Raw genomic sequence first — 113,920 nt, forward strand, 5'->3', positions numbered from 1 at the left:
TAGCAATCTGCTTTCGAGTGTTGTTACTCGAGATGGTAAGGTTCCTCAGGGGGCATGCACCTCTAGTTATATTGCAAATCTAATATTTTTCAATTCGGAATATAGTTTTGTCAGCAAGTTGCGGTCGCAAGGGTTTGTGTATTCTCGGCTGTTGGATGATGTAACTATTTCTTCAGTTCGGCTTTTATCTCAAGAAGAAGCTACCGCTCAAATAAAATATGTCGCAGGGCTTTTTAGTGAGCATGGGCTGCGGATAAAGAAAAGTAAAACAAAGATGGAGCGCTCTGACGATTTAAGCGCGGATTATAGTGTGACGGGAGTTTGGGTTGGGCACGGTGTGCCTAAACTCCGACGAGCTGAACGAGATAAAATTCGCCACTCAGTTTACATCTGTGAGTCTGAATATCGGAAAAACTGTTATTCTGAAGAATATCATGCGCTTTGGAATAAAGTGTCAGGACAGGTAGCCAAGCTCACGCGACTAGAGCATGCACAAGCAAAAAAATTACGGGCTAGGATGCGATCTATACTTCCTTTGTATGACGGCAAAGCAACGGCAGCAATAATTCGAGAGACAGATCGTCTTTTGAAACGCCCTCGCTCTACTCATGTTAGAGTATCAGTCATTAATGCGTATCGGAAGTTGGTTAATCGTTTAGGTGTTCTGACGAGAACAAATACACTTTTGGCTAGAAGTTTGCGGCGACAGCTAAAGTCGAAATTTTCTGATGTGCCTTCTAAGGCTTTCATGTGGGAGTGAAAAATGCAAGATAATAAAATTCTTGATCGTGGTTTTGTTAACTCCTATGACTCTTTCAAAGGGTTCGGCTTTATAAGAAGGGATAAGGGACGTGATGTATTCTTTTTTTATGATGATGTTGAGGATGTTATTGCAGGGGTTGTGATGGGTGATACGGTCGATTTTGAGGTTCGTAACGAGCCAAAAGGACCTAGAGCATATAATGTCCGTAGGATTGCCTGAGTTTTCTGTGCTTGATTTTAATTCCAGTTCTCTAAGAATCTTACTTTTATCATTAAGCCTGTAGAATCTCTATTCCAGTCCCAGCAGAAGTATCTAGCCGCTGAGCACCGACCATAAGTCTCCCTCACTTCGCAATGGCAACATCCCCAAGTCAATAATCAAACAATTTTAAACTCGCTGAGTTTTGATCTCTTGCTCTGTCACCTTCCTTCGCTGTATTCAATTCTAATCGAATTAGGGCTCAATAAAAAATTTCGCCCAAGGAAACAGAAGCGATGAAGTGAGGTGGCGGGGTAATAGAAGTCCTTTTGCTAAAATCCCACGCCCGCCGCCGGAAAACAGCCTCTTACAAAGACACTTTTCTTGAAGGTAGATAGCACCGATGGCCATTTGGCATATCGTAGGTTACGATGCCTCCCATCCTGCCAGCGGAGAAACTCATGGGCACCGTTAGTAATTTCCTCACCACAATCAAGAACAGCGAGCAAGCACTAGAACTCTTCAAAGATGGTGGGGAGGTAGCCATTGATGCTGTTTTGGAAGACAAGTTTGGAATTGATGGCGTGTTGAAAGATATCCCTATTCTCAATATTGCTGTTAGCTTGTACAAGATGGGTAACAAAGTATCCGCATACTTCTTTGCAAAGAATATGCTTGCCTTCCTAATTGAAATTGACAAGGTGCCTAACCAAAAGCGTATTGAATTTTTAGACAAGAACTGTGCGGATCAAGAAGGTGTTGAGAATGTGGGTGAAGTTGCATTGATGATCCTAGATAAACTGGATCACCCTAAGCTTGCTGCAATGCTTGGTCGTGCCTTTGCACTGCTCACTCTTGGCACAATTACCAAGCGAGAATTTGATATTTATGCTCACGTAATCAGGTCTATGAATCCATACCTACAAGAGCAGGTTAGCCGGTTTTACAAAGCCAATGGAAAGACTTCCCTCGATACCCCTGCGGCGCTAACATTAGCCAATTGTGGGCTGCTTAAAATGGAATATGGTGTAGCCACCAGCGAAGGTGAAAGCTATGTATCCCATACAATCTTGGTAACTAAACTTGGAGAAAAATTCTACAGCGAAATTCTTTTAGGGAGTAATTCTTACTGATTGCCCAGCCCCCGCGCCGCGAGGACTGAGCAACTTTGATGTTCGCTGAATTTCTGGATGGAAAAATTGTGCTTGCTTGGCTCAGCGAGTGACGTACTGGAAGTCTGCCCACGCAAGGCGGTAGAGTCTGAAGATCACCTGCAAGGAATTGAAAGATGAGTGAGAAGATTACATGTGATAAGTGCGGGTCTGTGCACTTGTTGACCTCCCGAGACTTCCCAATGCGAGACAAAGACTCCATTGAGTGCGCAGTCTGTGACAATACAATATTTAGCTGGAACGGAGGAATCATCTGGACGGCAAAGTTGATAGAGCGACACGAATATCATTTGAAAAAGCCCTAACTTTTTTTTTTCAAAATCTCCCCCTCCCGCCGTGAAAATGATCCTCATGTTTTATGAGATTGGTTTTTACACTGGAAATATAATGTTGGAGGGGCTTAGAAAAGTGGGTTTTGTACGGGAGGTGGTTAACGCTGTTCGAGCACCCAAACGAGAACCGCTCTTGATTCTAGAATAACCCTGAGCCCCGCCAGAGGCTCTACGGGCGCCAGGTATAACAACTCAACCTTTAGAACACGAACTCGTGGTATGTGGCGTCAACCTCGGCTTGAGTGAGGCCGATGTACACCATTGTCACAGCAGGGCTTGAATGGTTCAGCACCTTGCAAATCAACTCGATGGAAACGCCCCCGCTGTACATCAGCCAGCCGCGTGTCTTCCTCATTGAGTGGGTGCCGAGCTGGATACTCATTTCCTCACCAACAGCCTTGAATGCAGTTGCTACAGCAACACGGCTAACAGGCTTGTTCTTTGCCCGGTTGCTCTCCACCTGAAACAGGAAGGTATGGTTGGGGTGAGCTTTGCGGCGGCGTGCAATGATTGCCTTTGCACTACTGTTCAAGTCGATTTTACGAGTCTTGTCGGTCTTGGATTCCGTTATCACCAGCTTATCGCCCTGCACGTCCTCAAAGGTGAGGGTGAGCAAGTCGGAGATACGGAGCGCGGTGTTGATACCGAATTCCCAAATGTCGGCGTACAGGGTGTTGCCCTTGGCGTTCAGGGTGAGCTTGCGGCTGATCGTTTTGGCCTCACCGGGCGTTTTCACAGCTTCGACGACGTTCATTCTAATTAACACTCCGTGCAAACCGTTGGTGATGTGTTAATTAGAGCATGAAGCTCAAGGTTGGAGCAAGGTTTTTCAAGGGTTGGCTAATTTACACAATCATATTCTGTTAATTAGAACGCCTCTCCATCCGCACATGGTCTGGCGTGGGCAGTGGGCGGGGATGATCTTTTGATGATGTCTACGATTGGCGTAGTTGCATGATGGCGTCTGTAAGGGCTTGGCTGTTCGTATCCAGCACTTGTAATGCAGTCAGGGCATTGTCAACAGCAACAGTACCTCCTTGGCTGGAAATCCATCCGGCAAGCTCTTCTAACGCAGCAGCGATGCCATGTTGGTTGTACAGCAGCAGGGTTAATGCGTCAGCAGTGGCTATGGCTTGATTCTGGGTGGTCATAGGCGTCGTCCTTGAAAGAGTCGGCACTGATCGTAGTCCACGTTAAGGCTGATGCAAGCAGGGAGGGTGCAGCCGTTGTGATCGATTCACGATGTCCGGCCATCTGACGGTCTGTTTTCCTCAGTTTTTTCAAATTCCACCGTCGCGAGAGAAAAAGCGATTCGCTTAGTAGATGTGCATTATTGTGGTGCGAGAAAGGGGTTTAGAACGTCTGGAGGGGTGTGGAAGCATCAGGGAAATTTTTCTCTCATGCCCTACAGGCCAATGAAATCAAGGTGTTCAGCGATATTGGCCTAACCGGCCTAAGCCAAGACAGTAGAATGTACTGAATAGTTACTATGGGGTTTGTGCGGGGTTATTGTTCGTTTTTTGATCAATTTGATTCCGACGCATTATATAGACAGGGTATGTCGCTACCGTCCATTCACATGGTTTGCCATCGTCTACACAGGGTAATGCCGTGGGCTGAAAATTTAGCCCACGCCAACAGGAGACACAAAATGAGTGTTAAACAGAGACTGGCGGCAATCTCCCAAATTTTTGGGAGGTTGGATTAAGAGAACACAGGCTAAAGCAGTGGCGGAAAATTTCGCCGCTGCACACGATAAAAGCATCAGCCAAATTTTCAGCTCATGTTCACGGACAGGATTTGTGAATGCGTTGCATTATATAGGCAGGATCACTCCCTACGTTCGTGGGCCACTCGTTCCACTCATGGAGCCACTGGCGTTCACGGTGCAGAGGCGTCAGCAAAATTTTTTGCTCACGTTCACGGATAGGATTTTTGAATCGGACGCATTATATATACAGAAGGATTCTGATTGTGTCGCATTATGAAGACAGGAGGATTCTGATTCCGACGCACTCTATAGACAGGGACATGGATGCTGCGCATCAAGGAGGGGAATGTGATTGCGTTGCACAATGAAGAGCTAGCAATCTGACAAAGCGTACAACCCTGAACGGACGTTCAGATGGGTACGCTTTGACCGTAGGTCAGGATGTAACATCACAGCAAGAGTTACCAAGATAAAAACAACCAACATGATCCAATCCCAGAACTGACGTTCTTGGAGAGTGTACATATGACGATGTGTACAACTCAGTCGTACCGACTATAAAGCGTCAGCTCTTCTTGTTCTGGTATGTTGATTGTATTTTGTTCTGTAACACTTGGAATGGGTTACATTCCGCATCCTGCTATCCGTGCAGACACTCTGACTGTAGGTCAGGGGTTGAATAACACTGTGAACGTCGTTCACGGGAGTACAGTTATTGGCTGTAAACGGGTTGGTGCTGCACACGCTGAAAAGTGTGAAACCGTTACAGGACGTGGCCTGTAGAGGAGATTGCACGATTCTTACGGTGGCAACATTTCAACCCAGATACAGGGTATGTTTCGGACTTTTTAGAAGGCGACTTCATAAGGTCCGTATACCATCGTTGGAGCTGGGCCAGGAACAACAACTCGTTCAGCCTCTGGCAGTGCACAGTAGTCAATATCGTTAATCGAAGCTTCAAGACACGCCATGCCAGCTTGGAACCTGACCCAGTTGGCGATCTTCTCAACCTCTTCAATGGCGTATTGTCTCGCACGTTCAGCCATCACCTCTTGAACAGCCACAGCTTTACGCATTGGCGCTCTCAGTTCGTACTTCAGGCAATCCACCTCATTCTCCATTTCCTCTCCAGCAACACCGTGCAGGAGGTCGAACAGGGTACGTTGGGCGTCAGTGGAAAGCGTGGTGAGGGCGAAGTCTTCCCGAGTGTACTGGAGTGCGATATCTGCGAATTCTTGCAGCTCACAACGAAACTCAGCATGGCGGATTAACTCCTTAACCAACATGGCCGAATCAGACAACTTCTGTCCTTTCATCATGGGTTTAAAATCAGCACGACTCTGCACAGCGTCAACAGCAGCAATGATTTCTGGAGTTTTGGACTGTGTATCGTTGAGGATAGCGATGAATCTGGCGTGGTCTGGGTTGGAGTGGTCAACCAGCTTAGCGAGCTTTTCCAATGAGGCTTGACGGCGGGATTCAGTCAGCTTGGCTTTCTTACAGAAGGCAATGATTGTCTCTTCGCCAATTGTATCAATGATGCGATCCAGCAAGCCAACTTCGTCAGATGCAACGTACAGTTTCATTGGGACATCTGTACGATACATAAACACACCAGCTTTGTTGCAATGTTTGGTGGAGTGGCGACGGTTGAGGAAAGCAGGGGCGATTACAAGATTCTCAGCGTTGCTCAGTCCTAGAATGTTGTCGTGCTTGATTGGTGCAACATGGCAGATGTGAAACGAGTCCTTGCCGCTCATCACGTTGGCAGTCATGCGCAGTTTAACAACGTCATACAGAGCAATCAGGTTATCTACAGAACCAACTAGCGTATCAAAGATAGCCAGTGTGCCTGCTCGTTGAGCTTCTTTTGTCAGGTAGAGAAAGAAATGATTAGAGCGTGGGATTGTGAAAGGCTTGCGTTTGCTGATTGTACTCTTACGTTCTTTGCACGATGTAGAACAGAAAGTTGCTGTGTTGCGGGCTGGTCTGAATCTCTTCTTACAGTCTGGATTTTTACAGGTCTTTTGTTGCTTAACGGCTGTTGTTACCTTGGTCATTTGTCTTAGCTCCATCACGGTTAGCGGTTAGTTTTGGGTTGGTCAGTGTGTAGCTGTGTCGGCAACGACCAGAGCAGAAGACTTCCACTTTGATCGCTGAAAACACATAGTTGCAGTTACGGCATGTGCAGGTTTTCATTTTGTATCTCCATACTTGGCTTTAAGGATTTGCATTGTCATATCGGCGGATGTTGGTGGTGTTGTATCAACGGATTTTGTAACTTGCTTGGCTTCTTCAACGTATTCAGAAGCTCTTGTAAGCACCTGATTGAACTGATCGTCAGTAAACCATCTCATTTGCTCTGCAAGGTCTACTGCTGCACTGTGGGAGCATCCAGAGGCTATTAGAGCCGCTTGGCGATCAACACTCTTGCGAAGCGTCTCGAAAGAAGGTGTTGGCTTTGTTACCATAACTGTTTTGTAGATGTGTTCCATGTTGTACTCCTAGAGTAGATATTTTCTATGGATGTAGAGTTTGAATTGTTCTTCCGTCACGCCGCTTTTAATGCATCTGAGTAGATGCTCGGTGATATCAGGAAAGTTATATGGGATGTGCGGACCGAGATAATCTGTCAGATACTTTTCTGCACCCATAAGGATTGGCTGTTGTCGTTCAATGTCTTTGTATCGTACTCTCATTGCCAGCGTGCCTCTTTACGATACTGTTCAACATGTTTGTCTTTACGGCGTTTACGTCTCTTAGGTTCTACGTCTTCCACAACAGGAATATCCCACTCAGGAAAGCGTTCCTCTGTGAATTGTGAGAAGTCTTGCGGGGCTTCACTCTCTACAATTGGCGTAGGAGCATCTTGTTTCTTGCGAAGGCTAAGCGTTGGTTTCTTTGTACGTTGTTGTTCCATCACTTGGTAGCTTTCTTGGCTGGCTTGATTGCATCTTGAATGCGTTGGCCGCGTGCTGCTTTGGCCGATTCAATACGTTGCTGACGTTGCTGTTCAATTTCAGCATCAACTTGAGCTGTTACCTCTGCAAGGATGCGGGCTTCTTCTGCAAGGGCTGCTGCCTTGTCCGTTGCTTCACACTCTGCTCTATACTTCGATTCCACTTCAGCAAGAAGCTCTTTGATATCGTCGCACTGATATTGAACACCATGCACACGAACTTCAGCACCATTCAAATCTACTGGAGCTTCAGGCTTGTAGAAGTAGATTTGAGCGCTTCCAGCGTTGGAGAGTGGAATGGTGCCAGTGTTGCTGTAGGTGTAACCCTTAGAAGCATATTCGATGTATGTTGGAATAAGCTGTGCTTGATATGCCACTACGGTAAACACTTCGGCTCCCAAGAATATTTTACGTGGGTAGTCGCCTCTGGCGTTTGGTTCGGCAGTGAAATCAAGGTCATATCCGTGAGTACGGTTCTTGTACAATGTAACGGCTTCTTCTTTCAGTTGGTCTAGGGTGGTTTGGTTGAATGTCATTTTGATTCTCCGTTAATAAATTGTGGTTTGGTTTTGGGTTGTTGTTCTTTCAATGCCGCCAGCTTCTTTGCGTATGCTGCAATATCCCTGCATCTAGCGGAGCAGTAAACTTTAGTGATGCGTTTTACTCTGTGTGTTTTGCCGCAAATCGGGCATTGTTTCTCTACGGCCATAAGTTCTCCTTGGGTGATGTGTTAATGATTAGGTTTTTTTCCGAGCTAAGGAACAGGAATTAAAAAGAAGGCCAAGATTTTTGAGATCTTGGCCTTAATGTGTTTCATAAGGAATTTTGAGCAGTGCCACAACCGTACTGCGAGCCGGTATTCAGTTATCATCCCAACCACAAGACAACAACGTGTGTTCATGTTTTTGGCCAGTTACATGATGGAGCTGTGAGAGGTCTTGGAAAACCTTGCCTTAACATCCACCTGACAATGCAATGTCATATGGAAGAATGAGAGCACTTAGGGAGGACTAAGCTTGCTCAAGAGAGTGCTAAAAAGGATTTAGCAAATTTGGAATTCTGGAAGCTGGAAGAAGTGTTAAGAACTTTTCTCTGGCTTGTACTATATTGTAGCACGCTTCTGCCCCACGTCAAGCCTTTTGAAGCATAAAGTAACTTATGAAGTCAATGTCTTTATGTTAATTGGAGTGCTATAGGCTGATAGTGTGGGACTATGGCCGCTGGAGTGGGTTGGATGTATGCAGTCGTGGTACTTATCTCCGCACGCACACGTTCTGATAGCATTCTGGAATGATCATCAGGTGTCTCAGACGAATGAAACGAAAGACGGTTGTGTTGGGGGCATTGGGGTCGCTGTCACTGGCAGGTGGTGGCGCTATCGTCAAAAGATTGATTGAAGACAACTGGGAGAATGTTGGGCCTGTGATTTATGGCGTTTGGGGTTGTCTGGTGGGCGCCTATGAATGGGTTGTCCATCCCGTAACCTTGCCACTCTGGCTGGTCGTCTTGGTTCCCGTGGCTCTTATCACGATGATTGCTCTCTTAGCCTTGTTTGCCCGTGAAACCGTTGGAGACTTGAGCCAAGCAGCGGCAAAACTGAATCCGACTCTGCCACCTCTCACTGACAGTGCACATAAGGTGATGGCGGCTATCGTCGCGCATTCGAAGAAGCCTGACGGTTTAAGCCTAAATGATATTGCCGGTGCTGCTGGGTTATCCCAATTAATGTGTGATGGCGCTCTTGATGTTTTGAGAGGATGGAATTTGATCCATATCGGTTATGGAATGTGGAATACGCCTGTCACCCTAACTCAAGCCGGGCGAGCATATATTCTGGCTCCCGGCTCGCCGCTATCATCGCTGGCAGTCTGAGAAAATTCCTCATCCCAATTCTGCCAACTGAGTTGTTCAGACAGTGAGGGAAGGAAGCTTGGAAATGGCTTCCAATTTTTGAATCGAAGACGCGCCTTGTGAGTAAACGTCGAAGGTCACGATTCCAGTTTCATGACCCACCAGTTCAGCAATCAGTGGCCCTTGCACGCCAGCCCTGTGAAGTTGAGTGATAACCGTCTTGCGGATCGAATGGAACACGTGCTGGGAGCCGTAGCCGTGCGCTTCTTTGAGTCTGCCGAACGCCTTTGAGAGCGCGTCAGAACGTATGCCGTACTTGTTCTTGCTGTCAGATGGGATCAAGTAACCATCCTTAGAGTCGTTCTTCAGGCGCTCGACAATGCTCGACAGGGCAGGGTGCACAGGTACTACCCGGATACCCGCTGCGGTTTTCGAATCTACAATGTCGAAGCTTGCTATGCCGTCCGGTTTTATCACGTGCTCGACTCTTAACTGGCACAGTTCTTCGATTCTGGCACCGGTGTACGCACCCAAGAGGATCAAGTCAGCCAGCGTCGTGTGGTCAGCGGCTAACGCGGCAGCGTGAAGCTCCGTAATCTCTTTTGGCTGGAAGTCCTTTCTCTGACGGTCTGCACGTTCCTTGCCACGGGTCTGCGGTAGCTCATGGTTATCAAACGGGTTGGCCTTGTCCTTGAAGTCTTCACGCCAGCGAGTGTCATGCTTCATCGCCCATTTCCAGAAGACGTTACCAGCCAACAGGTATTGGGTGAGGGTCTTGCTTGCTAGCTTGAGGGAGTCGAGCCACGCTGAAACAGCATCGAAGTCGAGCGGCTTTCCTTCTTTGGCCAGGTATGCCGACAGCTTCTCCAGCTTCGATTCCTGTTGATCCATCGTCTTGTCAGCGACATTCCGCGTTTCACGATACTGGCGGAACGTAGCGATACGCTGCTTGGTGATTGGCGACCTAACTTTACGAATTCCATCACCATCACCAGCCGCAATCATCCTGATCTCTTCCTTCTGATCGGCGGTGGGCGTGTAGTGAGTTTCAAACCGCTGAGCCACTGCGGTTTTGAACGCTGCCCCCATTTCGTCATCAAGCTTGAAAAGACCCATGGAGGTTTGGCGTCCTTTCTGAATCATTCCCTTGAGAGCGTCCACCATGGCAGGGTTGTCCTCCATGAACTGCGCCATTTCAGTTGGATCAGTTACGACATAAGGTGCAGGGCCAGCGACACCAATGCGGGTCATCTTGGAATGCTTCGTTACTCTGTCCACCGTTTCCAGCATCCCCGCCAGCGACTCTTGCCAGTCTGGTGGCAATGGCTTGCCAGCCCGAGCCGTCGCTATACGAGCTTTCCAGTTGGCGAGGATTGGAAGGCGTGCATCCATTGCCTCCTTGCGGAGTCCGGTCTTCAACGACTGAATCAGCACCTTACAGCCAATGACTTTTTGCACATCCACAGGCACTGCCAGTCGCACGTACCACGTGGTTTCACCTTTCTTCTGAATCAAGTTGTCTGCCATGGGAGCGCCGTGAAGTGGGGGAGTGGTACAGCGGATTGTACTACTCGATTGTACTACTATGCGCTCTGAAAGCCCCGTAATACTGGCCTTGTTGGTCGAAAACCTTCTTTATGGTGAGTCCCTATCTCTCCGCCATTACATAGAAAAAGCCCCGTAGCTGAAAAGTTACGGGGCTTTTTCGTTTCTGGCGTTTTAGTTTTTTTCTCGACCAGCGGTCAAAGCCGCACCGATGGATCTGGAATACAAAGCGCATCCCGCTCATTAGCTATCATGCAATAAAGAGCTAAATCACCGGATAGCGGGAGAGAGAATGAACAGATGGCGGCGGCTTTGGTTGATTATCAAGCTGATAGCAGCTGTTGCGGCCTGCGTGGCCGTCGCTGTTCAGGCTTTTCTCTACATGCTGGACAGCTCTGACGCCGTGCAAATTCACCCATTGAGTATTCTGGTTGTCGGGCTGATTTTTGGCTTCATCACTTTTGGACTGCTTTCACTGATTGAAAGGGGTGTGTTGCGACTGGTGGCCCCGATCATTTCCAGACCTCAAGCAGAACCTGAAGGCAGTGCCGGTGCAATGCCGGAACGGCCACTGACCTTTTCAACCGAAGACCCGACTCATCAGAGAAACCTGTGACCTTGGCTCGTAGCTTTCGCAAGAGCCCCGCGGACGGATCTCACAGGCAAAATTCCAGGCTGACACAAACAAACGAATCGTCCTACTTCGCACGCGGATACGTCCGAGATTGATCGAAGGTATATTCGTTTTTCAGCGAAGGCATCCGTAATGACTTCGCGGTCGAGCAGGTGGCTGGACGTTACGCACCACCTTCTGGTTGATCGGTTAATCGATGATTTAGTCCCTCAAGGAGGAGGTAGCGATGTACAGCAGTAGTGAAGAAGGTTTTCAGAGTGATGATCAGACTGGGGTGACACGAGGCAAGCCAATGTCCAGTGTTCTTCATCTGGATACCGGGCGGTTGGCCAACATTTTCAAAGCGCGGATAAAGAATACCGAGTGCCCGTTCTGTGAGCATGATGAGTGGGAGTTACCACTTCAGGCCGGGGCGACGGGTGTAGGGTTGCCTTGGGCGTGTGGCAAAGAGTATTTACACTCCGGCACGCCGGCGGTGATGCTTAATTGCAAGTACTGCGGATTTATTCGCCTGCATTCGCTCAATGTGCTGGCAGATATCGTCGTCGAAGACAGCAGCAAAACCGTAGCGCTGGAGGTCTGCGATGAGTGAACCTTTTGTGCTGGTAAACCTTGATGAGCATTACCCCGACCGCTTCCCGAGCAACAAAAGAAGTGGCACTGACGAGAATGGACGAAGACCACCAGGTCCTCCAGGAGAAAACCCATTGGAACCGCGAGTATCCAAACTTGAGACGCATATCGAATACGTCCGGCGTGACGTCGGTGACCTTCGCGTGGAGTTTCGCGAGCACCGTCAAGAGGCTCGAACGGATTTTCGGGAGCACCGCAAAGAAGCTCGAACGGATTTTCGTTTACTGTTCGGCGCGTTGATCACCACGGCGCTAGGCTTGGCAGCCATGATGGGAAAAGGGTTCGGTTGGTTGTAAATGAGCGAGTAAAAAGAGAAACCGGCTAAACGCCGGTTTTTTCGTGCAATTTGCCGACACCCTGATTTTGTCTCCGCTCTGAGGTCGCCAACCCCTCAAAACGAAGGCGGCGTAATCACCCAAATCACCACCGCATCCACCTCCCCAGGATTGCCATACCGATGCGGCTCCTGGCTCGAAAAACTGAAACTATCCCCCTCACTCAGCTGGAAATGCCGCTCCCCCACCCACAGCTCAAAACTCCCCGACAGCAAATACCCAGCCTCTTCCCCTTCATGGCTGTAACTCTGCTGACTGTAGGTCCCGGGCGGAAACCGTGAGTGCAGCATCTCCAATTGCCGATTCGGCTGCGGCGTCAGCAGCTGATCCACAATCCCATCTTCATAATGCACGCTCATCCGAGTGTTCTTACGCACCACAACGCCGTTATCTTCAGGCGCCGTATTGCCCTCGCTGGCAAAGAACCATTGAATGGTCACACCCAAACTACGCGCGATATTGAACAGCGCAGGAATGGACGGATAAGCCAGATTCCGTTCCAGTTGGCTGATATACCCCGCCGTCAGTTCGCTCATTTGCGCCAGTTCCGCCAGGGTCATGCCCCGACGTTTACGCAACCCACGAATCCGTGTGCCGAGAAAATGCGGCTCTGCCGTGGCGCTGTCCTGTGTGAGCGCGCTGCTGGCAGGCGGCATCTTGCTGCTGTTGCTCATGGCGTGCTCCAAACCGGGGTGTGTAAAAGCCCCGGAGTATAAAACAGCCTCAAAGCGCCCAGGCGACTTTCAAACCTTCATAGATGGCTTCTTCGGCGGTGCGAGGCGCGAGGCAATCGCCGATGCGACGAAACTCCACCAGGCCTTGCAGTTCGGCTCCGAGGGTATCGACGGGTTGGTGGCCCTGGCAGAGCACCAGAGTGTCGATGTTTTCGAAGAGCATCGGTTCGCCGCTGGCGGTGTGTTGCAGGTAGACGGTGTTGTCGTCGCAGCCGTACAGGCGGGCGTAGGGGGTGATCGGGATGCCGAGTTTGTGCAGTTCGCCGGCCAGTTGATCGCGCACGTACAGCGGCAGGTTTTCCCCGCAATGGGTGCCGTTGACGGCGAGTTGCACTTGGTGCCCGGCGCGTACCAGGCGTTCGGCGATGCCGGGGCCGATCCAGTCGGCGCGCCAGTCGACGACCACCACGGAACGACCGATTTGCACCTCCTCGCGCAGTACTTGCCAGGCGTCTACGACCTGCAATTCGCCGCCGCGCTCGAAGGCCGGCCAATACGGTTCGGCGCCGGTAGCGACGATCACCATGTCCGGCCGTTCGCGTTCGACCAACGCCCGGTCGACACGGGTGTTGCGCACGACGCGCACCCCGGCCAGTTCCATTTCGCGTTGCAGGTTGGTGCTGGCGCCGCCGAACTCGGCACGTCGAGGCAGCAGTTGCGCCAGCAAGACCTGGCCGCCGAGTTGCGAGCTGGCTTCGTAAAGGGTCACGTCATGTCCGTGCTGGGCGGCCACCGCGGCAGCTTTCATCCCGGCCGGTCCGCCGCCGGCGATCATGATGCGTTTGCGTTGGGCGGCTGGTTGCCGCTGGCCGAAGATCAGTTCGCGACCGGTTTCCGGGTGCTGGATGCAGGAAATCGGCAGGCCTTTGTGGAAGTGGCCGATGCACGCCTGGTTGCAGGCGATGCAGGCGCGCACGTCTTCGACGTGGCCGGTGTCGGTTTTGTTGGGCATTTGCGGGTCGCAGATCAGGGCGCGGGTCATGCCGCAGACATCGGCCTGGCCGCGGGCAAGAATCAGTTCGGCTTCTTGCGGCTGGTTGATGCGCCCGGTGACGAACAGCGGAATCGACAACCCGGCCTTGAACGTTCCAGCTTCCTTGGCCAGATAAGCGGCTTCGATCGCCATCGGCGGCACGATGTGCACAGCGCCGCCTAAAGACGCCGAGGTGCCGGCGACGATGTGCACGTAATCCAGAATCGGTTGCAGCGATTGTACGGCGGCCAGGGATTCGTCCTCGGTCAGCCCTTCAGGGTCGCGCTCATCGGCGGAAATGCGCAGGCCGACGATGAAGTGCTCATCAGTGTTGGCGCGCACCGCAGCGATCACTTCACGCAGGAAACGCAGGCGCTGTTCCAGCTCGCCGTTGTAGTCATCGGTGCGACGGTTGACCCGTGGGTTGATGAATTGCGCCGGCAGGTAGCCATGGCTGGCGACCACTTCCACACCGTCGATTCCGGCCTGATACAGGCGTCGGGCCGCGGCACCGTAACCGGCGACAATCTCGTCGATCATCGCTTGATCCAGCGCACGCGGCATCACCCGGAAACGCTCGTTGGGCACCGCCGACGGCGAGTAAGCGACGGCCAGCAAGCCATCGCTGGACTCCATGATTTCCCGACCCGGATGGAAGACCTGCGACAGCACCACGGTGCCATGCGCATGGCAACGCTCAGCGATCGTTCGATAGCCCTCGATGCAAGCGTCGTCGGTGGCCATTAGCACGTGCGAGGTGTACCGCGCACTGTCGTGCACGCCGGCCACTTGCAACACAATCAGCCCGACGCCACCTTCGGCCCGCGCGGTGTGGTAAGCGATCAGTTGCTCGTTGACCACGTTGTCGGTGGGCATCGAGGTGTCGTGACCGCTGGACATGATGCGGTTTTTCAGGCGTTTGCCACGCAGTTGCAACGGTTCGAACAGGTGCGCGAAGGCAGGGGAAGCGGTCGACATGGTGCGATTACTCCAGGCAGGCTGAAGCCGAAAGGCCGGTTTTCGGCATTATTATTTTTCTATAAGAATTTACCTATAGTAAAAAATCAACTGATTTATTTACTGGCGTTCTCAAGCGATTCCTCTCTGCATGACTGCCGGGGGACGAACCGGGAAATGCACGGCAGGGCCTTTGTTTTTTATGTGTCGGCGACGTTACATGCTGTTACTCGGCTTACAAATGGTCGTCAACTCTATACATTTCAATGCTGTTATTTACGGATTGGCTCTGACTACCATTGGGTTGTACAGGCGTTGCATAAAACAATAATAAACAAGCCCTGAGGCCTCCAATGAAGAAGCGTTCCCTGTTGGGTATGTTTGTAGTTTCAATGTCAGCAAGTTCTCTGGAAGTGCAGGCTGCCGATCCTCAAGAAGGCTTTGTCGAGGGTGGGGCAGCCAAAGTACTGGCACGCAATATGTACTTCAATCGAAATTCACTGTCCGATTATCCCGATGCGCGAGGTTGGGGGCAGGGCTTTTTGATGGACTATCAATCCGGTTTTACACAAGGTGAAATCGGATTCGGTATTGATGCAAGTGCCTATACCGCCTACAAACTGGATGGTGGCCGTGGCACAGTGGGGACGGGAATGTTTCCTGCCGAGGGTGAGGGTGAAAGAACAGAGTCATCGACACTCAATGGCTCTGTAAAAATGAAATGGTCCAACACAATTATCAAGTATGGCGATCTGCGTCCCTATAATCCTGTGTTTGCAACACCCGACTTGCGTCTCATGCCGATGACGACCAGAGGCATACAGTTATTAAGCGATGATATCGACAAAATCAGCATCGACATTGGGCACTTCTATTCCTCCAGGGGTTATACAAGCACGAACCATGACGGTGGTTTCAAGGCCGGTTACGCTGGCGTAGATAGCGGCGATGTCGATTATGCCGGTTTGACCTACCAGCCCTTCGAGGAGGGTGGTGTCGGCTTTTATGTGTCTCGTGCGGAAGACTTGTGGCGCCAGTATTACTTCAACGCCAACTACAGCTTTGTTCTGCCCCATGAACAAACACTCGGCTTCGACTTCAATCTTTATCGTTCGCTGGATCAAGGGCAGGCCAATGCCGGTGATATAAATGTCACCGCGTGGTCCTTGGCGGCGGCCTATGGGAATGGCCCACACACCGTTACGCTGAGTTATCAAAAAGTGCATGGCAGTGAACCGTTTGATTATTTGATGTCGTCAGACGGCACTTACATGGACTCGATCTATTTGGCGAACTCTTCGCAGTATGGGGACTTCAACGGTCCCGGTGAACAGTCAGTAGGAATTGGCTACGAATATGATTTTGGCTCGACTGGCTATTTACGAACAACGCTGGGGCTTCGGTATATCTATGGGTTTGATATCGACAATGAAAAAGTCGATCCGGACGGACTGTATGCTTATTTTGCTCACGCGGATAAACAGATCGAACGTGATGTGGATATAAAAACCGTTGTCGAAAGTGGCGCCCTGAAAGATCTGTCCGTGCGAGTGCGTTACGCCGAACACGCCTTTACCGGTGACAGTGTGAAACAACTGCGGATTATCACCGAATACCCGCTCGATCTCTTCTGAGTCGTTTGCCCTGCGTCCAAAACAAGAGGTTCTACATGAAAAACTTTCCAATAAAGTGTGTGGCATTGGCTATTGCGCTGTCGTCGATGGCGTTGTCCGCACAAGCCGGCACGGTGTACATCCATGCCGGCCGCCTGGTGGATGTCGAGCGTGGCAAGGTGCTGACCGATCAACGCATCAAAATTGACGGTGAGCGCATCGTTGCCGTGGAACCGTGGAGTCCTCCACCGGCTGATAGCAAAGTGATTGATTGGTCCGCCAAGACGGTCCTGCCGGGTCTGATCGATATGCACACGCATATCTCCGACTGGGACATGACCAACAACGTGGCTGAGCCGCTCCTGCATTCCCCTCAGGATGTTGCGCTCATGGGCGCGAAACACGCCTATCAAACGTTGCGTGCGGGTTTTACAACCGTGCATGACCTGGGCACTTATCGAGCCTTCACCGACGTCGCACTGCGTGATGCAATCAACGCGAATCGGGTGCTGGGGCCACGGATGAACGTCGTCGGGGCTTACATCACCGTCGCGGGCGGTGGTGGCGAAGTGACCGGATTTGCCCCCGGCGTGGAGATTCCGGCGGATATGCGCGTCGGCGTTTACCGTGATGCAAACGACGCCAAGTTGAAGACCCGTTATCTGTTCCAGCACGGCGTCGATACCATCAAGATGATGGGCACCGGTTCCGTATTGGCCGAAGGTACCGAGCCGGGCCAAATGGAAATGACCGAAGAAGAAATGCGCGCCGTCGTACAGGAGGCCAAGGTTCATAAAAGCTATGCCACCGTTCATGCCCATGGTGCAGAAGGCATCAAGACCGCTATCCGCGCAGGTGTCAGATCCGTTGAACATGCCTCGCTACTGGATGATGAGGGCATCAAGTTGGCGAAAGACAACGGCACTTATCTGGTGATGGATATTTACAACGGTGACTACATCGATGAAGTGGGGCGCAAGGAAAACTGGCCTGAAAGTTACTTGCGCAAGAACACTGAAACAACCGACGTACAGCGCCAGGCATTTCGTAAAGCGGTCAAGGCTGGAGTGAAAATCGCCTACGGCACCGATGCGGGCGTTTATCCGATCGGCACCAATGCCAAACAGTTTGCCTACATGGTGAAGTACGGCATGACCCCGATGCAGGCCATCCAGTCCGCGACTGTCGTTGCCGCTGACCTGCTCAATTGGCAGGCAGACGTCGGTGCCGTCAGTTCGGGTCGATTCGCTGACATGATCGCTGTCGACGGTGATCCGCTCGCAGACATCTCGATCCTTGAAAAAACACCGGTCGTGATGAAGGGCGGTGCGATTGTTCCACCTGATGTACTGCCCGATATGTAAAAAGCTTCAACATCTGGAGTAGGCGAGGGTTGTTGCTGTACAGTCGTTCAGCTCGCGAACGGCTCATACAGAGCTCAACCCTCGCCTCCAGGAACGCCGCCTCATGACTCAGGAAGTCCGATTTTCCAGAATGACGCCGGAGCTGCGCAAAACCAATCTCATCGAGGCTACGCTCGTGTGCCTCAAGCGCGACGGCTTCCAGGGCGCATCAATACGCAAGATTTCCGCCGAGGCCGGTGTCTCGGTCGGTCTGATCAGTCATCACTATTCCGGCAAGGACGAACTGGTCGCCGAGGCGTACCTGGCAGTGACCGGTCGGGTCATGGGGTTGCTGCGCGCCGCCATGGAACAAGCGGCCCCCAATGCCCGCGAGCGTCTGTCAGCGTTCTTCCGCGGCTCGTTTTCCGCTGAATTGCTGGACCCGCAACTGCTCGACGCCTGGCTGGCGTTCTGGGGCGCGGTCAAGACTGCAGAGGCGATCAACCTCGCCCACGAACATTCCTATGGCGAGTATCGCGGCATTTTGCGCAAGGTGCTGACCGAACTGGCGCATGAAGAGGGCTGGGAAAACTTCGACGCCGATCTGGCGGCCATCAGCCTCAGTGCTCTACTCGACGGTTTGTGGCTGGAGTCAGGACTCAACCCCGGCACCTTTACCCCTGAACAGGGCATGCAGATCTGCGAAGCCTGGGTTGATGGTTTGCAGGCGGGTGGACGTCAGCGTTTCTGTTTGCAGACGACGGGCTGTTGATCGATCGTTCAGCAATGGATACTCTCAGGCGTCGATGCAGGAAAAAACTCTAATAAGAAACACGCCTACGGGCACACGCAGGACACCATGCGATGACTCCTCGAGTATTGATCGTCGACGACGATCCGTTGATTCGCGAACTGCTGCAGGCTTACTTGAACCAGGAAGGTTACGAGGTGCATTGCGCCGCGACCGCGGAGCTGGCTGAAACCTTTCTGGCGACCCAGACGGTCGATCTGGTGATGCTCGATATCCGCTTGCCCGGCAAGGACGGCCTGACCCTGACCCGGGAGCTGCGGGTCCGTTCGGAAGTCGGGATCATTCTGATCACCGGGCGCAACGATGAAATCGACCGCATCGTCGGCCTTGAGTGCGGCGCCGATGATTACGTGATCAAACCGCTCAATCCACGCGAACTGGTGTCCCGGGCGAAGAACCTGATACGCCGGGTGCGTCATGCCCATACGCCTAAATCGGTTGCAGCCATTTCTCGACCGGTCAAACAGTTCGCCGCCTGGGGCCTGGACACGGATCGCCGACGGTTGATCGACAACAGCGGCAGCGAAACCCTGCTGACCCACGGCGAGTATCAATTGCTCAGCGTGTTCTTGCGCAACAGCGGTCACACCCTGAGCCGCGATCAACTGATGGACCAGATTCGCAACCGCGAATGGGTGCCCAACGACCGCTCCATCGACGTGCTTGTCGGACGTCTGCGACGCAAGTTGCACGATGACCCGGCCGAGCCGCAATTGATCATCACCATCCACGGCGCCGGTTATCTGTTCACCGCCAGCGTGGCAGCCTGAATACGATGCTGCGACGTTTTTGCTTGCTGTTGGCGTTGCTCGCCGACAGCGCGATGGCGGCGGACAAAGTCCGCTATTGCGATTATCCGGTCTACCCCCCGATCTCCTGGAGTGACGGCAAACAGGTGCGCGGCGTAGCGCCCGGCGTGGTGAAAGCGCTTTTTGGACAGCTGGGCTACGAAGTCGAAATCGTCGAGCTGGACAACTGGAATCGCTGCGTGCGCGATGCCGCCGAAGGCCGGGTCGACGTGGTGCTGATGTATAGCACCGCGGAACGCGAGCAGAGCATGATCTTTTCGACTGTCCCGGTGTTGCGCGAAGAAGTCGCCGTGTTCATCAATCGTCAGCATCCGGTGACAATCGAGCGGCTGGAGGACTTGGCCAATTACCGCGGCGGATTGTTGTTCGGTGAAAGTTACGGCGTGGTGTTCGACCGCTTCGTCGCCGAGCATCAGAACATCGAAATGGTCTCTGACAGCAGTCAAAACTTCGGAAAACTGATTCGCGGACGCATCGACTTCATCGTCTCGGAGCGGCGTACCGGGCAGACGCGGGTCGAGACCCTGCCAGGGGCGCAAGACATCGTCGCCTTGCCCAATTCCTTTGGCGTGGATTACTTGCGGGTGGCCGTGTCGCGCCGTTCTGCGCTGGCGGGGCGCATGCCTGAAATCGATGCGCAGTTGAAGCGCATGGTCGACTCGGGGGAGGTCGATCGTTTACTTCACGAAAGTCAGGTCACTTACCGCGACATGATCAAACTGCCGGCCGACAAGAAATGATTCGAGCCCGGCCCGGTGGACTGCTGCGGCGTCTGCTGCTGTTTATTCTGTTGTTCAGCCTGTGCTTCACCGTGGTGGCTAGCAGCGTGCAGTTGTACTTCGAATACCGCCGCGAGATGCGCGAGATCGATTCGCGCATGGCGTTGATTCGCGCCGGTTATCTGGCCAGCCTGGAGCGCAGCCTCTGGGATTTGAACCAGGAACAACTGAATGTGCAATTGCGCGGACTGGTGGATTTTTCCGACGTGACGCGGGTTCGCCTGACCAGCCCGGATTTCGACTTGCTGCAAGGCAATCCGGCGCCGATCGGGCCGCTGCGCATCGAGCGTTTTCAACTGGACTATCAACCGCCGTCCGGGCCGAAGCGGCATCTCGGGCAACTGGAAGTCAGCACCGATCTGGGCGCCGTGCATCAGCGTTTGTACGCCACCGGTTTGACCAGTTTGCTGTGGATGAGCGTGTTTCTGTGCGGGCTGGCGGTCGCGCTATCGTGGTTGTTTTACCGCCTGGTGACCCGGCACCTGAAAGTCATGGCCGAGTTTGCGCGGCGCATCGCCGCCGGTGACTGGTACGAGCCGATGCATCTGGACAAGCGGCGCAGCGTCCACCCGGATGAGATCGACACCGTGGCCTATGCGCTGGACGACATGCGCCGGGCGATCGTCAGTGACATTGACCGCCGGGAAACCGATCGGCTGGCGCTGCAAGACAACCGCGATGAACTGTTCCGAATGGTCGAGCGCCGCACTGCCAGTCTGATGCGTGCCAAGGACGAAGCCGAGGCGGCCAACCTCGCCAAGTCACGCTTTCTGGCGACCATGAGCCACGAACTGCGCACCCCGCTCAACGGTATCCTCGGCATGGCGGAGCTGCTGCGCGGCGCACGTCTGGATGAGCGCGATGGCAAGCGCCTGGATGCGTTGTACAAGGCGGGCGAAGGGTTGTTGTCGATTCTCAATGAAGTGCTGTATTTCGCTCGGCTGGAGGAAGGTGTCAGTCACCCGGAAGCGGTGGATTTTTCACTCCGACAGTTGCTGGATGAGGTGCTGACGCTGCTGGAACCGCGGGCGTTGAGCAACGACTCGACGCTGCACTGCCGGATGGATCCGCAGGTCGCTGATCGTCACCACGGCGCCGAACAATTCTTGCGTCAGGTGTTGAGCAATTTGCTGGCCAACGCGATCAAGTTCACCGAGGGTGGAGAGGTCAGAGTCGAGGTCGTGCTGCTGGCTCCCAACCCGCAACAGACCGGTCAACGGCTGCGCGTGAGCGTGACGGACAACGGCATCGGCATTGCGCCGGCGGTGCAGGAAAAGATTTTCGAGCGCTTCACTCAGGCCAGCGAGGAGGTGGCGCAGCGCTTCGGCGGAACCGGTCTCGGATTGGCCATATGCAAACATCTGGTGGAGCAGTTGGGTGGGCAGATCGGTGTTGAAAGTCAGGTCGGGCAGGGCAGCTGTTTCTGGTTCGAAGTGGAGTTGCAACCGTCGACCGGCACCACCGATGTGGCGTCAAGCAGCGAACCCGGCAGGCCGCTGAAGATTCTGGTGGTCGAGGACGTGGCGCTTAACCGTGAAGTGGTCAGCGGCTTGCTGCAACGGGACGAGCATCAGGTCTGGCTCGCCGAAGACGGTGAGCAGGCGCTGACGCAATGTGCCGCGCAGACGTTCGATTTGATCCTGCTCGATGTGCACCTGCCGGGTATCAGCGGCGTCGAGTTGTGCTCGCTGATTCGCCGCACCGAAGGCCCGAACCGCCAAAGCCGAATCTTCGCCCTGACCGCCAGCGTGCAACCGGCGCTGGTGCGCGGTTATCTGGATGCCGGGATGGACGGCATCCTCGCCAAACCGCTGAAGCTCGACAATCTGCGTCAGGCCCTGGCCGGGCATTCACCAATACCCGCGCCGCAACCTGTTGACGAGGCGATGGATTGGCCGTTGCTGGACACTCACCGCACCTTGCTCGGTGAACAGAAACTGCAGGGGTTGCTGGCGGTGTTGCGCGATTCCATCAGTCAGCATCGCGAAGCGCTCACGGAAGCGATCGAAGCCGACGATTGCACCGAAGTCGCTCACCTGGCGCATCGCCTGGCCGGCAGCAGCGACTCATTGGGCTTCCGTGCGTTGGCCACTGTTTTACGCGCGCTGGAGGAGGCCGCTCTGGTCAACGACGAATCAAGGTTGCGCGCATTGGCGCCGCAGGTTCATGCGCAATTGCAGCAGTCGCAACAGACGCTGACCGACCTGCTGCACAGCTGACGTACAAGTTTGTTACGACTTTTTACAACTTCGAGCTTTAAGGTCAACGTGAGCTTACATGGTCTTCCAATAATCGAGACAACCGCCACAGCGCGGTCTTCGAAGCTTATTGGAGATAATAATAATGAACCGCCGTAAAGCTCATCCGTCCTTGCGCCACGCGCACCTTGCTGATTATTGAGGTGCCGATATGAGCGAAGCTACCGAACGCAAAGGCATCCATCTGACCCGCGCCCTGAAGAGCCGGCACATTTTCATGTTGTCCCTGGGCGGCGTGATTGGTACCGGGCTGTTTATGGGCTCTGGCTTGACGATCAATCAGGGCGGGCCGGTGGGGGCGATTCTGGCCTACCTGGTCGCCGGTTTTCTGATGTACCTGGTGATGGTGTGCCTGGGCGAGCTGTCCGTGCACATGCCGGTTTCCGGCTCTTTTCAAACCCATGCAACTAAATACATCGGGCCGGCCACCGGGTTCATGATCGGCTGGGTGTACTGGATGAGTTGGGCGACCACTGTGGGCCTGGAGTTCACGGCGGCAGGCATGCTGATGGAACGCTGGTTTCCAACCATACCGATCTGGTACTGGTCGGCGCTGTTCGTGGTGGTGCTGTTCGGCCTGAATGCGTTGGCGACACGCGCTTTTGGTGAAGCGGAATACTGGTTCTCCGGGATCAAGGTCGCGGCGATTCTCGGTTTTATCGTGGTCGGCGTGCTGGTGATTTTCGGCGCCATCCCGCTGACCAGCGGCGCACCGGCGCCGATGGCGTCCAACTTGATCGGCGATTCATTGTTCCCGAATGGCCTGTCTGCGGTGTTCGCGGTGATGATGACCGTGGTCTACGCCTTCCAGGGCTGCGAGATCATGGGCGTGGCCGCCGGCGAAACCGACCAGCCGGAAAAAAGCATCCCGCGTGCCGTGCGCAACGTGGTGTTTCGCGTGTTGATTTTCTATGTGCTGGCGATCGTGGTGCTGTCGGCAATCGTGCCGTGGCAGCAGGCTGGATTGATGGAAAGTCCGTTCGTACAGGTGTTCGACATGGTCGGCATTCCTTACGCCGCCGACCTGATGAACTTCGTGATCCTCACGGCGATTCTGTCGGTGGGCAACTCCGGCTTGTATGCCTCGACGCGTATTCTGTGGGCCATGTCCAAGACCGGCATGGCGCCGAAAAGCCTGTCGCCGTTGAGCAAGCGCGGCGTGCCGTTGCGGGCGCTGAGCATTACCTTGTGCTTCGCGCTGGTGTCGTTGATGACCAGTTTCGTCGCGGCGGACACGCTGTTCATGGTGCTGATGGCGGTGAGCGGCATGTCGGGCACCGTGACCTGGATCGTGATCGCACTGGCGCAGTACAAATTCCGCAAGGCTTACCTGCGCGATGGCGGCAAGCTCAGCGACCTGAAATACCGCGCGCCATGGTTCCCGCTGTTGCCGCTGACGTGCATCGCGTTGTGCTGTTCGCTGTTCGTGTTCCTGGCATTGGATGAGACGCAGCGCCCTTCGCTGTATTGGGGCTTCGGGTTTATCGCGGTGTGCTATGCCGCGTATTTCCTGACTCAACGCAAGCGCCAGGCGGTGCTGGCAGCGAGCGTGCCGACGGCGTAACCGCACACACCAAGACAAAACCATGTGGGAGTGAGCCTGCTCGCGATGACGGTGGATCGGTCAACAGAGATGTTGAACCGGATTCCGTCATCGCGAGCAGGCTCACTCCCACAGTTGTTTGCGGCGGGCTGTAAATCGGCGATGCGGCACGCAGTTGTTCAAAGTTGTAACAGCACGGTCGGCGAAAGGTCGGCCGCCACGAATTAATTCAATAAAATCAACTACTTATTACGTAAATGGCGTTGTTACAGCCTGTTTTCTTGCCAATTGCCGTCTTACTGAACACTCGTTTAGTATGGCCTCAAGTCGCATCACCTCACGCCAAACACAATAATTCGAGGATTCGCATGACTACTCACATTTCTCTGCTCTGCCAGGTAAAAGCCGGCGTGGCCTGGATCACCCTCGATCGCCCCGCTCAGCGTAATGCGCTGGACATTCCGACCCTGAAGAACCTGCACGCCTTGCTCGATGAGTACAACGCCGATCCCGCCGTTCGGGTTGTCGTGCTGACCGGCAGCGGCCGCAGTTTCTGCTCCGGTGCGGATCTCGCCGAATGGGCCGAAGCCGAAGCCCGTGGCGCCCTCGAAATCTACGGCTGGACCGAAACCGCCCACGCCCTGATGAGCCGTTTGTACAGCCTCGAAAAACCGACCATCGCCGCCATCAACGGCACGGCCGTCGGCGCCGGGATGGACCTGACGCTGTGCTGCGACCTGCGCATCGCCGCGCAATCGGCGCGCTTCAAGGCCGGCTACACCAGCATGGCTTACTCGCCGGACGCCGGTGCCAGCTGGCATCTGCCGCGCCTGATCGGCACTGAACAAGCCAAGCGCCTGCTGTTCCTCGACGAGTTGTGGGGGGCTGATCGTGCCTTGGCCACCGGACTCGTCGGTGAAGTCTGCGCCGATGATCAACTGCACGACGTGACCACTGAATTGGCCACGCGCCTGGCCAACGGTCCGACGTTCGCTTTCGCCCAGACCAAAAAACTCATGCGCGAAGGCGCCCAGCGCAGTCTGCCGGAGCAACTGCAAGCCGAGCTCGCCGCCGGCCTGCTTTGCGGTCGCAGCAAAGACGGCGCCGAAGCCTTGCGCGCCGCCATCGAAAAACGCCCGGCACACTTCAGCGGCCAATAGGCCCGGTGTCTTGCCTCGTACACCTACTCAGCACATGAACAACAGGTAGCCCCATGAATTTCCAACTGACCCAAGAACAAGACATGTTGGTGGACGCGGTACGCAGCTTTGTCGCCAAGGAACTGCTGCCTCATGAGGAAGCGGTCGACCGCGCCGACGAAGTCTCCCCGGAGCTGGCGGCACAGATCCGTGGCAAGGCGATTGCGGCGGGTTTCTATGCCTTCAACATGCCGGAAGAAGTGGGCGGTGGCGGCCTCGATTATCTGTCCCAGGCGCTGATCGAACGTGAACTGTCCAAGGTCTCGTGGGCGCTGCATGTGTTCGTCGCGCGGCCGTCGAAAATCCTCATGGCCTGCACCGGCGAGCAGATCAACGACTACCTGCTGCCGTGCATTCAGGGCGAGAAGATCGATTGCTTCGCGCTGACCGAGCCGGGTGCCGGTTCTGACGCCAACGCGATCAAGACCCGTGCCGTGCGCGACGGCGATGACTTCATTCTCAACGGCAGCAAGCACTTCATCAGCCACGCCGGCCACGCCGATTTCGCCATCGTTTTCGCCGTCACCGACACCTACGAGCACAACGGCAAACAGCGCAATGCCGTGACCTCGTTCCTGGTCGACCGCGACACGCCGGGCATGACCGTTCGCCGTGGTCCAAAGTGCGTGAGCAACCGCGGTTACCACACCTTTGAAATGTTCTTCGACGACTGCCGTGTCCCCGCCAATAAAGTGCTGGGCGAAGTCGGCAAGGGCTGGGACGTGGCCAACGCCTGGCTCACCGCTGGGCGTGTAATGGTCGCCGCCAACTGCGTCGGCCAAGCGCAACGCGCGCTCGACGTGTCGCTGCAATGGGCCGCGGACCGCAAGCAATTCGGCCAGCCGATCGGCACCTACCAGGGTATCTCGTTCAAGCTCGCCGACATGGTCACGCAGATCCGCGCCGCCGAACTGCTGACCTTGCACACCGCCTGGAAAATGGACCAGGGCACCATGACCGACGGCGAGGCCGGCATGGCCAAGCTGTTCGCCAGTGAAGTGCTCGGCAAAGTCGCCGATGAGGCGGTGCAGATCTTTGGCGGCATGGGCCTGATGGACGAATGCCCGGTGGAGCGCATTTGGCGCAACGCGCGGATCGAGCGCGTCTGGGAAGGCACCTCGGAGATCCAGCGCCACATCATTTCCCGCGAATTGCTGCGGCCACTGTTGCGCTGACCGGCCCGGAGAATTGCTATGTCGCAAACGATTCGTGACAACCTCAAACGCTTGCTCTCACCGCGCCACCTGGCGTTTATCGGTGGCCGCAGCATGGCCCGCGCGCTCAAGCGCTGCGCCGACGGCGGCTACCTTGGCGAGATGTGGCTGGTCAATCCGCAGCACGACAGCCTTGAAGGCGTGCCGTGTGTGCGCAGCATCGCCGAACTGCCGTGCGGCCCGGACGCGGTGTTCATCGCGACCAACCGCGAGCTGACCCTGACCTGTGTTGCCGAGCTGGCCGCCAAGGGCGCGGGCGGCGCAATCTGCTACGCCTCCGGGTTCGCCGAAACCGGCGCAGAAGGCCAGGCCTTGCAGCAACAATTGCTGAAAGCCGCCGGCAACATGGCCTTGCTCGGCCCCAACTGCTACGGCCTGCTCGACTACCTGCACAGCTCCGCGCTGTGGCCGGTGGCCCATGGCGGCAAACCGGTGGAGAAGGGCGTCGCCGTCCTGACCCAAAGCGGCAACTTTGCCTACAACGTGTCCATGAGCGACCGCTCGCTGCCGGTGGCCTACATGGCCTCGGTCGGCAATCAGGCGCAACTGGGCGTCGCCGAACTGATGGACGTGTTGCTCGATGAGCCGCGCGTCACCGCCATCGGCTTGCACCTCGAAGGCCTGAAAAACGTCCCGGGTTTCGCCCGTGCCGCGCACAAGGCATTGGAGAAGGGCATTCCGATCATCGCCCTGAAAACCGGCGTGTCGCAGATCGGTGCCGAACTGGCGCTCAGTCACACCAGCTCGCTGTCCGGTTCCGATGCGCTGTACGACAGTCTGTTTGCGCGCCTCGGCGTGATCCGCGTCAGTGGCCCGGTGAGTTTCGTCGAAACCCTCAAGGCTGCGGCGTGCGGCAAGCTGCCCGCGGGCAACAGACTGATCGCCCTGGCCTGTTCGGGAGGCGATGCCGGGCTGATTGCCGACTACGCCGAGCGCAACGACTTGAACCTGCCCAAACTCGATGAAGGCCAGATCGGAGAACTGGCGCAGGTGCTGCCGAGCTACGCCAACCTGGTCAATCCGCTGGATTTCACCACGGCGATCTGGGGCGACGGCGAAGCCTTGAACCGCATGCTCGACAGCGCCCTGCGCACCGAAGCCGATGCGGCGATGCTGGTGCTTGATTACCCGGCGGAGTTCACCGGCGAGCGTAAGGAATGCGACCTTCTGCTGGAGCTGTTCTGCGCTGCCTTGATCCGCCACGGCAAGACCGGTTTTGTCACCTCGGCGTTCCCGGAATTGCTGCCGGCCCACGCTCGCGAACGTCTGCATGCCCAAGGTGTGGCGGCGTTGCAAGGGGTAGAAGACGGGCTGGCGGCGTGGGGCCGAATCGCGGGTTATCAGCGTAACCGCCAGGCGTTGCTGGCGCTCGGTGAATCGGCGCTGGTGCCGCACTGCCCTCAGGCGTTGGAAGGCGAAGGTCGCTTGCTCAATGAATGGGATTCGAAAAAAGCGTTGCGCGTCTTCGGCCTGCAGACGCCCAACGGCGTATTGAGCACCCCGGACGAGGCGTTGAGCGACGCCAACGCGCTGGGTTATCCGTTGGTATTGAAAGCGGTCAGCTCCCAACTGCCGCACAAAACCGAAGCCGGTGCCGTGGCGTTGAACCTCAAGGACAGCGCCGCCCTGAGCGCCGCCCTGGAAAAAATGCGCGCCAGCATCGCCGATTACGCACCGCACGTGCCGTTCGATCACGTGCTGCTGGAGCCCATGGCCAAGCCGCCGTTGGCCGAGCTGATCGTCGGCATCAAACGCGAAAACGACTTCGGCCTGGCCCTGGTCATCGGCGCGGGCGGGATTCTGGTGGAGTTGCTCAAGGACAGCCGTAGCCTGTTGCTGCCGACCACCGACGGCGCGATTCGCCAAGCGTTGCTCGGCCTGCGCAGTGCCGCGCTGCTGCAAGGTTTTCGCGGTCGCGAAGCGGCGGATCTGGACGCGCTGGTGACGGCGATTCGTGCGGTGGCCGATTACGCCTGCGAGAACGCCGGGCAATTGCTGGAACTCGATGTGAACCCATTGTTGGTCAGTGCCGACGGCACGACTGCGGTCGATGCGTTGATTCGCCTCGGCCATGAGTGAGGAAGTGAACATGCAAAGCACAACATTGACCGGCGGCCAGGCCCTGGTCCGCCTGCTGGCCAACTACGGTGTCGACACCGTGTTCGGAATCCCCGGCGTACACACGCTGGAGTTGTACCGTGGCCTGCCCGGCAGCGGCATTCGCCATGTGCTGACGCGCCACGAGCAAGGCGCCAGTTTCATGGCCGACGGCTACGCGCGGGTCAGCGGCAAACCCGGCGTGTGCTTCATCATCACCGGGCCGGGCGTGACCAATGCCGCGACCGGTATTGGCCAGGCCTATGCCGACTCGATTCCGATGCTGGTGATTTCCAGCGTCAACCACACCGCCAGTCTCGGCAAAGGTTGGGGTTGCCTGCACGAAACCCAGGATCAGCGCGCAATCACCGCGCCGATCACCGCGTTCTCGGCGGTGGCGCTCAGCGCCGAAGACCTGCCCGAGTTGATCGCCCGTGCCTACGCGGTGTTCGACAGTGAACGTCCGCGCCCGGTGCACATCTCGGTGCCGCTCGACGTGCTGTCGGCGAAAGTCAGCCGCGACTGGAGTAATGAAGTGGTGCGTCGCCCAAGCCGTGGCGTACCGGCCGCCACGTCGCTGGATCAGGCCGTGGCCAAGCTGCAAAGCGCCAAACGGCCGATGATCATCGCCGGCGGTGGTGCATTGAATGCGCAGCAGCAAGTGCATGAACTCAGCACCCGACTCGCCGCGCCGCTGTTCACCAGCGTCGCCGGCAAAGGCCTGTTGCCGCCGGATGCACCGCTGAATGCCGGCTCGACCCTGTGCGTGGAGCCGGGCTGGCAACTCATCGCCGAGGCCGACGTGGTGCTGGCCGTCGGCACTGAAATGGCCGACACCGATTTCTGGCGCGAGCGTCTGCCGCTGAATGCCGAACTGCTGCGTGTGGACATCGACCCGCGCAAGTTCAACGATTTCTACCCGTGCGCGGTGGCGCTGCAAGGCGATGCGCAACACACCCTCGCCGCGTTGCTGGAACGTCTGTCGCCCGCTAACCGCGATGCCAGTTCAGCGATCGCGTCTGTCGCAGCACTGCGTGAAGCGGTGAAAACCAGCCACGGTCCGTTGCAGTCGATCCATCAAGCGATTCTCGAACGTATCGCTGCGGAGCTGCCGGACGATGCCTTCATCAGCACCGACATGACCCAACTGGCCTACACCGGCAACTATGCCTTCAACAGCCTGGCGCCACGCAGCTGGTTGCATCCGACCGGCTACGGCACGCTGGGTTATGGCTTGCCGGCGGGCATCGGCGCCAAGTTCGGCGCGCCGCAGCGGCCTGGTCTGGTGCTGGTTGGCGACGGCGGTTTTCTCTACACCGCGCAAGAACTGGCCACCGCCGTCGAAGAACTGGACAGCCCGCTGGTGGTGTTGCTCTGGAACAACGATGCGCTGGGGCAGATCCGCGACGACATGATCGGGCTGGATATCGAGCCGATTGGCGTGCTGCCGCGCAACCCGGACTTTGCCGCCCTTGGCCGCGCGTTCGGTTGCACGGTGACCGAGCCGCAAAGCCTGGCCGAGCTGCAAACCGATCTGCGCCACGGCTTCAAGCGCAACGGCGTGACCCTGATCGAACTCAAGCATGCGTGCGCGCTCTGACTCCATTTTTTTAACAGGATTTTTTTAGGGGATGGGGCCATGCGCTTTTCCGATCTGACTCAACGCATTGCTGGTGACGGCGCTGCCGCCTGGGACATTCATTACCGCGCACTGGCGCTGCAGGAACAGGGCGAAGACATCCTGCTGCTGTCAGTCGGCGACCCGGATTTCGACACGCCGGTGCCGATTGTGCAGGCGGCCATCGACAGCCTGTTGTCAGGCAATACCCACTACGCCGACGTGCGTGGCAAACGTGCACTGCGTGAAAGCGTCGCCCGGCATTACGCCAAACGCAGTGGTCAGCACGTCTCGGCGGAGCAGGTCACCGTGCTCGCCGGGGCGCAATGCGCGTTGTTCTGCGTGGCTCAGTGCGTACTGAATCCGGGCGACGAGGTGATCGTCGCCGAACCGATGTACGTCACCTATGAAGCGGTGTTCGGTGCCTGCGGTGCGGTGGTGATTCCGGTGCCGGTGCGTTCCGAAAACGGTTTTCGGGTGTTGCCTGAAGACGTCGCTGCACGCATCACTCCACGCACTCGGGCGCTCGCGCTCAACAGTCCGCATAACCCGTCGGGCGCCAGTTTGTCCCGCGGCACGTGGCAGGCGCTGGCGCAGCTGTGCATCACTCACGACCTGTGGCTGATTTCCGATGAGGTCTACAGCGAGTTGCTGTTCGACGGCGAACACATCAGCCCGGCGAGTTTGCCGGGCATGGCCGAGCGCACCGCGACGCTCAACAGCCTGTCGAAATCCCACGCCATGACCGGCTGGCGCATCGGCTGGTCGATCGCGCCACCGGCGCTGGCCGAACACCTGGAAAACCTCGCGCTGTGCATGCTCTACGGTTTGCCGGATTTCGTGCAGGACGCCGCCGTCGTTGCACTGGAAAGCAACTTGCCGGAACTGGAAGCCATGCGCGAAGCCTATCGCCAACGTCGCGATCTGGTCTGCGAATGCCTGGCCGATTGCCCCGGAGTGCGCGCCTTGAAACCCGATGGCGGGATGTTCGTGATGGTCGATATCCGCGACACCGGGCTCAGCGCCCAGGCGTTCGCCGACCGCCTGCTTGATCGCCACGGCGTCTCGGTGTTGGCCGGCGAAGCGTTCGGCCCGAGCGCTGCCGGGCACATTCGCCTGGGACTGGTGCTGGGAGCGGCGCCGTTGCGTGACGCCTGCCAGCGAATTACTCGTTGCGCCACTGAACTGATGGAAGCCCAAGTCTATGCATAACCAAAAGACGCTGTTTATCGATGGCCGCTGGCAAACCCCGTCGGGGCAGGGCATCGCCGAGGTCATCAACCCGGCCACTGAAGAAGTCGCAGGCTCGGTGCCGCTGGGCGATGAGCGCGATGTCGACAACGCGGTGGCTGCGGCACGCCGGGCCTTCGGTCCATGGTCGCGGACGCCGTCGAGTGTTCGCGCCGGTTACCTGCGTGCGCTCGCCGAGCAGTTAAGTGCCCGGGCCGATGAAATGGCCGCCGTCATCACCGCCGAGCTGGGGATGCCGGTGCAATGGTGCCGCTCGGTGCAGGTCGACGGGCCCATCATCGGCCTGGAGCAATACGTCGAACTCGCCGGCTTGATGGATGAAGTGCGCGAGGTCGGCAATTCGCTGGTCATCCGTGAGGCGGTCGGTGTGTGCGCCTTCATCAACCCGTGGAACTATCCGCTGCATCAACTGATTGGCAAGCTCGCGCCGGCGTTGGCCGCCGGTTGCACCGTGGTGGTCAAGCCAAGCCAGGAAACCCCGCTGCACGCGTTTTTGCTGGCGCAAATGATCGAAACGATCGGCTTGCCGGCGGGGGTGTTCAACCTGGTCAGCGGTCCGGGTTCGAAGGTCGGCGAAGCGCTGGCCAAACACCCGGACGTGGACATGGTTTCGTTCACCGGCTCCACTGGCGCCGGGGTTCGCGTGGCACAAGCGGCGGCGCCTTCGGTGAAGCGTGTGTGCCTGGAACTGGGCGGAAAGTCGGCGCTGTTGATTGCCGAAGACGCGGACCTGGCCGCCGCCGTGCGCTACGGCGTGCAGGACGTGATGATCAACTCCGGGCAGACCTGCACCGCGTTGACCCGCATGTTGCTGCCCGCCAGTCGTTACGCCGAGGCCGTGGAACTGGCGATTGCCGAAACCCAAAGCCTGCGCATGGGCGATCCGCTGGACCCGCAGAGTTTCCTCGGGCCGATGTGTTCGGCGGCGCAACGGCGCACCGTGCGGGACTACCTTCAGGTCGGCCAGCAGGAAGGCGCGCGGCTGGTGTATGGCGGCGATGCAACGCAAGCGTTCGAGCGCGGCTACTACGTCAGCCCGACGCTGTTCGCCGATGTCGATAACCGCATGCGCATCGCCCAGGAAGAAATCTTCGGCCCGGTGTTGTGCCTGATTCCCTACGCCGATGAAGCGCAAGCGATTCAGATCGCCAACGATTCGCCGTTCGGCTTGTCCAGCGGTGTCTGGGCCGGCAGCACCGAACGCGCCTTGCAACTCGGGCGTCAGTTGCGCGCCGGGCAGTGCTTTCTCAACGGCGCGGCGTTCAATTATCAGGCGCCGTTCGGGGGCTACAAACAGTCGGGCAATGGCCGGGAATGGGGAGAAGAAGGGCTCAACGAGTTTGTGGAAGTGAAGGCGATCCAGGTGTGACCTTTGGCGATTCAAACGATCTGCGCACCGTTGTCGTCCGCCCATACAAAACCTGTAAACGTTTAGGGAATTGCCATGAAAGTATTGATTGTCCACGCTCACCCGGAGCCGAAATCCTTTACCGCTGCCCTGCGTGACCAAGCGGTGGCGACCCTTGAAGCCCAGGGCCATGAGGTCCGGGTCAGCGACCTGTACGCCATGAACTGGAATCCGGTGGCCAGCGCCGATGACTTTTCCTCGCGGGAGAATCCCGAGTACCTGGTGTATGCACTGGAGCAACGCCTGGGGGTGAAAAGCCAGTCGCTGGCGCCGGACATCCAGCAAGAACTCGACAAGCTGTTGTGGGCCGACTTGCTGATCCTGAACTTCCCGATTTTCTGGTTCTCGGCCCCGGCCATGCTCAAGGGCTGGATTGATCGGGTGCTGGTGTCGGGTATCTGCTACGGCGGAAAGCGTTTTTACGATCAGGGCGGGTTGAGCGGCAAGAAGGCGCTGGTTACCGTCACCCTGGGCGGCCGTGAGCATATGTTCGGTGATGGCGCGATTCACGGTCCGCTGGAGGATATGCTGCGGCCGATCCTGCGCGGCACGCTGGCCTATGTCGGGTTTGACGTGCTGGAACCGTTCGTGGCGTGGCATGTGCCTTACATCAGTGACGAAGCGCGCAAGGGATTCCTGCAGAGTTATCAGCAGCGTCTGGAGCATCTGAGTGATGACCGGCCGATGCAGTTTCCTCGGTTGTCGCAGTTTGATGAGGCGTTGTATCCATTGCCTGTTTGAGTTCACAGGCCTGCGGTGTTCTTGCGGGCCCTATCGCGAGCAGGCTCGCTCCCACAGGGATTTCGGTGGTTCGCAAATAGTGTGTTCACCGAAGATCCCCTGTGGGAGCGAGCCTGCTCGCGATGGGGCCAGTGCATTCAACCCAAAATTGATTTAGATCTCCTTCACCGGCGTTTCACCCTCAACCCCTTTGATCAACCCGATGGCATGCAGGCAATCCGCCTTGTTCACATACGATTCGCCACTGGCGATCGTCTCGTGGTTCCCCGCCCTCAAGCGCCAGCGCCATTGTCCTTTTCCGGTGCTCGGCGTGCCTTTGGATTGCCTGTAAATCTCGAAATACATTCTGCTCGCTCCATGCGATGGGTCATTGCGACAACCTGTGTGCCGCATCGGGGGCAAGCCTAGCGGAGCTGGGTTTTTTGGCCATCAGGCATTTGTTTCCAGGCATTTGAAAATATTTCAGCCGGCGCAACCGGGGCTGCACTAATGGCCAAAACCCCCGCAGTTTCGCCCTTGCATCACCTCCCTCGGTCCTGCTTAATACGACACGGCTCATGGCGTCGAGCATCTGTCGGCGACCTCGGATTGTAGAAAAATCACTATAAAAAAGAGCAATCAATTGACTCATCAGCACGGAACGCAACTGACCGGGCATGTGCAGCTTTCGCTTGTGATCCCGGTGTTCAATGAAGCGGCGACCATTGATTTGTTCATCGCGCGGATCACTGACGTCTTCAAGGATGAAATGCTGATCGGTCTGGAAATGGTGTTCGTCAACGACGGCAGCACCGACACCACGCTCGACCTGCTGCTGGAGCGTCAACAGACCGATGCGCGCCTGCGCATCGTCGATCTGAGCCGCAATTTCGGCAAGGAAGCGGCCCTGACCGCCGGCTTGCAGACCGCCACCGGCCAGGTGGTGGTGCCGATCGATGTCGATTTGCAGGACCCGCCAGAAGTCATCCTCGAGATGATCGCCCTTTGGCGTGAAGGCTATGAAGTGGTGCTGGGCCATCGTGTGAGTCGCAAGACCGACTCCTGGGCCAAGCAAACCTCGGCCAACTGGTTCTACCGCCTGCACAACAAAATCGCTGAGCAACACCTGCCGGAAAACGTCGGTGATTTTCGGCTGATGGACCGCTGTGTGGTGGATGCCCTGCAAACCCTGCCCGAGTCCCGGCGCTTCATGAAAGGCCTGTTTGCCTGGGTCGGGTTTCGCACCACTCACGTGAACTACGAGCGCCTCGAACGGGTGGCGGGGGCGAGCAAATTCAATGGTTGGCGGTTGTGGAACTTCGCGCTGGAGGGCATCACCAGTTTCAGCACCGAACCGCTGCGTATCTGGACGTATCTGGGCCTGTTCGTCTCGCTGATCTCGTTCTCGTTCGCCATTTTCATCATCTTGCGCACCCTGGTTTCCGGTGTCGATCTGCCGGGTTATGCCTCGCTGATGGTCGCCGTCACGTTTCTGGGCGGCCTGCAATTGATCGGTATCGGCGTGCTGGGTGAATACCTGGGCCGGACGTATATCGAGTCAAAACGCCGCCCGGTGTACCTGGTGCGGCGTGTCTACGACCCCAAGGACTGAACCATGGATCTCAAGGAAACCGACATCCTCGGTTCAAGCATCGATCAGCATTGGTATTACGCCTCCAAAGCGGCGGCCACCACGCGAATGCTGGGCGACACGCCGTTCACAAGGATTCTCGACGTGGGCGCAGGCTCGGGGTTCTTTTCCCATCATTTGCTGACGCATTCGGCGGCCCGAGAAGCCTGGTGCGTCGACATCAGTTACGACGATGATTCGGACGCCACCACCGCCGGTAAACCGGTGCATTACCGTCGCGGCATCGACTCGGTGGACGCCGATCTGGTGCTGCTGATGGACGTGCTGGAGCATGTCGACGACGACGTCGGGTTGCTCAAGGCTTACGTCGATAAAGTCCCCTCCGGCAGCCGTTTCCTGATGACGGTGCCGGCGTTCCAGTTTCTCTGGAGCGGGCACGATGAGTTCCTGGAACACAGGCGCCGCTATACCTTGCCGCAGCTGGAGAGGGTGGCGCGGGAGGCTGGCTTGACCGTGAAGCAGGGCGCGTACTACTTCGGTCTGGTGTTCCCGATTGCCGCCACCCTGCGTTTGTTGCCCAAGGGTGCACAACCGTCGCCACCACGCTCGCAACTCAAGCAGCACCATCCGCTGGTGAATACGCTGTTGAAGACGCTGTGCAGCCTCGAACTGCCATTGATGGGCGCGAATCGTCTTGCCGGGTTGACGGTGTTTGTCCTGGCGCAGAAGCCGTGACGTCAGCCGAAAAATCCGCCTTGATCCAGCGTGGCCTGCGCTTTGCCGTGACCGGGTTGTTCGTCACGGCCCTGCATGCGCTGGTGGCCGTGTTGTTCATCAATTACGTGCTGCCTCTGCCGCCCTTGGCCAATGGCGCGGCATTCGCCGTGGCGACCGTGGTGTCTTACCTGATCAATACCACCTGGAGCTTTTCCGCTCGCCTGCACGGTCGAACGCTGCTGCGTTTCATGATGGTTTCCGCTGCCGGTTTCCTGCTGGCGATGCTGGTGGCCTGGGCTGCGCAAATGGCCGGGCTGCATTATTTGCTGGGGATTGGCGCGGTGGCGCTGACCCTTCCGGCCTTCACCTTTGTATTGCATAACTTCTGGACGTATCGATGAAGGCTTCAGGCAAACAGTGGGTGGTCGCATGGCTGCCACTGTTAATGGGCGTTGTGTCGTTTCTCATGGTGATCGGGCCACGCGCGCTGGACCCGCAAAACATTGCCTGGCTGGAAAGCGGTGACCCGGCGACTCATTATTTGGGCTGGGCGTTTTTCCGACACGCTCCATGGACATTTCCGCTCGGGCTGAACCCTGCCTACGGGTTGGAACTGGGCAACGCGATCATCTTCTCTGACTCCAATCCGCTATTGGCTTTGCTGTTCAAACCCTTCAGTGCATGGCTCCCCGAGACGTTTCAATACTTCGGCATCTGGCTGTTGATGTGCTTTGTGCTGCAAGCCTGGTTTGCCTGGAAATTGATGGGGCTGGTAACACCCAGTGTCTTGCTCGGGCTGTTAGGAACGGGTTTGTTCCTGTTTTCGCCGCCAATGTTCTTGCGCATGGGCAGTCATCTGTCACTCGCCGGCCATTTTCTGATCCTCGCGGCGCTGTACCTGGCATTGCTGCCCAATGTGGCGCGACGCCGACTGGCTTGGGGTTCGCTGTTGGCGGCTACCGCGCTGGTGCATGCGTACCTGTTGGCGATGGTGGCCTTAATCTGGGTGGCCGATCTTGTCGGCAGAACTTTCAAACATCAGCTGAAATGGCGCACAGCACTGATCGAGTTGGCCCTGCTGTTTTTGCTGGTGAGTGTGTGCTGCTGGCAGGCCGGGTATTTCAGCGTCGGCGACGGTACCGTTTCCGCCGGTTTTGGTCTGTATCGCATGAATTTGCTGGCGCCGATCGATGCGAACGGTTGGTCGCTGGTATTGCCGAATCTGCCGGAAGGCAGCGGCGACTACGAAGGTTTCAACTACCTGGGGGCGGGCCTGCTGTTGCTGGCGATCTGCGCTGGCGTCGTGCTGTTTCGTCGCACGACGGGCGTTGGCAACACGCTACGTGGTCTTCCTGTTCTGTTGTTGACCCTGATCGGCTTGACGCTGTTTGCGCTCTCGAACGACATCGGCGTTGGCCGGTTCGGTTTTCATTACTGGCTGCCGGAGCGATTCGTCGATCGGGCCAACATTTTTCGCGCATCGGGACGGATGTTCTGGCCGGTGTTCTACGCCATCGTGCTTGTCGTCATTTATCTGGTGGTGCGCGGCCATCGACCGCGTGTTGCCGCCTGTTTGCTGGCGTTGGCGATGTGTGTCCAGGTCGTGGATACCCAGGATGGCTGGGCGGGGCTGCGTCAAAACCGGATGATGGCCAAGGCTTCGCAGTGGTCCACCCCACTGCGCGATCCATTCTGGGCCAGTGCGGCCTTGCACTATGCAAAGGTTCGTTCGTTGCAGCCACAGAATCAGTCGGATACCTGGCAGCCCATCGCCAATTACGCCGCCAGCCATGGGCTGAAAACCGACACCGCTTATCTGGGCCGCATGAGTTCGAAGGCGCTGGAACGGGCTCGACAAAACGCCGCACGGATGCTGCAAACAGGCCAGTACGAGCCGGATTCGCTGTACATCCTTGATGAAAAATCGATGCTTGAGGCCGTCAAAAGTGTCCGCAGCGACACCGATCTGCTGGCCCGCATTGACGGACTGGTGGTGTTGGCTCCGGGCTGGAAGCAATGCGCTCAATGCCTTGCGATGGAAGACGGGGGACGCTCGATGCAGTCGGTCCCGTTGATCAGACAGGGGCAACAACAACTGTTCAACTACAGGACGTCGAGTCTGGCCAACGGGTGGTCGCCCCCTGAAACCTGGGGCACCTGGTCGGAAGGCGCAGAGGCCGAGATTCTGCTGCGGGTTTCGCCCAAGGCTCAGTCCATCGCAATCGAGGCGCTGGCCTTCGTGCAGCCCAATCACGAGAGTCAGACGATGGTCTTTACCATCAACGGCGTACAGGCGTTGTCGACTCGTCTGACGAGGTTGCAGGGTAATCACATCGAAATCCCCCTCACACCGGCCATTCACGACGCCATCGCCCGGGACTCGATGATGCGCATCCACGTGCAATTGCCCGACGCTATCAGCCCGAAACAACTGGGGCTGGGGGATGATCAGCGCGTCATGGGCCTGGGGTTGAAGTCGCTGACCGTGCAGTGATTCACCCGTACACGGCGCCCATGCGGATAGACGCCGGCCCCAAGGTCTTTCTAAACTGCCTGCAGTGTCGAGGAACGGGGGCAAGGAATGAATCGCAACGAACTGCGCAAGGCTGACATCAACCTGATGGTGGTGTTCGAAACGTTGATGCTCGAGCGCAACGTCACACGGGTGGCGGAGAAGCTGTTTCTCGGCCAGCCGACCATCAGTGCCGCGCTCAACCGCCTGCGGACGATGTTCAACGATCCGCTGTTCATTCGGGTCGGCCATCGCATGGAGCCGACCGCGCGGGCCGAGGAAATCATCCTGCACCTGTCGCCGGCGCTGGATTCGTTGTCGGTGGCCCTGAGCCTGACCCACGATTTCGACCCGGCCAGCAGCACCATGACCTTTCGCATCGGGCTGTCGGATGACGTCGAGTTCGGCCTGCTGCCACCGCTGCTGCGCGCCTTGCGCCAGGAAGCGCCGAAGGTGGTGTTCGTGGTTCAGCATGTCGATTACTGGCGCATTCCCGACTTGCTGGCCTCCGGTGATATCACGGTCGGCATCAGCCAGACACGCGGCCTGCCAGCCAACGCCAAGCGCAAGTTGTTGCGGCACATCCAGCCGAGCATTTTGCGCGCCGATGCTTCGGACACCCCGCTGACCCTCGACGAATATTGCGCGCGCCCACATGTGTTGGTGTCGCACACGGCCAACGTCAGTGGCTACGCCGATGAATGGCTGGCAGAAATCGGCCGTACCCGTCAGGTCGTGCTGTCGGTGCCGCAGTACAGTTCGTTGCCGGCCTTGCTCGCCGGCACCGACCTGATCGCCAGCCTGCCGGATTACGCGGCCGAGGCGATGGCCGCCTCGGGTCAGTTATTCAAGGAACCCTTTCCGTTCAAGACCCCGACGCTGGACTTGTCCATGGTTTGGCTCAGTCATGTCGATACCGACCCGGCCGAACGCTGGTTGCGCGCGCGGCTGGAGGCGTACATGAGTGAGCGCCCGGAGTTGCCGCTGTCCAAATGAGTCAGACGACGCTGTGTTATATGTAAGACCTTTCTGCACACTACCAGGAGCCAGACCATGCCCCACCTGCACATGGAATACACCGCCAACCTGCCCTGCCTGAACGCCGACGTGGCGTTGATCCGGCTCAATAATGCCTTGGTAGCTTCCGGTCAGTTTGCTGCGGAGTTCGATATCAAGAGCCGTGCGGTGAAGGTCGCGACGTTCAAGGTCGGCACGGCGATGGGGGAACGGGCGTTTGTGCATGTGAAGCTGGCGCTGCTGAGCGGTCGCCCGCCGCAGATCAAAAAGCAGTTGTCCGATAGCCTGCTGGCCGTGGTGCAGGAACTGTGTGAATGGCCGACAGGGGTTGAAGTCCAGTTGTGCGTGGAGATCCTCGACATCGACCGTGAGTCCTACACCAAGACCGCCATTGGCCACTGAGTTTCAGGCCATTTCCTGCTCGGCGCAGGCTTTGATCACTTGCTCGCGCAGCCAGGTGTTGGCGCTGTCCTGGTCGACGCTTTGACTCCACTGCATGTCCAGGGTGAAACCCGGCAAGCCGTTGGGCGCTTCGCAGTGATTGAAGACCGCCTCGTTGGCCAGCAATTGCTGGATACGGCGGGGCAACGTCAGGATGAAGTCGGTGCCGGTGATCATTTTCAGCGCCGCGCTGTAGCTGTTGGAGCGCGCGATAATTTGCCGTTTGTGCGCCTGTTGCGCCAGCCAGCCATCGACCATGTTGGTGGTGGATGTCCACGGCGTCGGAAACACATGCCGGCGTTCGACAAAAGCCTTCAGGCTTAAACGGGGTTCCAGTGGCGTGGCGCGTTTGTCAAAGACGCAGACCAGATCATCTTCCAGCAACAACCGGGATTTGAAGTCGCTGTGGCTGCGATGAAGATGAGGGCCGAAACAAATCACCAGGTCGAGGCTGCCATCGCGCAGGTCTTCGGCGGGTATGTCGGTCTCGAACTTGTGCATGTTGACCATCACCGGCAGGTCGGCGAAATCGAAGCTTTTCAACAGGCGCGGCAGGATCAGCTGCTCGAAGTATTCCGGTGCGCAGATGTTGAACGTGACCGGTTGCAAGGTCGGATCGAACGCCTGGGCGCCGGCGTGGCAGAGGTTGATGCTTTCGAGGATCTTCAGCACATGGGTGTACATGGTGCTGGCTTTGTAGGTGGGGCGCATACCCGTGCGGGTATTGATGAATAACTCGTCTTCAAAACTGGTGCGCAGTTTCTTCAGGCAGTAACTCACGGTGGACTGGCTGACGCACAGCGCCTCCGACACACCGGTGACGCTGCTTTGCTCATACACGGCGACAAACACCATGAGGTCCTGCATATCGAGCTTTCTAAGCAAGTTACTGTTCAGCATCCGTTCTGTCTCGCTGTGCTCCTTGCGCTGACTGTGCGCAAACGTGTGCGAACGATCCTAACGGAACGATGGTGCCAGGAGAATGCCCTGTAGGATGTTTCATGGTCGGTTGTGGGACAGAAAATGTTCCGAACACGACTTATGAATTTAATCCCACAAAACATGGCCAGAGGCCTTTACCCCTCAACGCGCTGGCACTGCGGCAGGTCGATCAGCAGATACTCAAGTAGTCGCAGGAAATTGCCGGACGTAATGCCGCGGATTGAAGCGCAGGGCCATCAGGATCATCAGTGCCATGACACCCGTCAGGCACCACCAGGCCCATTCGAAACTGCCAAACTGATCGCGGACCATACCGGCCATCAGCGGTGACAGGCCCGCAATCAGGTAGCCGATGCCCTGGACAAAGGCCGTCAGCCCGCCTGCGCGTTGCGGGTTGTCGAGGTGATCCAGCGACACGATCAGGCTCATCGGAAACAGGCCGCCGATGCCCAAACCCAACAGGCACGGCCACAGCAGTCTGAAATGTTGCGGGCTGAGGATCAACCCGCAGAAACCGGCCATGATCAGCGCCAGCAACACCACCAGCACCAGGCGTCGGTCACGGCTGCGGTTGGCGATGGCGGGGGTCACCAGCCCGGACAGCACTTCCATGGCCGTCAAGAAGCCCAGCAGCAAACCGGCATTTTGTTCGCTCCAGCCCTTTTCCACGTAGTACGGCGCCAGCCAGGCCAGTACACAGGTGTAGGACGCCGTGCCCAAACCGAAGAAGATCGCGAGTAACCAGGCTCGGGAATTTGTGAAGAACGATGTGTTGCGGGGTGCGAGTACCGTTGGCGTCGAGGTTCCCGGGCGCCCGAGGGTCCAGAACAGCAATGCCACCAGCGCTAGCGCGGCCCAGATCGCCAGCCCCACGCGCCAACTGCCGGTGCGGGTCATCACTAGGGGCGCAAACGATGCCGCAATCGCCGCTCCGCCCATGATCGACGTCACATAGAGTCCCATGCACAAGGCAACGTTGTCGCTGAAGCGGGATTTGATCATCGCCGGCATCAATGCCTGGATCAGCGCAATACCGATGCCGGCCAGCATGGCGCTGAGGATCAATTCGGCTGCCGAGTCCACGAACAGCCGCGACACGGTCGCGAGGCCAATGATCAGCAGCGAAATCACCACCGTGCGCTGTTCGCCAAGGCGTTGGCTGACGCTCAAGCCAAAAAACATCGCCAGCCCCATGGCCATGACGGGCAGCATGGTCAGCAGCGAGGCCAGGCTGAAACTCAACGGGATGTTCCCGCGAATGGCCGACAGCAAGGGCCCGACGGCCGCCATCGACGGGCGCAGGTTCAGGGCGACAAGGAGGATGCTGACCATCAGCCAGAGGGCAGGGCGGGAAGTTGCGCGAACGTTTTCCATCTATCGGGCCTTCAATAACAAGGAGCCGATTAGGCGCGCGAGGGCGGGAGGCCGCAAATCAGATAGTCCGCAGGTGTATTTAAAAATTAAATACCCCTGCTGCAACACCAAATCCCTGTGGGAGCGGGCTTGCCCGCGATGACGGATTAACATTCAACAAATCAGGTGACCAATCGACCGCTATCGCGGGCAAGCCCGCTCCCACAGGGATGGTGGTGTGTCAGGGATGATTGTTTAGTCTGTCCACACCCAAAGTTCTTCAAATCCCGATTTAACGACCTGACCGCCCGTGTGACGCTGCTGCTCATCTGTTTTCTGTGGTTTTTTCTATGGACGGTTGCCCCGTCGCACTTCCCTCCGAATTAGCCTTCTGGGCGCTCTGGCACTGCCGGCACGCGCGCCCGCCGGATTTCTGCCTTTCCCGTTGATTCTTCTGACAGGTCCTGCGCTGTGCGCCGGGATCAAACCGGCAGCGCCTGCGTGTTGCCTGACGCGGAAACAAGAGAACTCCCATGAGTTGTGCCACGACCTCCTTCGCCACGAAGCAAGAAGCTTTGACCTTTCTCGAACAGAACCCGGATATCGAGATGTTCGAGTTGTTCATCCTCGACAACAACGGCGTGCCACGGGGCAAGTTGCTGCATCGTGATGAACTGCTGGCGGTGTACGAAAGCGGTCGGCCGCTGCCGAGCACCATTCTCGGCCTGACCATCAACGGCGATGACGTGGAAAACTCAGGCCTGGTCTGGGACGTCGGCGACATCGATTGCCGGGCGTACCCGATCAGCGGCAGCTTGACGCGCATGCCGTGGCGGTTGATTCCGACGGCGGCGGTGCAGGTCAGCATGCACCCGAAGGAAGGCATGCCTGCGACGATTGCCGATCCTCGGCATCTGCTGGCGAAGGTGATCGAAGGCTTGCAGGACGACGGTTATTACCCGGTGATGGCGGCGGAGCTGGAGTTCTATTTGCTGGATCAGCAGCGCGACAGCAACGGTCGGCCGCAACCGGCGCGGGACGTCGATGGCGGGCGACCGCGATCGACGCAGGTCTACGGTTTGCGGGAGCTGGAGCAGATCGAGCCGTTTCTGGCGGATCTCTACAGTGCCTGCAAACTGCAGGGTATTCCTGCACGCACGGCGATCTCCGAATACGCGCCGGGGCAAGTGGAAATCACCCTCGAACACCGCACCGACGCGCTGCAGGCGATGGACGAAGCGGTGCGCTACAAACGGCTGGTCAAAGGTGTCGCGCATAAACACGGGATGACCGCCTGCTTTATGGCCAAACCGTTCGATGACCTGGCGGGCACCGGCATGCACATGCACGTCAGCCTGGCGGACAAGGACGGCAACAACCTGTTCGCCAGTGAGTCCCCGGACGGCACGCCACTGCTCAAACACGCGGTCGGCGGCATGCTCAGTACCTTGCTCGATTCGCTGCTGCTGTTCTGCCCGAACGCCAACTCTTACCGTCGATTCCAGACCAACAGCTATGCGCCGCTGGCAGCGACCTGGGGAGTGGACAACCGCACCGTGAGTTTGCGCGTGCCCGGTGGCCCGGCGTTCTCACGGCACATCGAGCACCGCATCTGCGGCGCCGACGCCAACCCGTATCTGGCCGCCGCAGCGATTCTGGCCGGCATCCATCGCGGCATTCGCGAACAGCTTGACCCGGGCGCACCCGTGGAAGGCAATGGTTACGCCCAGGCCACGGAACTGTTGCCAACCGATTGGCTGACCACCTTGCGGGCGCTGGAAGGTTCGACCTGGGCGCGTGAAGCGTTCGGCAGAGAATTCCTTGGCGTGTACCTGGCGGTGAAGCGCGCCGAGTATCGGCAGTTCATGGGCGAAGTCGGGGAGCAGGACTGGCGTTGGTATTTACATCAGGCCTGAACGAAAGCTGAACCATTCTCAAATAAGTTAAAAGTGTCGATCTCATTACAGGAGCCAACTAATCGTTGGCTTCTTTTTCACAAAAAATTGATGGTTGAATGGCTAAAGTTAGTGCTGTCACGGTAAATGAAATTTTCACATTTGCCGAGGGCCCTTCTTTTCAGGAACAGCCAATCATCATGTTGAAGTTCAAGCCCGTGCGCCCGGAATGGGTGACACTGATTGCCAGCGCCTTTCTTTTAACGGGCTTTAATTCAGTGCTCTGGCAGCACCTGTTTGATATCACCGCGTCCGACGGCAAGGGCATCGTCATGCGCGTCGCGTTCGGCGTGATGATTCTCGCGGCGTTCAATATTGTGCTGACCTTCCTGGCATTCCGACGCGTGATGAAGCCGGTCTTGATCCTGATCTTCATGATCAGCGCCGGGGTCGCTTACTTCATGAGCCAATACGGTGTGCTGATCGACACCGGCATGTTGCGCAACTTTGCGCAAACCAACGCGACGGAAGTGCGTGATTTACTCTCGTTGAAGTTGCTGGTCTATATTCTTCTGCTTGGTGTTTTGCCTTCATGGTTAGTGTGGAAAGTTCCGGTTAATTACCGCCGCTGGCACCGTGAGTTGTTAAGTAAGGCACTGGTGAGTGTCGCTTCAGTCGCGGTCATCGGAGGCGTCGCGCTGGTGAATTATCAGGGCTTGTCTTCGTTGTTTCGAAATCACCATGAATTGCGTCTGATGGTGGTACCGAGTAACTACATCGGTGCTTCGTTCGGTTTTATGCGCGAGCAAGTCGTCTCCGCCCGGCAACCCTTCGTCAAGGTCGGTGAAGATGCCCAGCGAAATCCCGCCTGGAAAACCCACGGCCGTAAATCCCTGACGGTGCTGGTCGTTGGCGAAAGTGCCCGGGCCGAGAACTTCGGCATTCTGGGTTACAACCGCGACACCACCCCAAAACTGGATAAGGAAGCCGGCCTGATCGCGTTCACCGACGTGCATTCCTGCGGCACGGAAACGGCCGTCTCAGTGCCGTGCATGTTCTCGAACATGGGCCGCAAGAATTACAATGCCAGCACGGCGAAGAATGAAGAGGGCCTGCTGGACGTGCTCAAGCGCGCCGGTCTCGACGTCATCTGGCGTGACAATCAATCGGGCTGTAAAGGCACGTGCGACCGGGTCACCCTCGATGACGTGAGCAACCTAAAGGACCCGGTGCTGTGCGCCAACAGTGAATGCCGCGACGAAATTCTCCTGCAAGGTCTGCAGCACTTCATCGATACGCTGGATAAGGACACCGTGCTGGTCCTGCACCAGATGGGCAGCCATGGCCCGGAATACTTCAAGCGCTACCCGAAAGAGTACGAACGCTTTACTCCAGTCTGTGAAAGTAATGCGCTGAACAATTGCAGTCGCGAAAGTATCGTCAACGGTTATGACAACACGCTGGTGTACACCGACCACGTGCTGTCGACCCTGATCGATTTGTTGCGCAGTAATCAGGACAAAGTGGATACCGCCATGCTGTATCTGTCAGATCACGGCGAATCCCTGGGCGAATACAACCTGTTCCTCCATGGCACGCCTTACATGCTGGCACCGGAACAACAGAAACACGTGGCCATGTTGGCGTGGTTCTCCGACAGCTACCAAAAGTCGTTCTCGGTGGACACCCATTGCCTGCAACTGAGCCGCGACAAACCCCTGAGCCAGGACAACCTGTTCCATTCGATGCTGGGTCTGCTGGAGGTCAACAGCAAAGTCTACAACCAAGGGCTGGATATGTTCGCGGGTTGCCGTGGTGCCGTGATCGACGGAGTGTTGGCCAAAGAGTAACTGTGTCGACCTTTTTTTCACGGACCGGTCGTTAACCTGCGGCCGGCATATTTTCCTACAAGAGTCATTACCCATGTCCGCGCAACCTCCATCCGCCATCGAGCTTGAGTTCGCCCGGCGCTACGATCAGGAACACGCCCGCGTCTGTCTTCAGCCGCGACCGCGTGGCCTGGCGGGGCGCTTGACGTTCTGGCGCGACGAGCAACTGGTGCGCAACGCGTTGAAGGTCGCCGGTGAGCCGGGCTTGATTCTTGATGTGGCCTGCGGTGCCGGGCGTTTCTGGCCGGTGTTGGCCGAGCATACGAACCGCGTGATCCTCGCGTCCGACCCTTCGCAGGACATGCTCAACCACGCCCAGACTCACCATTCGCCAAGCATGCTCAAGCGGATCAAGACGTTCCAGAGTTCGGCCTTCACCCTTGGCTTGTCGGCGAACGCGGTCGACAGCATTTTTTGCATGCAACTGTTTCAGCATATCGACAGCCCGGAGCATCGGTTGGCCCTGCTGGCAGAGTTCCACCGTGTGAGTCGCGATACAGTGATTGTGGCAGTACGGATCGATGCACATTTCAAGCTCCGCCGCTCGGGCGCAACGGGCGCTCACCCCCGGCCGCTGGCCGGCAAGGCGGAGTTCGAAGCCGAATTCAGGCTCGCGGGTTTCAGCTTGCTCAGTCACCAGGACTTCCTGCCCGGTTGTGCACGAATGCGGGTCTACGTGCTGCGCAAGGCCAGTTAACCTCCGCTTGTCAGACATTTCTTGCCGTCAGGCAGGTCTTTTCGCTAAAGCTCTTGTTCAGTGGATGCGCGGAAATCGCCGGGGGCGATATATACTGCGCGCCATTCTTCAAGGGAGAGCCGTGTGGCCATCGATATTCACTGGATTCGCGACAACGATAGCCTCGGTCAGTTTTGCGCCGAGTGGCAGCAGCTGCCCTACGTTGCCCTCGACACCGAATTCATGCGGGTCGACACCTTTTACCCGATCGCAGGCCTGCTGCAGATCGGCGATGGCGTACGCGCTTACCTGATTGACCCACTGACCATCGACAACTGGCAGCCTCTGGCCGCGTTGCTGGAAAACCCGGCGGTGGTCAAAGTCGTCCATGCGTGCAGCGAAGACCTCGAAGTGTTGCTGCGTCTGACCGGCAGCCTGCCAGCGCCGCTGTTCGATACACAATTGGCCGCCGCTTACCTGAACCTCGGTTTCTCGATGGGTTATTCACGGTTGGTGCAGGAAGTGCTCGGCATCGACCTGCCCAAGGGCGAAACCCGTTCCGACTGGCTTCAACGTCCGCTTTCCGATACCCAGATCAGCTACGCCGCCGAAGATGCCTTGCACCTGGCGGAAGTTTTCGTGCAGCTGCGTCCGAAGCTGTCCGACGACAAGTACGCCTGGGTCCTGGAAGACGGCGCCGAGCTGGTGGCCAACCTGCGCCGCGAGATCGATCCCTACGAGGTCTATCGCGAAGCCAAGCTGGCCTGGAAGCTCTCCCGCGCCCAGCTCGCCGTGTTGCGTGAACTCTGCGCCTGGCGTGAGCGCGAAGCCCGCGCCCGCGACCTGCCGCGCAATCGCATTGTCCGTGAGCACTCGCTGTGGCCATTGGCGCGCACGCAACCGGACAACCTCGGCGCGCTGGCGAAAATCGAAGACATGCACCCGCGTACCGTGCGTCAGGACGGCGAATTTCTGCTTGATCTGATCAAGCGCTCTGGCAGTGTGTCGCCAGATCAATGGCCGCCCGCCGTGCCAGAGCCGCTGCCGGTGGACGCCGCCAACCTGATCAAACAGCTGCGTGCGATCGGCCAGGCCGAAGCCGAGCGCCTGAACATTGCGCCGGAACTGATGCTGCGCAAGAAAACCCTGGAAGCGCTGCTCAAGAGCGGCTACCCAAACGGTCCTTACCAATTGCCTGATTCGCTGCGTGGCTGGCGCCGCGAATTGATGGGCCAGGCGCTGCTCGACAGCTTGGCCACCGCCGGAGAACAGCCTTGAAACGTATTTGCTCCATCTATCGAAGCCTGAAGAAAAACGAGATGTACCTCTATGTGCTAAAAAGCGATGCACTGGAGCGCGTCCCGGAAAGTTTGATGGCCGCCTTCGGCAAACCTCATCACGCTTTCGATCTGGTGCTGACCCCCGAGCGCAAACTGTCGCGCGAGGACATCACTGTGGTCCTGGAAAACCTTGAGAAGCAGGGCTACCACCTGCAAATGCCACCGGCCGAAGACGAATACATCGAACACTTGCCGGAAGAATTGCTGCGACGCAACGACCCGATGTGATCGGCAGACAGGCTCTGTTCAGAGTCTGTGTGAAACACTGGAATGATTTTGGCGATGGCCAGGGCGACGGAGCGAAACTCCGTCGGCGGCCGTTTGCACTGTTTTCGAAAGGTTTGAACCATGCGCGTTCTGATTGCTGAACACGACCACCCCGTGTACGCCCAACTGTTACGTCAGGCTGCGCCTGATCTGGAAGTGCTGACCAGCGGCGACTCCGCCGAACTGGCCAGCCAGGCGGCCGACTGCCCTATCTGGCTGGGCCAGCCGGACCTGCTGGCAAACTTGTTGCGCCAGGGCCACCAGCCACAATGGCTGCAATCGACCTGGGCCGGCATCACGCCGCTGCTGGCCGACGGTTTGCGCCGCGATTATCGTCTGACGCGAGCGGTGGGGATTTTTGGTCAGGTCATGGCCGAATACGTCCTGACCTACATGCTCGGCCACGAGCGCGAAGTGCTGGCGCGGTTGGTCAGCCAGGTCGAGCGCAAGTGGGACAGTCGTCAGGGCCAGAGCCTGGCGGGACGCAAGGTGTTGATCGTCGGCACCGGTGACATCGGTCAGACAGTGGCAAAGTTCCTAGTACCGTTTGGCGTCGAGTTGTACGGCATCGCCAGCGAAGCCCGCGAGCAGGCGCCATTTGTTGAAGTCGGCGCGCTGGCGGACTTGCCACGGCTGGTCGGTGAAGTGGATTTCGTCATCAATCTGCTGCCCAACACCCCCAATACCCACGACTTGTACGACGCGGCGCTGTTCAAGCAGTTCAAGCCGACCGGGTTGTTCATCAATGTCGGGCGTGGCGTGGCCGTGGTCGACGCGGACCTGGTGGAGGCCTTGAAAGAAGGGCATCTGGCGGGCGCGGTCATCGACGTTTGCCGTCAGGAGCCGCTGCCGCAGCGTCATCCATTCTGGACTGCCTGGGGCTTGCTGCTGACCGGCCACAGCTCGGCACCGACCTCTCCCTCGATGATGGTCAACCTGTTTGTCGAAAACTTGCGGGCGTATCAGGCGGGCGAGGCGTTGCGCGGGGAAGTCGACTTCAACCGCGGCTACTGAACCCACCGCTCACTCGAATAGTGTGCAAAACCTGTGGGAGCGAGCCTGCTCGCGAAAGCGGTCTGTCAGTCAACATTGATGTTGAATGTGACGGCCCCTTCGCGAGCAAGTCGAATCGTCGCACCGCCGCTCCCACATTGGGTTTTGCGGGAGGGCTTAGAGGGTGAAGTCGCCTTCGGCCGCCAGTTCGCTCAACGGGCGGCGCGGGCTTGGTTCTTCGCGCGCTTGCAGGTAATCGGCCAGCGTCGCTTTATCGCCCAGTTTGCCCACGGCCACCGCTGCGTGCAGTGCGTAACCTTCAGGAATGTTCAGCTCTTTGCGGGTCAGGTCCTGGTCGAAACCGGCCATGCCGTGGGTGTGCCAGCCGCTGATGCTCGCTTGCAGCGCCAAGTGGCCCCAGGCCGAACCGGTGTCGAAGGTGTGCCACAGGGCTGGGGTTTCTTCGGTGGCGCCGGGTACCGCGAAGGTGGTTTTCGAGATCACGATCACCAATGCCGAGGCGTGTTGCGCCCAGCCGCGGTTGAATTCATTCAGCAGGCCCAGAAAACGCTCCCAGTCCGGCGTATCGCGACGCGCGTAGAGAAACCGCCAAGGCTGCGAGTTGTAGGCCGATGGCGCCCAGCGTGCGGCTTCGAAGAAGCTCAGCAAGGTTTCTTCGGGAATTGTTTCGCCGGTGAAGGCGCGGGGCGACCAGCGATCGGTGAACTGAGGGTGGATCGCATAATCGGCAACGCGTGGATTTGCACTCATCAGAGATTCCTTGCTTCGTTTGAAAGTGAGGGGCGGCGAAAACCTGCGGGCGCAGTTGGGCTGGGCGCTAAGGTCTTTCGAGAGCCTGGCAGTTCACCTGAATGCAACGCGGTTGAGCGTTAATGGCATTTGGGCATGGCTCCTTGCGACTGGCAAAGCTACGTGGCGGCGCAAAAACTGACAAGCCCCGTTCTACCGGCAGTCGCCAATGCTTGGCCCGCAAGGGCCTTGGCACTAGACTGGCGGCCTTTTCACCACCTGATGTTGATGCTCGAACCATGGCCGCCAAAGTCGAACCGTTCTGGATACGCAAAACCCTCGATCAACTCGATCCGCAGGAGTGGGAATCGCTGTGCGACGGTTGCGGTCTGTGCTGCCTGCAAAAGCTCGAAGATGAAGAGGACAACTCTGTCTATTACACGCGCATCGCCTGCAAACTGCTGGACCTGAAAACCTGCCAGTGCAGCGATTACCCGAACCGTCGTGACTTTGTGCCGGACTGCATCCAGCTCACGCCGGGCAAGGCCGAAGAATTCCGCTGGTTGCCGCCGACCTGCGGCTATCGGCTGGTCAGTGAAGGCAAGGACTTGCCCCTATGGCATCACCTGGTGTGCGGTGATCGCGATGCGGTGCACCACGAACGCATTTCCCAGTCCGGGCGCATGCTCGCCGAAGGCAGCGTGGCCGAAGACGATTGGGAAGATCATCTGATTTTCCGCGCGGGTTAATGTGGCGAGGGAGCTTGCTCCCGCCTGAGTGCGCAGCACTCACCAAACAGGCGATAACTACTAAAATCGGGGCCGCTACGCAGCCCGGCGCGAGCAAGCTCGCTCGCCACAACAGGAGTGTGTATGGCTGTGGGATTGCGGCTGGCGTTGGCCATTGGGCTCTTGGCCCTGAGTCCGTCCGTTTGGGCGGCGAAGAAGGTCGATCTGGATTATCACGTGCGCCTGTTGCCGCAAAGCGATCAGGCCGAAGTGCGGCTGACGCTGGCCCAGGGCTCGGCGGTGCGCAGTCTGGATTTCGATCTGGGCGACGGCAGCCACTACAGCGACTTCAAGGCCGACGGCCAATGGCAACTCACGCCGGGCAAGCAGACACGCGGCGTTTGGCGTCCGGCCACTGACAAGGCCAGCCTGACCTACCGCGTGCGCATCAGCCATGGACGCAAGAGCGGCAGCTTCGATACGCGCATGACGCCCACCTGGGCGCTGATGCGCGGTGACGACCTCGTGCCGCCAGCAAGACTCGATCAGCAGGACGGCATCGAGCTGGTGTCACGCCTTGAGTTCGAATTGCCCAGCGGCTGGAAAAGCGTCGAGACCGCCTGGCCGCGCATCGGCAAGAACAAATTCCGTATCGATAACGTCTCTCGACTGTTCGACCGACCCACGGGCTGGATGCTCGCCGGCCACCTCGGCAGCCGTCGCACGCGGCTTGGGGAAACCGAAGTCACCGTCGCCTCGCCCCAAGGCCAGGGCATGCGCCGCATGGACGTGCTGACGCTGCTGACCTTTGTCTGGCCGCAGGTTCAAGCGGTGTTCCCCCGTCATCCCGTCAAACTGCTGATCGTCGGCGCCAACGACCCTATGTGGCGCGGCAGCCTGGCTGCGCGTGAATCGATCTATCTCAACACGCGCCTGCCGTTGGTCAGTGAAAGCGGCACCAGCGCGGTGGTGCGTGAATTGGCGCAGGTGTTCGGGCGGATCAACGACAAACAGCGCAGTGACTGGATCAGTGAAGGGTTTGCCGAGTATTACGCCATCGAACTGGTGCGCCGCGCGGGTGGCATGAGTGATGAGCGGTATGAGAGTTTGCACGGTAAGTTGGTCAAGGACAGCCAGAAAGTCACGACTTTGCGTGGCGAGCAGATCAACCCGGCACAGGTGTCGAAAGCGGTGTTGTTATTGCAGGAGCTGGATCGCGAGATTCGTTTGAAAACGCGCAACAAGCGCTCGCTCGATGATGTGTTGCGCGGGGCGATGCATCTGGGGAGTGTGGATACCAAAGAGTTTGTTCAGCTCGCAGAAAGCGTGATTGGCGAGTCTTCCAAGGTCCTTGATACCGAGTTGATTCAGTAAAACCACCTTCGCGGGCAAGCCTCGCTCCTACAGGATTTTGTGGCATACACAACACGTGTTATCACGCCAATCCTGTAGGAGCGAGGCTTGCCCGCGAAGAGGCCGTCAGCCTCACTGCATCTTTCGGATCAAACCCCGGTTTTAGGCGATTTCAGCGAATCATTGCCCGTCACCGTCGCGGTATGGGTCGCCGCCTCGGCATTCGCCTTCAGCTTGCTCAATTCTTCCCCGGCCCGCTCGATCTTCGCCCGAACGTTGTTCATGTCCTGACGGCTTTTCTCCAGCAGGCTTTTCGCCGAGCTATGCCCGGTAATCCCGCGAGCCAGCGCGACTCCGCCGATGGCCACCTGAATCAACCCGAAAATACCGCCGCGACGCAGGCCCTTGCTCATCATCACCACGCCGCCAGCCAGGGAGCCGACGCGCTCCCAGCCGTGTACGTTCTGCTCTGAATGAGTCTGGAAAGGGGTGGATTCGATGCGTTCTACGCGTTTGAGTTCGCTCATGATCTGTCTCCAGGCAGGAAGGCTGCTTCAACAATAGATAGTTAAGCTGACTGCCGGGGCGGTCGGCTTGTTCCATCGAATGTGCGGTGATTCAGCGGAATTTTGCCCCGGAACGGGTATTGAGCCCCTTGGACATGCGGTCGTAGAGCACGACGTTGACGGTGGCGGCCAGGTTCATGCAACCGGTGGTCGGGATATAGACCACGTCTTCGCACCAGTCGCGAATCTCTTTATCCAGCGAACCGTCTTCCGGACCGAAGATGTACAGCGCGCGGTCCGGGTGGGTGTATTCGGGGAGCGAGCGGGCGCCTTCGACCAGTTCGACGGCGACGGGCACGCAGCCCAATGGCAGGATTTTCTTCAAATCGTCGATGCCGATCAGCGGGATGTCGTAGTGGACGCGCTTGGTGTCTGTGACGAAGTCGGCGGCGCGTTCATAACGCTTGCCGGTGTAGAACACGGACGCCACGCCATAGCAGCCGGCGGCGCGCATGACCGAGCCGACGTTTTCCGGTGATTTGGGGTTATACAAACCAATGCAGCTGTACCGTTTGTCTGCCACGAGCGGGGTGCCTTCGGGAAAAAACGGCGATTATACGGGGATTGGGGGAGGGGAGTCAGATTGTAGATTGGTGGTGCCTGAACAATTGCTATCGCTAGCAGGCTAGCTCCCACATTCGATCTTGGGCGTTCACACATACTCATGTGCACAGAAGATCCCCTGTGGGAGCTAGCCTGCTAGCGATGAGGAAAGTTGGGGCACTGAAGACCTTCAGTCGTCTTTTTTCATCAGACCGGCCAACGCCGCAAACGGGTTATGCGTCGCCTTGGCGATTTTCGGCGTGCTCAGCGAGCCTTCGTGAAAATACTGCTGGTCGGTATACCGCGAGTGTTCGTTGTCGTGGCAATACAGGCACAACAATTCCCAGTTCGAGCCGTCCTGCGGGTTGTTGTCGTGGTTGTGGTCGCGGTGGTGCACGGTCAGTTCGCTCAGGCGCTTGCCCGAGAACTCGCGGGCACAGCGGCCGCACACGTGCGGGTACATCTTCAGGGCCTTGTCGCGGTAACCCATTTCCTTGTCGCGCTGGTTGTCGGCGAGGATGCGATCCAGCTTCGAGGTATTGGTCGGCGTTGACGAACTCATGGGTTCACCTTTGTAAAAGACTAATGACGGTTATGACGTGAGTTTAGCTCAGCCCTTGAGCTTCTCGGCAATCCAGATGGTGTGGCGGGTGCCCTTGTTGCCGTGGGCGAAGACCTGGACTTCTTCGGCCTTGAAACCGGCCTTCTTCAGTTTGTCGGAAAACTGCTTGTCGGCACTGGCCGACCACACCGCCAGCACGCCTTTGGGCCGCAGGGCCTTGGCGCAGGCACTCAGGCCACCGGCGGAGTAGAGCCAGCTGTTGGCCCGTTGGGTCAGGCCTTCGGGGCCGTTGTCGACGTCGAGCATGATCGCGTCGAAACCGTGCGGCTCGGCTTGCAGGACTTTGGCCACGTCTTCCATGCGAATCACGGTGCGCGGGTCGAGCAGCGGATTGCCGGCTTTCTCGCCCAGCGGCCCGCGATTCCATTCCACCACGCCAGGCACCAGCTCGGCGACCACCACTTCAGCGGTCTTGCCCAGATGCTTGAGGGCCGAGGCGAGGGTGAAGCCCATGCCGAGGCCGCCGATCAGCACCCGTGAGTTCGGTCGGCCAGCCACCTTACGGCACGGGATCTCGGCCAGGGCATCTTCGGAGCCGTGCATGCGGGTGTTCATCAACTGCCCGCCGTCGCCACCCTGGATCTTGATGACGAAATCCTCGCCATACTCGAACAGGCACAAGGCGCCGCCGTTTTCAGGGATAGGGGCGGTGTCGAGCAGAACGAAACGTTTCATGGAAATCTCAAATTGGGGGAAGGCAAACAGAGGCAGTTGGGAGTAGCCTGCCAATGACAACAAGGCCAACGGAGCCATTGATGAAGCGCACCATTCTAACGGTCATTGCCTTGGCCGCGCTCTCGATAACTGCAGTGCAGGCCCAGCAGTTGCAACCCCTTCCTATCAGCCCGGCGCCGCTGCCCGGTTCGCCCGGCACCGCGACCCCGACGCCTTATCCGCAAATTACCCCCTCCACTGCGCCCAGGACCGGGCTTGGCAGTGGCGGCCCGCCACTGGTGCCGATCGAGATGCCCAGTCCGCCGACCAAGGATCAGCCGGTTCCGGGTATTGAGCCGAACAGCACGAAAACCAAATCCCCAGGCGGTTAAACCTGCTGCGAGAGCAATTGCCCGTCGGCCATGCGCAGGCGTTTGGAGAGGGAGACGGCGAGGGCGCGGATGATCTTGGCAGCGATTTTCGGCGCATCGTTGATCATTTTTTCTAGAGAGTCCTTGCCCAGGTTCAGCAGTTGGCAGTTGCTGGCGGCCACGCAACTGGCCGAGCGGCGTTCGCCATCGAGCACGGCCATTTCGCCGAAGGAGCGACCGCTGCGCAGCGTGGCCATGGTCACCAACTGTCCGTCGCCGTTGGTCTTCTGCACCGACACTTGGCCGGTGTGGATGATGCACATGAAGCTGCCGGCATCACCCTCATGGAAAATCTCTTCGCCTTCGGCGATGGTGCTGATGCTGAAATAGCCGGAGGCAGCGGCGAAATCTGCCGGCAGCAGTTGATCGAACAGGCCGCAGTCCATCAGCCAATCGCGGATTTCGTTGTTCAGTAAGGTCGGTTCTGACATGTCGGCACGGTCTTTTTTTTGTGTCTGGATCTGTTCCGGATCTTGAACCACCGCACAACCCCTTGTGGGAGCGGGCTTGCTCGCGAAGAGGCCAGCACATCCAGTATCGATGTGACTGATCCGCCGCTTTCGCGAGCAAGCCCGCTCCCACAGGGGATGTGTGAGGCGTGTAGCCCGGTGTCTGGTGTTAAGACCAGCGCGCCGGGCCAAGTTCCTCAGGCAATCCCCAAAACCTTGAAAACAAATGCGTATTCGAGTGCTACGTCACGCAATCCCTGATAACGACCGCTCATCCCGCCATGCCCGGCGCCCAGTTCAGTCTTGAGCAGCAGCGGATGGGTGTCGGTTTTGGTGGCGCGCAATTTCGCCACCCACTTCGCGGCTTCCCAGTACTGCACGCGGCTGTCGTTGTAGCCGGCGATCACCAGGGTCGCCGGATAGGCTTGCGCGGTGACGTTTTCGTAAGGGGCGTAAGCCTTGATCCGATCATAGACTTCCGGCTCTTCAGGATTGCCCCATTCGTCGTATTCGGTGACGGTCAGCGGCAGGTCCGGGTCGAGCATGGTGTTGAGCACGTCGACGAACGGCACTTCGGCAATGGCCGCGCCGAACAGCTCCGGTCGCTGATTGAGCACCGCGCCGATCAGCAAACCGCCGGCACTGCCGCCGCTGATCGCCAATTGCGCTGAGGTGGTGAAGCCGTTGTCGATCAAGTGCTCGGCACAGGCGATAAAGTCGCTGAAGGTGTTGTGCTTGTGTTCCTGCTTGCCGGCGCGATACCAGGCCTCGCCCAGCTCACCGCCGCCACGCACGTGGGCGATGGCAAACGCCACGCCGCGATCCAGCAAACTCAGGCGGGCGTGGGAGAACCACGGGTCGAGGCTTTCGCCATAGGCGCCGTAGCCGTAGAGATACAGGGGCGTCGGCTGACCGAGGGCTTCGCGCTTGACCACCAGGCTGATTGGCACTTGCGTGCCATCGGGTGCCGTCGCCCACAGGCGCTGGCTGACGTAGGCGTCGGCGTCGAACGGGCCGAGCACCGGGGTTTCCTTGAGCACTTTCTGCTCGCCACTGTCCAGCTCAAGCTGGCGGATTTGCGCAGGACGGTTCAAGGCCTCGTAACGCAGGCGGATCCTGTCACTGACAAACTCCAGGCTGTTCTGCACGTGCAGGCTGTAAGCCGCATCCGGCAGTTGCACACGGTAGCTCGGCAAATCCTGCGGGTGGACTTCAATCACCGGCAAGCCGCCGACCCGCAGGCTCAGGGTCATCGCGCCGACGTTCAGGCTCATGCCCTCGATCATCGTACTGTCGCTGTGGGGGATCAGGTTCTGCCAGTTGGCCTCGGTGGGCGCGACACCGGTATCGACGGCGGTGTACAGGGCAAAGTTGATGCCGTCGCGGTTGGTGCGGATGAACCAGGCCCACTCGCCGTTCAGCGTGCCGTGGTCGACGTCGTATTCATGGTCTTCAACCCGTGGCGCCAGGCAGGTAAAGGCCTGCTGCGGCTGCGAGGCGTCGAGGGCCCAGACTTCGCTGGTGGTCTTGCTGCCCAGGGACAGCAGCAATTGCTGTTCGGAGCTGGAGCGGTAGCAGTGCAGGAAGAATCGGCCATCCGGCTCGTTGAACACTTCTTCGGCTGCCGTGCCGTCCAGTCGATAGCGCAGCAGTTTATGCGGACGGTGGGTGTCGTCCAGTTCGCCGAAAAACAGCGTCAGGCTGTCGTTGGCCCAGGTCATGCTGCCGTCGCAGTCCTGAAATTCAAGTTCGCTGACACGGCCGTTGGACAATTCCTTCACGAACAGCGTGTAAATCTCATCGCCTGTGGAGTCGATGCTGTAGGCCAGGCGCTGGTGATCCGGGCTGATGCTGAACGCACCGAGGGAAAAGAAGCCGCCGTTGGCCAGTTCGTTTGGGTCCAGCAGCAGCTGTTCCTGGCTTTCGTCGAGCACCAGGCTGTCATCCGCCGGGCGCGGGCAGCGGTAATGGCGGGCGTATTCGTCACCGGCGGTGGTGCGCGTGTAATACAGGTACGGGCCCCAGGGGGAGGGCAGCGACAGGTCGGTTTCGAGAATCCGGCCCTTGATCTCCTCGAACAGTGTTTCGCGCAGCCCGACCTGATCGGCGGTTTGCGCCTCTTGATACTGGTTTTCAGCCTTGAGGTAGTCGAGCACCGCGTCGGTGTCGCGCTCCTGCAGCCAGGCATACGGGTCAGGGCCGTCGGCCTTGTGGGCAATCGGGGCGCTGGTGACGTTGGCGGATAAGGGCATGAAGGACTCTCGGACGTTGTACGAAAAATAGGGTTTCGCTGGCGCAATGCAACTCTTGATGCCTGTGCAGACCTTGTGGGAGTGAGCCTGTGTGGCGAGGGAGCTTGCTCCCGCTGGGTTGCGAAGCGACCCCAAAAGCTCTGCGACTGCTTCGCAGCCGAACGGGAGCAAGCTCCCTCGCCACAGTTCGCTCCCACATGGATTACGCCTGACGGGCGAAAAGTCGTTACTATAAGCGCCTCTTTGCCTGCCTTGCCATGGACACCATGACCGAGAACGACTATCTGATCGCCTGGGGCCTCTACGCCTTTGCCGCTTTAGGCTGCCTGTTGGTGTGGATGCGCATCACCCGCTGGATGTGGCGTTGGCTGCGTGAGCCATTGCGGCTGCTGGTTGCCGTGCTGCTGTTCAGCCCGACCATCATCGACCCGGTGAAGGAAAAAGTAGCCCCGGCCATCGCCATCACTGCGCTCGATCTTCTGTTCAAGGTGGGCAACAACGCCTGGCGGGCGGTATCCGACCTGTTCATGTACGGCATGATCGCCTTCGGCATTTACCTGGTGTTCGTGGCGATCCGGTTCCCTATTGAACGGGCTTCCAACGCTCGCAAGGAACAGGCCGCCGCCGCCAAGGCCGCGGCCCGGGCCGACGATCCTGACGACGATCATCCGTTCGGCGGTGCCGGCGATGATCGTTACGGTCGTCCGCCAGTGCCGAGCAACCCTCAGCGATTGCGGGTCGAACCGCGTTTGTAACCTTGCCCCTGCCTTCCATCGAGAGTCCGAGCATGTGTGAGTTATTGGGCATGAGCGCCAATGTGCCGACCGATATCGTGTTCAGCTTTACCGGGCTGATGCAGCGCGGCGGCCGCACCGGGCCGCACCGTGACGGTTGGGGCATTGCCTTCTACGAGGGGCGCGGCCTGCGGCTGTTTCAGGACCCGGCTGCCAGCAGCGAGTCGGAAGTGGCGAACCTGGTGCAGCGCTATCCGATCAAAAGCGAAGTGGTGATCGGGCACATTCGCCAGGCCAACGTGGGCAAGGTCTGCTTGTCCAACACGCACCCTTTCGTGCGTGAACTGTGGGGCCGCAACTGGTGTTTCGCCCACAACGGCCAGTTGGCGGATTTTCAGCCGATCAAAAGCTTTTACCGCCCCGTCGGTGACACCGACAGCGAAGCGGCATTCTGCGATTTGCTCAACCGCGTGCGCGCAGCGTTTCCGGAACCGGTCGAGATCGAAGCGCTGTTGCCGGATCTGGTTGCCGCCTGCGCCGAATACCGCAGCAAAGGCGTGTTCAACTGCCTGCTGAGCGACGGTGACTGGCTGTTCTGCTACTGCTCGACCAAATTGGCCCAGATCACCCGGCGCGCGCCATTCGGCCCGGCGCGGTTGAAGGATGTCGATGTGATCGTCGATTTCCAGGCCGAAACCACGCCCAACGATGTGGTCACGGTGATCGCCACCGAACCCCTGACCGAAAACGAAACCTGGACCCGCTACGAACCGGGCCAATGGAGCCTCTGGCGACGCGGCGAATGCGTCAGCCAGGGCAAGACCGAATAAGGATCTCACCCGATGTTGCTCAGTTATCTAAGGCTGGTGTTGTTTGCGGCGGGCCTGTTGATCGGTGTCCAGGTGCCGGGTTTTATCAGCGATTACGCGAAACGGGTCGAAGCGCATCTGATTGAGGCGCAGACCAGCCTGAGCGGTTTCCAGGGCACCGCCAATCAGTTCTTCAAGGGCGATATGCAGGCGCTGGTCGCCCATTACCGCGCCAGCGAAGACCCGATTTTCCGCAGCGACGCCGAGAGCCTGAGTACCTTGCTCACCCGTCAGCTGGCGCTCGATAAACAGTTCCAGGCCATGCAGGGCCCGTGGTACATCCGCGTCCTGCAGGTGGCGCTGGCGGCTGATCCGGATATTCGCAAGGAAACCTGGAATGGCTACAGCTACCAGATCCTGCTGACACCGGAAGCGATGATCTGGGGCATGAGCGGGGCGTTGCTGTTGTCGTTTGGCATTGAATGCCTGTTCCGTCTGATCGACTGGGTGGTGCTGGGCGGCAAACGCCTGCGCCAGAGCCGGCCGATCGAAGATCGGGATGTGCGCGGCCTGTAAGGGGGCCAATGCGCTCCCTGTGGCGAGGGAGCTTTTGTGGCGAGGGAGCTTGCTCCCGCTCGGCTGCGCAGCAGTCGTAAATCTGGAAAATGCGGTTTGCCTGGCGCACTGAGGGTGGCTGTTTCGGGGGTGCTGCGCAGCCCAGCGGGAGCAAGCTCCCTCGCCACAGGGTTTGGGTATCAGTTTAGACGGTTGGCTTGCTGAGGGAGATGTAGTCTTCACCCACCTTGCGCGCATACCCCTCCAGCACTTGCTGACACAGCGTCACAATCTCCTCGACCCACTCCACGCCAACCCGCCACGACACCACGACCTGCAAATTAGGCAGCTGTTGATCGATGGCCAGCAGGGTCAATTCCCCTCGCGCCAGCTCCTCGGCCACCAGGACCGGCGGCAACGCACCAATGCCGAATCCGTCGCGCAGCAACCGGGTAATCGCCGACACCGAGTTCACGCAGTTCAGCCGGGGCGTCATCACCCCGTTCGCCTGCATCAGACTCAGAATGTCCTGATGCGGATGTGAGTTTTTCGAGTAAGTAATGATCCGCTCGCGCGCCAGATCGGCAATGCCCGTGTACTCGCGGTTGTAGATCGAATTGCTGGCCACAATCCAACCCATCGGATGGCTCGCCAGTTCAAGGCTGCGCACGCTTTCCTGACGCACCAGATCGGTTTGCAGGATCAGATCGAGAAAGCCTTTTTGCAGCTGATCGCAGAGGTTGAGCGCCGTATCGGCCACCAACTCGATTTCCACCAGCGGATAGTGATCCATCATCTGTGCCACCAGTGGGCTCAGCCACGTGTGAATCACTGTGTCCATCACGCCGATCCGCACGCGCCCGACCTTGCTTGAGCGCGTCTCGATCGACTGCTTGAGGGCTTGCATGGTGTCCATCATCTGCTCGGCATACTCGAGCACTTTCAAGCCTTCGGGCGTCAGGCTCACGCCCCGCGAATCGCGCAAAAACAACTTCACTCCGAGCTCGCCTTCGAGCACCGCGATGCGGCTGGAAATCGACGCCTGGGTGGTGAAGAGCTTGTCTGCTGTCAGGCGAAAACTCTTGAGTCGAGCGACCCAGACAAAGGTCTCGAGAAACTTCAGGTTCATGGGGTCGGCTCGTGGCGGATAAAGTTTTCTTATGTCTAGGGCGGGGTTTTATTAGTTGGACGCAGCAGGGCCGGACAACCAAAAATCAGGCCATCCGGTTCCCACGATAGGCGTCGTCGGGGCTCAGAACAATACCAATAAAATTTGCACGGAGATTTGCCATGAGTGCGCCCGACACGCTCGACATCCCCAAAGCCACGCCTCGCCCGGGACCTTTCGACTGGTACCGCAACATCAATCAGCAGGAACGCCGCACCTTCTGGAGCTGCAAGATCGGCTATGGCCTGGACGGCATGGACACCCAGATGCTCAGCTTCGTGGTGCCGACCCTGATTGCCATGTGGGGCATCACCACCGGCGAGGCCGGGCTGATCCATACCAGCACGCTCATTGCGTCGGCCATCGGCGGATGGGTGGCGGGGATTCTGTCGGACCGCATCGGGCGTGTGCGCACCTTGCAACTGACGGTGCTGTGGTTTGCCTTCTTCACCTTCCTCTGCGGCTTCGCGCAAAACTACGAGCAACTGTTGATTAGCCGCACCCTGATGGGCTTCGGCTTTGGCGGTGAATGGACTGCCGGCGCGGTGCTGATGGGTGAGGTGATTCGCGCCAAGGACCGCGGCAAGGCAGTGGGCATGGTGCAATCGGGCTGGGCGCTGGGTTGGGGGCTGACGGCGATTCTCTATGCGCTGCTGTTCTCGGTCTTGCCGCCGGAAGATGCCTGGCGTGCGCTGTTCATCCTCGGCATCGTGCCGGCGATTTTCGTGATTTTCGTCCGTCGACTGGTCAAGGACCCGGAAATCTACCGCGAAGCCAAGGCCAAGCAGGAGCCAGGCAACGCCGCGAAGTTCTACGAGATCTTCGCCCCCGGCATCCTTTTCACCACGATTCGCGCTTCAGTGCTGACCACGGGCGCACTGGGTGGTTACTACGCGATCACGTCCTGGCTGCCGACGTTTCTGAAGAACGAGCGCGGTTTGAGCGTACTTGGCACGGGCGGGTATCTGGCGATGGTGATCGTCGGTTCCTACGTCGGTTACGTCATCAGCGCGTATTTGACGGACATCCTTGGCCGCAAAAAGAACTTCATTCTGTTCGCCGTGGGCTCGTTCACCATCGTGCTGCTTTACACCCAATTGCCGGTCAGTAACGGCGTGATGCTGTGGCTGGGCTTCCCGCTGGGCTTCTTCGCCTCGGGGATTTTCAGTGGCATGGGCGCGTTTTTGACCGAGTTGTTTCCGACACGGATTCGCGGTTCAGGGCAGGGCTTTTGCTACAACATCGGTCGGGCCTTGGCGGCGTTGTTCCCGTTGATGATCGGTTTGATGAGCCAGAAGGTGCCATTGAGCGTAGGCATCGGGGCGTTTGCGGCGGTGTCCTACGGCGTGGTGATCCTTGCGGCGTTGAGCCTGCCGGAAACCCGTGGCAAGCAACTTGAAGCCGAGTAGCTGATAATCTGCGGGCATCTGCCCGACAGCAAAAAAAGAAAATGCCTACAGGAGTGTTCACCGTGAGCCGCCTGCTATTGAATTGCGACATCGGCGAGAGTTTCGGCAACTGGACCATGGGTCTGGACGCCGAGATCATGCCCTTCATCGACTGCGCCAACATCGCCTGCGGCTTCCATGCCGGCGACCCGAGCATCATGCGCAAAACCGTCAGCCTGGCCCTGAGCAACGGCGTGCAGATCGGTGCCCATCCGGCCTATCAGGATCTGGTGGGTTTCGGCCGCCGTTCCATGGCCTACGCCACCCAGGAGCTTCAGGACATTTTGCATTATCAGATCGGCGCCCTCGACGGCATCTGCCGGGCCCAGGGCGGGCGTCTCAGTTACGTCAAACCCCATGGTGCGATGTACAACGACATGATGGCCAACCCGGCGCAATTGCGCGCGGTGCTGCAGGCCGTGGCGGCGTATGACCGGACCTTGCCGCTGATGCTGATGGCCACGCGCGACAACAGCGCCGCCCAGCAACTGGGTGATGAATACGGCGTGACCCTGTGGTTCGAAGCCTTCGCCGACCGCGCCTACGACAGCGCCGGCATGTTGGTTTCGCGGCAACTGCCGGGGGCGGTTCACCACGACCCCGAGAGCATTATCGAGCAAGCGCTGACCATCGCCCGTGGCGACACCCTCACCGCCAGCGACGGCAGCGCCTTGCACTTGCAAGCCAACACCCTTTGCGTCCACGGCGACAACGCCAGTTCGGTGGCGGCGGTGCGCCGGATTCGCGAAGCCCTTGATCAGCAGAGCGCACCATGAAACCGCGGGTTGAGGTGGTGGCGCTGGATTGCCTGATGGTGCGTCTGTTCGATGAAATTGCCGAAGCCAACATGCCGTGGATGCTGGCGGCCAGCGAAAATCTGCGCGCTGCGTTCGCCGGGCATCTGATCGATCTGGTGCCGTCTTACACGACGTTGATGGTGCATTACGACTTGACCGCGTTGAGTCCGGCTCAGGCCCGGGAATTGATCGCCGAAGCGCTGATTGACCTGTCACCAAACGCCCGCGCAGGCGGTAAATGCCATGTGTTGCCGGTCTGGTATGACTTAAGCGTCGGTCCGGAGTTGAGCGTGTTGTCGCAGCGCAGCGGGCTGTCGGTGGACGAGGTGATCCGCCGCCACAGCGAGCGCGAGTATCAGGTGTTCGCCTTGGGCTTTGCGCCGGGATTCGCCTTCATGGGGCTGGTGGAAGAAGTGCTCGCCGCGCCGCGCCTGAATACGCCGCGCAAAAAGGTTGCCGCCGGCAGTGTCGGTATCGCCGAGCGGCAAACTGCCGCCTACCCGGTGGTGTCCCCCGGTGGCTGGAACTTGATCGGCCGCACGCCGGCCAAGCTGTTCGACCGCGAGCGCGACGGCTACAGCTTGATGCAACCGGGTGACACCGTGCGTTTTGAAGCGGTTGGTCATGCAGAGTTCATCAACCTGGGCGGTGACGACACGCCATTGGAGGCCCAGGCATGAGCCGTCTACTGATTGAGGCAAGTACGCCGCTGTGCCTGTTGCAGGACGCGGGTCGTTTCGGTGTGCGGCACCTGGGCGTGACCCAGGGCGGCGGCCTGGATTGGCGCTCGATGTCGTGGGCCAACTGGCTGCTGGGCAATGGGCTGGATGCGCCGGTGATTGAAATCACCCTCGGCGGATTCAGCGTGGTGGCCGAGGACGATTGCGTGTTGGCGCTGGCCGGGGCGGACCTGGGCGCGCAAGTGGATGGCGAGGCATTGGCGCCGTGGCGCAGTTTCCGGCTGAACAAGGGCCAGCGATTGCAATTCACTCAGCCGCTGCTCGGGGCGCGAGCCTATTTGGCGGCACCGGGCGGGTTTGACGCGCCAAAGGTGCTGGGCAGCAGCGCGACGGTGGTTCGTGAAGAACTTGGCGGGCTGGATGGCATGGGCCGGCCCTTGGCCAAAGGGGCACCGTTGAGCTATCGCGGGAGTGCGCTGATATTGCTGCGGGAGTTGCCGGTAGAACACAGGCCGGACTTCAAAGTCGATTCGCCACTGGATCTGGTCCTCGGCGCGCAGATTGGCGAGTTCAGCGGGCAAAGTCTGTTCGACGCCTTCAACAGCGTCTGGACCCTCGACAGCCGTGCCGATCGCATGGGCATTCGCTTGCTGGGAACGGCGTTGCAGTACCAGGGCAAGCCGATGATTTCCGAAGGCATCCCCCTCGGTGCGGTCCAGGTCCCGCCGGACGGGCAGCCCATTGTGTTGCTCAATGATCGGCAGACCATTGGCGGTTATCCGCGATTGGGCGCGTTGACGCCGCTGGCGTTGGCGCGGCTGGCGCAGTGCTTGCCGGGGGCGAAAGTGCGGTTGCGGCCGGTGGTGCAGGAGGTGGCGCATCGCGAACAGGTTGAATATCTACAGCGATTTTAACTGTGGCGAGGGGGCTTGTCGGAATGCCGCATCGCCCCGTTCGGCTGCGCAGCAGTCGCAAAACCATTGCATGCGGTGTGTCTGATACATCGCGATTGCAGATTTTGGGGTCGCTTCGCAACCCAACGGGGGCAAGCCCCCTCGCCACAGGGAACGTGCAGTTATTTGGAAAGAAACCGCATCCCTTCCTCCAACCCCCGCAACGTCAGCGGGTACATCTGGTCGTCAATCAAGTCCCGCACAATATTGGTCGACGACGTATAGCCCCACGTATCTTTCGGATACGGGTTGATCCAGATGACCTTCTTGTACTTCTCCATGAACCGTTGCATCCACACATAACCGGCTTCTTCGTTCCAGTGCTCGACGCTTCCGCCGGCCTGGGTGATTTCATAAGGCGCCATCGCAGCATCGCCAATGAAGATCACTTTGTAGTCGGCACCGTACTTGTGCAGCAGGTCCTGGGTCGAAGTGCGCTCGGAGGTGCGGCGCATGTTGTTCTTCCACACCGATTCATAAATGAAGTTGTGGAAGTAGAAGTACTCCAGGTGCTTGAACTCGGTCTTGCAGGCCGAGAACAGTTCCTCGCAGATCTTCACATGCGCGTCCATCGAACCGCCGATGTCGAACAGCAGCAACAGCTTGACGGTGTTGCGCCGCTCCGGTCGCATCTGGATATTCAGCAGGCCGGCATCGCGCGCGGTGTGGTCGATGGTGCCATCGATGTCCAGCTCTTCCGCCGCACCTTGACGGGCGAATTTGCGCAAGCGACGCAGGGCGACCTTGATGTTGCGCGTGCCCAGTTCCACCGAATCGTCGAGGTTCTTGTACTCGCGCTGATCCCACACCTTGACCGCTTTGCCCTGGCGCTTGCCGGCATCGCCGACGCGGATGCCTTCCGGGTTGAAGCCGCCGGAGCCAAACGGGCTGGTGCCGCCGGTGCCGATCCACTTGTTGCCGCCGGCGTGACGTTCTTTCTGTTCTTCGAGGCGTTTCTTGAACTCCTCGATCAGCTTGTCCAGGCCGCCGAGGGACTGGATCGCGGCCCGTTCTTCTTCGGTCAGGGAGCGCTCGAATTCCTTGCGCAGCCAATCTTCAGGAATCAAGGCCTGAAGGTGATCGTCGAGTTTTTCCAGACCGTTGAAATAGGCACCGAACGCCCGGTCGAACTTGTCGAAATGCCGTTCGTCCTTCACCAGAATCGCCCGGGACAGGTAATAGAACTCGTCCATGTCGGCGAAGGTCACGCGCTGCTTCAGCGCATTGATCAGGTCCAGCAGCTCACGCACCGAGACCGGCACCTTGGCTGCGCGCATTTCATTGAACAGGTTGAGCAGCATGGCGATCAGCCTCTTAGCGGGTGCCGCGACGGCTCATGAACGCCAGGCGCTCAAGCAATTGAACATCCTGTTCGTTCTTCACCAGGGCGCCTGCCAATGGCGGAATCGCTTTGGTTGGATCGCGTTCGCGCAATACCGCTTCGCCGATATTGTCGGCCATCAGCAGTTTCAGCCAATCCACCAGTTCCGAGGTCGATGGCTTCTTCTTCAGGCCCGGGACCTTGCGCACGTCGAAGAACACGTCCAGCGCTTCGCTGACCAGGTCTTTCTTGATGTTCGGGTAGTGCACGTCGACGATCTTTTGCAGCGTCACGCGATCCGGGAACGCGATGTAGTGGAAGAAGCAGCGGCGCAGGAAGGCGTCCGGCAGCTCTTTCTCGTTGTTGGAGGTAATGATGATGATCGGGCGTTTCTTGGCCTTGATGGTTTCGTCGATCTCGTAAACGTAGAACTCCATCTTGTCGAGTTCTTGCAGCAGGTCGTTCGGAAACTCGATGTCGGCCTTGTCGATTTCGTCGATCAGCAGAATCACTCGCTCTTCGGACTCGAACGCTTCCCAGAGCTTGCCCTTTTTGAGGTAGTTGCGAACGTCATGGACTTTTTCTGTGCCTAGCTGCGAGTCACGCAGGCGGCTGACCGCGTCGTACTCGTACAGGCCCTGATGCGCCTTGGTGGTGGACTTGATGTGCCAGGTGATCAATTTGGCGCCGAAGGACTCGGCCAATTGCTCGGCGAGCATGGTTTTGCCAGTGCCCGGCTCGCCCTTGACCAGCAGTGGACGCTCCAGGGTAATGGCGGCGTTGACCGCCAGCTTCAGGTCATCGGTGGCGACGTAGGCCTGGGTGCCTTCGAACTTCATCTGCTAATCCTCGAACGGTAACGCCGACCTGAACGAGGCAGGGCGGGGCGCAATAATTGTAGACCTCGACTATAACGCGCAGGCCGGTCGACTGTGAACGCAGACGGCTTATTCAGTCCCTGAATGGGGCGTCACATCTTGACTCAGTCTCGGCGGCTGGCCAGTATTGAGCTATCGCCATTTTGGCGATAGCTTGCCCCGGCATGTCTACTCAATACCGGTTTCGCGATACGTACCGCATTCAGTTGCGCGAGAAAGATCATCCGCCGCCCCATGTCCACCTGACCGGTGGCGGGCTCGATGTGATGCTCAGCCTGGAGACCGTCGAGGTGATGGTGGGTAAGGCGCCGCCGCTGATTATCAAAGAAGCACTGGAGTGGGTCAGGGCCCATCAGATGCAATTGCTGGAGGACTGGAAACGATGTTACCCATGAAACGACCACGGCTGTCGGCTGTGCAGGCGTTGCCGGATTACCGCCTGGCGCTGACCTTTATCGACGGCCAGCAACTGACCCTCGATTTGAGTCGCGACCTGCACACCTATCCAGGATTGCAGCCGTTGCTGGAAGCTGGCGCATTCGAAACCGCAATGTCGGGTGATGATGGCTGGAGCGTCGAGTGGCCCGAGCAGGATATCCAGATCGGCGCCGACACTCTTTATCTGGATGCCCTCGCGCAAAATGCGACGGACGAAAATACCCGGATCTTTATCGATTGGCGCGCTCGCACCGGGCTACCGCTCAATCTGGCGGCTGAAGCATTGGGGGTGAGCGCCCGCAGCATCACGCGGTATAGCAGCGGACGGGAAGCAGTGCCGCGATCATTGGCATTGGCCTGTCTGGGCTGGGACTTCCTGCAGCAGCAATCGAACCCGGCACGGGCAGCCGAAGATACCGGTCGCTACACCGTGACGCGCAAACCTTAACCCGCCTCCGGCTTCGGCCGTTCATACCGGGCGTTAAACGCCTGGACAAAACCATTGCGCAAAATCTGCAAAAACGCCTGGAACGCGCTGATATCTTGTCGATGCACATTGCCGCTGAGCTCAACGCGAGTGGCAAACTGGTTCTTGCCCTGGTTTTTCAGCACGGTTTCGGAGCCGCCGACAATGGCCTCCCAGATGGAACGGAAAAGTCCTTTGTCCTTGTTTTCCACGTCCTGCTGCCAGTTGAACACGTCCACGTCTTTCAGCAGCGGTTTGATGTAGCCCGTCAGTTTGGCCTTTTTGGCCTGCGCTTCGATCACCACGTCGCCGTGACCGGCGTTGAAGTCGAATTTGCCATAGGCCGAGGCAAAGTCGTTCATTCGTTTGAGTTCGATGTCTTTGGCCCGAAGGCGGAATTCGAAGTCTTCAAAGTTGCTTAAAGGGTCGAAGGTGGCCGTGGTTTCCATAGGCGCGTGCCCCAGCAACAACGCCTTGCCTTCAAAACGGGCGTCACGCTTGCCTTCGGTATCGGCCACGTTGGTCAGGTTGTAAATGCTGGCGTTGACCTGGGTGGCGTTCATGTTGACGGGAGGCTTGGAATTGAAGTTTCGAAAGCTGATCTTGCCGTCGTAGATGCGTATTTCGTTAAAGGTGAACGGCGCCAGTTTGCTCAACTGTGCGCGCCAGTCGGTGCCTTGACCGGTCTGGGAGTTTTGTTTGTTGGCGCCGCCGTCGACGAAGTTCACCTCAGGGTTGAAGAACTGCACTTCGGCCACCACAGCGCGGTCGGACCAAAGTGAGTGCCAACTGACAGAAAGGTCGATCAGCGGCGCATTGACGAAAGGCACCGGGACCTTGCCGTCGATCTTGACGATTTTCAGTCCATTGATTTTATAGGCGCCGCGCCACAGGGCCAGGTCCACGTCGGTCACCTGGCCTCGGTAATCGCCCATGTCCGCGAGCTTGTCGTTCAGGTAATCGCGCACCAGGTAGGGCAGGGCGATATGCAGGGCAACCAGCAGCACAACGAGGCCGGCGAGGGTCCACAGGGGCCAACTGTATCGACGTTTCATGGCGGTAAATCTCTGGCGATATAAAGCCATTGACTGCGGTGTTTACCGGACGTTCGACCCGACTGGACGACCACTGGCAACAGGCATACCTTTGGGAGCTTATTCAACGCTGTACAAGGACCCAGCCATGAGCCGTATTTACGCTGACAACGCCCATTCCATCGGCAATACGCCGTTGGTGCAGATCAACCGTATTGCCCCGCGCGGTGTGACCATCCTGGCCAAGATCGAAGGGCGTAACCCGGGTTATTCGGTCAAGTGCCGGATCGGCGCGAGCATGATCTGGGACGCCGAAAGCTCCGGCAAACTCAAGCCTGGCATGACCATCATCGAACCGACGTCGGGTAATACCGGCATTGGCCTGGCCTTTGTTGCCGCGGCCCGTGGTTACAAATTGATGCTGACCATGCCGGCCTCGATGAGCATCGAACGACGCAAGGTCCTCAAGGCGCTGGGCGCCGAACTGGTGCTGACCGAGCCAGCCAAGGGCATGAAAGGCGCGATCGAGAAGGCTACCGAAATCCTCGCCAGCGATCCGGCCAAATACTTCATGCCGTCGCAGTTCGACAACCCGGCCAACCCGGCCATTCACGAGAAAACCACCGGCCCGGAAATCTGGAACGATACCGACGGCGCGGTCGATGTGCTGGTGGCGGGCGTTGGAACCGGCGGAACCATTACCGGGGTTTCGCGGTATATCAAGAATACCCAGGGCAAACCGATTATCTCGGTAGCCGTGGAGCCGCTGGTGTCGCCGGTAATTTCCCAGGCGATGGCCGGTGAAGAGATCAAGCCGAGCCCGCACAAGATCCAGGGGATCGGTGCCGGTTTTGTCCCGAAGAATCTGGACTTGTCGATCGTCGATCGGGTTGAGTTGGTCAGTGACGACGAATCTAAGGCCATGGCCCTGCGCTTGATGCAGGAAGAAGGGATTTTGTGCGGTATTTCCTGTGGCGCCGCGATGGCGGTGGCGGTGCGTCTGGCCGAAACACCGGAAATGCAGGGCAAGACCATTGTGGTGATTCTGCCGGATTCCGGTGAGCGCTATCTGTCGAGCATGCTGTTCAGCGATCTGTTTACCGAGCAGGAGAATCAGCAGTAGGCGTTGCCTGCGATCGTTTGATCTTTTGGTGAGAGGGCTGATTCAGGTCAGCCCTCGTTCAGGAACCTTATGTTAATAAGTGCTTTGTTGCACAAGCCTTAATACTGAATGTCTAGTTTTGTGGGTTTTTCCCGAGGCCGGTAGTGTTTATCATGGCCGGCTGCCACGTCGGGTAAATGGCGTTGTGCATAGAGACTAATCTCAAGGAGCCGTAGATGACCTTTTCCTTTGCCGCGAAAGCGTCTGTGTTGCTGTTATTTCTTGGCAGCACCCTCTATGTGCATTTGCGCGGCAAGTCGCGATTGCCGGTTCTGCGTCAGTTCGTCAACCACTCAGCCTTGTTTGCACCTTACAACGCGTTGATGTACCTGTTCTCCAGTGTGCCGTCCAAACCCTATCTGGACCGCAGCAAATTCCCGGAGCTGGACGTGCTCAAGGACAACTGGGAAGTCATCCGCGACGAAGCCATGCACCTGTTCGACGAGGGTTACATCCGCGCCGCCGAAAAGAACAACGACGCCGGTTTTGGTTCGTTCTTCAAAAAAGGCTGGAAACGTTTCTACCTCAAGTGGTACGACAAACCCCTGCCATCCGCTGAAACCCTGTGCCCGAAAACCGTGGCGCTGGTCAGCAGCATTCCCAACGTAAAGGGTGCGATGTTCGCGTTGCTGCCGGGTGGCAGCCACCTCAACCCGCACCGCGATCCGTTTGCCGGTTCCCTGCGTTATCACCTGGGGCTGTCGACGCCGAACTCCGATGATTGCCGCATCTTCGTCGACGGCCAGGTTTACGCCTGGCGCGATGGCGAGGACGTGATGTTCGATGAGACCTACGTGCATTGGGTCAAAAACGAAACCGAGAAAACCCGCGTCATTCTGTTCTGCGACATCGAACGACCGTTGAGCAACCGCGTCATGACCCGTATCAACCGCTGGATCAGCGGCTTGCTCGGTCGCGCCACCGCACCTCAGAACCTTGATGATGAACGGGTCGGCGGAATTAACCAGGCGTATGCCTGGAGCAAGAACTCCAGCGACAAAGTCAGTGGTGTGGTCAAGCGCTGGAAGCGTCGTAATCCCAAGGCGTACCGCGTGCTGCGGCCGGTGCTGGCGGTGGTGGTGCTGACGTTGTTGGGGTATTGGTTGTTTGGCTGACTGGATTCAATAGAAAACCGCGCTTTTAGAGCGGTTTTTTTATGGGGAAAATTTAAATGGTACGCCCGCGACGAGGTGTCGTTAGTGGCCCTTTGTCCAAGTCATTGCAATCCATGTCCGCCGCTGGTTATAGTCGGCGCTCGGTGCTTCTCATACCCACTGTCCACCCCATCAAAAAAGATCAGCCCATGCCCGCTTCCCTCATCAACGCGGTAGTCGATTCAGCGGTCAACGCTGGCGTCGTGCCGTGCGGGAATCAGCAGCCTGCGCAGATCAGTCATTACCCCCCACCTGTCAGTAGCACGCCGGTGTACGCAGTCGTATCACCGCCGGGCGTTGGCGTTTCGGGCTGATCAGCTTTTTTCTGCTGTTCCCATGCCCGTCTAAAAAGTTTTCGCCTGAAAAACTACTGAATTTCAGCTTCGGCTGACTTGGCTTTTTTGCCTGACTACAGGTGGTATTCATGTTTGTCCTGTCGAAAAAATCCGTGCTCGCGGCGGCGTCCACGAGCCTGTTCGTTCTGCTGTGGAGCAGCGGTGCGATCTTCTCCAAATGGGGCCTGGCCCATGCATCGCCCTTTGCCTTTTTGCTGATTCGCTTTGCCATCGCCTTGTGCGGATTGATAGTGCTGGTGCCGTTGCTCAAGCTGAAATTGCCCAAGGGCGGCAAGCCGATGTTGTATGCGATGGCCACGGGCGTGGTGTTGCTGGGGGCTTATCAGATTTTTTATCTGCTGGCTCTGGACCTCAAAGTCACCCCGGGCGTGATGGCAACGATCATGGGCGTGCAGCCGATTCTCACGGTGGTGATCATGGAGCGTCAGCGCTCGGCCAGCCGGATGTTCGGCCTGGCGCTGGGCCTGGCCGGGCTGATCATGGTGGTTTACCAGGGCATTGGTCTGGCCGGCATGTCATTGGCCGGGATGCTTTTCGGTTTGCTGGCGTTGGCGAGCATGACGTTCGGCTCGATCATGCAGAAGCGCATCACTGACAATCCCCTCGGCACGCTGCCGGTGCAATACCTGGCCGGGCTGTTGCTCTGCGGGATCTTTGTGCCGTTCCAGCCGTTTCATTTCGAACACAGCAGCGGGTTCATCGTGCCGGTGTTGTGGATGGGGTTGGTGGTGTCGGTGTTGGCAACGTTGCTGCTGTACCGCTTGATCGCCCGGGGCAATCTGGTGAATGTCACCAGTCTGTTTTACCTGGTGCCGGCCGTGACAGCGGTGATGGACTACCTGATTTTTGGTAATCGGCTGGCGGCATTGAGCATGCTTGGGATGGTGCTGATTATTGTCGGATTGGTGTTCGTATTCCGTAAGTCTCGCTGATTGTGGCGAGGGGGTTTTGTGGGGGAGGGAATTAGTGGTCCTACAACGGATGAGGGCGATGATGCAGTAACGCTCAACTTTCCAAGACGTTTCCTACGACGTACCCTGTTGCCGCGTTTCGGTACCGACCGCTATAGTTCGGGCTCGCGGAAAACACCGCGAACGACCTTGGCCGGTCGGTCATCCAAAAACGCATCAGCGTCATTGTTCAGGGCCTCTTGCCTGGACATCGTGTTATGGCAGCTGTGCGCGGGACACCTTCGGGTGTGCCGGATTGATGGGTGCCGGTCGGCCAACCCGTACACAGCTGCCACCTTTTTCGCTTGGCCGCGAGCGGTGGTAGCTCTATTTGGAGTTGTACCCATGTTCGACCAAGTCATGCCTCGTTACCTCCCCATCGACACCTACGACGCCGACAACCCGGTGCTGTATATCAACACCCACAGAGAGCTCAGCGAGATGGCCGCCTGCGCCATGCACCGGTTCACCGTGGTCCGCGATCTGACCGACACCCTGTCCAGCCTCAACCTCACAGGTATTTCCGACTGCGATCTGACCCGCATCACCCGGGCGGTGTATCTGCTGACGCGCGAAGGCTGCGCCATGCTGGATGTGATCCAGGCGCGGGCGTTGCAGCGGGAGGAGGGGTTCAAGGCTGCGGTTTAGCGGCGTCGCGGCTGACGCCTTCGCGAGCAAGCTCGCTCCCGCAGGGTATCCGCCAGGCTCAAGGTCCATGGGGCTTTGAGCTTACTGCTCCCCAAGTTTCGGCGTCTTCACCGCCACCGACTTCAACACCAGCCACAACGCCGCCGCAATCAACACCCCGCCGTAGATATGCGCCATCGACAACGGCTCATCCAGTAACAGCGCCCCCCACAACACCCCGAACGGCGGGATCAGGAAGGTCGTGGTCATCGACCTCACCGGCCCGATCGAGCTGAGCAAGCGGAAGTAAATAATGTACGCCAGCGCGGTACACATCAGCCCCAACCCAAGCAACGACAACCAGACATTCCAGCCGCCCCAGCTTGCCGGTGGCTGGCTGATCACGCTGTAGCCGAACAACGGCAATAGGAACAGCGTCGCCCCGAGCATGCTGCCCAGCGCCGAAAGACGACTGTCGAGACCGCCCGCGTGGTCAAGCCAGCGGCGGGCCAGGAACCCGGCAAAGCCATAACAGGTGGTTGCGAGCAGGCAGGCGGCGGCGCCCATCAGCAATTCCATGTCGAACGCCACCGGCCCGGCACGCGTCAGGACGCCCACGCCAAACAGCCCTAGGAACACCCCGCCAAGCTTGGCGGCGGTGAGTTTTTCATGGAAGAACAGGCCGCCGATCAACACCCCCATCAGCGGCGTGGTGGCGTTGAAAATCGCCGAGTAACCGGCCGGCAGCACCTGGGCCGCCACGGAATAGAGGGTCGCCGGAATCCCGGAGTTGATCACCCCGAGCAGCATCACCGTCTTGAGCTTGCCTTTGAAGTCCCAGCTGATGCGCATCAGGCCGAGGATCACCAGCAAGCCGACGGCGGCAATCGACACGCGGAAGAAGGCCGTGGGGACTGTGCCAATCACGGGGGCGATGATGCGCATGAACAGAAAACTCGCGCCCCAGATTGCTGCCAGCGACAGCAAACGGAAAATATCGACAGGGCTCACGGTGCACTCCTTCCTTGATGGGGACGAGAGTGTTGCCGAGCGCCTTATCCATGGCAACCGAAAAACGAGCATTTAACTCGAGCCGAAAATTACGCTTCTCCTGCACCCGGTTCACTGGCTAAGCTCAGGGCTCACGAATTCCCGCAGAGGTCTCACCATGCCGCAGCAATGGCCAGCCGCCGACATCGCCCGAATGATCCTCGATGGCTTTGACGATTACCGCGAGCATTTTCGCCAGATCACCGACGGCGCCCGGGCCCGCTTCGAGCAGGCCAAGTGGCAGGAGGCGCAGGTCGCCTCGGCTGCGCGGATCAATCTGTACGAAGAAAAAGTCAGCGAAACGGTGGAACGGCTGCGCATCGCGTTTGACAGCGACACGCTGGACGTCAGCTGCTGGCCGCTGGTCAAAAGCGCTTACATCACCCTGATCGACCTGCGTTTCGACGATGAACTGTCCGAGACCTGGTACAACTCGATTTTCTGCGGGCTGTTCAGCCATGACCTGATCAGCGACGGCTGCATGTTCATTCACACCACCCGGCCCAGCCTGCGCCGGGCCCGGGCCGCACAAACCCGGACTTACAAGCCCCAGGGCCAGTTGTCCGGCATGCTTGCGAGCATTTTTGCCGATTACAGCTTCAGCGAGGATTACGCCGACCTGGCCGGCGACCTGCGTCGCCTCGAAGCGCAACTGCGCGAGAACCTGCCGGATTGGGTGTGCAAGGACCCGGAGCTGAGCGTCGAACTGTTTTCCTCGGTGCTCTACCGCAACAAAGGCGCGTACCTGGTGGGGCGCATCTACACCCGTGACGAACAATGGCCGCTGGTGATTCCGCTGCTGCACCGTGAAGGGCGCGGGATCCAGATCGATGCGCTGATTACCGACGAAGCGGACGTGTCGATCATTTTCTCGTTCACCCGTTCGTATTTCATGGTGGATGTGCCGGTGCCGGCCGAGTTCATCGGCTTCCTCAAGCGCATCCTGCCGGGCAAGCACGTCGCCGAGTTGTACACCTCGATCGGCTTCTACAAGCACGGCAAGTCCGAGTTCTACCGGGCGCTGATCAATCACCTGGCCAACACCGACGACCAATTCATCATGGCCCCCGGCGTGCGCGGCATGGTGATGAGCGTGTTTACCCTGCCGGGCTTCAACACCGTGTTCAAAATCATCAAGGACCGTTTCTCGCCGTCGAAAAACGTCGACCGCGCCACGGTGATCGAAAAATACCGGTTGGTGAAAAGCGTCGACCGCGTCGGGCGCATGGCCGATACCCAGGAATTCGCCGATTTTCGCTTCCCGTTGAGCAAGTTCGAACCGGCATGCCTGGAGGAGCTGCTTGAGGTGGCCGCGTCCACGGTGTCGGTGGAAGGCGACACCGTGCTGATTCGCCACTGCTGGACCGAGCGGCGAATGACGCCGCTGAACCTGTACCTGGAAAACGCCAACGAGGCGCAGGTCCACGAGGCGCTTGAGGATTACGGCCTGGCGATCAAGCAACTGGCGGCGGCGAACATCTTTCCCGGCGACATGCTGTTGAAGAACTTCGGCGTCACCCGGCACGGGCGGGTGGTGTTTTATGACTATGACGAGATCTGCTTCCTGACCGAAGCCAACTTCCGCCACATCCCGCAACCGCGTACACCGGAAGACGAAATGGCGTCCGAGCCGTGGTATTCGATCGGGCCGCTGGATGTGTTTCCCGAGGAATTTCCGCCGTTTTTGTTTGCTGATTCCGGGCAAAGGAAGCTGTTTGACCAGTTGCATGGCGAGTTGTACAACGCCGATTACTGGAAAAGCCTCCAGGAAGCCATTCGCGCCGGCAAAATCATCGATGTGTTCCCGTATCGCCGCAAAGGCCTGGATAACGAATAACCCACTGAGTGAACACCCCTGTGGCGAGGGGCTTTTGTGGTGAGGGGATTTATCCCCGTTCGGCTGCGAAGCAGTCGCAAGACCATTCGATGTGACCTGTCTGAAAATTCACGTTGCCTGTTTTTGGGACCGCTTCGCGGTCCAACGGGGATAAATCCCCTCGCCACAAAAGCCCTTCACATTCGTGCTCTGTGCCACAAATCTGCGACAATCGCCCCCCTGCGCCACTAGCCGACTTATTGCGTACCTGATGACTGACGAATCGCCTTCCATCGACAAACTGCTGAAAAACCTCGATCACGCCATGCTCGCCGACCGCCACCGGCTGCGGCGGCAGTTGCTTGAGCTGCGCAAAAAACCTGACGAGGCCAAACTGGCCCAGTGGGTGACGCGTATGCAGGCGTCTTGTGACCAGGTGCTGGCGCGGCGTGCCAGCCTGCCGGTGATTCGTTACGACGACAGTTTGCCGATCGCCGCCAAGCGCGACGAAATCAAGGAAGCGCTGCTCAAGCATCAGGTGCTGATCATCGCCGGCGAGACCGGTTCGGGTAAAACCACCCAGTTGCCGAAGATCTGCCTGGAAATCGGGCGCGGGCAGCATGGCTTGATCGGCCACACTCAGCCGCGTCGAATCGCTGCGCGCAGCGTGGCCAGCCGGGTTGCTGAAGAACTGGCGACGCCGTTGGGCGCGCTGGTTGGCTATCAGGTGCGGTTCGAGGATCAGAGCGATTCCAACACCCTGATCAAACTGATGACCGACGGCATCCTGCTGGCGGAAACCCAGAACGACCGCTACCTCGAACGCTACGACACGATCATCGTCGACGAAGCCCACGAACGCAGCCTCAACATCGACTTCCTGCTCGGCTACCTGAAAACCCTGCTGCCGCGCCGTCCAGACCTGAAAGTCATCATCACCTCGGCGACCATCGACCTGGAGCGCTTTTCCAAGCACTTCGATGACGCGCCAATCGTCGAAGTCTCCGGCCGCACCTTCCCGGTAGAGACCTGGTATCGCCCGCTGACTTTGGAGCAGGACGAGGAGGGCAACCGTGTCGAGGACGACTTGACCGTGGATCAGGCGATCCTTGCCACCCTCGACGAAATCGCCGCGTTCGAACGCAGCGAGCGCAAGAGCCCCGGTGACGTGCTGGTGTTCCTGCCCGGCGAGCGCGAGATTCGCGACGCCGCCGACATGCTGCGCAAGGCCCAGCTCAAGCACACCGAGATTCTGCCGCTGTACGCACGACTGTCACCGGCCGAACAGCAGCGGATTTTTCAGTCGCACCCTGGCCGTCGGGTGGTCCTGGCGACCAACGTCGCGGAAACCTCGTTGACGGTGCCGGGCATTCGTTACGTGATCGACAGCGGCACCGCGCGCATCAGCCGTTACAGCTACCGCGCCAAGGTCCAGCGCCTGCCCATCGAAGCCATTTCCCAGGCCAGCGCCAACCAGCGTAAAGGCCGGTGCGGACGGGTCGAACCGGGTATTTGCATTCGCCTGTACGGTGAAGAGGATTTCATCGGTCGCCCGGAGTTTACCGATCCGGAAATCCTGCGCACCAACCTCGCGGCGGTGATTTTGCAGATGCTGCATCTGCGCCTTGGCGAGATCACCGATTTTCCGTTTATCGAGCCTCCGGATGGCAAAGCCATCAGCGACGGTTTCAACCTGCTGCAAGAACTCTCGGCGGTCGACCGCAACAGCCAGCTGACCCCGCTCGGTCGCCAGTTGGCGCGCCTGCCGGTGGACCCGCGCATGGGCCGCATGCTGCTGGAAGCGGCGAAACTCGGCAGCTTGCAGGAAGTGCTGATCGTCGCCAGCGCCATGTCGATCCAGGATCCGCGCGAGCGTCCGCCGGAGCGCCAGCAAGCGGCGGATCAGGCCCACGCGCAATGGAAGGACGTGGACTCGGATTTCGCCGGGCTGGTCAATCTGTGGCGCGGTTTTGAAGAACAGCGCCAAGCGCTGACGGCGAGCCCGCTGCGCAATTGGTGCCGCAAGAATTTCCTGAACTACCTGCGGCTGCGCGAATGGCGCGACTCGCACCGTCAGTTGAGCCTGATCTGCCGCGACATGCAGCTGAGCCTGAATAAAGAGCCGGCGGATTACCCGAAACTGCACAAAGCCGTGCTCTCGGGCCTGCTCAGTCAGATCGGCCAGAAAGCCGATGAAGGGGATTACCTCGGTGCCCGTCAGCGGCGTTTCTGGATTCACCCGTCATCGGGCCTCGGTAAAAAGCGTCCGCAATGGCTGATGGCCGCCGAACTGGTGGAAACCACCAAGCTCTATGCGCGGATGGTCGCCAAGATCGACTCGGACTGGATCGAGCCGCTGGCCGGTCACCTGATCAAGAAAAACCACTTCGAACCGCACTGGGAGAAAAAGCGCGGCCAGGTCGTGGCCTTCGAGCAGATCACACTGTTCGGGCTGATCGTGGTCGGTCGCCGGCCGGTGCATTACGCGCCGATCGACCCGGTGGTGTCCCGTGAGTTTTTCATTCGCGAAGGCCTGGTACGAGGCGAGATTCAATCCAAAGCCAAGTGCTTGACGGCCAATGCGCAATTGCTGGAACAGCTCGACGAGCTGGAAGCCAAGGCTCGCCGTCGCGACATTCTCGCTGACGAAGAAACCCTGTTCGCTTTCTACGATGCGCGATTGCCAGCAGAGATTCACCAGACCGCGACTTTCGACAGTTGGTACAAGGTCAATAGCCAGAAAGACCCACAGTTGCTGATCATGCGTGAAGAAGACGTGCTGGCCCGTGAGGCCAGCGAAGTCACCGCACTGCATTACCCGGACACCTTGCACATCGGCGATCTGGAACTGGCCCTGAGTTACCACTTCGAGCCGAATCACCCACGTGACGGCGTGACCCTGCGCGTGCCGGCACCGCTGTTGCCGATGCTGCCGCCGGAACGTCTGGAATGGCTGGTGCCGGGCGTGATTGAGGCCAAGTGCATCGCGCTGGTGCGCAACCTGCCCAAGGCCCTGCGCAAGAATTTTGTGCCGGTGCCGGACTTCGTCAAAGCCGCGTTGCAGCGCATGACCTTCGCCGAGGGCTCGTTGCCGCAGGCGTTGGGCCGCGAACTGCTGCGCATGACAGGCGCGCGGGTCAGCGATGAGGCGTGGGCGGAGGCCGCGCAACAGGTCGATAGCCATTTGCGGATGAACCTGGAAATCGTCGATGGCCAGGGCAAGTTCCTCGGCGAAGGGCGAGATCTGGCCGAGTTGACGGCACGCTTTGCCGAAGCCAGCCAAGCCGCGTTGGCCGTGCCGCAAACCGCGAAAAACCAGCAACCGGTGGAGCCGAAAGTGTTTGCCGCCGTCGCCGAGAAAACCCAGCAGAAGATCGCCGGGTTGTCGATGACGGTGTATCCGGCGCTGGTGGAAGAGAGCGGCACGGTCAAGGAAGGGCGCTTTTCAACCCCGGCCGAAGCCGAGTTCCAGCATCGCCGCGCCTTGCAACGATTGCTGATGCAGCAATTGGCCGAGCCGGCGAAGTTCCTGCGCGGCAAGCTGCCGGGGCTGACCGAGCTGGGGCTGATGTACCGTGAACTGGGGCGCATTGATGCGCTGGTGGAAGACATTCTGCTGGCCAGCCTCGACAGCTGCATTCTCGAGGGCGAAGACCCGTTGCCACGGGATGGCGCCGGGTTGGCCTCGTTGGCCGAGCGCAAACGCGGTGGTTGGACCGAGCACGCCGAGCGCCTGGCCAGATTGACGCTGGAGATCCTCAAGCACTGGCACGGCCTGCAAAAACGCTTCAAGGGCAAGATTGATCTGGCGCAAGCCGTGGCCTTGAACGACATCAAGCAGCAACTCAGTCATCTGGTGTATCCGGGGTTTGTCCGGGAAACGCCGATGCAGTGGCTCAAGGAGTTGCCGCGTTACCTGAAGGCCGTCGAGCAACGCTTCGAGAAGATTGGCGCACAGGTGCAGAGGGATCGGGTCTGGAGTGGCGAACTGTCCGGTCTCTGGACCCAATACCAGACCCGCGCCAACAAACACGCCCAGGAAGGCAAGCGCGATCCGCAACTGGAGCTCTATCGCTGGTGGCTGGAGGAATACCGGGTTTCGCTGTTCGCCCAGCAACTGGGGACCAAGGTGCCGATCTCCGACAAGCGCCTGAACAAGCAATGGACCCTGGTTGAACCCTGAGCTTGAGGCTTGTGCAATACCTGTGGGAGCGAGCTTTTGTGGTGAGGGGATTTATCCCCGTTCGGCTGCGAAGCAGTCGTAAAACCAGCAGACTCGGTGTACCTGATATACCGAAGTTGCAGGTTTTGGGGTGGCTTCGCCACTCAACGGGGATAAATCCCCTCGCCACATAGGTTCACTCAGGTCCGCCGTTGCGCTTGCAAATGGCGCCAAACCCCAATGTTTATGGCAAACTTCGCGCCTATAAACGCCGGCCCCGCGGTTTTGAGCCTCTGAAGGTTCGGGCGGATCGGAATAAAGCGATGCCAGGTGTGCTTCCCGTGACGGAAACAGACCCTTTGTGTGTTGGTACGTCGGTGCCAACGCTTTCTGCCTGAACAGATTAGAGAAACGACCATGCATAACGTCGTCATCAGCGGCACCGGCCTGTATACCCCGGCCAACAGCATCTCCAATGAAGAGCTGGTGCAGTCTTTCAACGCTTACGTCGCGCAATTCAACGCCGACAACGCTGACGCCATCGCCCGTGGTGAAGTCGAAGCGTTGACCGAATCCAGCGCTGCGTTTATCGAAAAAGCTTCCGGTATCAAAAGCCGCTTTGTCATGGACAAGGACGGCATCCTCGACCCGCAACGCATGGCGCCGCGTCTGCCTGAGCGTTCCAACGACGAATGGTCGGTGCTTTGCCAGATGGCCATCGGCGCAGCCGAACAGGCCTTGCAGCGTGCCGGCAAAACCGCCGCCGACATCGACGGCGTTATTGTGGCGTGCTCCAACCTGCAACGCGCCTACCCGGCCATTGCCATCGAAGTCCAGGAAGCGCTGGGCATCCAGGGCTTCGGTTTCGACATGAACGTGGCCTGCTCCTCGGCGACCTTCGGCATCCAGGCCGCCACCAACAGCGTGCAACTGGGCCAGGCCCGGGCGATCCTGATGGTCAACCCGGAAGTCTGCACCGGTCACCTGAACTTCCGCGACCGTGACAGCCACTTCATCTTTGGCGACGCGGCGACGGCGGTAATCATCGAGCGTGCCGACCTGGCGACGTCCAAGCATCAGTTCGACGTGGTCAGCACCAAACTGCTGACCAAGTTCTCCAACAACATCCGCAACAACTTCGGCTTCCTCAACCGCGCGGCGGAAGAGGGCATCGGTGCCAAGGACAAACTGTTCGTACAGGAAGGCCGCAAGGTGTTCCGCGACGTCTGCCCGATGGTCGCCGAGCTGATCGCTACGCACTTGGAAGAGAACAAGCTCAACGTCGGTGACGTGAAGCGCTTCTGGTTGCACCAGGCCAACCTCAGCATGAACCACCTGATCGTCAAGAAACTGCTGGGCCGCGAAGCCACCGAAGAAGAAGCCCCCGTGATTCTCGACACCTACGCCAACACCAGTTCCGCCGGGTCGGTGATTTCGTTTCACAAACATCAGGACGATCTGGCCGCCGGCTCCCTGGCCGTGCTCAGCTCGTTCGGCGCGGGTTACTCGATTGGCAGCGTGATTTTGCGCAAGCGTTGAGAGCAACGGCTGTCGTTCTTTCTTCTGATTTGCGGTGGCTTTTCCTACAGCCGAAACAGTCGGGACGCTGTAACTTTCGGAAATGACAGCAGGACGTTGCCGACGGCGACGCCCTGCTGACTCATTTTTCGAGATCAGGACAAGGGGTTTGTGAATGGCGGCTGACGACGCGCAACTGCTGCAACGATTGCTGGCAGGCGAACAACAAGCCTTCAAAGAGTTGGTCAGCACTTACCAGAGCCCGATGCGTGCAGTGGCTTATGCGATCGTCGGCAGCCGGCATGCTGACGAGGTGGTGCAGGACGCGTGGCTTTCTGTCGTGCGCAATCTGAGCAAGTTCGAGGCGCGTTCGAGCCTCAAGACCTGGTTGCTGACCATCACCGCCAATGCGGCGAAGGGCCGTTACAAGCAGAACCGTCGCGAGGTGCTGCTTGATGACCTTCCATCGCCCCATGGCACCGTTGATGACGATCGTTTTTCAGCTGCAGACGGCCACTGGCTGGTGGCACCGTTCGCCTGGCATCAGGACACCCCGGAAGCGTTGCTCACCCAAAACGAGCTGCGCGAATGCCTTGAGCACACCTTGCTGAGCTTGCCGGAATTGCAACGCAGTGTTCTGTTACTTCGCGAACGTCAGGGCCTGGAGCTGGAGGAGATCTGTAATCTTCTGGAAATCTCGCTCTCCAATGTTCGCGTGCTGCTGCATCGGGCACGTTTGAAGGTCTTTGCGACCGTAGAACACTTTGAGGAAACCGGTGAATGCTGACCTGTAAGGAGCAAGTGGCACGTTCCAGTGATTATCTCGATGGCCAGTTGAGCTTTCGGGAGAAATTGCTGGTGCGGCATCATTTAATGTTCTGCCCCAATTGCCGGCGGTTCATTCGTCAGATGCGTTTGATGCAGGCGACGCTGCGTGCGATGCCGGAAGAAGCGGTGCCGGATGTGGACAAGATCGCCGAGCGTCTGGCCGCTGAACGTCTCAAGGATGTTCCCTGACCGGTAAAAGCCGGGAAGAGAAGCAGACTGGCGTGGATGAATCGAACGGATGATGGGGATCGATTCACCCACGCCAGGCTGAAAGCGCCTCGGGCATTCCATGGCCCGAGGCGTGTTGCGCGGTGTTTAGAACTTGGCTTCGGCATCCAGTTGCAGGGTGTTGATGTCCGAGTCCTTGAGCGTGGCGTTGGTGTAGTCCGAGTTAGCCATGAAGTACGTCGCGCCGAGGTTGAAGTTCTTGTCCAACTCGTAGCTCACTTTCAACTTGCTGCCGCGCGAACCGGTGAAACCGTTGGCGAAGTCGGAGTCGGTGAAGGCACCGACCACGGCGTTACGCTGTACGTCGCGATAGTTGTAGTCCACGGCGAAGCCATAAATCTTGGTCTTGATACCGGCTAGCCAAGCAGAGTCCTGATCGTTGCTGGCATCTTTGTTGTTGACGTACTGACCGTACAGCGAGAGCGGCAGTGGCAGGCCGCCGATGTCGAGCTGACCGAAGCCTTCGTACAGCTTGAACTGTTCGTTCGGGCTGTTGCCGTTGATAGCCAGTTGCCCTGGGATAACGCCAGCGACCGGGGTGATGTCATCGTCGTTGTCGTAGCCGTAGACGCTGCCGCCCAAGGTGAATTTCAGGTTGTCGGTGAGGGCGAAGCGCGCACCCAACTGGCCGGCGTACAGGCGCAGGTCGTGTTTGAACTGCACACCGTCGCCGTCGACGTTGTCCTTGAGGGTGTAGTGGCCGGCGCTACCGAACAGCTCGGTGCTGGCGCCCAGTGGGTATTTGTAAGACAGGGACAGACCTTCCGGGCTGATGTCGCTATCCCAGATGACGTCGCCCATGCTCACCCATTGCTGTGGCATCTTGCCGCCCACGACGTGCAGGTTTTTGGCGAAGTCGGGGTGGTAGTCGACGTAACCCTGGTCCAGCCAGATCTGCTTCTTGTCGAAGTAGTTGTCCAGGCTCTGGTTGGTGGAGCGTGGGTCGTCGTTGTTGCCGGTGGCGATACGGATACCGGTGTCCACTTGCGGGTTGATTTCGGTGTAGGCACCCAGGCGGGCACGGATGCGCTGGCGATCCTGGTCTTTGTTGTTCGAAACGCCATCGTTGTGGACGGTTTCCTGACGGAAACGCACGTCGCCCTTGAATTGGGTCTTGGCGGCCCAGGCCAGTTTCTGGTCGAAGGTGCTCAGTTCATTGGTTTTCTTCGCGGTGGCCGCGATCTGCTCGTTGGTCTCTTGCTGAGCCTGACGGGCGATTTGCTGGTCTTTCTGATCCCTGGCCAGCTCGGCTTGCAGTTCGCTGTATTGCGCGTTGGTAATCGAGCCGTTTGCCTTAAGCATGTCGAGCAGTTTGGCGTCGACTGCGGCACTGGCCGGAACGCTCATGGCCAGCAGCAGACCGCCACACAGGGCCGCCGCAGTTTTCGTGGAAGCAAGACGCATATCAATCTCCGAAGATGTAAGGGGATGACTGAGCCATCCGGGACACAACCGACCGTTGATGGACGGAAACAGTGGCCGGGTAGAACCCGACGCTCTAAAAACTGGCGCCAGTATCGCGATGGTTTATTACAGAGCAGTGGCAAAGTGATGGCGTATCGATGACGATACAGAGTCGGTCTGAACTTTTGATCCAGAGCCCTGTCGGCGCTTTTGACGGATGTTTAATGGCGGGCGATAGGCGATACTCGCCGGGCTGTTACGCGAAGAAGTAGAGAGGGTGTCAATGCCGCTGCAACGTCTGGAAAGCCTGTCCGATATTGGTCCGCGCACGTGGGATGCTCTGGTGCCGGATAATCAGCCGTTTCTGCGCCATGCCTTTCTCAGTGCACTGGAAGACAGCGGCAGCCTCGGGCCCCATTCCGGCTGGCAGCCCGAGCATCTGTTGCACCTCGAAGAAGGGCGTCTGATCGCCGCGTTGCCCAGTTACCGCAAGTGGCATTCCTACGGCGAGTACGTGTTCGATCACGCCTGGGCCGATGCCTGCGAGCGTGCCGGTATCGACTATTACCCCAAGCTGTTGACTGCGGTGCCGTTCAGCCCGGTCAGCGGGCCGCGGTTGCTGGCGCGGAGTGTCGAGGACGGTTTCGAGCTACTGAAGAGCCTGCCGGGTTACCTTGAGATCGAAGAACTCTCCAGCGCCCACATCAACTTCACCGACCCTTTCACCGACGCAGCATTGGCCGAACAACCCGGCTGGTTGCAGCGGATCGGCTGTCAGTACCACTGGCAGAATCGTGGCTATCGGGATTTTCAGGACTTCCTCGACGTTCTCAGTTCGCGCAAACGCAAGCAGATGCGCAAAGAGCGCGAGCAAGTGGCGGGGCAGGGGATTGAGTTCGAATGGCTGGAAGGCAAGCAACTGGATCAAGCGCAGTGGGATTTTGTCTATGCCTGCTATGCCAATACCTACGCCGTGCGTCGGCAAAGGCCCTATCTGACGCGGGAATTTTTCAGTCTACTGGCTGAGCGCATGCCCGAAGCCATTCGCGTGGTGCTGGCCAAGCAAGGTTCACGACCCGTCGCCATGGCCTTCAGCCTGGTGGGCGGCGACAGTTTTTATGGGCGTTACTGGGGCTGCCTGGCGGAGTTCGACCGTTTGCACTTCGAGACCTGTTTCTACCAGGGCATGGACTACGCGATTGCCAACGGCTTCCAGCGTTTTGATGCCGGCGCCCAGGGCGAACACAAGTTGATTCGCGGCTTTGAACCGGTGATCACCCATTCCTGGCATTACTTGCGTCATCCTGGACTGAAAGCCGCGGTCAAAGACTTCCTGCACCAGGAGCGTCTTGGGGTGTTGGCCTATGCCGAGGAAGCGAGGACCGCGTTGCCTTATCGGCAAGCATGATCCTCGCCTGTGGCCTCAAGTGCCTTCCTTGCCGAGCCAGCGATAGGTCACGCCACCGATCACCGCGCCCAGCAGCGGTGCCACCCAGAACATCCACAATTGCGCGATGGCCCAGCCGCCGACCATCAACGCCGGACCGGTGCTACGGGCCGGGTTGACCGAAGTATTGGTGACGGGAATCGAGATCAAGTGAATCAGCGTCAACGCCAGCCCGATGGCAATCGGTGCAAGCCCGGCGGGCGCACGTTTGTCGGTGGCGCCGAGGATGATCAGTACGAACATCGCGGTCATCACCAGTTCACAGACAAAGCTTGCGGCCATTGAGTACTTGCCCGGGGAGTGTTCGCCGTAGCCGTTGGAAGCCAGGCCGGCGGAGAGATCGAAGCCTTCCTTGCCGCTGGCGATGTAGTAGATCAGCGCGGCGGCGATAATGGCACCAATCACCTGGGCGATGATGTACGCGGGCAACTCCCGCGCCGGAAACCGACCGCCGACGAACAGGCCGACGGAGACGGCTGGGTTGAGGTGACAACCGGAGATATGGCCAATGGCGAATGCCATGGTCAACACGGTGAGACCAAACGCGATGGCCACACCCAGCACCCCGATCCCGAGGGGCGAAGACGCAGCGAGCACCGCACTGCCGCAACCGCCCAAGACCAGCCAGAACGTACCTAACAACTCAGTGACTGAACGTTTGAACAGCGACATGAGAGTGTCCTTGATAGGCGACCTATCGAGACTGTATCGCGTGATGCATCCTGCAGGTTTACGACAGGCTCATTTCCAGAACCTTGGCTGAGTACAGCAGGGTTTCTGCGGATTTCCAGCGGCCATGAAAAAACCGCCAGGGCCTGTGGTTAGCAGGCTGTGGCGGTTTTTTTGGTGGAATTAGAGGGCTCTTGTGGCGAGGGAGCTTGCTCCCGCTGGACAGCGAAGCTGTCCCCATGGCAAAAACTCCGTTGTGTCAGAAAAACCAGGCTGCTTGAAATTACGACTGCTGCGCAGCCGAGCGGGAGCAAGCTCCCTCGCCACAAAAGCTCACTCCCACAGGTTCAGTGGCGATCTCACGATATCAATCGATACCGACAAACCCGCCCGTCTGGTGCTGCCACAGCCGCGCATACAATCCACCATGCGCCAGCAGCTCGGCGTGGGTGCCGGTTTCGGCGATCTTGCCTTTTTCCAGCACCACCAACCGGTCCATCCTGGCGATGGTCGATAGCCGGTGGGCGATGGCGATTACGGTTTTGCCCTGCATCAGGGTTTCCAGACTTTCCTGGATCGCCGCTTCGACTTCCGAATCCAGTGCCGAGGTCGCCTCGTCCATGATCAGGATCGGTGCGTCCTTGAGCAGCACACGAGCAATCGCAATCCGCTGACGCTGCCCGCCGGAAAGTTTCACCCCGCGTTCCCCCACATGCGCATCGAAACCGGTACGGCCTTCGGCGTCCGACAGCAAAGGAATGAATTCATCGGCGCGCGCCTTGTGCACCGCTTCCCACAGCTCGGCGTCGGTGGCATCGGGTCTGCCGTAAAGCAGGTTGTCGCGAATCGAACGGTGCAGCAACGAGGTGTCCTGAGTGATCATGCCGATGCGCTCGCGCAGGCTTTCCTGACCGACTTCGGCGATGTTCTGGCCGTCGATGAGGATTCGCCCGCCCTGCACGTCATAGAGGCGCAGCAGCAGGTTGACCAGGGTCGATTTGCCGGCGCCGGACGGTCCGATCAAGCCGATTTTCTCACCGGGCTTGATCGTCAGGTTGAGGTCGCCAATGATCCCGCTCTTCTTGCCGTAGTGGAAATCCACGTGTTCGAAGCGCACTTCGCCACGGGGCACGGTCAGCGGTTTGGCCTGATCGCGGTCGGTGATGCTGACCGGTTGGGCGATGGTCCGCAAACCGTCCTGGACCATGCCGATGTTTTCGAAGATGCCAGTGACCACCCACATGATCCAGCCGGACATGTTGACGATGCGGATCACCAGGCCTGTCGCCAGGGCAATCGCGCCCACCGAGATCAGCGACTGCGTCCACAGCCACAGGGCCAGGCCGGTGGTGGTGACGATCAGCAGGCCGTTCATGCTGGTGATGGCCACGTCCATGCTGGTGACCACGCGCCCGGCCAGTTGCGCTTTTTCGGTTTGCTCCTTGATGGCTTCCTTGGCGTATTGCTGTTCATGGTTGGTGTGGGCGAACAGCTTCAAGGTGGTGATGTTGGTGTAGCCGTCGACGATCCGTCCCATGAGTTTGGAGCGCGCATCGGAGGATTGCACCGAGCGGTCCTTGACCCGAGGCACGAAGTAATAAAGTGCGCCGATGAACCCGGCGATCCAGGTCGTCAGCGGGATCATCAGGCGCCAGTCGGCTTCGGCAAACAGCACCAGCGCGCTGATGGCGTAGATCAGCACATGCCACAGGGCATCCACCGCTTGCACGGCGGAATCGCGCAGGGCGTTGCCGGTCTGCATGATGCGCTGGGCGATGCGCCCGGCGAAGTCGTTCTGGAAGAAATTCAGGCTCTGTTTGAGCACGTAGCGGTGGTTCTGCCAGAGAATCAGGCTGGTCATGCCGGGGTTCAGCGTCTGATGCACCAACAGGTCGTGCAGACCGAAGAAAATGGGTCGCAGAACCAGGGTCACCACCACCATCCAGGTCAGCTCAAGTGCGTGCTCCTGGAAGAAATCCGGGTTCGGCGTGCCTTGGGCCAGGTCGATGATGCGGCTCAGGTAGTTGAACAGCGCGACTTCGATCAAGGAGGCGAACAGGCCGACAATCAGCAGGGCGGCGAAACTCGGCCAGACCTGCTTCAAATAATAGGTATAGAAGGGGAGAACCCGATCTGGCGGAGCCGCCGTCGGAGCGTCGCGGAATATGTCGATCAGTTTCTCAAAACGGCGATAAAGCATCAGTTCTCCGCCCGCGCACGGGCTCTCCTTTAAACGCTATGAGCGGCGCCGGATAGCGGCCGCCGCTCAAGCACTCCTGTGCAGATTAGTCGATGACTTTGGCTGACTTGATGAACACAGGGTCGGCCGGCACGTCTTTCATGCCGCTTTTGGTGGTGGTCTGGGAGTTGACGATGACATCGACCACATCCATGCCTTTGACGACTTTACCGAACACGGCATAACCATCACCGCTGTCGAGGAAATCGTTGTCCTTGACGTTGATGAAGAACTGGCTGGTGGCCGAATCCGGGTTCGAGGTGCGGGCCATGGACAGCGTGCCACGCACGTTATGCAGACCGTTTTTGGACTCGTTCTTGATCGGTGCCTTGGTTTCTTTTTGCTGCATCTGTTGCGTGAAGCCACCGCCCTGGACCATGAAGCCAGGAATCACACGGTGGAAAATCGTGTTGTTGTAGAAGCCGCTGTTGACGTACTCAAGGAAGTTCTTGGTACTGATCGGTGCCTTGACCGGGTCCAGTTCGATTTCGATCTGGCCGTTGGTGGTTTCCAGCAATACGTGCGGCGCCTTGGCGGCGGGCGTTGCGGCCATCAGGTTGGCGGCAAACAGAACGGAGCCGGCGACGAGGGCGATTTTTTTCAGCATGGGTCAGTGATCCTGAGTGAGGGGGTGTCGACTGCGGTGAGAAACTCGAGCAGGGTTTGGTTGAAGCGTTCGGGTTGATCCAGCGGGGTGGCGTGGCGCGAATCGGCGATCACCACCAGCCGCGCATCGGGCAGCAGTTTTACGTAGGTTTCCTTCAGCGAGACCGGCGTGTAATCGCGGTCGGCGCTGACGATCAGGGTTGGACAGGCGACTTTGGAAAGTCGTTCCTGAACACCCCAGCCAACAATGGCATCGAAGCTGGCGAGATAAGCATGTTTGTCGTTTTTTGCCCAGCGCTCAGCCATTTTCTGGCGCAAATCAGCTTGTTCGGGTTTGGGGAACAGCTTGGCGCCCAAGGCCTTGCCGATGGTGCCCAGACTGAGGACACGCATCAGGCTCCAACGCTTGAACCACTGCCAGTAATCGTCGCGGCTGCGCAGTTTGACCTCAGGCGCGCTGTTGACGATGCACAGGCTTTTGAGCATGTGCGGCTGATCCACGGCCAGTTGAAAACCGATCATGCCGCCCATGGACAAGCCCACGTAATGGGTGGGGCCGAGGTTCAGGTGTTCCATCAGGGCGACCAGGTCGGCGCTGAACCCGGCAATGCTGTACCGCTCGCGGGGTTTATCGGAGCGACCGTGACCGCGCACATCCGGCACGATTACCCGGTATCGGGTCGACAGCGCCGGGATCTGCTTTTCCCAGTCCAGGGTGCTGGAACCCAGCCCGTGGACCAGCAGCAACGGCGTGCCGTGGCCATATTCCTCATAGTGCAGGTTGCAACCTTCATGTTCGAAATAGGCCATGTAGATACTCCTTGTCAGGCTTGTTCAGGGGCGGCGAACGGCGCATCCAGCGGCGCGGTGTCGAAGGTACGCAGCAGTTCGATCAGGATTTGCGTCGCCGGGCCCAAGGGTTTGTCCTTGTTCGAATACAGATAAAAGCTCGGGTTGCGGCTGCCGCCCTGGTCCAACGGTAGCAGCTTGAGCGTGCCTTCCTTGAGTTCGCGTTCGATCATGTGCCGGGGCAGCCAGGCGAAACCCAGGCCACTGCTGACAAACGTCGCCGCGGTGGCCAGGCTGCCGACGGTCCAGCGCTGTTCGGCACCGAGCCAGCCGACGTCTCGTGGTTGCTGGCGACCGGAGTCGCGGATGACCACTTGCAGCTGGCTTTCAAGGTCCTGGAAATTCAGTTCGCGGTTGAGGCGATGCAAGGCATGTTCGGGGTGGGCGACCGCGACAAACTCGACGTCGCTCAATTCCGCACCCAGGTAGCCCGGAATGCTGAAACCACTGATGGCCAGGTCGGCCACGCCTTCGAGTAACACCTCCTCGACGCCCGACAACACTTCTTCGCGCAGGCGCACCCTGCAACCACGGCTCTGCGGCATGAACGCGGTCAACGCGCGGACGAGGCGGGCGCTCGGGTAAGCCGCATCGACCACCAGCCGCACTTCCGCTTCCCAGCCTTGCTCCATGTGATGGGCCAGGTCTTCCAGCTGGCTGGCCTGTTTCACCAGTTGCCGCGAGCGACGCAACAACACGCCGCCGGCTTCGGTCAGCACCGCTTTGCGGCCGTCGATGCGCAACAGCGGCACGCCGAGTTGGTCCTGCATACGCGCCACGGTGTAGCTCACGGACGATTGCGAGCGGTGCAGCGCTTCGGCGGCCTGGGCGAAACCGCCGTGGTCGACCACGGCTTGCAAGGTTCGCCATTGATCAAGGGTCACGCGGGGCGCTTTCATGAATAGCTCCTCTTGTCCTAAGCTGGCAGTCCTTATTGGAGACTGCTGAATGAAAAAATTCTGTTGTTTGGTGCTGGCGCTGCTGCCGCTGACTGCGTTTGCTTATCCGATTGACGTGGAGAAAAACCTCAACGGCATGAAGATCGACTACAACGCCTACGACACGGATAACGACATCGCGTCCATTCAAGTCAACAACTACGGCGACACCGATGCGATCTGCAAGGTGGTTTTCAACAATGGTCCGGAAGCGCCGCGCACCCGCTCTATCGAAGTGGCCGCCGGCAAACACAAAAATGCCACCGCCAAGTTCACCCGCTCCATTATCAAGATGCGAATCAACCTGACCTGCACCCCCAAATGACATAACACCCTGTAGGAGCGAGGCTTGCCCGCGAAGGCGGTGTGCCAGTCGACATAGATGTTGAATGACACGGCCCCTTCCCGGGCAACCCTCGCTCCTACAGGTGCAGGGCATGCTCAGCTTATAAACGAATTTATTGATGGGTTATAGCAGTTATTTGCGCTTTTTCATCGATATGACTCTGTTTAACCTTCACTCCATCGCCTTACAGCATTCTCAGATGGAGCCTACATCCCATGTCACGCGTTCTGATCATCGAAAGCAGCGCCCGTCAGCAAGACTCGGTTTCCCGCCAGTTGACCCAGACGTTCATCAGCCAATGGAAAGCCGCTCACCCGAACGACCAGATCACCGTGCGTGACCTCGCCGTCAACCCGGTGCCGCACCTGGACATCAATCTGCTGGGCGGCTGGATGAAACCCGCCGAACAGCGCAGCGACATCGAACAGGTCTCCCTGGAACGCTCCAACCAGTTGACCGACGAATTACTGGCCGCTGACGTGCTGGTCATGGCCGCGCCGATGTACAACTTTGCCATCCCCAGCACCCTCAAAGCCTGGCTCGACCATGTGCTGCGTGCCGGCGTGACCTTCAAGTACACCGAGACCGGCCCGCAAGGTTTGCTCAGCGGCAAGCGTGCCTATGTGCTGACCGCTCGCGGCGGGATCTACGCCGGTAGCACCGCCGATCACCAGGAACCGTACCTGCGTCAGGTGATGGGTTTCATCGGGATTCACGACGTGACCTTCATTCACGCCGAAGGCATGAACCTGGGCGGTGACTTCCAGGAGAAAGGCCTGAACCAGGCCAACGCCAAGCTTTCCCAGGTGGCTTGAGGCTTTAATCGCCAGATAATCCCTTGATGTTCTAGTGGCCTGGCGCAACCCCTTCAAGGCTTTACGCGCATCGAACCTCCCTTTGCACTTGTTGCTCCTGAGTGCTGTTGCCCGATTGAACGCTTTAGCGAGATCGGGCTTTTTTTTGCCTGGGATTTGATGGATCGCACACAGCTCCCTGTGGGAGCGAGCCTTTGTGGCGAGGGGATTTATCCCCGTTCGGCTGCGAAGCAGTCGTAAACCATCGTTTGTGGTGTACCTGACACACCGCGGATTCCGATTTTGGGGCCGCTTCGCAGCCCAGCGGGGATAAATCCCCTCGCCACAATGGATCTCTCCGCAGGGGATTTGTGTGTGGCCGGCTGTCGCGGTGAAGGGAAAAACCCGCTATCGTCGCCGCCATTCGAATCGAGGCGAGCATGGGCTATCTACTTTTTGTCACGCTGATCCAGGCGTTTTCCTTCAGTCTGATCGGCGAGTACCTGGCCGGTCATGTCGACAGTTACTTTGCGGTGCTGGTGCGGGTTTTGTTGGCCGGGCTGGTGTTTATCCCGTTGACGCGCTGGCGTTCAGTCGAGCCGGCGTTCATGCGCGGCATGCTGTTGATCGGCGCGTTGCAGTTCGGCGTGACCTACGTCTGCCTGTACCTGAGCTTCCGGGTGCTGACGGTGCCGGAAGTGCTGCTGTTCACCATCCTCACACCGCTGCACGTGACCCTGATCGAAGATGCCCTGAACCGGCGCTTCAATCCGTGGGCGCTGGTGGCGGCACTGGTGGCGGTGCTCGGCGCGGCGGTGATTCGTTACGACCGGATCAACCCGGATTTCTTCATGGGCTTCCTGCTGCTACAGCTGGCCAACTTCACCTACGCCGCCGGGCAGGTGCTTTATAAGCACCTGGTGGCGCGTCATCCGAGCGATTTGCCGCATTACCGGCGCTTTGGCTACTTCTACCTGGGCGCGCTGGCGGTGGCGTTACCGGCATTCCTGATGTTCGGCAAACAGAATTTCCTGCCTGAGGCGCCGCTGCAATGGGGCGTGCTGATATTCCTCGGCCTGGTCTCGACCGCGTTGGGTTTGTACTGGTGGAACAAGGGCGCCTGCCTGGTGAATGGCGGGACGCTCGCGGTGATGAACAACCTGCATGTGCCGGTGGGGTTGCTGATCAATCTGCTGATCTGGAATCAGCATGAAGAGCTGGGGCGCTTGTTCTTTGGCGGGTCGGTGATTTTGATGGCGGTGTGGATCAGTCGGTTGGGTATACGTAAACCGGCAATCGCACACTGAACCCTGTGGGAGCGGGCTTGCTCGCGATGGCGGTGGTTCAGACAAATCATTGTTGACTGACACGCCGCCATCGCGAGCAGGCTCGCTCCCACATTTGATTTGTGGTGCTACATGATGTGTTTTTCGGGCTCGGGAATGTGGCTCGCGCCTAACATGGCCGGGAGCAACCCGGCCCTTAAATCCCCGCCACTCGGCTGCTGATACAGACTCAACCCGAACTCTGGCAGCACCGCCAGCAGGTAATCGAAAATATCCCCCTGAATCCGCTCGTAATCCGCCCACGCCGTGGTGCGGGTGAAGCAGTAGATTTCCAGCGGAATGCCCTGTGCGGTGGTTTGCATCTGGCGGACCATGCAGGTCATGTTCGGCTGGACCTCCGGGTGACTCTTCAGATACGCCAGCGCATAGGCGCGGAACGTCCCGATGTTGGTCATCCGCCGCCGGTTGGCCGACATCGCCGCGACGTTGCCCTGAGCTTCGTTCCAGGCTTTGAGTTCGGCCTGTTTGCGGCTGATGTAGTCGGTCAGCAGATGCACCTGGCTCAGCTTCAGCTCTTCGTCATCACGGATGAATCTCACGCCGCTGGCATCGATGAACAGGCTGCGCTTGATCCGTCGTCCGCCGGACTGCTGCATGCCGCGCCAGTTCTTGAACGACTCGGACATCAGGCGCCAGGTCGGGATCGAAACGATGGTCTTGTCGAAGTTCTGCACCTTCACCGTATGCAGGGTGATATCCACCACGTCACCGTCGGCACCGACTTGTGGCATCTCGATCCAGTCGCCGACCCGCAGCATGTCGTTGCTGGTCAGTTGCACGCTGGCGACGAACGACAGCAGCGTGTCCTTGTAGACCAACAGAATCACCGCCGACATGGCGCCCAGGCCCGACAGCAGCAACAGCGGCGAACGGTCGATCAGCGTGGCGACGATGATGATCGCGCCAAACACGTACAGGACCATTTTCGTCAGTTGCACGTAGCCTTTGATCGAGCGGGTGCGGGCATGTTCGGTGCGGGCGTAGATGTCCAGCAGGGCACTGAGCAGGGCGCTGACCGACAGCACCAGAAATAGAATGGTGAACGCCAGTGCGACGTTGCCGAGGAAAATCCGGCTGGTTTTGCTCAGCTCCGGCACCAGGTACAGGCCGAACTGGATCACCAGCGACGGCGTCATTTGCGCCAGGCGATGAAAGACCTTGTTATGCCGAAAGTCGTTGACCCAGTGCAGGGCCGGTTGGCGGCCAAGCATTTTGGTCGCGTGAATAATGAGGTAGCGCGCCACTCGTCCGAGGACCAGTGCCACCACCAGCAGCAGGATCAGCGCCAGGCTGGAATGCAGGAGCGGGTGCTGATCGAGGGCACCCCAGAGGTCTTGGACGTTAAGCCAGAGCTGTTTGATATCCATGGGCGAAAACGGTTCTTCTGTAGGACGCGACGGGGCGATTAGAGCATTTAAGACGCTTTGCATGACGTTTGGAGACAAATCAGGCAACAAAAATGCCACTGTTTACCGCCGTTTGCATAAAGAAACTCGGCCTCGGCGCTCGAAACCGTTACCCTATGCAGCTGTTTTTTTGTATTTCTTCGAGGTAGCACCCGTGTTTTCCCAATTCGCCCTGCACGAACGCCTGCTCAAAGCCGTGGCCGAGCTTAAATTTGTCGAGCCAACGCCTGTGCAAGCAGCGGCTATTCCGCTGGCGCTCCAAGGGCGTGACCTGCGGGTGACAGCGCAAACCGGTAGCGGCAAGACCGCTGCATTCGTTTTGCCAATCCTCAACCGTCTGATCGGCCCGGCGAAAGTCCGCGTCAGCATCAAGACCCTGATCCTGCTGCCGACCCGCGAGCTGGCCCAGCAGACCATCAAGGAAGTCGAGCGTTTCGCTCAGTTCACGTTCATCAAGTCCGGTTTGATCACTGGCGGTGAAGACTTCAAGGTCCAGGCCGCCATGCTGCGCAAGGTGCCGGACATCCTGATCGGTACGCCGGGCCGGATGATCGAGCAGCTGAACGCCGGCAACCTCGACCTGAAAGAAGTTGAAGTGCTGGTCCTCGACGAAGCCGACCGCATGCTCGACATGGGCTTTGCCGAAGACGTCCAGCGTCTGGTGGAAGAATGCACCAACCGTCAGCAGACCATGCTGTTCTCGGCCACCACCGGTGGTTCGGGCTTGCGCGAGATGGTCGCCAAGGTCCTGAACAACCCGGAACACTTGCAGCTGAACAACGTCAGCGATCTGAACGCGACCACCCGTCAGCAGATCATCACCGCTGACCACAACCAGCACAAAGAACAGATCGTGAACTGGCTGCTGGCCAACGAGACCTATCAGAAGGCCATCGTGTTCACAAACACCCGGGCCATGGCTGACCGTATCTACGGCCGTCTGGTGGCGCAGGAATACAAAGCGTTCGTCCTGCACGGTGACAAAGACCAGAAAGACCGCAAGCTGGCCATCGACCGCCTGAAGCAGGGCGGCGTTAAGATCCTGGTAGCCACCGACGTCGCCGCTCGCGGCCTCGACGTGGAAGGCCTGGACCTGGTGATCAACTTCGACATGCCGCGCAGCGGCGACGAATACGTTCACCGCATCGGTCGCACCGGCCGCGCCGGCAACGATGGCCTGGCCATCTCGCTGATCTGCCACGGCGACTGGAACCTGATGTCGAGCGTCGAGCGCTACCTCAAGCAGAGCTTCGAGCGCCGCACCATCAAGGAAGTCAAAGGCACCTACGGCGGACCGAAAAAGGTCAAGGCCTCGGGCAAAGCCGTTGGCGTGAAGAAGAAAAAGGTCGACGCCAAGGGCGACAAGAAGAAAACCGGCGCCAAGGCACCGACCAAACGCAAAATCGCCAACCGCCCGAAGACCGACGCTTTGTCGCTGGTCAGCAAGGACGGCATGGCACCGCTCAAGCGCCGCAAGCCGGAAGCGCCGGCGGCTGAATAAAGCGCTGTCAGGTCAGTTAGGTTAGGTACGTCGAACACAACACCTTGTGGCGAGGGAGCTTGCTCCCGCTGGGGCGCGAAGCGGCCCTGAAAGAAGGGACTGCTGCGCAGTCCAGCGGGAGCAAGCTCCCTCGCCACAGGATCCGTGTTGCTCCTCACTGACTGGTATTAGCCGTAGCGATCCAATAAAAAACCCGGACAAGTGTCCGGGTTTTTTTACGTCCAGCGTTTGTCAGCTCCCCAACAGCCCACTGGCATCCGCATCAAAGCGTTGCTTGGCCTGATCCGCCACCGGTTTGAGCAAAGCAAGCAGCGCAGCCTCGCTGTACAGCCGAGTGACCGCCAATTCCCTGGGCGTCGGCTCAATCGGGATCAGCACATCGCTATCGCCGGCATGCAGCCAGATCGCCACCAAGTGCAGCGCCGAAACAAACAGCACCCGCAGCTCAACGGTTTTGCCCTGCAGTTGCGGCGACTGTTCCGCCAGTTTCAACGCACCGACGGTCGCGGCCGCCATGGCCCCGTGGTTCAGCGAGGCGAACTCGACATGGCCGCGGACGTCGGCCAATTGCGCATCAGCAATCGTCACGCCGTCAGAAAACACCAGGTAATGCCAATCGCCAACCTTGGCGTCTTTCAGGCCTTTACCCTGGCTCACGTCCTCCAGGCTGAGCGAGTAACCACGGTAGGCCTCACTGAGGCTGATCTTGCTGGCCGTGGCGTTGGCAAATTGGCGATTGATGCCGAAGCCTTGGGATTGCAGGGCGGCTTGCAGCGCCGGACGCAAGGTCTGTACGCCGTTGGAAGGCGCCTTTGGATAAGTCAGTTGCATGATGTCGCCCTCCTAGTTTTTTACGGTGAAGTAAGTGTTGGTCCAGTTGCCGCCGCCGTTGTAAGAGCCGGGGAACGAGTTCAACGCTCGGGTCGAGTAGCCGTAGATCGAATCTGCGACCAGCACGTAGTTGCCGTTGGTGCCATAGATCGTCAGGAAGTGCGCACCGCCACCGTACCAGGCACAGCGCAAACCGATCGGTCGGCCCATGTTGATCTGGTTCTGGATGGCCGACATCTGCAGCGAGCCCTGGTTCATCCCATTGAAACTGCGGGTGATCCTCAGGGCTGTATCCAGATAACCGTACACGTTGCATGGCCCCGGTTGATTACAGCAGTTGCGGTCCAGCGCGGTGGTGGCCACGCCGCATTGAGTCCAGGACCCGGTGCCGTAATAGTTGCCGACCGAGGCGGAAACGGCTGCCCAACACCAGTTGGTCTGGGTTTGCTTCTGCATCGTGAAGTTGAGGCTGGCAGCGGCCAGTGCATTTAGGGGGGCAGCCGATTCGACATCGGACAGTTGCGGGTTGAGCAGATGACCGGTCAGGCACCTTGGCAGGGTTTCGCCGGTGAATGAAGTTGCTTCAGTGGTTAACATTTTCAATCCTCCATGAGTGAAAACTAGCGTCCAGCTAGTGGGTCTGTAGCGGTGTGGCTGAGCGATCGGCGTGTGCGGTTTGCCATGTTGGATGGCCGGCTCCGATTCGGGCTCGAAGTAACCTTAGGCATGGATATGCGTTTGTGCAAATAATTAAATGCGCTAGTGCAAATTCCAGAACGAAAGAATGGCGCCTGTGACAGCGCCGGAGGAACCGTCGTTGTTTGCGTAGGAGCGATCCGAAGGCCTTGGTTTCAGCTCTCAGCCTTTTTATCCGCCGTCTGCAGCTCTTTCAACCGCTGATCAATCAGCTGGCACTTGTCGGGCAAATCCGCGCTGGCGGTACCCAGATCCATCTTCTGCAACTCATCGTTAATCTCTTTGGCCTTCTTCGGATTCTGTTCCGTGAGCCTGGTCACTTCCTTGGCCAGTTGTTCGCGCTTGGCGGTGGCTTCTTCGGGGGTGCAGGCCCAGGCGGGGAGTGCACAGGCGAGGGTGGTGGCGAGGGTGAGTTTCAGCAGGGTTTTCATATCAGGCCTCGAGTTCCGTGTTGGGCGGTTAAACGGTTGAGGCTGCGGGCTGCTGAAAGTTCACCTGTCTGTAGGGCGCATCGTTCTTCGGAAATAACCCGTCAGCTGTGGATGTTTTTCTTGGTCTTATGAGGACGCGTCCTGCATCCCTGTCGGAAGCGGCTGATTTAGCCATGACCGTTCGTCGCCTAACCTGCTCGAATGGATCCATTATTTGACGCCAGAATGATGGCTCTCTAACATCGCGCACACTATTGTGCTATCAGTCTCCATTTCGAGGGATCGAACACGTACCCAGCCGCCCTCGCGGCGAGGTTGTGCCTGGCTTTGCTGTGCCTTTCTCCGCTGAATCTTGCTCATGCCGCCCCGACTCCAGGGGAAACCGACCTCATCCGTGAACGCCAGGATCGCCTGCTCGAAGAGCAACGTCGGCGTCTCGAAGAGCTCAAGGAGTTACCCGGCAAGGCAGTCAAACCCGCCGCACCGACAGCGCCCGCTGATACCCGTTGCTTCCCGATCAAGGACATCGAGCTCAAAGGCGCCGACAGTCTTTCCGAGCGCGAGAAAAATCGCCTGCTCAAGCCTTACATCGGCCAGTGCCTGGGCGTAACCCAGCTCAATGAACTGTTGAAAGTCATCACCGACCACTACATCGAAAAAGGCCTGGTCACCAGCCGTGCCTACTTGCCGCAGCAGGATTTGTCCGGCGGGCATTTGAAGGTGCTGGTGGTCGAGGGCAAGCTCGAAGGGTTGAAGGGCGCGGAGGGCAGCAAGCTGTCGGACCGCGAGTTGGGCATGGCTTTTCCCGGCAAGACCGGTGAGCTGGTCAACTTGCGGGAAATCGAGCAACTGGTCGATCAGCTCAACCGTTTGCCATCGAATCAGGCACAGATGGAATTGGCACCGGGCAAGAACGTCGGCGGCAGCGAAGTGCTGGTCAAGAACACGCCGCAAAAGCCCTGGCGTGCCGGGTTGTCCCGTAGCAATGACGGCCAGCGCAGCACCGGCGAGCAGCAGTGGGGCACGACGTTTGATTGGGACAGCCCGCTGGGCCTGGCGGATCAGTTGAATCTACGCGGCGGCCACGATGCGATGACCGATCACCAGCACACCTCCAACAATGCGCTGCTCAATTACAACCTGCCGTGGGGCTGGTGGAACTTCAATTACACCTACAGCCAGAGTGAGTACCGCTCGCAGGCGCAAGCCAACGGCTTCAACTTCAAGCAGACCGGTGACAGCGAAAATCATCAACTGCGTGCCGAGCGGGTGATCCATCGCGACGCCGTGAGCAAGACTTCCCTCAGCACCGGCCTGTCGTACCTGCGCACTAACAACTTCATCGAAGACAGCAAGCTCAAGCTGAGCAGCAACCGCATCAGCGAAGCGCAGTTCGGCATCAACCACGGTCGGCGCGTCGGCAGTGCTTTCGTCAACCTTGACCTCGGCATGCAGCAAGGGATCGGCGCGTTCGATGCCCAGGGCAACGGTCACCCGGGTCCCGGTGAACCGGATGCGCGCTACCGCAAATACACCGCCACCGCGAGCTATCTGCAACCGTTCAAGGTGTGGGGCGAGTCGTTCAGTTTCAGCAGCCTGATGACCGGCCAGCGCAGTGAAGACGTGCTGTTCAGCCCGCAGCGCACCAGCCTCGGCGGGCAGTCGTCGATTCGCGGTTACAAGGATCAATCCTTGTCCGGTGACAGCGGTGGTTACTGGCGCAACGACCTGCGCTGGAGCCGTCCGGTAACGCTGGAATGGCTGCGCCCGGTGTTCGCCGAGTATGGCACCAGTCTCGGTTACGACCAGGGCGTGATCCGTGGCGATCGCTACAACGGCGACCAGCACGGCCGTATGGTCAACAAGCGTTATTCACAGCCAAAGGTCAGCAGCTTTTTCGACCGGAAATGTTTGCGGACACGGCTGATCCCAAGTTTTATCAGCAGTTTGTTCAAAGCGGTGTCAGTCGTGAGCTGAGTGCCGGTTTGCTCAAAGAAATGAAGGATTCAGGCATTGAGATAAAAAATGATGCCGTAGATCTAGCAAAGCTAGCCACAGAACACCCTAGCGTCGTGCTGGAGGGCTTGTGGCAAGGCGTGACGGGTCTCCCACAAAGTGTGAAAGATGGGTTTGTGGAAAGTGGTCATGCCATCGGAGAAGGCGCTGCCGTTAGCTTCAATGATGACCTTGCCCAAAAGCTGAACACCATCTATGGACAAGATGTACAGACAGCACAAACCACATTGTTGGCGATTCGTACTTTTGTCGCTGTGTCTGGAGCTGGAAGCGCAGCGAAAGTTGGTGGCAAGTTATCTGAAAAGGCCGCTGAGGCAATTGGCAAAAAGCTGGATGAGGTCATAGACCATTTGGCGGAGCAAGCGTTCATCAAAAGCGGGGGCATCGTTGATAACGCCGGTAACGCATTGATCGATTTGAAATCCCTTAGCAATGATCAGAAACGAGTCATTGGTGAGGTATTTGGTGAGACGACGGTGCGGAAAATAGTGCCTGAAGGCGAAAAACTGGCGAGAATGCAAGGGGCCGGGGATACGGGAATTGACGATTTGTATCGGGTCAATCGTCCGGATGTAGATTACGTGGTTATCGAGTATAAATTTGTAGGTGACGCCAAAAAAGGCGGAAACTCTAGCCTGATAAACACTAATGACGGTAAACAGGGCAGTGAAAGCTGGACGCTGGGTTCGGGGCGGTTGGAAAAGGCAGTCGGCGAACAACATGCTTCTGATGTCTCTCGGGCTATTGACGCAGGCCGCACTGAGACATGGGTTGTAAGAACAGGAGCAGATGGAACGACCGAAATCCAGGTTCTCGATTCTTTTGGTAAGCCAAAACCAGTTGACACTTCCAAAATACTAGCGTCCAAAACAAATCTTTCAGGAGCAAAGCCATGATTCGAGATTCCATGGCACCAGCAGAATATTGGGAAAAATGGACCCTATTTACTGAGGGGAATATTGCTAAAAATCTCACGCAAATTAAATCTCCTCCGAGTAACCCGATTTATAGGCCTCAATTTGTTTGGGATACGTGCAGAGAAATTCTGCGTCTCATGTTTCGGCGCTATTCGCGAGGTGATGCTATATCTGAACTGGAGCCGTTATTCCCAAAGTTACTTGATGCCTGGGAGTTGTCGAATGCTTTGGCCGACGAAGTCTGCGCAGATCATGATCTAAAAACTTGCCGTGACTGGTTATTCGAATTGTCTAATCTCGATCACTATATCTGGTGCTTTTGGTTGATCGGCTTGTCGCTGTCATTGAAAATTCCCGACGACCAATGGGGCCGACTTGTGGCACTCATTGGCGAAGAAGGAAAAGATATATTGTTGGACCGAATTATCGCAAGTCGACAGCCTACACGTGATATTGGTAAGTCACTCTTGCATGAAAAACCGTATGCCCGATTACTTAAGGCTATTGATGAAAAAAAAGAGCAGCAGGCCGTACTGTTGCAAGAATTTGTTAGCGGTTGGTACCTGGAGCTAAATCGACGTGGTAAACAGCAACCATGGTGGTACCACTATGGTGACCCTGCAATACACCCACTGGAAAAAGGAAGTTACTTCGGGCGCTGGTGTATTGAGGCTGTCGCAGCAGTCGAAGCTTTTAAATTAGACGACAGCCTATGTTTGGGCCACCCATACTACCCAGGCGATTTACTGCGCCCAAACGGTCCGAGCACTCATGCGGTTCAATTAGAAAAAAAAAGGTGGAGTTGGCTTAGTTTTTTTGGAATTTAATACAGGCTAAACTTAAGGTGCCCGCTTACTTGTTTTTAAAAATCGGCAGAGTCGCCGATAGATCTTTAAAAATAAACCTCTACGATTTTTGGGACAACGAGCTGAAAACCCGTGTCGGGGTGTTTTTTGCTCCGACCGCGGATTATCTCGACGCCTCCGGCGTGCAGGCCGCGCGCCATATGGCGTTGCGCGCCTCTACAACGAAATTCGCCTCGGGCGATTCCCTTGTCGAAAAAGGGCAGCTTCGGCAGCAGCAAGACCCAAAGGGACGAAGTGACCGATGTGAAAAACATCGGCAGCGAAATCACCACTGGCGGCAACCTGACCCTGGTCAGCGGCGGTGATCAACGCTACCAGGGCGCCAAGCTCAACAGCGGCGGTGATTTGACCCTCGATAGCGGCGGCAGCATTACCTTCGAAGCCGTGAAGGACCTGCATGACGAAAGCCATATCAAGAGCAAAGGCGATCTGGCGTGGACCTCGTCGTCAGGCAAAGGCAACACCGATGAGACGTTGCGCCAGAGTGAGTTGATTGCTCAAGGCCAGATGACAATCAACGCGGTTAATGGCTTGACCATTGACCTTAAAAACATCAACCAGAAGTCGGTGAGCCAGACGATTGATGCGATGGTCAAGTCTGATCCGGCTTTGGCTTGGATCAAAGAGGCTGAGCAACGGGGGGATGTGGATTGGCGGCAGGTGAAGGAGGTTCATGACTCCTTTAAGTACAGCCAGTCGGGTATGGGCCAGGGTGCGATGCTCATCGTGGCCATTATCGTCACTGTGCTTACATACGGTGCTGCTAGTGGGGCTATTGGCGCGGCAGCGGTCGGTACGAGTGCCGGTACTGCCGGAACTGGAGCATTAGCGGCGGCCACCGCTGGAACAGCTGCTGTAGGTGGCGTTGCCGGCACCGCGGCTACCGCTGCGGGTTGGGCCAACATCGCCCTATCCATGGGCGCTGCTTCGCTAGCCTCCACTGGCGCCATCAGCACCATCAATAACAAGGGCAACCTGGGTATTGCGCTGAAGGACACCTTCAGCAGTGACAGCCTTAAGCAAGCGATGATCTCGGCAGGCGTAGCGGGCTTTATGGCAGCCTACGGCCCCGAATGGTTTGGCGGTAAAACCGACCCTACGACAAACACTACCACGGCGGCTGGCTCGGCCGTTGGAGCCATTCCGGACATAACCAACCCAAGTGCCTGGGCCAACTTCGCTGGCATGCAACTGACCCAGAGTGCCTTGACCGGAGTGGCCAACGAAGCCCTGGGTCAAGGCAAGTTCGGCGATGCTATGCAGAGTGCGTTGTACAACATCCTGCAAGCCAGCGCGTTCAACACCGTCGGCGATATGGGATTTGGCAGTGGCAGCGTAGCGAATATAGCCGCCCACGCTTTAACCGGTGGCTTGCTAGCTGAAGCGATGGGTGGCGACTTCAAGACCGGCGCTATGGCCGCTGGGGCCAGCGAGGCCATGGCCAATGTGCTGACAAACGGCATGCTCTCGGGCAACGACGAACAAGCCAAACGCTTGCAACAGGCGGCGGCGCAGATCGTGGGCGTTCTTGCCGCTGCCAGCGTCAATGGCGACGTGCAGATGGGCGCAGACATTGCCAAGAATGGACGTGCCTATAACCACGACTTACATGAGAAAGACGCTGAGCATTTCATCAAAGGAGCTATGGAGGCCTGTCGGAGCAATCCAGGGATTTGCAATACTGGGGTGGATTTCAGCAAACTGACCGCCGACGACATTCTTGCGGCTATGCGGGTTGAAGGGGCCCATGGCGAAGGAATCGCTGGTGTTAAACCGGAGGCGATAGCCTTCATCGACGACTTCATGTTCTCCCTTTTACCGGCGCTGCGCGAGCAGTTGTACAGTCCAACGGCTTCAGAAGCCGAGCGACTGGACGTTGAGCACAAAGCAACGCTCTTGTTGACAGTATTATCGCTGGGACAAGGGGTTCGAAACGTTGGCAACGCGGTCCAAGGTTTTGAAACTGGTGCTGTAGCTGGTGTTGAGGCTGCGAAGTCGGGAAGCGAGGGTGCAAAAGGCGTTGATATACCTCCTATAGTGAACAAACCATTAGGCTTGGGCTCGACGGGTAGAACTACGCCTGCTAACTTGAGTGAACAGCTTGCAATGGAGCAGGCTATTTCAAATCCTGCTGCTGGTCGCCCACTGTCGGTTCCGATGACTGATTCCCGATGGCCGGCAACTGATGGTTGGGTGAAATCGGCGCAAAATATCAATGGAATAGAAATTCACTACGTTAGAAACTCCATTACTGGAGCAATTGACGACTTCAAATTTAAGTGAGTAAACATATGCTTGCCTTTTGCCAGGCTAATCTCGGTAGCGCTATTCCAACAAAGGAGCGCTATTTAGGTGAAGTAGATCAAACTGATTACTCTCCTTTGAACATTGGAGAAAGTTACGTGGTGTATGCGCTGTTGTTTATTTTTAATCGGGTAGATTTTTTAGTACGGGCTCCTGGACAACCTCCTTTTTGGGCTCCGAGCAGTCTATTTCGGCTGGTTGACGCTCGGATTCCAGCAGGCTGGGAGCTTTGTATTACTCAGTTGCGCCCTGGCTATAAGTCTCTTTTTGACGCGTTTAAAATTAGCTATGTGATGGGCTACCCGCTGTTAGTGAATGAGTACGAACATTATGTCGGGATTGTTGAACGAGACCCTGTAGAAGTTCTACGATTTATGGAGGAGGAACTAGAGCACGTATCAAACTGATTTAAAGGTTTGATGGTGCAAAAGACACTGCATCCGGTTTGGTATCTGGGGAAACGAAAGTCATAGGTACTGGTAAACCTGCGGCTAACGATGCCAGCTTTGCAGTTCCCAAAGGTTACACGCAAGAACTTGATGGCTCTGTGACTGGACCTGGGGGCGGGGTCTACAAGGCTACTGGGGCACTGGATACCAGTGGAAATCAGATATATCTGGGGGGTAATGGTAACTACTACACCCTGACTGGGGAGGGCTCAACCAGAATTGTTTCACCTAATCCGTCGACAGATATTGGAGCGACAGGGCAGATTGGAGAGAATGCGCTAAAGTCGCTGGGTGGTCAGTCTCAAGTGTCATTCCAAACAAGCCAAGGAGCACGTTTTGTCGATCAATTGGCTCCCGGCAATATTGCCCATGAATCAAAGGTTGGTTACACCTCACTTGACGCAAGCACAGCGCTTCAAGTGGCTAAAGACGCCGAGTTGCTGAGTCGAGGGATGGTCAATGGGGTAACATGGAACTTTTTCACGAGTCCTGTTACAGGTCGTGTTGGCCCGGCGCCCGCGTTGCTAAAGGCACTTTCTGACGCAGGCATTAAAGTAGTGGTACATTGATTATGAAGTTCACAACAGTTTATACCCCGGTCACGACAGCTTTTGCATCGATGACCAAAAAAGAACTGAGCGATTTTTATGATGAGTTCATACTAAACGTGCCTTACTGTTTGGATGAGCTGATTCAAGCTGTTTGGCAGACCCCCGGATTTGATAGTTGGAGCGCAGACTTCTCTCCGGAATCGTTGGATACACTGGGTGAGTGGCTTGCAACGAAAATTCAAAAAAGAGACTTGAATTCAGAGAAGGTAAGATGTTCGACAGCCGGTCAAGTAAGTCCTGTCGCTTGGGACTTGACCGATGAGGAAAAATCTTTGGCTGTGCAGGTTGGTATGTACTACGGAGAGGTAGCAATTAGAAGCCATCCGTCATTAAGCTGGATGCAATTAAAGGGTAGTAAGAAGCTTGCCGATTACGGCCAGCCTGTAATAGCCGGTCTAAGTAGTATTCCAACAAATCCTGTGAGAGTCGCCAATGCGTTTGCATGTGGTATTGCTGACGGCTCAAGAACCGGTAGCCGACTCCGAGAAACTTATGATTATTGGATGAAAATGATAAGTGATTTGGCAAAAAATTGACCCTGGCTAGTTGGTGCAAAAGCAACAAGTAAGGTAATTGCTGAGTATGGGCCTATGAATCAAGGCCCATTACCTAAAGGAATCGCGGATACATTCCGTAGTGGTACGTATTCAGAGGTTGTTACTCAACAGCCGACCACGTTGTATCGTGTTTATGGTGGAACTGCGCAGGAGCTAGGTGGCTATTGGACCACGACAAAGCCAGCAGGCCCAGTTCAGTCGATTATTGACAGCGCTTTGAATCCCCAATGGGGGAACACTGCTACAAATGTGGTAAAAATTGAAGTTCCTATAGTAACTAAGTATTTTGAAGGCGTAGCTGCTCCTCAAGGTGGGCTGGTTGGCGGTGGCAACCAGGTGCTATTTCCTAAAGATTTCAAAGTTGATACTTCTTGGATAAAATAATGAATGAGTGTAATTGGGACGTAATAGAGGGGTTTTCATCTCCGAATCAGTATGAACGATTTATTGCCTGGATCTCTGAGCAGGTTAAAGCTGGAATGGTAGAACCGGCTCCTGTTCAGGAAAGCTATGCGGGGCCAGGATTTGAAGAAAAGTGGTTCAAATGCATAGTGTCAAATGAAACGTGGAGATTGGTTTCTCCCCAAGATCCATTTCACGGTTATTGGGGGCCAGTGTAGAAAAAAACCGGTTATTGAGTTGGTGCAAAAGGCGGAAGCGCGGTAGCGGATGATTTCTTTGCAGGTACGAAATACACAGATAAAGTGTTAGGTCAGATCAAGACTGGCGATCTTCATGGATTCCCGGAAAGTGTCACAACTTTCCAAGGGGCCGGACAGGTGACGAAGATCACAGGGGGAGATGGTGTGGTAAGAGACATGCTGAAAATTCCAGGTGAGTATCGTGGGAAACAAGGCGTTTTCGAGTTCATAAAGGAGTCGGACGGGTCAATCAATCATCGTCTATTCAAACCGACCTCGGCGGAGTGATCTATGAGTATTATATGGTCGGAGCAAATTGATCCTATTCTAAGTAGAGGTATATCTCTAGACCATTTGGGGGTGCGGAACTGGGCCCTAGGTCGTGATGACGCTTTACATGCTATTTATGAACTCGAGGCTTTCGGAATTGCGATTCTTGGAGGGGATGTATATCAATTGGTTGGCGAGAAAGCTGAGCAGACGTACGACAGTTGGTACTGCGACCAAGGCCCCGATGAGTCTGATTCTGTTTTTTCTAAGCGCAGTTCAGATAAGGCAAAGAGTTATATTTTTAGCTACTTAATGCCGGAGGGGCTTTTTGCGATAGTGCCTAAAATTTGATGGTGCAAAAGCAATCGATGATTCTGCTGCCTATACAAAGTGGTGGGACAATGTTGCTCAACCTAAGACTCTAACTGATAGAGAGGCCAGGGCTTGGTATTTATCTAAAGAGGCAGAAATCCCACGTCGAATTGATACCGGATTACCTCTGGAAGATCAGGCTAAACAGGCATTTGCCATGAGAAATGATTTAAGGTCTACAGCTAGAGAATTAATGTCTAACAGAAATTTGGCCGATTCTTTGAATAAGAGCGATCCAAATAGGACATGGTCGGAGATTGTTAATAAATACTCGTCACAAGGTCTTTCTGAGGATGGTTTGTGGCGCAAGATTATCGAAAAATCTCAGTCGTCTAGAACAAGTGTTAATGATGGGTTGGGGATGTGAATATGAATCGTTTTTCTGAGTCTAGTTCAGATTTTAGTTATTTTGTTTTTTTTCATGAATATGAAGAGGAAAGCTTTGAGGAGTTTGTTGGTGTTGTTTTAAAAACTCTAAATGCAGAAGAGATAAAGCGTGAGCAAGGTCCTTACTCAATTCTGGTTACTGCTGAATATGCAGGGCATAGACTTGTTTTGACAAGTGGTTCATTCGAAGGGTGCTTCATATCTATAGATAAAAGTGAGGCATGGCTGGCGAAGGAAATAATAGAAGCTTTCTGAATTAGCTAGTTGGTGCAAAAGGCGTAGGTACTGCGCTGGAAACAACCAATCCGATTGCTGTGAGTGGTAGTCGTGCTATTGATAAAGCGCAAAGTTACGAAAGTGGTGTGCACGGAATCTACGGAAATACTCCATATGCTGATCGTCAATACACAGCACTTGTTGATGGGCAGCGTGTTAAAGGTGTCGCTGATGAAGTGGCAGTTATTGGTGGGAAGCCAACAGCCATTGAAGCTAAATTCGTAGATGACTGGGGCAGCTCAATTCGAAACCCCGCAAGCCCAGCTGGTTCGAAGCCTTGGTCAGTGGCGGAGCAGACGAAAATGGTGGATCAAGCGAAGAAGTACTCTTCAGGTTTTGATGGCGGCGCTATTTATCATACGAACAGCCCAGAGTTGGCCAGTTACTATTAAAAAGTATTTGCCGAGGCGGGTGTTACAAACTTTAAGTTTGTGATTACTCCGGTGACGAAGTGAGGTGTGTAATGAGTAGTGATCGGGAAGTGTTGGAGAAAATTCTTGGCGGGAAGATTGAGCAGTCTGACTCGCGAATTGTGCCGGGAATTACGATTGTAGATGGGCAGCAAGTTGTGTATTTTTCGGATGATGGGAAAAGCAAGTTTCGAAAACAATTTGATGGCATAACATGTTTTACTGAACCACCTAACGCAGTTCGTGGAGGAGTAAATGAAAGAGGGTGCAAAATTACTCCACCTTCTGGGCCTCTTTTTCATGCTATCTCCTATCACGGCGACCTTGATGGTTGGAGAAAAGATATCGAAGCCGGTGCAGAAGGCCTTGGTTTGCTGCTGGCTCGAATCGAAGGTGATCAATTTGTTATTACCGATGGTCGCTCGATCCCTCTGTCAGATTGCAAAATAGAGTTTTCTTGAACACTACTCACGTTCAACACCGGCCTCGCGCCGGTGTCGTTAAAGGGACAGATTTATTTATTGCTCTTGCTTGGTTGGTCTGGCGATTAAATAAATCTGTCCCGAATGGCACTCAGCGATATCGAAGTCGCCCAAGACAGCACCGGTGCTGCAAGTACAAGCACCAGTCGCAATGCCGTCATCCAGGCAGGCGGCAATGTCTCGATCACGGCTGCCCAAGATCTGCAGAACAGTGTCATCCATCAGGACTATGGTTCCACCGGCGGCACCAACAAAGTCGCGGATACCAAGGCAAGCGGTACTGGCACCACTGTCATAAGGCTCAATAGTCAACTACCGCCCGATCTTGCCCAACAGCAAGTCAACCCGCTGACATTGCCGGGCTTTAGTCTCCCCACCGGGCAGAACGGCCTGTTTCGTCTGAGTACTCAGGACACGAGTGATCAGGCGCCGGTTACAGGCACGCTGCATCCGCCGGGTTGGACGGTGGGCGGTGAAAACGTCATCACCCAAGGACATGTGGTCGCCGCTAACAGCGGCGGTCCGCGCAGCTTGCAGGTCAACACCCCGACGGCCGTCTCCAGCAGTGACCGCGCCGTACTCCCTGCCAGGCGCATACCGACGGTGGCAACGGACGTTGCCAGCACACTCGACGTGACCGTCAAACTGGATGGCTCTAATGCCGACGCGCATACGAAAGCTATCCAGTCCGCGATCGGCATTCGTCCCCTGACGCGCGTCACCGGCCTGCCGGACGTGAAAGCGCCGGCCAACGGCCACAAATACCTGATCGAAACCAATCCGGTACTCACCAACCTCAAGCAGTTCATGAGTTCGGATTATCTGCTGGCCAACCTCGGCTACGACCCGGACAACAGCGCCAAACGCCTCGGTGACGGCCTCTACGAACAGCGCCTGATCCAGCAAGCGGTCGTCGCCCGCACCGGCCAACGCTACATCGACGGCCAGACCACCGACGAAGGCCTGTTCAAATACCTGATGAACAACGCCATCGCCAGCAAGGACACCCTCAATCTGTCGATGGGCGTCAGCCTGACCTCGCAGCAAGTTGCGGCACTGACTCACGACATTGTCTGGCTCGAAGAGCACGAAGTGAATGGCGAAAAAGTCTTGGTGCCGGTGCTGTATATGGCACAGGCCGAAGGTCGCCTCGGCCCTACCGGTGCGCTGATTGCAGGCAACGACGTAACGCTGATTGCCGGTCAGAACCTCGATAACGTCGGTACGTTGCGCGCCACCAATAACCTGTCGGCGACGGCGGGCAAGGACCTGGTCAACAGCGGTCTGATTCAGGCCGGTAATCGACTGGATGTGCTGGCGGGTAATGACGTCATCAACAAGTCGGGTGGCATTCTTGCCGGTCGTGACGTGAGCGTGAACGCGATCATGGGGGACGTACTCAACGAGCGCACCATTACTTCACAAGACAACAACACCCGCTTTAGTACGCAACATCACGATTTCGCCGACAGCGCCGCGCGCATCGAAGCCGCCAATGACCTCAACGTCTCGGCGGGGCGGGACATCAACAATATTGGCGGTGTGCTGCAAAGCGGTCGTGACATGGACCTGAATGCCGGACGAGACCTTAACGTTTCCTCGGCGCAGGTCACCAATAGTGTGTTCAAGGACAGCAAACACAACAGCAGCGACATCACTCAGTTGGGTGCGAGCGTCAGCGCCGGTCGTGACTTGTCGGCCCAGGCAGGGCGTGATATCAGCGTGATCGCCAGCCAGATCGACGCCAAGCGCGACATCGCGATGGCTGCGATCGAGAACATGATCATCAGCTCTGCCGCGGATGAGGAGCACTCCCTGTCCAAGAGCAAAAAGCTCACAAGGCAGGAAGATCACGTCAGCCAGGTCATGTCGGGTATCACGGCCGGTGGCGATGTGGCATTGAGTGCCGGTGATAATCTCGCCGTGGTCTCCAGCCGCATTACCGCGGGCGACGAGGCGTATCTGGTAGCGGGTGACAACCTCGACATTCTCGCAGCGCAAGACAGCGACTACTCGCTATACGACAAAAAGAAAAAAGGCTCCTTCGGCTCGAAGAAAACCAAGCGCGATGAAGTCACCGATGTGAAAAACATCGGCAGTGAAATCACCTCCGGCGGCAACATGGTGCTCGCCAGTGGCGGCGATCAACATTACCAGGTTGCCAAACTCGATAGCGGCAATGACCTGACCATTAGCAGTGGAGGTGCCATCACGTTTGAGGGCGTGAAGGACCTGCATCAGGAGAGCCACGAGAAAAGTGATACCAGCCTGTCCTGGAACTCAATGTCGGGCAAAGGCAATACCGACGAGACCCTGCGGCAAAGTCAATTGGTGGCTCAGGGGCAATTGGTGATCAAGGCGGTTGATGGCCTGAACATCGATATCAAACAGATTAACCAGAAATCGGTTAGCCAGACCATTGATGTAATGGTGAAGGCGGATCCACAACTTGCGTGGCTCAAAGACGCTGAGAAGCGCGGTGATGTGGACTGGCGTCTGATCAAGGAAACCCACGAGTCGTTCAAATACAGCAGTTCGAGCCTCGGTCAGGGCGCGATGTTGGCGATCATTATCATTGTCACTGTGTTGACGGCCGGGGCGGCAAGCGCTGCGGTAGGTGCCGCAGCAAGTGCAGGTGCCGGCTCCGGTACTGCAATGGCGGCGGCAGGCAGTACGGCAATGGTGTCGGCGGGAACAGCTGTGGGTACTGCAGCGGCAGGGATCGGCAACATCGCCGCTTCTGCCGTTTTGACCTCCATGGCCAGCACTGCGGCGGTCAGCACGATCAACAACAAGGGCAATGTCGGAGCAACTTTCAAAGGCGTTTTCTCTTCTGAAAACCTCAAAGGTTATGTGCTCGCAGGTGTCACTGCGGGCATCGCAGCACAGTTCGGCTTTAACCCTACAGAGTTGACGTTCGACTCGGCAGGTATCAAGGCCGTGGCGATTAAGGTTGCAGCCGACACGGTGGCCAAAACGGCAATTATGGGCGGTAGCCTGAAGGATAATCTGGTCGACGCGACGTTGGGGGCCGGGATCAGTATTGGTGGGGCGGTCACGGCGAACAAGATTGGCGACATCACTGTGTTCGAAGACGGCAAGCTCTCCAAAGTCGTAATGCACGCGGCGTTGGGTGGTTTGATGGCGGAGGCAATGGGCGGGGACTTCCGAACGGGGGCGATTGCGGCGGGCGCGAATGAAGCATTGGTTGATTTCCTGACTGATAAGTTGTTACCGGTTGGCGTCGATAGAAACAGCCTGGAATATCAGCAAGGCGTGAATAATCTTCTGGCGGCCTCTCAACTGATAGGCGTGTTGACGGCGGCCTTTACCGGGGGCGATCCGAACTCCGCAGCTGCAGTAACGGCAAACGCAACCCAGTACAACAACCTCGACCACCCTTCAGCGGAGCGGCTGCTCAAGGAGCTTCAGGGCTGCCGGGCGACTGAGGGCTGCAGCGCAGCGAACATCCGCGAGATCGTTGGACGGTTCGAAGAGCTGTCGGCCCAACGTTCGTCGGCGATGAATGCCTGTAAAAGCAGAGCGTGTGTGGATGCGATCCAGAAAAGTGCTGTCTCACTGGATGCCCCCGTCGCCAAGGATCTGATGGAGTTCCTGCGGCGCAACATCTCTTACGATATGGCAGGGCTCCTCACCGGGAATCCGGGGGTTATTGCCGTCCCTCCTCCGGGTGTCGATAGCTGGGGAGCCATGTTTACTTCGGATAAACAAATAGCCTTTGCGAAGAACCTCAAAGAGGGCTGGCTAACGCCAGATGAATTGGCAGCGGTAGATCAATGGGTGAAGGACACCAGTTGGCTTGACGTGCAGGCTGGGCGGAAGTTGTCTTTGGACGAACGGGTAGCGGCGATCACTGGCCTGACGTTTTCGCTGGGCATGGCGATTCTGGGTAAAAACCCGGTTGGTGCAGGTAGCAGTGGTGGGCAGACAGGATCGGGCCCCAAAATACCTCCTAAACTTGAGCCGTTTACAAATCCGCCGCAAGGTCCTGTCATTCCTCAGGGCTGGATAAGCCGACCTGGCAGAGTGCCTGGGAGTACGATTTACTACCCTCCTGGAACTAACCCGGCTGACAAAGGCAGTACATTCATCAGGGTGATGCCGTCGGGTTCAACTCCTGTTCCAGGCTTACAGAATGGTTATTGGGTCTATATGAATAAAGGGCAGGCGATAAATCCAGCAACAGGAAAACCAGGTGGAAGAGGCGATACACATGTTCCGTTACCCCCAAACACCACTCCGCCGCCTCGTTAGGAGGAAAGATTAATGCTTGAGAGAAGAGATTTAATAGAGTTGGAGTCCACCAGTCTGGTGGGCATAACGGTAGGGATTGGCTCGCAAATATTACTATTTGCGAATGGCGCATCTGTAATGTGTCAGTGCCCTTTCGAGTGTGAGGATGGCAATGGTCGTCTGTCAGGGCATGGGGAAAATGTTTACACTTCTGTTTTGCTTTATGGGTTTCTTAATCAAGATGTGCAGTCTGCAAGTTTCGCAGACGATGGGGTGTTGGAACTCGTGTTCGAAGATTCGAGTTTCATTAGAATAGTTGCTGATAGAAATGGTTTAGAGTCTTATGTTGTTTCTACCCGTCATGGTGTGTGTCCCATCTTGGTGTTTTAGTCGTGGCGTGAGAGCGTAAGCGGAAAAGGCGGAGCGGTTTTTATTATTTATTTGTTTGGTCTGGTGCATTGGCCAGAAAACAAATCCCTCCGCTTGTTTTTTTTGGTTTTTGTATTTTTTGAAGTTTTCTTATATCGGAAGATAGCTTGAGGGTTAGTTTGCATCATCATGCAAGCGTTAAATCAGTAACTTGAGCTGAAAGATAAATCTATCCCTTTGTTTTCCTCTTATTTCCCTTTCTCCTGTCACGACGGATAAGGCCAGACATTCCTTGAGAAAATGCTGGTGGATGGGCGAGGTGTAAGATTGAATATGGACGGTTCATTCAAAGGGTTCATTGATTAATGGAAGGCAGTATGGCCGGACTATTGGAAATGGTATTTGAGAACGTCAGGCAGGACGTGGTGTTGCCCTTGCTGGAAACAGTTGTTGCTGATGCGGAGTGAGTCCGTAGTCAGTGCTGAGTGTTCAGAAGATTTTCCGGTCTGGAGCAATGGGGGAATTGAACTCGATGCAGTCCGCGCCAATTGATTTTGATGGCGCGTTGAGTGTGATTGTCAATGTCCGGAGTTTGAAGTTTATGGGTGTGAACGTAGACTCAGCACTCATTCGAGTTGTTAGGTATCAAGGTAAGTTTGATCT

At 57.6% G+C, this 113,920-nt stretch carries 104 protein-coding genes and 4 pseudogenes (1 of these 108 running past the window's edge); 73 read left to right on the forward strand and 35 right to left on the reverse strand.

What is annotated here, in order from left to right; all coding sequences use genetic code 11:
- From ACA075_RS06905 to ACA075_RS06915, 3 genes are all read left to right on the forward strand, one after another.
- A protein-coding gene (locus tag ACA075_RS06905) for a reverse transcriptase family protein (RefSeq protein WP_497297842.1) crosses the window boundary here: on the forward strand, window positions 1–760 show its 3' portion. The gene continues 422 nt to the left of window position 1, outside the view; only the last 760 of its 1,182 coding nucleotides appear in the window; its start codon lies off the left edge, out of view; the stop codon is at window positions 758–760.
- A gap of 3 nt (window positions 761–763) precedes the next feature.
- On the forward strand, window positions 764–982 hold the full coding sequence (locus ACA075_RS06910) for a retron Se72 family effector protein (RefSeq protein WP_497297843.1): 219 nt from the start codon (window positions 764–766) through the stop codon (window positions 980–982).
- Between the two features lie 440 nt (window positions 983–1,422).
- Window positions 1,423–2,094: a hypothetical protein gene (locus tag ACA075_RS06915; protein WP_497297844.1), complete on the forward strand. Its 672-nt coding sequence runs from the start codon at window positions 1,423–1,425 to the stop codon at window positions 2,092–2,094.
- A 570-nt stretch (window positions 2,095–2,664) separates the two neighbouring features.
- Here the strand turns inward: ACA075_RS06915 and ACA075_RS06920 are convergent.
- From ACA075_RS06920 to ACA075_RS06950, 7 genes are all read right to left on the reverse strand, one after another.
- Complete coding sequence (locus tag ACA075_RS06920) at window positions 2,665–3,219, reverse strand: tyrosine-type recombinase/integrase (RefSeq protein WP_497297845.1); 555 nt, start codon at window positions 3,217–3,219, stop codon at window positions 2,665–2,667.
- A 181-nt stretch (window positions 3,220–3,400) separates the two neighbouring features.
- Window positions 3,401–3,616 (reverse strand): hypothetical protein, encoded by a 216-nt coding sequence (locus tag ACA075_RS06925; protein WP_497297846.1) that lies wholly within the window; start codon window positions 3,614–3,616, stop codon window positions 3,401–3,403.
- Between the two features lie 1,408 nt (window positions 3,617–5,024).
- Window positions 5,025–6,236, reverse strand: coding sequence for a hypothetical protein (locus tag ACA075_RS06930; protein WP_497297847.1), 1,212 nt, complete (start codon window positions 6,234–6,236; stop codon window positions 5,025–5,027).
- 135 nt (window positions 6,237–6,371) lie between these two features.
- Window positions 6,372–6,671, reverse strand: a complete 300-nt coding sequence (locus ACA075_RS06935; RefSeq protein ID WP_497297849.1) for a hypothetical protein — start codon at window positions 6,669–6,671, stop codon at window positions 6,372–6,374.
- Window positions 6,672–6,871: 200 nt separating this feature from the next.
- Window positions 6,872–7,096, reverse strand: a complete 225-nt coding sequence (locus ACA075_RS06940; protein WP_497297850.1) for a hypothetical protein — start codon at window positions 7,094–7,096, stop codon at window positions 6,872–6,874.
- Entirely contained in the window at window positions 7,096–7,671 is a 576-nt protein-coding gene (locus ACA075_RS06945; RefSeq protein WP_497297851.1) for a hypothetical protein, read from the reverse strand. The genes ACA075_RS06940 and ACA075_RS06945 overlap by 1 nt, the downstream gene beginning before the upstream one ends.
- Window positions 7,668–7,844, reverse strand: a complete 177-nt coding sequence (locus ACA075_RS06950) for a DNA gyrase inhibitor YacG (RefSeq protein WP_497297852.1) — start codon at window positions 7,842–7,844, stop codon at window positions 7,668–7,670. Before ACA075_RS06950 ends, ACA075_RS06945 begins: the two co-directional genes overlap by 4 nt.
- Before the next feature lie 605 nt (window positions 7,845–8,449).
- Between ACA075_RS06950 and ACA075_RS06955 the strand changes: the two genes are divergently transcribed.
- Complete coding sequence (locus ACA075_RS06955) at window positions 8,450–9,007, forward strand: hypothetical protein (protein ID WP_497297853.1); 558 nt, start codon at window positions 8,450–8,452, stop codon at window positions 9,005–9,007.
- 36 nt (window positions 9,008–9,043) lie between these two features.
- Here ACA075_RS06955 and ACA075_RS06960 read toward each other — a convergent pair whose 3' ends face one another.
- The gene (locus ACA075_RS06960; RefSeq protein ID WP_497297854.1) at window positions 9,044–10,513 is read right to left on the reverse strand and encodes a tyrosine-type recombinase/integrase; all 1,470 of its coding nucleotides are present in this window, start codon (window positions 10,511–10,513) and stop codon (window positions 9,044–9,046) included.
- Between the two features lie 310 nt (window positions 10,514–10,823).
- On the opposite strand from ACA075_RS06960, the gene ACA075_RS06965 reads away from it, so the two are divergent.
- From ACA075_RS06965 to ACA075_RS06975, 3 genes are all read left to right on the forward strand, one after another.
- Complete coding sequence (locus tag ACA075_RS06965) at window positions 10,824–11,147, forward strand: hypothetical protein (RefSeq protein ID WP_497297856.1); 324 nt, start codon at window positions 10,824–10,826, stop codon at window positions 11,145–11,147.
- Window positions 11,148–11,391: 244 nt separating this feature from the next.
- Window positions 11,392–11,757 (forward strand): hypothetical protein, encoded by a 366-nt coding sequence (locus tag ACA075_RS06970; protein ID WP_497297858.1) that lies wholly within the window; start codon window positions 11,392–11,394, stop codon window positions 11,755–11,757.
- Window positions 11,750–12,094 (forward strand): hypothetical protein, encoded by a 345-nt coding sequence (locus ACA075_RS06975; RefSeq protein ID WP_497297859.1) that lies wholly within the window; start codon window positions 11,750–11,752, stop codon window positions 12,092–12,094. The genes ACA075_RS06970 and ACA075_RS06975 overlap by 8 nt, the downstream gene beginning before the upstream one ends.
- Window positions 12,095–12,189: 95 nt before the next feature.
- Here the strand turns inward: ACA075_RS06975 and ACA075_RS06980 are convergent, their stop codons facing one another.
- Window positions 12,190–12,789, reverse strand: a complete 600-nt coding sequence (locus ACA075_RS06980) for a cupin domain-containing protein (protein WP_497299207.1) — start codon at window positions 12,787–12,789, stop codon at window positions 12,190–12,192.
- Between the two features lie 67 nt (window positions 12,790–12,856).
- Window positions 12,857–14,818 (reverse strand): oxidoreductase, encoded by a 1,962-nt coding sequence (locus ACA075_RS06985; protein WP_497297861.1) that lies wholly within the window; start codon window positions 14,816–14,818, stop codon window positions 12,857–12,859.
- A 332-nt stretch (window positions 14,819–15,150) separates the two neighbouring features.
- On the opposite strand from ACA075_RS06985, the gene ACA075_RS06990 reads away from it, so the two are divergent.
- The 14 genes from ACA075_RS06990 (at window position 15,151) to ACA075_RS07055 (ending at window position 33,481) form a co-directional block, all read left to right on the forward strand.
- Entirely contained in the window at window positions 15,151–16,431 is a 1,281-nt protein-coding gene (locus tag ACA075_RS06990) for an OprD family outer membrane porin (RefSeq protein ID WP_497297862.1), read from the forward strand.
- A gap of 35 nt (window positions 16,432–16,466) precedes the next feature.
- Window positions 16,467–17,774 (forward strand): Xaa-Pro dipeptidase, encoded by a 1,308-nt coding sequence (locus ACA075_RS06995; RefSeq protein ID WP_497297863.1) that lies wholly within the window; start codon window positions 16,467–16,469, stop codon window positions 17,772–17,774.
- 103 nt (window positions 17,775–17,877) lie between these two features.
- Window positions 17,878–18,525, forward strand: a complete 648-nt coding sequence (locus ACA075_RS07000) for a TetR family transcriptional regulator C-terminal domain-containing protein (RefSeq protein WP_497297864.1) — start codon at window positions 17,878–17,880, stop codon at window positions 18,523–18,525.
- 92 nt (window positions 18,526–18,617) lie between these two features.
- Window positions 18,618–19,334, forward strand: a complete 717-nt coding sequence (locus ACA075_RS07005) for a response regulator (RefSeq protein ID WP_497297865.1) — start codon at window positions 18,618–18,620, stop codon at window positions 19,332–19,334.
- Between the two features lie 5 nt (window positions 19,335–19,339).
- On the forward strand, window positions 19,340–20,113 hold the full coding sequence (locus ACA075_RS07010) for a substrate-binding periplasmic protein (RefSeq protein WP_497297866.1): 774 nt from the start codon (window positions 19,340–19,342) through the stop codon (window positions 20,111–20,113).
- Window positions 20,110–22,371 carry an ATP-binding protein gene (locus ACA075_RS07015; protein ID WP_497297867.1) on the forward strand — a complete coding sequence of 754 codons (2,262 nt, stop codon included), beginning with the start codon at window positions 20,110–20,112 and terminating at the stop codon, window positions 22,369–22,371. The genes ACA075_RS07010 and ACA075_RS07015 overlap by 4 nt, the downstream gene beginning before the upstream one ends.
- Window positions 22,372–22,561: 190 nt before the next feature.
- Window positions 22,562–23,974 carry an amino acid permease gene (locus ACA075_RS07020; RefSeq protein ID WP_497297868.1) on the forward strand — a complete coding sequence of 471 codons (1,413 nt, stop codon included), beginning with the start codon at window positions 22,562–22,564 and terminating at the stop codon, window positions 23,972–23,974.
- Between the two features lie 347 nt (window positions 23,975–24,321).
- Window positions 24,322–25,113 (forward strand): enoyl-CoA hydratase/isomerase family protein, encoded by a 792-nt coding sequence (locus ACA075_RS07025; protein WP_497297869.1) that lies wholly within the window; start codon window positions 24,322–24,324, stop codon window positions 25,111–25,113.
- A gap of 53 nt (window positions 25,114–25,166) precedes the next feature.
- On the forward strand, window positions 25,167–26,327 hold the full coding sequence (locus ACA075_RS07030) for an acyl-CoA dehydrogenase family protein (RefSeq protein ID WP_497297870.1): 1,161 nt from the start codon (window positions 25,167–25,169) through the stop codon (window positions 26,325–26,327).
- Between the two features lie 18 nt (window positions 26,328–26,345).
- Window positions 26,346–28,445 (forward strand): acetate--CoA ligase family protein, encoded by a 2,100-nt coding sequence (locus tag ACA075_RS07035; RefSeq protein WP_497297871.1) that lies wholly within the window; start codon window positions 26,346–26,348, stop codon window positions 28,443–28,445.
- Between the two features lie 10 nt (window positions 28,446–28,455).
- The gene (locus ACA075_RS07040; RefSeq protein ID WP_497297872.1) at window positions 28,456–30,063 is read left to right on the forward strand and encodes a 5-guanidino-2-oxopentanoate decarboxylase; all 1,608 of its coding nucleotides are present in this window, start codon (window positions 28,456–28,458) and stop codon (window positions 30,061–30,063) included.
- Between the two features lie 39 nt (window positions 30,064–30,102).
- Window positions 30,103–31,293, forward strand: coding sequence for a pyridoxal phosphate-dependent aminotransferase (locus ACA075_RS07045; protein WP_497297873.1), 1,191 nt, complete (start codon window positions 30,103–30,105; stop codon window positions 31,291–31,293).
- Entirely contained in the window at window positions 31,286–32,701 is a 1,416-nt protein-coding gene (locus ACA075_RS07050) for an aldehyde dehydrogenase family protein (RefSeq protein ID WP_497297874.1), read from the forward strand. Before ACA075_RS07045 ends, ACA075_RS07050 begins: the two co-directional genes overlap by 8 nt.
- A gap of 75 nt (window positions 32,702–32,776) precedes the next feature.
- Window positions 32,777–33,481: an NAD(P)H-dependent oxidoreductase gene (locus tag ACA075_RS07055; protein WP_497297875.1), complete on the forward strand. Its 705-nt coding sequence runs from the start codon at window positions 32,777–32,779 to the stop codon at window positions 33,479–33,481.
- A gap of 153 nt (window positions 33,482–33,634) precedes the next feature.
- Here the strand turns inward: ACA075_RS07055 and ACA075_RS07060 are convergent, their stop codons facing one another.
- Window positions 33,635–33,826: a YegP family protein gene (locus tag ACA075_RS07060; protein WP_010462174.1), complete on the reverse strand. Its 192-nt coding sequence runs from the start codon at window positions 33,824–33,826 to the stop codon at window positions 33,635–33,637.
- A gap of 277 nt (window positions 33,827–34,103) precedes the next feature.
- Between ACA075_RS07060 and ACA075_RS07065 the strand changes: the two genes are divergently transcribed.
- The 6 genes from ACA075_RS07065 (at window position 34,104) to ACA075_RS07090 (ending at window position 39,699) form a co-directional block, all read left to right on the forward strand.
- Entirely contained in the window at window positions 34,104–35,072 is a 969-nt protein-coding gene (locus tag ACA075_RS07065; RefSeq protein ID WP_497297876.1) for a glycosyltransferase family 2 protein, read from the forward strand.
- A gap of 3 nt (window positions 35,073–35,075) precedes the next feature.
- Complete coding sequence (locus ACA075_RS07070; RefSeq protein WP_497297877.1) at window positions 35,076–35,786, forward strand: class I SAM-dependent methyltransferase; 711 nt, start codon at window positions 35,076–35,078, stop codon at window positions 35,784–35,786.
- Window positions 35,783–36,169, forward strand: coding sequence for a GtrA family protein (locus ACA075_RS07075; RefSeq protein WP_497297878.1), 387 nt, complete (start codon window positions 35,783–35,785; stop codon window positions 36,167–36,169). The genes ACA075_RS07070 and ACA075_RS07075 overlap by 4 nt, the downstream gene beginning before the upstream one ends.
- Window positions 36,166–38,262, forward strand: a complete 2,097-nt coding sequence (locus ACA075_RS07080) for a DUF6311 domain-containing protein (protein WP_497297879.1) — start codon at window positions 36,166–36,168, stop codon at window positions 38,260–38,262. Before ACA075_RS07075 ends, ACA075_RS07080 begins: the two co-directional genes overlap by 4 nt.
- An 87-nt stretch (window positions 38,263–38,349) precedes the next feature.
- A complete protein-coding gene (locus ACA075_RS07085; RefSeq protein ID WP_497297880.1) occupies window positions 38,350–39,276 on the forward strand; it encodes a LysR family transcriptional regulator in 927 nt (308 codons plus the stop codon).
- Window positions 39,277–39,333: 57 nt separating this feature from the next.
- Window positions 39,334–39,699 carry a 5-carboxymethyl-2-hydroxymuconate Delta-isomerase gene (locus tag ACA075_RS07090; RefSeq protein ID WP_497297881.1) on the forward strand — a complete coding sequence of 122 codons (366 nt, stop codon included), beginning with the start codon at window positions 39,334–39,336 and terminating at the stop codon, window positions 39,697–39,699.
- Window positions 39,700–39,702: 3 nt separating this feature from the next.
- On the opposite strand, the gene ACA075_RS07095 is transcribed toward ACA075_RS07090, so the two are convergent.
- Together ACA075_RS07095 and ACA075_RS07100 are read right to left on the reverse strand one after the other, a co-directional pair.
- Window positions 39,703–40,638, reverse strand: coding sequence for a LysR family transcriptional regulator (locus tag ACA075_RS07095; RefSeq protein ID WP_497297882.1), 936 nt, complete (start codon window positions 40,636–40,638; stop codon window positions 39,703–39,705).
- Window positions 40,639–40,860: 222 nt separating this feature from the next.
- Entirely contained in the window at window positions 40,861–42,054 is a 1,194-nt protein-coding gene (locus ACA075_RS07100; RefSeq protein ID WP_497297883.1) for a cyanate transporter, read from the reverse strand.
- Window positions 42,055–42,566: 512 nt separating this feature from the next.
- On the opposite strand from ACA075_RS07100, the gene ACA075_RS07105 reads away from it, so the two are divergent.
- The 6 genes from ACA075_RS07105 to ACA075_RS07130 all read left to right on the forward strand — a co-directional run bounded on the left by ACA075_RS07105 (window position 42,567) and on the right by ACA075_RS07130 (window position 49,114).
- Complete coding sequence (locus ACA075_RS07105; RefSeq protein ID WP_497297884.1) at window positions 42,567–43,949, forward strand: glutamine synthetase family protein; 1,383 nt, start codon at window positions 42,567–42,569, stop codon at window positions 43,947–43,949.
- A gap of 179 nt (window positions 43,950–44,128) precedes the next feature.
- The gene (locus ACA075_RS07110) at window positions 44,129–45,778 is read left to right on the forward strand and encodes a phosphoethanolamine transferase (RefSeq protein ID WP_497297885.1); all 1,650 of its coding nucleotides are present in this window, start codon (window positions 44,129–44,131) and stop codon (window positions 45,776–45,778) included.
- A gap of 73 nt (window positions 45,779–45,851) precedes the next feature.
- Window positions 45,852–46,514: a class I SAM-dependent methyltransferase gene (locus tag ACA075_RS07115; protein ID WP_094468635.1), complete on the forward strand. Its 663-nt coding sequence runs from the start codon at window positions 45,852–45,854 to the stop codon at window positions 46,512–46,514.
- Between the two features lie 123 nt (window positions 46,515–46,637).
- A complete protein-coding gene (gene rnd, locus ACA075_RS07120; protein ID WP_497297887.1) occupies window positions 46,638–47,771 on the forward strand; it encodes a ribonuclease D in 1,134 nt (377 codons plus the stop codon).
- The gene (locus ACA075_RS07125; RefSeq protein ID WP_007898694.1) at window positions 47,768–48,061 is read left to right on the forward strand and encodes a YcgL domain-containing protein; all 294 of its coding nucleotides are present in this window, start codon (window positions 47,768–47,770) and stop codon (window positions 48,059–48,061) included. The genes rnd and ACA075_RS07125 overlap by 4 nt, the downstream gene beginning before the upstream one ends.
- A 120-nt stretch (window positions 48,062–48,181) precedes the next feature.
- Window positions 48,182–49,114 carry a D-2-hydroxyacid dehydrogenase gene (locus ACA075_RS07130; protein WP_219095184.1) on the forward strand — a complete coding sequence of 311 codons (933 nt, stop codon included), beginning with the start codon at window positions 48,182–48,184 and terminating at the stop codon, window positions 49,112–49,114.
- A gap of 156 nt (window positions 49,115–49,270) precedes the next feature.
- Here the strand turns inward: ACA075_RS07130 and ACA075_RS07135 are convergent, their stop codons facing one another.
- On the reverse strand, window positions 49,271–49,864 hold the full coding sequence (locus tag ACA075_RS07135) for a nitroreductase family protein (protein WP_497297888.1): 594 nt from the start codon (window positions 49,862–49,864) through the stop codon (window positions 49,271–49,273).
- 278 nt (window positions 49,865–50,142) lie between these two features.
- Here ACA075_RS07135 and ACA075_RS07140 point away from each other — a divergent pair, with 278 nt between their 5' ends.
- A complete protein-coding gene (locus ACA075_RS07140) occupies window positions 50,143–50,592 on the forward strand; it encodes a YcgN family cysteine cluster protein (RefSeq protein WP_497297889.1) in 450 nt (149 codons plus the stop codon).
- 123 nt (window positions 50,593–50,715) lie between these two features.
- The gene (locus ACA075_RS07145) at window positions 50,716–51,945 is read left to right on the forward strand and encodes a hypothetical protein (protein ID WP_497297890.1); all 1,230 of its coding nucleotides are present in this window, start codon (window positions 50,716–50,718) and stop codon (window positions 51,943–51,945) included.
- 128 nt (window positions 51,946–52,073) lie between these two features.
- Here ACA075_RS07145 and ACA075_RS07150 read toward each other — a convergent pair whose 3' ends face one another.
- The 4 genes from ACA075_RS07150 to ACA075_RS07165 form a co-directional block, all read right to left on the reverse strand.
- Entirely contained in the window at window positions 52,074–52,451 is a 378-nt protein-coding gene (locus tag ACA075_RS07150; RefSeq protein WP_094468629.1) for a YgaP family membrane protein, read from the reverse strand.
- A gap of 91 nt (window positions 52,452–52,542) precedes the next feature.
- The gene (locus ACA075_RS07155) at window positions 52,543–53,013 is read right to left on the reverse strand and encodes an RNA methyltransferase (protein ID WP_008153126.1); all 471 of its coding nucleotides are present in this window, start codon (window positions 53,011–53,013) and stop codon (window positions 52,543–52,545) included.
- Between the two features lie 210 nt (window positions 53,014–53,223).
- Window positions 53,224–53,595, reverse strand: coding sequence for a YajD family HNH nuclease (locus ACA075_RS07160; protein ID WP_010462132.1), 372 nt, complete (start codon window positions 53,593–53,595; stop codon window positions 53,224–53,226).
- Window positions 53,596–53,643: 48 nt separating this feature from the next.
- Entirely contained in the window at window positions 53,644–54,330 is a 687-nt protein-coding gene (locus ACA075_RS07165) for a spermidine synthase (RefSeq protein ID WP_403099081.1), read from the reverse strand.
- A gap of 80 nt (window positions 54,331–54,410) precedes the next feature.
- On the opposite strand from ACA075_RS07165, the gene ACA075_RS07170 reads away from it, so the two are divergent.
- Window positions 54,411–54,701, forward strand: a complete 291-nt coding sequence (locus ACA075_RS07170; RefSeq protein ID WP_497297891.1) for a hypothetical protein — start codon at window positions 54,411–54,413, stop codon at window positions 54,699–54,701.
- On the opposite strand, the gene ACA075_RS07175 is transcribed toward ACA075_RS07170, so the two are convergent.
- Entirely contained in the window at window positions 54,698–55,171 is a 474-nt protein-coding gene (locus ACA075_RS07175; protein ID WP_497297892.1) for a cyclic nucleotide-binding domain-containing protein, read from the reverse strand. The two genes, ACA075_RS07170 and ACA075_RS07175, sit on opposite strands and share 4 nt — an antisense overlap.
- A gap of 215 nt (window positions 55,172–55,386) precedes the next feature.
- A complete protein-coding gene (locus ACA075_RS07180) occupies window positions 55,387–57,441 on the reverse strand; it encodes a S9 family peptidase (RefSeq protein WP_497297894.1) in 2,055 nt (684 codons plus the stop codon).
- A gap of 257 nt (window positions 57,442–57,698) precedes the next feature.
- Here ACA075_RS07180 and ACA075_RS07185 point away from each other — a divergent pair, with 257 nt between their 5' ends.
- Genes ACA075_RS07185 through ACA075_RS07195 form a run of 3 tightly spaced genes read left to right on the forward strand, consistent with a single transcriptional unit; the run spans window position 57,699 to window position 59,560 of the window.
- A complete protein-coding gene (locus ACA075_RS07185) occupies window positions 57,699–58,196 on the forward strand; it encodes a hypothetical protein (RefSeq protein ID WP_010462122.1) in 498 nt (165 codons plus the stop codon).
- Between the two features lie 32 nt (window positions 58,197–58,228).
- The gene (locus tag ACA075_RS07190) at window positions 58,229–59,005 is read left to right on the forward strand and encodes a class II glutamine amidotransferase (RefSeq protein ID WP_083374803.1); all 777 of its coding nucleotides are present in this window, start codon (window positions 58,229–58,231) and stop codon (window positions 59,003–59,005) included.
- A gap of 12 nt (window positions 59,006–59,017) precedes the next feature.
- Window positions 59,018–59,560, forward strand: a complete 543-nt coding sequence (locus tag ACA075_RS07195) for a DUF2937 family protein (protein ID WP_219095179.1) — start codon at window positions 59,018–59,020, stop codon at window positions 59,558–59,560.
- A 184-nt stretch (window positions 59,561–59,744) separates the two neighbouring features.
- Here ACA075_RS07195 and ACA075_RS07200 read toward each other — a convergent pair whose 3' ends face one another.
- Window positions 59,745–60,668: a LysR family transcriptional regulator gene (locus tag ACA075_RS07200; protein WP_497297896.1), complete on the reverse strand. Its 924-nt coding sequence runs from the start codon at window positions 60,666–60,668 to the stop codon at window positions 59,745–59,747.
- A gap of 161 nt (window positions 60,669–60,829) precedes the next feature.
- Between ACA075_RS07200 and ACA075_RS07205 the strand changes: the two genes are divergently transcribed.
- From ACA075_RS07205 to ACA075_RS07220, 4 genes are all read left to right on the forward strand, one after another.
- Entirely contained in the window at window positions 60,830–62,116 is a 1,287-nt protein-coding gene (locus tag ACA075_RS07205; RefSeq protein WP_497297897.1) for an MFS transporter, read from the forward strand.
- A gap of 62 nt (window positions 62,117–62,178) precedes the next feature.
- Window positions 62,179–62,931, forward strand: coding sequence for a 5-oxoprolinase subunit PxpA (locus ACA075_RS07210; protein ID WP_497297899.1), 753 nt, complete (start codon window positions 62,179–62,181; stop codon window positions 62,929–62,931).
- Window positions 62,928–63,632 carry a 5-oxoprolinase subunit PxpB gene (gene pxpB / locus ACA075_RS07215; protein ID WP_497297900.1) on the forward strand — a complete coding sequence of 235 codons (705 nt, stop codon included), beginning with the start codon at window positions 62,928–62,930 and terminating at the stop codon, window positions 63,630–63,632. The genes ACA075_RS07210 and pxpB overlap by 4 nt, the downstream gene beginning before the upstream one ends.
- On the forward strand, window positions 63,629–64,546 hold the full coding sequence (locus tag ACA075_RS07220) for a 5-oxoprolinase subunit C family protein (RefSeq protein WP_497297901.1): 918 nt from the start codon (window positions 63,629–63,631) through the stop codon (window positions 64,544–64,546). The genes pxpB and ACA075_RS07220 overlap by 4 nt, the downstream gene beginning before the upstream one ends.
- 161 nt (window positions 64,547–64,707) lie before the next feature.
- Here ACA075_RS07220 and ACA075_RS07225 read toward each other — a convergent pair whose 3' ends face one another.
- Together ACA075_RS07225 and ACA075_RS07230 are read right to left on the reverse strand one after the other, a co-directional pair.
- Window positions 64,708–65,886 (reverse strand): vWA domain-containing protein, encoded by a 1,179-nt coding sequence (locus ACA075_RS07225; protein WP_077749161.1) that lies wholly within the window; start codon window positions 65,884–65,886, stop codon window positions 64,708–64,710.
- A gap of 13 nt (window positions 65,887–65,899) precedes the next feature.
- Window positions 65,900–66,745 (reverse strand): AAA family ATPase, encoded by an 846-nt coding sequence (locus ACA075_RS07230; RefSeq protein WP_010462104.1) that lies wholly within the window; start codon window positions 66,743–66,745, stop codon window positions 65,900–65,902.
- Between the two features lie 203 nt (window positions 66,746–66,948).
- Between ACA075_RS07230 and ACA075_RS07235 the strand changes: the two genes are divergently transcribed.
- Window positions 66,949–67,179: a DUF4160 domain-containing protein gene (locus tag ACA075_RS07235; RefSeq protein WP_497297902.1), complete on the forward strand. Its 231-nt coding sequence runs from the start codon at window positions 66,949–66,951 to the stop codon at window positions 67,177–67,179.
- The gene (locus tag ACA075_RS07240; RefSeq protein WP_497297903.1) at window positions 67,167–67,670 is read left to right on the forward strand and encodes a DUF2442 domain-containing protein; all 504 of its coding nucleotides are present in this window, start codon (window positions 67,167–67,169) and stop codon (window positions 67,668–67,670) included. The genes ACA075_RS07235 and ACA075_RS07240 overlap by 13 nt, the downstream gene beginning before the upstream one ends.
- On the opposite strand, the gene ACA075_RS07245 is transcribed toward ACA075_RS07240, so the two are convergent.
- A complete protein-coding gene (locus ACA075_RS07245; protein WP_497297905.1) occupies window positions 67,667–68,743 on the reverse strand; it encodes a DUF748 domain-containing protein in 1,077 nt (358 codons plus the stop codon). The two genes, ACA075_RS07240 and ACA075_RS07245, sit on opposite strands and share 4 nt — an antisense overlap.
- A 127-nt stretch (window positions 68,744–68,870) precedes the next feature.
- Between ACA075_RS07245 and cysK the strand changes: the two genes are divergently transcribed.
- From cysK to ACA075_RS07270, 5 genes are all read left to right on the forward strand, one after another.
- Window positions 68,871–69,845: a cysteine synthase A gene (gene cysK / locus ACA075_RS07250; protein ID WP_497297907.1), complete on the forward strand. Its 975-nt coding sequence runs from the start codon at window positions 68,871–68,873 to the stop codon at window positions 69,843–69,845.
- Between the two features lie 215 nt (window positions 69,846–70,060).
- Complete coding sequence (locus tag ACA075_RS07255; RefSeq protein ID WP_497297908.1) at window positions 70,061–70,999, forward strand: aspartyl/asparaginyl beta-hydroxylase domain-containing protein; 939 nt, start codon at window positions 70,061–70,063, stop codon at window positions 70,997–70,999.
- A 188-nt stretch (window positions 71,000–71,187) separates the two neighbouring features.
- On the forward strand, window positions 71,188–71,352 hold the full coding sequence (locus ACA075_RS07260; protein WP_219095168.1) for a hypothetical protein: 165 nt from the start codon (window positions 71,188–71,190) through the stop codon (window positions 71,350–71,352).
- 110 nt (window positions 71,353–71,462) lie between these two features.
- Window positions 71,463–72,326, forward strand: coding sequence for a DMT family transporter (locus tag ACA075_RS07265; RefSeq protein WP_497297909.1), 864 nt, complete (start codon window positions 71,463–71,465; stop codon window positions 72,324–72,326).
- A 363-nt stretch (window positions 72,327–72,689) separates the two neighbouring features.
- Window positions 72,690–72,992: a hypothetical protein gene (locus ACA075_RS07270; protein WP_497297910.1), complete on the forward strand. Its 303-nt coding sequence runs from the start codon at window positions 72,690–72,692 to the stop codon at window positions 72,990–72,992.
- A gap of 81 nt (window positions 72,993–73,073) precedes the next feature.
- On the opposite strand, the gene ACA075_RS07275 is transcribed toward ACA075_RS07270, so the two are convergent.
- Window positions 73,074–73,982 (reverse strand): DMT family transporter, encoded by a 909-nt coding sequence (locus ACA075_RS07275; RefSeq protein WP_497297912.1) that lies wholly within the window; start codon window positions 73,980–73,982, stop codon window positions 73,074–73,076.
- Window positions 73,983–74,139: 157 nt separating this feature from the next.
- Between ACA075_RS07275 and aceK the strand changes: the two genes are divergently transcribed.
- The 5 genes from aceK (at window position 74,140) to ACA075_RS07300 (ending at window position 82,534) form a co-directional block, all read left to right on the forward strand.
- Window positions 74,140–75,858 carry a bifunctional isocitrate dehydrogenase kinase/phosphatase gene (gene aceK, locus ACA075_RS07280; RefSeq protein ID WP_497297914.1) on the forward strand — a complete coding sequence of 573 codons (1,719 nt, stop codon included), beginning with the start codon at window positions 74,140–74,142 and terminating at the stop codon, window positions 75,856–75,858.
- Between the two features lie 250 nt (window positions 75,859–76,108).
- Entirely contained in the window at window positions 76,109–80,020 is a 3,912-nt protein-coding gene (gene hrpA / locus ACA075_RS07285) for an ATP-dependent RNA helicase HrpA (RefSeq protein ID WP_497297916.1), read from the forward strand.
- A gap of 396 nt (window positions 80,021–80,416) precedes the next feature.
- On the forward strand, window positions 80,417–81,538 hold the full coding sequence (locus tag ACA075_RS07290; protein ID WP_219095162.1) for a beta-ketoacyl-ACP synthase III: 1,122 nt from the start codon (window positions 80,417–80,419) through the stop codon (window positions 81,536–81,538).
- A 154-nt stretch (window positions 81,539–81,692) separates the two neighbouring features.
- A complete protein-coding gene (locus tag ACA075_RS07295; RefSeq protein ID WP_497297917.1) occupies window positions 81,693–82,304 on the forward strand; it encodes an RNA polymerase sigma factor in 612 nt (203 codons plus the stop codon).
- Window positions 82,298–82,534 carry an anti-sigma factor family protein gene (locus tag ACA075_RS07300; protein ID WP_094468599.1) on the forward strand — a complete coding sequence of 79 codons (237 nt, stop codon included), beginning with the start codon at window positions 82,298–82,300 and terminating at the stop codon, window positions 82,532–82,534. The genes ACA075_RS07295 and ACA075_RS07300 overlap by 7 nt, the downstream gene beginning before the upstream one ends.
- A 126-nt stretch (window positions 82,535–82,660) precedes the next feature.
- Here ACA075_RS07300 and ACA075_RS07305 read toward each other — a convergent pair whose 3' ends face one another.
- Window positions 82,661–83,977, reverse strand: coding sequence for a putative porin (locus tag ACA075_RS07305; RefSeq protein WP_497297918.1), 1,317 nt, complete (start codon window positions 83,975–83,977; stop codon window positions 82,661–82,663).
- Window positions 83,978–84,260: 283 nt separating this feature from the next.
- On the opposite strand from ACA075_RS07305, the gene ACA075_RS07310 reads away from it, so the two are divergent.
- Window positions 84,261–85,385, forward strand: coding sequence for a GNAT family N-acetyltransferase (locus ACA075_RS07310; RefSeq protein ID WP_497297920.1), 1,125 nt, complete (start codon window positions 84,261–84,263; stop codon window positions 85,383–85,385).
- A gap of 15 nt (window positions 85,386–85,400) precedes the next feature.
- Here ACA075_RS07310 and aqpZ read toward each other — a convergent pair whose 3' ends face one another.
- The 5 genes and pseudogenes from aqpZ to ACA075_RS07335 all read right to left on the reverse strand — a co-directional run bounded on the left by aqpZ (window position 85,401) and on the right by ACA075_RS07335 (window position 90,686).
- Window positions 85,401–86,096, reverse strand: coding sequence for an aquaporin Z (gene aqpZ, locus ACA075_RS07315; protein WP_497297921.1), 696 nt, complete (start codon window positions 86,094–86,096; stop codon window positions 85,401–85,403).
- Between the two features lie 364 nt (window positions 86,097–86,460).
- On the reverse strand, window positions 86,461–88,293 hold the full coding sequence (locus ACA075_RS07320; RefSeq protein ID WP_497297922.1) for an ABC transporter ATP-binding protein: 1,833 nt from the start codon (window positions 88,291–88,293) through the stop codon (window positions 86,461–86,463).
- A gap of 85 nt (window positions 88,294–88,378) precedes the next feature.
- The gene (locus ACA075_RS07325; protein WP_497297923.1) at window positions 88,379–88,939 is read right to left on the reverse strand and encodes a peptidylprolyl isomerase; all 561 of its coding nucleotides are present in this window, start codon (window positions 88,937–88,939) and stop codon (window positions 88,379–88,381) included.
- 3 nt (window positions 88,940–88,942) lie between these two features.
- Window positions 88,943–89,748: pseudogene (locus ACA075_RS07330) on the reverse strand (alpha/beta fold hydrolase).
- Between the two features lie 14 nt (window positions 89,749–89,762).
- A complete protein-coding gene (locus ACA075_RS07335; RefSeq protein ID WP_010462050.1) occupies window positions 89,763–90,686 on the reverse strand; it encodes a PA3225 family LysR-type transcriptional regulator in 924 nt (307 codons plus the stop codon).
- Window positions 90,687–90,735: 49 nt separating this feature from the next.
- Between ACA075_RS07335 and ACA075_RS07340 the strand changes: the two genes are divergently transcribed.
- From ACA075_RS07340 to ACA075_RS07350, 3 genes are all read left to right on the forward strand, one after another.
- The gene (locus ACA075_RS07340; RefSeq protein ID WP_219095155.1) at window positions 90,736–91,050 is read left to right on the forward strand and encodes a 3-phosphoglycerate kinase; all 315 of its coding nucleotides are present in this window, start codon (window positions 90,736–90,738) and stop codon (window positions 91,048–91,050) included.
- A 236-nt stretch (window positions 91,051–91,286) separates the two neighbouring features.
- Window positions 91,287–91,886: an FMN-dependent NADH-azoreductase gene (locus ACA075_RS07345; RefSeq protein WP_102594234.1), complete on the forward strand. Its 600-nt coding sequence runs from the start codon at window positions 91,287–91,289 to the stop codon at window positions 91,884–91,886.
- Window positions 91,887–92,305: 419 nt separating this feature from the next.
- Window positions 92,306–93,172, forward strand: a complete 867-nt coding sequence (locus ACA075_RS07350) for a carboxylate/amino acid/amine transporter (RefSeq protein ID WP_497297924.1) — start codon at window positions 92,306–92,308, stop codon at window positions 93,170–93,172.
- A 107-nt stretch (window positions 93,173–93,279) separates the two neighbouring features.
- Here ACA075_RS07350 and ACA075_RS07355 read toward each other — a convergent pair whose 3' ends face one another.
- Complete coding sequence (locus tag ACA075_RS07355) at window positions 93,280–94,578, reverse strand: mechanosensitive ion channel family protein (protein ID WP_497297925.1); 1,299 nt, start codon at window positions 94,576–94,578, stop codon at window positions 93,280–93,282.
- A 193-nt stretch (window positions 94,579–94,771) separates the two neighbouring features.
- On the opposite strand from ACA075_RS07355, the gene ACA075_RS07360 reads away from it, so the two are divergent.
- Window positions 94,772–96,118, forward strand: a complete 1,347-nt coding sequence (locus tag ACA075_RS07360) for a DEAD/DEAH box helicase (RefSeq protein WP_008153197.1) — start codon at window positions 94,772–94,774, stop codon at window positions 96,116–96,118.
- 231 nt (window positions 96,119–96,349) lie between these two features.
- Here ACA075_RS07360 and ACA075_RS07365 read toward each other — a convergent pair whose 3' ends face one another.
- From ACA075_RS07365 to ACA075_RS07375, 3 genes are all read right to left on the reverse strand, one after another.
- Window positions 96,350–96,949 (reverse strand): hypothetical protein, encoded by a 600-nt coding sequence (locus ACA075_RS07365; protein WP_497297927.1) that lies wholly within the window; start codon window positions 96,947–96,949, stop codon window positions 96,350–96,352.
- Between the two features lie 12 nt (window positions 96,950–96,961).
- The gene (locus tag ACA075_RS07370) at window positions 96,962–97,546 is read right to left on the reverse strand and encodes a papain-like cysteine protease family protein (protein ID WP_497297928.1); all 585 of its coding nucleotides are present in this window, start codon (window positions 97,544–97,546) and stop codon (window positions 96,962–96,964) included.
- Between the two features lie 254 nt (window positions 97,547–97,800).
- Window positions 97,801–98,076 carry a hypothetical protein gene (locus tag ACA075_RS07375; protein ID WP_497297929.1) on the reverse strand — a complete coding sequence of 92 codons (276 nt, stop codon included), beginning with the start codon at window positions 98,074–98,076 and terminating at the stop codon, window positions 97,801–97,803.
- A gap of 261 nt (window positions 98,077–98,337) precedes the next feature.
- Here ACA075_RS07375 and ACA075_RS07380 point away from each other — a divergent pair, with 261 nt between their 5' ends.
- The 13 genes and pseudogenes from ACA075_RS07380 to ACA075_RS07440 all read left to right on the forward strand — a co-directional run.
- Window positions 98,338–100,053 (forward strand): ShlB/FhaC/HecB family hemolysin secretion/activation protein, encoded by a 1,716-nt coding sequence (locus ACA075_RS07380; protein ID WP_497299208.1) that lies wholly within the window; start codon window positions 98,338–98,340, stop codon window positions 100,051–100,053.
- A complete protein-coding gene (locus ACA075_RS07385; protein ID WP_497297930.1) occupies window positions 99,984–100,988 on the forward strand; it encodes a hypothetical protein in 1,005 nt (334 codons plus the stop codon). The genes ACA075_RS07380 and ACA075_RS07385 overlap by 70 nt, the downstream gene beginning before the upstream one ends.
- Window positions 100,985–101,836, forward strand: coding sequence for a PoNe immunity protein domain-containing protein (locus ACA075_RS07390; protein WP_497297931.1), 852 nt, complete (start codon window positions 100,985–100,987; stop codon window positions 101,834–101,836). The genes ACA075_RS07385 and ACA075_RS07390 overlap by 4 nt, the downstream gene beginning before the upstream one ends.
- 225 nt (window positions 101,837–102,061) lie before the next feature.
- Window positions 102,062–104,158 (forward strand): annotated as a pseudogene (locus ACA075_RS07395) (DUF637 domain-containing protein); the annotation flags it as partial.
- A gap of 8 nt (window positions 104,159–104,166) precedes the next feature.
- A complete protein-coding gene (locus ACA075_RS07400; RefSeq protein ID WP_497297932.1) occupies window positions 104,167–104,586 on the forward strand; it encodes a hypothetical protein in 420 nt (139 codons plus the stop codon).
- Between the two features lie 613 nt (window positions 104,587–105,199).
- Window positions 105,200–105,775: a hypothetical protein gene (locus ACA075_RS07405; protein ID WP_497297933.1), complete on the forward strand. Its 576-nt coding sequence runs from the start codon at window positions 105,200–105,202 to the stop codon at window positions 105,773–105,775.
- 54 nt (window positions 105,776–105,829) lie between these two features.
- The gene (locus ACA075_RS07410; protein ID WP_497297934.1) at window positions 105,830–106,180 is read left to right on the forward strand and encodes a hypothetical protein; all 351 of its coding nucleotides are present in this window, start codon (window positions 105,830–105,832) and stop codon (window positions 106,178–106,180) included.
- A gap of 548 nt (window positions 106,181–106,728) precedes the next feature.
- Entirely contained in the window at window positions 106,729–107,058 is a 330-nt protein-coding gene (gene imm40, locus ACA075_RS07415; protein WP_497297935.1) for an Imm40 family immunity protein, read from the forward strand.
- A gap of 390 nt (window positions 107,059–107,448) precedes the next feature.
- Complete coding sequence (locus tag ACA075_RS07420; protein ID WP_415765244.1) at window positions 107,449–107,721, forward strand: hypothetical protein; 273 nt, start codon at window positions 107,449–107,451, stop codon at window positions 107,719–107,721.
- A 59-nt stretch (window positions 107,722–107,780) separates the two neighbouring features.
- On the forward strand, window positions 107,781–108,134 hold the full coding sequence (locus tag ACA075_RS07425; protein ID WP_497297937.1) for a hypothetical protein: 354 nt from the start codon (window positions 107,781–107,783) through the stop codon (window positions 108,132–108,134).
- A gap of 71 nt (window positions 108,135–108,205) precedes the next feature.
- A complete protein-coding gene (locus ACA075_RS07430; RefSeq protein ID WP_497297938.1) occupies window positions 108,206–108,613 on the forward strand; it encodes a hypothetical protein in 408 nt (135 codons plus the stop codon).
- 489 nt (window positions 108,614–109,102) lie between these two features.
- Window positions 109,103–112,909: pseudogene (locus ACA075_RS07435) on the forward strand (DUF637 domain-containing protein); the annotation flags it as partial.
- 642 nt (window positions 112,910–113,551) lie between these two features.
- Window positions 113,552–113,623 (forward strand): annotated as a pseudogene (locus ACA075_RS07440) (tRNase toxin domain-containing protein); the annotation flags it as partial.
- Between the last annotated feature and the right edge of the window lie 297 nt (window positions 113,624–113,920).

Source organism: Pseudomonas sp. LBUM1663 (assembly GCF_059695905.1).

Excerpts from the sequence above, each read along its gene's own strand:
- ACA075_RS06910 (WP_497297843.1), top strand. The coding sequence starts at position 764 with ATGCAAGATAATAAAATTCTTGATCGTGGTTTTGTTAACTCCTATGAC.
- ACA075_RS06915 (WP_497297844.1), top strand. The coding sequence starts at position 1,423 with ATGGGCACCGTTAGTAATTTCCTCACCACAATCAAGAACAGCGAGCAA.
- ACA075_RS06920 (WP_497297845.1), bottom strand. The coding sequence starts at position 3,219 with ATGAACGTCGTCGAAGCTGTGAAAACGCCCGGTGAGGCCAAAACGATC.
- ACA075_RS06925 (WP_497297846.1), bottom strand. The coding sequence starts at position 3,616 with ATGACCACCCAGAATCAAGCCATAGCCACTGCTGACGCATTAACCCTG.
- ACA075_RS06930 (WP_497297847.1), bottom strand. The coding sequence starts at position 6,236 with ATGACCAAGGTAACAACAGCCGTTAAGCAACAAAAGACCTGTAAAAAT.
- ACA075_RS06935 (WP_497297849.1), bottom strand. The coding sequence starts at position 6,671 with ATGGAACACATCTACAAAACAGTTATGGTAACAAAGCCAACACCTTCT.
- ACA075_RS06940 (WP_497297850.1), bottom strand. The coding sequence starts at position 7,096 with ATGGAACAACAACGTACAAAGAAACCAACGCTTAGCCTTCGCAAGAAA.
- ACA075_RS06945 (WP_497297851.1), bottom strand. The coding sequence starts at position 7,671 with ATGACATTCAACCAAACCACCCTAGACCAACTGAAAGAAGAAGCCGTT.
- ACA075_RS06950 (WP_497297852.1), bottom strand. The coding sequence starts at position 7,844 with ATGGCCGTAGAGAAACAATGCCCGATTTGCGGCAAAACACACAGAGTA.
- ACA075_RS06955 (WP_497297853.1), top strand. The coding sequence starts at position 8,450 with ATGAAACGAAAGACGGTTGTGTTGGGGGCATTGGGGTCGCTGTCACTG.
- ACA075_RS06960 (WP_497297854.1), bottom strand. The coding sequence starts at position 10,513 with ATGGCAGACAACTTGATTCAGAAGAAAGGTGAAACCACGTGGTACGTG.
- ACA075_RS06965 (WP_497297856.1), top strand. The coding sequence starts at position 10,824 with ATGAACAGATGGCGGCGGCTTTGGTTGATTATCAAGCTGATAGCAGCT.
- ACA075_RS06970 (WP_497297858.1), top strand. The coding sequence starts at position 11,392 with ATGTACAGCAGTAGTGAAGAAGGTTTTCAGAGTGATGATCAGACTGGG.
- ACA075_RS06975 (WP_497297859.1), top strand. The coding sequence starts at position 11,750 with ATGAGTGAACCTTTTGTGCTGGTAAACCTTGATGAGCATTACCCCGAC.
- ACA075_RS06980 (WP_497299207.1), bottom strand. The coding sequence starts at position 12,789 with ATGCCGCCTGCCAGCAGCGCGCTCACACAGGACAGCGCCACGGCAGAG.
- ACA075_RS06985 (WP_497297861.1), bottom strand. The coding sequence starts at position 14,818 with ATGTCGACCGCTTCCCCTGCCTTCGCGCACCTGTTCGAACCGTTGCAA.
- ACA075_RS06990 (WP_497297862.1), top strand. The coding sequence starts at position 15,151 with ATGAAGAAGCGTTCCCTGTTGGGTATGTTTGTAGTTTCAATGTCAGCA.
- ACA075_RS06995 (WP_497297863.1), top strand. The coding sequence starts at position 16,467 with ATGAAAAACTTTCCAATAAAGTGTGTGGCATTGGCTATTGCGCTGTCG.
- ACA075_RS07000 (WP_497297864.1), top strand. The coding sequence starts at position 17,878 with ATGACTCAGGAAGTCCGATTTTCCAGAATGACGCCGGAGCTGCGCAAA.
- ACA075_RS07005 (WP_497297865.1), top strand. The coding sequence starts at position 18,618 with ATGACTCCTCGAGTATTGATCGTCGACGACGATCCGTTGATTCGCGAA.
- ACA075_RS07010 (WP_497297866.1), top strand. The coding sequence starts at position 19,340 with ATGCTGCGACGTTTTTGCTTGCTGTTGGCGTTGCTCGCCGACAGCGCG.
- ACA075_RS07015 (WP_497297867.1), top strand. The coding sequence starts at position 20,110 with ATGATTCGAGCCCGGCCCGGTGGACTGCTGCGGCGTCTGCTGCTGTTT.
- ACA075_RS07020 (WP_497297868.1), top strand. The coding sequence starts at position 22,562 with ATGAGCGAAGCTACCGAACGCAAAGGCATCCATCTGACCCGCGCCCTG.
- ACA075_RS07025 (WP_497297869.1), top strand. The coding sequence starts at position 24,322 with ATGACTACTCACATTTCTCTGCTCTGCCAGGTAAAAGCCGGCGTGGCC.
- ACA075_RS07030 (WP_497297870.1), top strand. The coding sequence starts at position 25,167 with ATGAATTTCCAACTGACCCAAGAACAAGACATGTTGGTGGACGCGGTA.
- ACA075_RS07035 (WP_497297871.1), top strand. The coding sequence starts at position 26,346 with ATGTCGCAAACGATTCGTGACAACCTCAAACGCTTGCTCTCACCGCGC.
- ACA075_RS07040 (WP_497297872.1), top strand. The coding sequence starts at position 28,456 with ATGCAAAGCACAACATTGACCGGCGGCCAGGCCCTGGTCCGCCTGCTG.
- ACA075_RS07045 (WP_497297873.1), top strand. The coding sequence starts at position 30,103 with ATGCGCTTTTCCGATCTGACTCAACGCATTGCTGGTGACGGCGCTGCC.
- ACA075_RS07050 (WP_497297874.1), top strand. The coding sequence starts at position 31,286 with ATGCATAACCAAAAGACGCTGTTTATCGATGGCCGCTGGCAAACCCCG.
- ACA075_RS07055 (WP_497297875.1), top strand. The coding sequence starts at position 32,777 with ATGAAAGTATTGATTGTCCACGCTCACCCGGAGCCGAAATCCTTTACC.
- ACA075_RS07060 (WP_010462174.1), bottom strand. The coding sequence starts at position 33,826 with ATGTATTTCGAGATTTACAGGCAATCCAAAGGCACGCCGAGCACCGGA.
- ACA075_RS07070 (WP_497297877.1), top strand. The coding sequence starts at position 35,076 with ATGGATCTCAAGGAAACCGACATCCTCGGTTCAAGCATCGATCAGCAT.
- ACA075_RS07080 (WP_497297879.1), top strand. The coding sequence starts at position 36,166 with ATGAAGGCTTCAGGCAAACAGTGGGTGGTCGCATGGCTGCCACTGTTA.
- ACA075_RS07085 (WP_497297880.1), top strand. The coding sequence starts at position 38,350 with ATGAATCGCAACGAACTGCGCAAGGCTGACATCAACCTGATGGTGGTG.
- ACA075_RS07090 (WP_497297881.1), top strand. The coding sequence starts at position 39,334 with ATGCCCCACCTGCACATGGAATACACCGCCAACCTGCCCTGCCTGAAC.
- ACA075_RS07095 (WP_497297882.1), bottom strand. The coding sequence starts at position 40,638 with ATGCTGAACAGTAACTTGCTTAGAAAGCTCGATATGCAGGACCTCATG.
- ACA075_RS07100 (WP_497297883.1), bottom strand. The coding sequence starts at position 42,054 with ATGGAAAACGTTCGCGCAACTTCCCGCCCTGCCCTCTGGCTGATGGTC.
- ACA075_RS07105 (WP_497297884.1), top strand. The coding sequence starts at position 42,567 with ATGAGTTGTGCCACGACCTCCTTCGCCACGAAGCAAGAAGCTTTGACC.
- ACA075_RS07110 (WP_497297885.1), top strand. The coding sequence starts at position 44,129 with ATGTTGAAGTTCAAGCCCGTGCGCCCGGAATGGGTGACACTGATTGCC.
- ACA075_RS07115 (WP_094468635.1), top strand. The coding sequence starts at position 45,852 with ATGTCCGCGCAACCTCCATCCGCCATCGAGCTTGAGTTCGCCCGGCGC.
- ACA075_RS07130 (WP_219095184.1), top strand. The coding sequence starts at position 48,182 with ATGCGCGTTCTGATTGCTGAACACGACCACCCCGTGTACGCCCAACTG.
- ACA075_RS07135 (WP_497297888.1), bottom strand. The coding sequence starts at position 49,864 with ATGAGTGCAAATCCACGCGTTGCCGATTATGCGATCCACCCTCAGTTC.
- ACA075_RS07140 (WP_497297889.1), top strand. The coding sequence starts at position 50,143 with ATGGCCGCCAAAGTCGAACCGTTCTGGATACGCAAAACCCTCGATCAA.
- ACA075_RS07145 (WP_497297890.1), top strand. The coding sequence starts at position 50,716 with ATGGCTGTGGGATTGCGGCTGGCGTTGGCCATTGGGCTCTTGGCCCTG.
- ACA075_RS07150 (WP_094468629.1), bottom strand. The coding sequence starts at position 52,451 with ATGAGCGAACTCAAACGCGTAGAACGCATCGAATCCACCCCTTTCCAG.
- ACA075_RS07160 (WP_010462132.1), bottom strand. The coding sequence starts at position 53,595 with ATGAGTTCGTCAACGCCGACCAATACCTCGAAGCTGGATCGCATCCTC.
- ACA075_RS07165 (WP_403099081.1), bottom strand. The coding sequence starts at position 54,330 with ATGAAACGTTTCGTTCTGCTCGACACCGCCCCTATCCCTGAAAACGGC.
- ACA075_RS07170 (WP_497297891.1), top strand. The coding sequence starts at position 54,411 with ATGAAGCGCACCATTCTAACGGTCATTGCCTTGGCCGCGCTCTCGATA.
- ACA075_RS07175 (WP_497297892.1), bottom strand. The coding sequence starts at position 55,171 with ATGTCAGAACCGACCTTACTGAACAACGAAATCCGCGATTGGCTGATG.
- ACA075_RS07180 (WP_497297894.1), bottom strand. The coding sequence starts at position 57,441 with ATGCCCTTATCCGCCAACGTCACCAGCGCCCCGATTGCCCACAAGGCC.
- ACA075_RS07185 (WP_010462122.1), top strand. The coding sequence starts at position 57,699 with ATGGACACCATGACCGAGAACGACTATCTGATCGCCTGGGGCCTCTAC.
- ACA075_RS07190 (WP_083374803.1), top strand. The coding sequence starts at position 58,229 with ATGTGTGAGTTATTGGGCATGAGCGCCAATGTGCCGACCGATATCGTG.
- ACA075_RS07195 (WP_219095179.1), top strand. The coding sequence starts at position 59,018 with ATGTTGCTCAGTTATCTAAGGCTGGTGTTGTTTGCGGCGGGCCTGTTG.
- ACA075_RS07200 (WP_497297896.1), bottom strand. The coding sequence starts at position 60,668 with ATGAACCTGAAGTTTCTCGAGACCTTTGTCTGGGTCGCTCGACTCAAG.
- ACA075_RS07205 (WP_497297897.1), top strand. The coding sequence starts at position 60,830 with ATGAGTGCGCCCGACACGCTCGACATCCCCAAAGCCACGCCTCGCCCG.
- pxpB (WP_497297900.1), top strand. The coding sequence starts at position 62,928 with ATGAAACCGCGGGTTGAGGTGGTGGCGCTGGATTGCCTGATGGTGCGT.
- ACA075_RS07220 (WP_497297901.1), top strand. The coding sequence starts at position 63,629 with ATGAGCCGTCTACTGATTGAGGCAAGTACGCCGCTGTGCCTGTTGCAG.
- ACA075_RS07225 (WP_077749161.1), bottom strand. The coding sequence starts at position 65,886 with ATGCTGCTCAACCTGTTCAATGAAATGCGCGCAGCCAAGGTGCCGGTC.
- ACA075_RS07230 (WP_010462104.1), bottom strand. The coding sequence starts at position 66,745 with ATGAAGTTCGAAGGCACCCAGGCCTACGTCGCCACCGATGACCTGAAG.
- ACA075_RS07235 (WP_497297902.1), top strand. The coding sequence starts at position 66,949 with ATGTCTACTCAATACCGGTTTCGCGATACGTACCGCATTCAGTTGCGC.
- ACA075_RS07240 (WP_497297903.1), top strand. The coding sequence starts at position 67,167 with ATGTTACCCATGAAACGACCACGGCTGTCGGCTGTGCAGGCGTTGCCG.
- ACA075_RS07245 (WP_497297905.1), bottom strand. The coding sequence starts at position 68,743 with ATGAAACGTCGATACAGTTGGCCCCTGTGGACCCTCGCCGGCCTCGTT.
- cysK (WP_497297907.1), top strand. The coding sequence starts at position 68,871 with ATGAGCCGTATTTACGCTGACAACGCCCATTCCATCGGCAATACGCCG.
- ACA075_RS07255 (WP_497297908.1), top strand. The coding sequence starts at position 70,061 with ATGACCTTTTCCTTTGCCGCGAAAGCGTCTGTGTTGCTGTTATTTCTT.
- ACA075_RS07260 (WP_219095168.1), top strand. The coding sequence starts at position 71,188 with ATGCCCGCTTCCCTCATCAACGCGGTAGTCGATTCAGCGGTCAACGCT.
- ACA075_RS07265 (WP_497297909.1), top strand. The coding sequence starts at position 71,463 with ATGTTTGTCCTGTCGAAAAAATCCGTGCTCGCGGCGGCGTCCACGAGC.
- ACA075_RS07270 (WP_497297910.1), top strand. The coding sequence starts at position 72,690 with ATGTTCGACCAAGTCATGCCTCGTTACCTCCCCATCGACACCTACGAC.
- aceK (WP_497297914.1), top strand. The coding sequence starts at position 74,140 with ATGCCGCAGCAATGGCCAGCCGCCGACATCGCCCGAATGATCCTCGAT.
- hrpA (WP_497297916.1), top strand. The coding sequence starts at position 76,109 with ATGACTGACGAATCGCCTTCCATCGACAAACTGCTGAAAAACCTCGAT.
- ACA075_RS07290 (WP_219095162.1), top strand. The coding sequence starts at position 80,417 with ATGCATAACGTCGTCATCAGCGGCACCGGCCTGTATACCCCGGCCAAC.
- ACA075_RS07295 (WP_497297917.1), top strand. The coding sequence starts at position 81,693 with ATGGCGGCTGACGACGCGCAACTGCTGCAACGATTGCTGGCAGGCGAA.
- ACA075_RS07300 (WP_094468599.1), top strand. The coding sequence starts at position 82,298 with ATGCTGACCTGTAAGGAGCAAGTGGCACGTTCCAGTGATTATCTCGAT.
- ACA075_RS07305 (WP_497297918.1), bottom strand. The coding sequence starts at position 83,977 with ATGCGTCTTGCTTCCACGAAAACTGCGGCGGCCCTGTGTGGCGGTCTG.
- ACA075_RS07310 (WP_497297920.1), top strand. The coding sequence starts at position 84,261 with ATGCCGCTGCAACGTCTGGAAAGCCTGTCCGATATTGGTCCGCGCACG.
- aqpZ (WP_497297921.1), bottom strand. The coding sequence starts at position 86,096 with ATGTCGCTGTTCAAACGTTCAGTCACTGAGTTGTTAGGTACGTTCTGG.
- ACA075_RS07320 (WP_497297922.1), bottom strand. The coding sequence starts at position 88,293 with ATGCTTTATCGCCGTTTTGAGAAACTGATCGACATATTCCGCGACGCT.
- ACA075_RS07325 (WP_497297923.1), bottom strand. The coding sequence starts at position 88,939 with ATGCTGAAAAAAATCGCCCTCGTCGCCGGCTCCGTTCTGTTTGCCGCC.
- ACA075_RS07335 (WP_010462050.1), bottom strand. The coding sequence starts at position 90,686 with ATGAAAGCGCCCCGCGTGACCCTTGATCAATGGCGAACCTTGCAAGCC.
- ACA075_RS07340 (WP_219095155.1), top strand. The coding sequence starts at position 90,736 with ATGAAAAAATTCTGTTGTTTGGTGCTGGCGCTGCTGCCGCTGACTGCG.
- ACA075_RS07345 (WP_102594234.1), top strand. The coding sequence starts at position 91,287 with ATGTCACGCGTTCTGATCATCGAAAGCAGCGCCCGTCAGCAAGACTCG.
- ACA075_RS07350 (WP_497297924.1), top strand. The coding sequence starts at position 92,306 with ATGGGCTATCTACTTTTTGTCACGCTGATCCAGGCGTTTTCCTTCAGT.
- ACA075_RS07355 (WP_497297925.1), bottom strand. The coding sequence starts at position 94,578 with ATGGATATCAAACAGCTCTGGCTTAACGTCCAAGACCTCTGGGGTGCC.
- ACA075_RS07365 (WP_497297927.1), bottom strand. The coding sequence starts at position 96,949 with ATGCAACTGACTTATCCAAAGGCGCCTTCCAACGGCGTACAGACCTTG.
- ACA075_RS07370 (WP_497297928.1), bottom strand. The coding sequence starts at position 97,546 with ATGTTAACCACTGAAGCAACTTCATTCACCGGCGAAACCCTGCCAAGG.
- ACA075_RS07375 (WP_497297929.1), bottom strand. The coding sequence starts at position 98,076 with ATGAAAACCCTGCTGAAACTCACCCTCGCCACCACCCTCGCCTGTGCA.
- ACA075_RS07385 (WP_497297930.1), top strand. The coding sequence starts at position 99,984 with ATGTTTGCGGACACGGCTGATCCCAAGTTTTATCAGCAGTTTGTTCAA.
- ACA075_RS07390 (WP_497297931.1), top strand. The coding sequence starts at position 100,985 with ATGATTCGAGATTCCATGGCACCAGCAGAATATTGGGAAAAATGGACC.
- ACA075_RS07400 (WP_497297932.1), top strand. The coding sequence starts at position 104,167 with ATGCTTGCCTTTTGCCAGGCTAATCTCGGTAGCGCTATTCCAACAAAG.
- ACA075_RS07405 (WP_497297933.1), top strand. The coding sequence starts at position 105,200 with ATGAAGTTCACAACAGTTTATACCCCGGTCACGACAGCTTTTGCATCG.
- ACA075_RS07410 (WP_497297934.1), top strand. The coding sequence starts at position 105,830 with ATGAATCAAGGCCCATTACCTAAAGGAATCGCGGATACATTCCGTAGT.
- imm40 (WP_497297935.1), top strand. The coding sequence starts at position 106,729 with ATGAGTATTATATGGTCGGAGCAAATTGATCCTATTCTAAGTAGAGGT.
- ACA075_RS07420 (WP_415765244.1), top strand. The coding sequence starts at position 107,449 with ATGAATCGTTTTTCTGAGTCTAGTTCAGATTTTAGTTATTTTGTTTTT.
- ACA075_RS07430 (WP_497297938.1), top strand. The coding sequence starts at position 108,206 with ATGAGTAGTGATCGGGAAGTGTTGGAGAAAATTCTTGGCGGGAAGATT.